We start from the raw sequence: 88,448 nt of genomic DNA, 5'->3' as shown, positions 1-88,448 counted from the left end.
CCGCCGGACTCACAACGGGCTACCTGATCCCATTCACCGTCGGTGGCCGCGGCCGCCTGGCCGGCGAGGGCGATGCTGCCGCCACCAAGAACCGCACCGGTGAAGGCGATCTTGGCGACGCTGATGTTTGAACTGCTGGGCTTACGGTGACGTCCACTCATACGCGCCGGGGTATTCCTCTCTCGTCACGCGCCTGCGAGGTCAGCTGTCGGGTTCGGGTTGGAGAGGCCACCCGGCCGACGTTGTCGTCAAGCGACGACGCCGGCTTCACCCCTAGGAGCCGCGAACGGCCCCAGTCCGATCACGGTGGACCGGTGGGTCCCCCGTCTCCATCCATGTGGTTCGGTGGCCCCCGCCTATTGGATGGAGCTCGGCGCGATAGGGAGGGGAGGTCGCCAATCGGGGATGGCTGGCGAGCCTTCGGAGACGGTAACGGTTTCTGTAGGTCTCGTCACGTCTTGCGATACCCGGCGTTTCCTTCTCGGCCATCTGCGAAAACCGCAGGAACACAAGGTGTTTGCGCAGGTCATTAGGGCGATATCGCAGCGTGACCGCGCCGTTATGAATCCGTTACGTGAGATAACTCACAGTTTCAGCCGCCAGAAAAGGGCGGCAGAACATCGATTGTGTCACCGGATTGCAACGCCACGGTCTCGTCGCGCACGGCGATCCCGTCGCGCAGGTATGAGCATCGGGTCAACACCGTGGCCAGGCGGGACCCCCGCGCGGCTAGCCGCTCGACCAGTTCACCGACCGTGGTGCCTGGGCGCAGCACCACCGTCTCCGACTCGGCATCGGCGGCCGCGCGGGCGGCCGCGAAGTAGCGCACCGTCACCTGGATTCCGTTTGCTTGGACAGGCGTCTGTCCCATCGGGCTAGCCACCGATCGCGCTCATCGGGCGGTCTGGCTGGATGAAGTTGGGGTCGTTGATGCCGTGTCCGGCGGGCTTGCCCCACATCGCTGTACGCCACGCCGCCTCGATCGCGTCGTCGGACGCGCCGCCGCGCAGCAGCCCGCGCAGGTCGGTCTCCTGTTCGGCGAACAGGCAGCTGCGGACCTGGCCATCGGCCGTCAACCGGGTGCGGTCGCAGGCCGCACAGAAGGCGTGCGAAACCGAGGCGATGACGCCGAATTTCCCGCTCGGGGTGCCCGGGCCGGTGTCGACCAGCCACAGCTCGGCGGGGGCCGATCCGCGCGGCGCCGGGTCGGGGCGCAGCCGGAAGTGCGGGCGCAGGGCCGCCAGCACGTCGTCGGCGCTCAGCGCGGCGTCCCGCCGCCACTGGTGCCCGGCATCCAGCGGCATCTGCTCGATGACGCGCAGTTGGTAACCGTGCTCGAGGCAGAACCGCAACAGCCCCACCACGTCCTCGCGCCCGGTGGCGGGGTCGAGCACCGCGTTCACCTTCACCGGCGTCAGGCCGGCGTCGCCCGCGGCGGCCAGGCCGGCCAGCACGTGGGTGAGCCGGTCGCGGCGGGTGATGGCCGCGAAATGGCGCCGGTCGACGCTGTCCAGCGAGACGTTGACGCGGTTCAGCCCGGCCGCGGCGAGCGCGGCGGCGCGCCGCGCCAGCCCGACGCCGTTGGTGGTCAGCGAGATCTCGGGGCGGGGCCGCAGCGCGGCGGCCGCGGCGACCACCTCGTCGAGATGGCGCGCCAGCAGCGGTTCGCCGCCGGTGAAACGCACGCTGGTCACACCCAGCCGGGTGACCGCGATGTGCATCAGCCTGGCCAGCTCGTCGGCGCTCAGCAGTTGCTCGCCCGGCAGCCAGTTCAGGCCCTCGGCCGGCATGCAATAGCTGCACCGCAGGTTGCAGCGGTCGGTCAGCGAGACCCGCAGGTCGGTCGCGATCCGGCCGTAGGTGTCCACCAGGGGGCCGGTGGCAGGAGCATCGGCGGGAACGGCCGAGCCGTCAGCGCGGCTCGGTACCGAGGGCAGTCCCAGCGTCGTCAGCGTCATGCGGCCACCGGCGGGGCGTAGTGCACCGGCGAGCTGACCGGAACGATCTGCTTGCCCAGCGGCATCAACGACACCGGGATCAGTTTGAGGTTGGCCAGCGCCAGCGGAATGCCCACGATCGTGAGCGCCATCGCGACCGCGCTGACCAGATGGCCGATCGCCAGCCACACACCGAACAGCACCACCCAGATGACGTTGCCGACCAGCGCGCCGGACGCCGCGGTCGGCTTGTCCACGATCGTGCGGCCGAACGGCCATAGTGCGTAGGAGGCGATGCGCAGCGACGCGAAGCCGAACGGAATGGTGATGATGAGCAGGAAGCTGACCAGCGCCGCAGCCAGGTATCCGACGGCCATCCACAGGCCGCCGAATATCAACCAGATGACGTTCAGGATCAGGCGCATATCTCCTCCGCGGGTATTACCAAGCGTACCGAGTGACCGATAACGGGGGTGCTCGTTACCCGGGCATCCGAGTAGGATCAGACTCCTAATACGGCGTCCTGCGCAGGCGGGACGCTTATTGTGTTGGCGATTTCTATTGATCCGTTAGACAAGCAGGTGAGACCAGTGCCGACGGGCAAGGTTAAGTGGTACGACGCTGACAAGGGTTTCGGCTTCCTGTCGCAAGAGGACGGCGAAGACGTCTACGTCCGCTCCTCGGCGTTGCCCGCCGGGGTCGAGGGCCTCAAGGCGGGCCAGCGGGTGGAGTTCGGCATCGCCTCCGGGCGGCGCGGGCCGCAAGCGTTGAGCCTCAAGCTGATTGAGCCGCCGCCCAGCCTCACCAAGACGCGCCGCGAGGCGCCCGCCGAACACAAGCACAACCCCGACGAGCTGCACGGCATGGTCGAGGACATGATCACGCTGCTGGAAAGCACCGTGCAGCCCGAACTGCGCAAGGGCCGCTACCCGGACCGCAAGACCGCCCGCCGGGTTTCCGAGGTGGTCAAGGCCGTCGCTCGGGAGCTCGACGCCTGACGTTCGCTCGTTATTGAGCGACTATGGGAGTTATGGCTTCCTATATCGCGCAGGCAGGCGAATTCACCCGCGACACCAACTACATCACCACCCGCATCACCGCCGACGGGCGCGACGGCTACCCCGTCGAGCCCGGCCGGTACCGGCTGGTCGTCGCGCGCGCGTGTCCGTGGGCGAACCGCGCGATCATCGTGCGCCGCTTGCTGGGCTTGGAAAGCGTTCTCTCCATTGGGTTTTGCGGTCCCACCCACGACGAGCGCAGTTGGACGTTCGATCTCGATCCCGGCGGCGTCGACCCGGTGCTCAAGATTCCGCGGCTGCAGGACGCCTACTTCAAGCGGTTCCCCGACTACCCCAAGGGCATCACGGTCCCGGCCATCGTCGATGTCCCGACCGGGGCGGTCGTCACCAACGACTTCGCGCAGATGACGCTGGACCTCTCGACGGAATGGTCGGCCTATCATCGCGACGGGGCGCCCGAGCTGTACCCCGAGCACCTGCGCGCCGAAATCGACGAGGTGAGCAAGCGGATCTACACCGAAATCAACAACGGTGTCTACCGGTGCGGGTTCGCCGGCTCGCAGGAGGCCTACGAGGCGGCCTACGACCGGTTGTTCACCGCGCTGGATTGGGTCGGCGAGCGGCTGGCCGATCAGCGATTCCTGGTGGGCGACACCATCACCGAGGCCGACGTGCGACTGTTCACCACCCTGGCCCGCTTCGACCCGGTCTATCACGGGCACTTCAAATGCAACCGCAGCAAACTGAGCGAGATGCCGGTGTTGTGGGCGTATGCGCGCGACCTGTTCCAGACGCCGGGTTTTGGCGACACCGTGGACTTCGTCCAGATCAAGCAGCACTACTACATCGTGCACGCCGACATCAACCCCACCCGGATCGTGCCCAAGGGTCCGGACCTGGCCGGCTGGCTTTCGCCGCACGGGCGGGAAGCCTTGGGCGGCAGGCCCTTCGGGGACGGAACCCCTCCCGGGCCGCCGGTCGAAGGCGAGCGCGTGCCCGCCGGCCACGGCGCCTAGTTCCCGGCTGGCGAACGTCGACTTATGGCGCTAAATCTGGTGTTTTCGGTCCAACAACTCCACGCTCGGCTCTTAGAGCGGGCAGCCCGCGGCGCGCAGGGCGCTACGGGAGCGCGCTAGGACTATGAAGGGCCGGTGACGCACCATGTCGGCGCTGACCCGGACGATCCGCCAGCCCATCGCCTCGAGTTCGGCCAGACGATCGATGTCTCGGGTTCGCTGCACGGGGTCGGTCCAATGGTGAGCGCCGTCGAACTCCACGCCGACCTTCCACTCCTCCCAACCCATGTCGATGCGCGCTACTACGGCACCCCATTCGTTGAGTACTTCGATCTGCGTCTGCGGCTGTGGTAATCCGCCACCCAGGAGTGTCAGGCGAGTTTTCGTCTCATACGGTGATTCGGCGCCGCCGTCGGCCATGGTCAGCACCCGTCGTAACTGCACCAGTCCGCGCGCTCCGCGATGGCGGTCGGCCAGCAACTCGACATCAGCCGGCTTCACGTCGGTTGCGTGCATCAGTGCGTCCAGGCGAATCACCGCGGTGGTAAATCCCTTTCGCCTGCCAAGATCGAACGCCGTGCGTGCCGGAGTGGTCAGGGTCATCCCGTCCCGGATGCACGTTTCGTCGTCGGCGAGGGTGTCGCTATGCAGAACGATGCCGCCTACCTTGTCGCGGCCGGCGCGGTTGAGCTCCGCTGGCAACCAGTCGTCGATCCACGCGGTGCGGTGCAATGCGGCCGCTGACAGGCCGGCCAGTGTCGCGGCACGGCCAGACCACAGCCAGGCGGCAACCGCTCGGGTCACCGGCATCAACTTTTGCCCGCGGCCGATGTAGACGTTGCGATGAATCATCTCGAAGTCGGCCCGCAGTTGGTGCCGGGTAACGAGTCCGGCCGCCAATGCTTCGGTGCCTCTGAATGGCCAGGCTGGGATCTGCATGTGGACACGGTGGCGGCCGGTACCGACACGTCGTGCCGAACGTCGGTTTGTGCGCGTAAATTACGGCGTTTCGCCACAACAAGTCGACGTTGGGCGCGACGAGGGGGCGAGGGGCGGGGCTGGCGAGGGGTCTAGTACGTCAGCCGCACGGACCATTCCGCGTGGGGCACGTCGTGAAGCTCCCCGGCGGGATCCACCGCCAATGTCAGCAGCTGCACGACGATCCCGGCCAGGCGCCCGCGATGCGGGTCGACCGACGGGATCGTCACGGCGAAACGGGTTTTCGGCCGAAAGATCGTGCTGGTGGTGTTCGTCGGGTCGTCGTAGACCTGCAGCAGCCGCCACGGTGCCCGGTAGATGGCGTCGGGCACCGACAGCTGAATCGGGTAGCGCTCGCTGACCCGTAGCTCGCCCTGGTTCTGCGGTGTCTCGCAGTCTTCGAGATTCAGCACGTTGCAATACAGGTAGGGCCCCACCCGCGTCAGATGCCCGTGCGAATAGGCGCTGATCTCGGGGTGCCGCGGGCCGGTGCGCCCGACCAGCAACCAGGTGCCCACACCCGCGCCGACGCAGAGCACCGCGACCAGACAGGCGAGCAGCACGGCCACACCCCGCTTGCGTTGCGGTTTCACTCGGCGACCACCGCCGCGGCGCCGGCACCGCGGCGCTTGCCCTCCTGCTCGACCATGATTGGCCTATTTCCTCCCAGGCCGGGAATCAGTGAGTTGCCGCGGAAGCTGACGAGGGTCTGCGCCAGGCCCAAGATGAGCAGCGCAGTGACCGCGGTAAAGCCGACCCACAGTTCGGTGTACACCAACACCCCCACGGCGCCGCCGAGGACCCACGCCAATTGCAGCGTCGACTCCGAGCGCCCGAAGCCCGACGCGCGGGATTCCTCCGGCAGGTCGTTCTGCAGCGACGCGTCCAGGGACGCCTTGGCGATGGCGCTGGCTCCGGACGTGACCAAGGTGGCGATCACGGCCACCACCAGGTTGCCGGCCACCGAGGCGGCCAGCGCGACCGCGCTCACCGCCACCGTGCAGCGCACCACCAGCGCGGCGGGCCGGCCCAGCTTCAGGCGCGCACTGGTGAAGTTGCCGACGAAATTGCCGATCCCGGCCGCGGCGCCGATCACCCCGAGCATGGCGACCTGGGCCCAGCCGTTGGCCTGATGCGCCTTGGCGACAAACGCGGGGTAGAGGAACAGGAAGCCGACCATGACCTTGATGGTGCAGTTGCCCCACAGCGAGGTGATGATGTTGCGGCCCAACGGTTGCCGGAGCGCCCCGCTGACCTCCTGGTGCCAGCTGCGTCGCAGCGGTTCGCTGTCCTGGCGGTAGCTCAGGGTGGCGGGTACCTCGCCGGCGGTCACTTCGACCCAGCGCGGGATCCGCATGGACAGCATGGCGCCGGCGATCGTCACCGCGATCACCACGAACAACGCCCCGGGCAGCTTGAACAGGTGGGTGCAGACGAACTCGACACCACCGGCGATCGCGCCGCCGACGATGGTGCCGCCCAGCAGACCGAACATGGTCAGTCGGGCGTTGACCCGCACCAGGTCGATGGTCGGCGGCATCACCCTGGGTGTCACGGCGCTGCGCAGCACGCTGAACGACTTGGAGAACACCATCATCGCGAGCGCGCACGGATACAGCACCCATGACGGGAAGCTGCCGGTGGCGCCGTCGTAGTTCATGACCAGCAGCACCGCCAGGGCGGTGCGCAGGGCGAACGACGCGGCCAGCGCGACGCGGCGGCCGTGCTGCAGCCGGTCCAGCGCGGGACCGATCAGCGGCGCGATCACCGCGAACGGCGCGATGGTGATCAGCAGATACAGGGCGACCCGGCCCTTGCTCTCGCCGGTGGCCGCGGCGAAGAACAACGTGTTGGCCAGCGCGACGGCCATCGCCGCGTCCACCGCAAAATTGGCGACCACCGGCCACGTCAGCGCCGTCAGGCCGGACTTGTCGGCGCCGTCGGCCGTCGCGGCGCGCTGCACCATCCAGTACATCCGCGAGCCCATTTCGCGGCTGCGCAGTGCCGCGGCGCGGGTGACGGTGATCCGTTCACCGGAAGCCGGACCGCGAGGCGGCGTGTCGCTGCTGCGGTTCGGCTCCGGCTGGTGGCCCAGCGGGGGCAAGTAGCGGTTGGCGCTCGGCATCGACGGGCGACGGGGGCGCCGATCGGCGCCCTCGCCGGCGGGGTAATTGGCCGCGCCCGGATGTTGGGACGCGGCGCTCTTGCGGGGCCGGCGGCCCGGCTGAGAGGCCACTCGGCCCGGGTCGTTTTGCCGCCGTCCAGACACGTCCCGATTCTCCCCTATGGCGCCTGGATGCGTCTGCAGGTAACGGGGCGTGGCTCGCCAACCTAGTATTGGAAACGCAATGCAGAAAGAAGACAGCGTGACCAGACCTATCGAGGGATCCGCCGTGTCGACTGTGGCCGAGTGGCCCGAGCGGTTGGCGGCGGTGCTCACGGGTGCGGCGGAGGCGGCCAGGGCCGCCGTGGTGGAGTTCGGCGCACCGGAGATGGTCGGCGACTACCTGGGCGTCGGCTACGAAGACCCGAACAGCGCCACTCACCGCTTCCTGGCGCACCTGCCCGGCTACCAGGGGTGGCAGTGGGCGGTCGTCGTCGCCGCCTATCCCGGCGCGGACCACGCGACCATCAGCGAGGTCGTGCTGGTGCCCGGGCCGACCGCATTGCTGGCACCCGAATGGGTGCCCTGGGACCAGCGGGTACGGCCCGGCGACCTGAGCCCGGGCGACCTGCTGGCGCCCGCCGCCGAGGATCCCCGGCTGGTTCCCGGTTACACCGCCAGCGGTGACCCCCAGGTCGACGAGACCGCCGCCGAGATCGGGCTGGGCCGGCGCTGGGTGATGAGCGCCGAGGGCCGCGCCGAGACGGCCGAGCGCTGGCGCACCGGCGATTACGGCCCCGACTCGCCGATGGCGCGTTCCACCAAGCGGGTGTGCCGCGACTGCGGTTTCTTCCTGCCGCTGTCGGGTTCGCTGGGCGCGCTGTTCGGCGTGTGCGGCAACGAATTGTCGGCCGACGGTCACATCGTCGACAAGCTGTACGGCTGCGGTGCCCATTCGGACACGCCCGCCCCGGCGGGCACTGGGTCGCCCGCGTACGAGCCGTACGACGACGGCCTGCTCGACGTCACCCAGACGCCGGTCGAACCGTCCCCCTTGTCCTCGGAGTCCACGGAACCCTCGGAGTCCACGGAGTCCCCTGCGCCCTCGGAGGCCGTGGGGGCGCCAGAAGCGCAGGGCGAGACCGAGACCCAAGAGACGCCGCCCGAGACGCCGGTGACCGAGGCGCCGCAGCCCGAGCAGCAGCCGCAGGCCGAGACGCCGCCCGAGACGCCGGTGACCGAGGCGCCGCAGCCCGAGCAGCAGCCGCAGGCCGAGACGCCGGACTAGCCGGTTTCGGCGGCGGCCTTGATGCGCGCCAGCGAGGCGTTCATGCCGTCGAGCAATTCGCGCTCGAAGTTGGTGGTCCCGCCGAACAGCGCATTTACCGACAGGTTCGAAAACGCCGTCACTCCGTTTTCGGCGTGACGGCTCTCGATCAGCCGGGTGCCCGCGCCGCTGGGCTCGAGCTCATAGCTCCAGATGGTGTTGTTGGTGTCGACGCGGAACGCGAGCTTGCGCTCGGGGACGATCTCGACCACCGTGCAGGTGGTCGGCCAGAACATGCGCTTGCGGCGGTTGAGGTTGATCGTTCGGGTGCCCTGACGCACCGGGCCCAAGGGCTTCATCCAGCGACACTGCGGACTCCACCGCGGCATGCGGCGCAGGTCGGAAATCAATTCCCACACGGTGGCCACCGGTGCGTCGATGTCGACGTGCGCTTGCAACAGCGGGGCTACCATCGCTCCTCCAGGGCGGCGAATCAGTTGTGGTCGAGATAGTTTTCGAGTCCGGCCTGCGCGCCGCGGGCACCGCGGCGGGCCGCCGCGAGCTGCAGCAGGAAGATGCTCGTGCCGAGCACACCCACGCCCAGGCCGGCCAGGGCCACCGGACGCCAGCCCTGCAGAGATGGCACCAGGAAAGCGGCCGCCACCGCGGCGAGCCAACCCAACGCGCCGAGCGCGATGAACGGCCACACGTGCAGCAGCGCGGCCGGCAGCGGCGGCGCGGTGCGGTGGGGTTCGGCGGACATCGGGATCAACATAGCTCGCCGTCGGTGGCGGGCGACGGCGCACCCACTTGCCGGGACGGATGATCTTTACCCCGTCGAGCAAAGCGGGATAGGCGGGCGGATAAGCGTTTCGATGAAAAACCCCGCAGCTTAGCGAAGGCGATCTGCGACCGTCGTTCACCGGTTCGTGTCCCGGTTTCTCGGGCTTCCGTGTAACCTCGCGCCATGCCTGACAGCGATGCGCGGCTGGCCAGCGACCTGTCACTGGCAGTTATGCGGCTGGCCCGCCAACTGCGGTTCCGCAACCCGTCGTCGCCGGTGTCGCTGTCCCAGCTGTCGGCGCTGGCCATGCTGACCAACGAAGGCCCGATGACCCCGGGTGCCCTGGCAATTCGCGAACGGGTCAGGCCGCCGTCGATGACCCGGGTGATCGCCTCGCTGGCCGAGATGGGGCTGGTGGACCGCGCGCCGCACCCTGTCGACGGCCGGCAGGTGCTCGTCTCGGTGTCGGAGGCCGGCGCCGAGTTGGTCAAGGCCAACCGCCGCGCCCGCCAGGAGTGGCTGGCCAAGCGGCTAGCGACGCTGGACAGCGAACAGCGAGACATCCTGCGCAACGCGGCCGACCTGATGTTGGCCCTGGTCGACGAAGGCCCGTGAGTCCCCGGACCGAAGCCGGCGCATGTTGATCGACGTCGACGATCCCGACGATCCGAGGCTCGACGATTTCCGCGACCTGAACAGCGTCGATCGCCGTCCCGATCTGCCGTCGGGCAAGGGGCTGGTGATCGCCGAGGGCGTGCTGGTGGTGCAGCGCATGCTCGCCTCACGCTTTCACCCGCATGCCCTGCTGGGGACCGAGCGCCGGTTCGCCGAGCTCGACATTGACCTGGCCGGCACCGACGTGCCGTGCTACCGCGCGTCCGCCGACGTCATGGCCCGGGTGGTCGGGTTTCACCTCAACCGCGGCGTGCTGGCGGCCGCCCGGCGGGTGCCCGAACCGGGCGTCGCCGACGTGATCGACAGGGCCCGCACCGTCGCGATCCTCGAAGGGGTCAACGATCACGAGAACCTGGGTTCGATCTTCCGCAACGCGGCGGGGCTGGGCGTCGATGCGGTGGTGTTCGGCAGCGGCTGTGCCGACCCGCTGTACCGCCGCGCGGTGCGGGTGTCCATGGGCCACGCGCTGCTGGTGCCCTATGCGCGCGCAAGCTGTTGGCCCGCCGAGCTCGCGACGTTGCGGGAGAACGGTTTTCGACTCCTGGCGATGACTCCGCAGGCCAGCGCCTGCGCCTTGCCGGAGGCGATGACGGCCGCGCGCGACGAACGCGTCGCGGTGTTGGTCGGCGCCGAGGGGCCGGGGCTGACGCCGGCCACCTTGCGGTGCAGTGATGTGCGGGTGCGCATTCCGATGTCGCGCGGCACCGATTCGCTCAACGTCGCGACGGCGGCGGCGTTGGCGTTCTACGAGCGGGCCCGCTCGACGGCGAGAGGCGGCGATGGACAGTCACACTAGGCTCCGGCTGATGCGAGACGAGTCCGTGCCCTGGGCAACGGGTTTGACGGTCGCCGCGTTCGTCGCGGCGGTCACCGCCGCCGCGATCGTGGTGCTCAGTCTGGGGCTGCTTCGCGTGCACGCGCTGCTGGCCGTCGGGCTCAACGTCGTGGCGGCCGGGGGACTGGCGCCGACCCTGTGGGGGTGGCGGCGTACGCCCGTCCTGCGCTGGTTTGTGCTGGGCGCCGCGGTGGGTGTGGCGGTGGCGTGGGTTGCGCTGTTGGCCCTGACGACGGCTTAGCGCTGCCCGCCGGAGCGCACGCCGAGCAGCACGTCCTCCCACGCCGGGATGACGGGCTTGCCCCGCCGGGTGTGCACCGGCTTTTCGTCCGGTTCCGCGACGGGTGCTTCGTCGGCGACGGGCGGCTTGGCGGGCTCTTCGAAGTCGACGTGCGCCACCCGGGCCACCGGCCGCAGCGGGCGTTCGAAGTTGGGGTCGATCAGCGCGCTGGCCGCGTCGTCGATGGCGGTCACCGTTCCGCCGTGCGCACCGGGCGTGAAACAGAAATGCGCGAGGTTGTCGGACCGGCCGACCTTCCATGCCAGCTGCACCGTCCAGCGGTTGTCCTCGTTGCGCCACGCGTCCCAGCTGAGTTTGTCGTGGCTCAGCCCGCGGGTCACCAGCGCGGCGCTGACCGTCTCGAGCAGGGTCAGCACCGCGGGACCGTCGGCGAGCATCGGGTGTGCGGCGGTTGCCAGCTCCGCGGCGCGGAAGCGCTCCAGCAACACCGGGTGAGCAAAGCGGCGGATCCGCGACACCTCCGAGCCTGACGCGGCGGCGACCTGTTCGACGGAGGCACCCGCGCGGATCTTGGCCTGAATTTCTTTGGGGCTCAGCATGTTGGTGACTTCAATCTCGAGCTGCGGTTGCTCAGAGGACAGGGCCGCGTCGCGCAGCAGGGCTCGCAAGCGGTCGTCGGCCGCCAGCTTGAACTGCTCCGCGGGATCGCCACCCTCGCAGATGACGTGTTTGCTGTCGGCATCCAGCCCAACCACTTTGAGTTCCCGCATGGTTATCTCCTCGCAGGCTCCGTGCAGGTCAGCGACGGACCCGTCACGTGCGCACTTTAGTCCAGCAACCGCCCATCACCTGTGCTGACACGCTGTGCGGTTGCGCCCTGATTGCCGGTCGGACGGTGTTCAATTGTCCGGCTCCTCAGCTGCCCGTACCGCGCAGCATCGTCGCCGAACTACAACCGCTCGACGACCCAGTCGATGCATTGGGTGAGTGCGCTGACGTCGTCGGGGTCCACGGCCGGGAACATCCCCACCCGCAGCTGGTTGCGGCCGAGTTTGCGGTACGGCTCGGTGTCGACGACGCCGTTCGCCCGCAACACCTTCGCCACGGCCGCGGCGTCGACCTCGTCGGCGAAGTCGATGGTGCCCACCACCTGCGAGCGCAGCTTGGGGTCGGTGACGAAGGGTGTGGTGTAGGGCCGCTCCTCGGCCCAGGAGTACAACCTGCCCGAGGAGTCCGCGGTGCGCTTGACGGCCCAGTCCAGCCCGCCGTTGCCCAGCAACCAGTCGACCTGCTCGGCCATCAGCGCCAGGGTGCCGACCGCCGGGGTGTTGTAGGTCTGGTCCTTCAGGCTGTTTTCCACCGCGATGGGCAGCGACAGGAAGTCGGGAACCCAGCGGCCGGAGCCGGCGACCGACTCGACGCGGGCCAGCGCCGCAGGGCTCATGATAGCCAGCCACAGGCCCCCGTCGCTGGCGAAATTCTTCTGCGGCGAGAAGTAGTAGGCGTCGGTCTCGGCGATGTCGACCGGCAACCCGCCGGCGCCCGACGTCGCGTCGATGACGATCAGCGCGTCGCCCGAGTCGGCGGGCCGGCGGACGGGCACCGCGACGCCGGTCGACGTTTCGTTGTGCGCCCAGGCGATCACGTCCACTGACGGGTCGCTCTGCGGCTCGGGGGCGCTGCCGGCGTCCGCCTTGATGACGACGGGCTCACCGACGAAGGGGTTCTTGGCGACCGCCGAGGCGAACTTGGAGCTGAATTCGCCGAAGGACAGGTGTAACGAGCGCTTGTCGATCAGGCCGAAGGCCGCGGCGTCCCAGAACGCCGTTGCGCCGCCGTTGCCCAAGATCACCTCATAGCCCTCGGGCAGCGAGAACAGATCCGCTAGTCCGGAGCGCAGCCGGCCCACCAGATTCTTGACCGGCGCCTGCCGGTGCGAGGTGCCGAACAACGGGGCGGCGGTCGTGGTCAGCGCCTGCAGCTGCTCGGGCCGGACCTTCGACGGGCCACACCCGAAGCGGCCGTCGCGGGGTTTGATGTCAGCGGGGATCTCGAGCTGGTCAGCCATGCTCATCAGGGTAGTGAGCCGAGTTGACCGGTCGGTGCGAGGCCGACCGCCAACCTCGGCTGCCCGGGCAAAAGGCCTGTTCGGCTGTGTCCAGGCGTTTGATCGCCTGTGATCCGGGGCATAAAAAATTCATGACCACCGGTCAGGTCACAGTGCCCGGAAGGGGTCTAGGAATTATCCGGTACCTGCGGTACTGTCTGGACATAGCACGTCCAAATGTAAACCTCGTTGGGGAGGCCTGGATATGGCTAGGACGCGATTAGTCCGGCGTTGGCGCAGCAACATGGAAGTGCGCGACGACGCCGAATACGTCAACATGCTTGCCACACTGTCCGAGGGGTCGGTGCGGCGCAACTTCAATCCGTACACCGACATCGATTGGGATTCACCGGAGTTCGCGGTGACCGAAAACGATCCGCGATGGATCCTGCCGAACACCGACCCGCTGGGCCGCCATCCCTGGTACCTGGCGCAGTCCGACGAGCGCAAGATCAAGATCGGGATGTGGCGCCAGGCCAACGTGGCCAAGGTGGGACTGCACTTCGAATCCATCCTGATTCGCGGCCTGATGAACTACACGTTCTGGGTGCCCAACGGATCGCCGGAGTACCGGTACTGCCTGCACGAATCGGTCGAAGAGTGCAACCACACCATGATGTTCCAGGAGATGGTGAACCGCATCGGCGCCGACGTGCCGGGCATGCCGCGGATGCTCAAGTGGCTCTCGCCGTTGGTTCCACTGGTGGCCGGCCCGCTGCCGGTGGCGTTCTTCATCGGCGTGCTCGCCGGCGAGGAGCCCATCGACCACACGCAGAAAAACGTTCTGCGCGAAGGCAAGTCGTTGCACCCCATCATGGAGAAGGTGATGGCGATCCACGTGGCCGAGGAGGCCCGCCACATCTCGTTCGCCCACGAGTTCCTGCGCAAGCGGGTGCCGGAATTGACCAAGAGGCAGCGATTCTGGACCGCGCTGTACCTGCCGCTGACCATGAAGGCGCTCTGTCGCGCAATTGTGGTGCCGCCCAAGGCTTTCTGGCGCGAGTTCGACATCCCGCGGGAAGTCAAGAAGGAACTGTTCTTCCGGTCGCCGGAATCGCGGAAGTGGCTCAGCGACATGTTCGGTGACGTGCGGATGTTGGCCTACGACACCGGCCTGATGGAGACGCGCTCGGCGCGGTTGATGTGGCGGTTGTGCAAGATCAACGGCAAGCCGTCGCGTTACCGCAGCGAGCCGCAGCGCCAGCACCTGGCCGCGGTCCCGGCTGCGTAGTCACTGCGAGTTCGTTTATGCCGCACGTTATTACCCAGTCGTGCTGTAACGACGGGTCCTGTGTTTTCGCATGCCCGGTGAATTGCATTCACCCGACGCCGGACGAGCCCGGCTTCGCCACCTCCGAGATGCTCTACATCGATCCGGTGGCGTGCGTGGATTGCGGTGCCTGTGTGAGCGCCTGCCCGGTCGGCGCGATCGCGCCCGATACCCGGCTGGACTCCAAGCAGTTGCCGTTCATCGAGATCAACGCGTCCTTCTACCCGGACCGGCCGAAGGACGAGAAGCTGCCGCCGACGTCGAAGCTGGCACCGGTGATCCCGGCCGCCGAGGTCCGCGCCCGCCGCAAGCCCCTGACGGTCGCCATCGTCGGATCGGGGCCCGCGGCGATGTACGCAGCCGACGAACTGCTGACCCAGCGGGGCGTGCGCGTCAACGTCTTCGAAAAGCTGCCCACCCCATACGGTTTGGTGCGGGCCGGGGTGGCGCCCGATCACCAGAACACCAAGCGGGTCACCCGGCTGTTCGACCGGGTCGCCGGTGATCGCCGGTTCCGGTTCTTTCTCAACGTCGAGGTCGGCACGCAGCTGAGCCACGCGGACCTGCTCGCTCACCACCACGCCGTACTCTATGCGGTGGGCGCGCCCGATGACCGCCGGCTGGACATCGAGGGCATGGGCCTGCCGGGGACCGGAACGGCAACCGAATTGGTCGCGTGGATCAACGGGCATCCCGACTTCGCCGATCTGCCGGTCGATCTCAGCCACGAGCGGGTGCTGATCGTCGGCAACGGCAACGTCGCCCTCGATGTCGCCCGGTTGCTCACCTCCGATCCCGACGAGCTGGCCCGCACCGACATCGCCGAGCACGCGCTGGCGGCCTTGCGCGCCTCGGCGGTGCGTGAGGTGGTGATCGCCGCCCGGCGCGGCCCCGCCCAGTCGGCGTTCACGTTGCCCGAGCTGATCGGGCTCACCGGCAGCTCCGAGGTGGTGCTCAGCGCTGCGGACCACGAGCTGGTGGCGGCCGATCTCGCGGCCGCGTCGGACGCTCTGACCAAGCGCAAGCTGGAAATCTTGAGCACGCTCGGCGACGATGCGACACCGCCGTCCCGCCCGAGAATCAGGCTGGCGTATCGGCTAACGCCGCACCGGGTGCGGGGGGACCAGCGCGCCACCGGGATGGAGTTCTCGGTCACCGGCACCGACGAGACGCGCCTTCTGGAAACCGGTCTGGTGCTGACGTCGATTGGCTACCGCGGCAAGCCGATTCGCGATCTGCCCTACGACGAAGCGTCGGCAGTCGTGCCGAACGACGCGGGTCGCGTCGTCGACCCCGTTTCCGGTGACCCGGTGACCGGCGCCTACGTCGCGGGCTGGATCAAGCGGGGACCCAGCGGGTTCATCGGGACCAACAAGTCCTGCTCGTTGCAGACCGTGCAGTCTTTGGTCGCCGATTTCAACGCCGGCAAGTTGGCCGATCCAATCGCCAAGCCCGAGGCGCTGGCCGGGCTGGTGCACGCCCGCCAGCCCGCCGCGATCGATGCCGCGGGATGGCGCGCCATCGACGCCGCCGAAATCGCGCGCGGCAGCGAGCACGGCCGCCCCCGCATCAAGTTCACCGACGTCTCCGCGATGCTCGCGGCCGCGGCCGCCGCAGAGCCGGCGCCGCCGCAACGACGCCGGCTGCTCGACCGGTTGCTTGGCTAGTCCCGGTGGTGGCGAACCGCCGCTAACCGGCGCCCTGGCCGGACATCGCCGCCGAGATCTCCTCCATGCTGACCTCGCGGACCGGCTGCCCCAGCGACCAGTGGTGGCCGAACGGGTCGGCGACCATGCCATAGCGGTCACCCCAGAACTGGTCCTCCAGCGGGGTCACCACGGTGGCACCGGCGTCCAGGGCGCGCTGGAAGCTGGCATCGACGTCGGTGACCGTCAGGTGGATCGTCACCGGGGTGCCGCCCAGCGATGTCGGCGTCATCGACTTGCCGCCGCACACTTCGGGGAAGTCATCGTTGAGCATCACCGTGAAACCGTTGATCCGCACCGCGGCGTGCACCAGTTTGCCGTCGGGACGCGGCACGCGTCCGATCTCCTGGGCCCCAAAAGCCTTGGCGTAGAAGTCGATTGCCGCGGCGGCGTCATCGACCACCAGGTGCGGGGACAGTGCGGGTTCGATGTTGATCGCCATGCTGGTTCTCCTTGCTATCGGTTCCCTGTCCTGCCCATGACGGGCAGGTTCACGACTTATGACTGCGCCGGCGACAGAAACTCATCGCGACGACAACCATTAGATCGCCGGGTACCGACAACCGGGGGGCGTCAGGCGTTGGTGAGGCTGCGGTCCCAGCCCTCGACGGACTCCGGGCTGCGCGGGGCCGGGCCCACGTAGATGGCCGACGGCCGGACCAGCTTGCCGAGCCGCTTCTGCTCGAGAATGTGCGCGCACCAGCCCGCGGTGCGGCCGCAGGTGAACATCGCCGGCATCATGCTGGCCGGCACGCGGGCGAAGTCCAGCATCACCGCGGCCCAGAACTCGACGTTGGTCTCGATGGCCCGGTCCGGACGGCGCTCGCGCAGCTCGGCCAGGGCCGCCTGCTCGAGCGCGACGGCGACCTCGTGGCGCGGCGCCCCCAGCCGTTCGGCGGTGGCGCGCAGCACCCGCGCCCGCGGGTCCTCCGCGCGGTAGACCCGGTGCCCGAAGCCCATCAGCTTGTCGCCGCTGTCCAGGATCTTCTTCACCAGACCACGCGCGTCGCCGGTGCGCTCGACCTCCTCGATCATCGGCAGCACCCGCGCCGGCGCCCCGCCGTGCAGCGGGCCGCTCATCGCCCCGATCGCCCCGGACAGCGCGGCCGCCACGTCAGCGCCCGTCGACGCGATCACCCGCGCGGTGAACGTCGAGGCGTTCATGCCGTGCTCGGCGGCCGACACCCAGTAGGCGTCAATCGCTTCGACGTGCCGTGGGTCCGGCTCGCCCTGCCAGCGCGTCATGAACCGGGCGGTGACCGTGTCGCATTCGTCGATGACCCGTTGCGGGACGGCGGGCTGGTATATCCCGCGCGCCGACTGCGCGACGTAGGACAGGGCCATCACCGAGGCCCGGGCCAGCTGGTCGCGGGCGGTGTCGTCGTCGGTGTCCAGCAGCGGCTTGTACCCCCAGATGGGGGCCAGCATCGCCAGGCCCGCCTGCACGTCGACGCGTACGTCGCCGGTGTGGATGGGCAGCGGGAAGGGCTCGGCGGGCGGTAGGCCGTGGCCGAACTTGCCGTCGACCAGCAGCGCCCACACGTCGCCGAACGTGACCTGTTGCGTTACCAAATCTTCGATGTCGACACCGCGGTAGCGCAGCGCACCGCCGTCTTTATCCGGCTCGGCAATTTCGGTGGTGAAGGCGACCACGCCTTCCAGGCCGGGGACAAAGTCTTCGGGGACCACAGTCATGCCGAAAATTCTCGCACCCCCGGATCGGGCCGACGCTACCGGCCGGTAGCAAGCGCCGGTAGCGTGGACGCGATGGCAGGACCAGACCCGGCGCCAGGAAATGAGCACCTGCAAAGAATGCGTGTGGAATACGGATCAGTGGAAAAAGACGGCAGCCCGGATCTCGACGCGGATTGGTTGCGCGACGGCTGGGTTTCGTTGTTGCGCAAATGGATCGGCGACGCCGAGCGGGCGGGGGTCGCCGAGCCCAACGCGTTGGTGCTGGCCACCGTGACCGCCGACGGCAGGCCGGCCAGCCGGTCGGTGCTGTGCAAGAGCGTCGACGAGACCGGGATCACTTTCTTCACCAACTATGACTCGGCCAAGGGCGATGATCTGGCCGCGACGCCGTACGCCTCGGCCACGTTTCCGTGGTATCAGCTCGGCCGCCAGGTCCACGTCCGCGGCCCGGTGCGCAAGGTCGCCGCGGAGGTCACCGAGGACTACTGGTCCAAGCGGCCGCGCGGGTCGCAACTGGGCGCGTGGGCGTCGCAACAGTCGCGGCCGATCGCCTCACGCGCGGCCCTGCTCGACCAGCTGGAGGAAGTGACCGCCCGGTTCGCCGATCGCGAGCGGGTCCCGGTCCCGCCGGGCTGGGGTGGCTACCTCATCGCCCCGGAGCTGGTGGAGTTCTGGCAGGGCCGGGAAAATCGGTTGCACAACCGCATCCGCATCACCGGGGGTCGGGTGGAACGCCTGCAGCCCTAACCCGCTGATGATGCACGTTGCGCCGCGGCGTGACGGGGTCGATTGCTGGCGTGACCAGCGGACTCGACCCCGGGCAGGCGTCCCATCGTCATAACGACTACCTTTTGCAGTAAGCACCAAGTCAGCAGCCATATCAGCCAGAGCGCAAAGGGGTTCTCGTGGCAGACACCGACGACACCGCCACTTTGAAGTACCCGGGCGGTGAAACCGACCTGGAGATCGTCAAGGCCACCGACGGCGCTGACGGCATCGCGCTGGGCTCGCTGTTGTCCAAGACCGGCTACACCACGTTCGACAACGGCTTCGTCAACACCGCTTCGTGCAAGAGCTCCATCACCTACATCGACGGCGACGCGGGCATCCTGCGCTACCGCGGCATCCCGATCGAGCAGCTCGCCGAGAAGTCGACCTTCATCGAGGTGAGCTACCTCTTGATCTACGGCGAACTGCCCGACAAGGAGCAGCTGGCCGACTTCACCAAGCGGATCCAGCTGCACACCATGCTGCACGAGGACCTCAAGCGATTCTTCGACGGCTTCCCGCGCAACGCTCACCCGATGCCGGTGTTGTCCAGCGCGGTCAACGCGCTGTCCGCCTACTACCCTGACTCGCTCGACCCGATGGACACCGAGGACGTCGAGCTCTCGACGATCCGGTTGCTGGCCAAGCTGCCGACCATCGCGGCCTACGCCTACAAGAAGTCCGTCGGCCAGCCGTTCCTCTACCCGGACAACTCCCTGTCGCTGGTGGAGAACTTCCTGCGGATGACGTTCGGGCTGCCCGCCGAGCCGTATGAGGCGGATCCCGAAATCGTTCGGGCACTGGACATGCTGCTCATCCTGCACGCCGACCACGAACAGAACTGTTCGACCTCGACGGTCCGGCTGGTGGGGTCCTCCCAGGCCAACCTGTTCACCTCGATCTCCGGTGGGATCAACGCGCTGTGGGGGCCGCTGCACGGTGGCGCCAACCAGGCGGTGCTCGAGATGCTCGAGAAGATCCGCCAAAGCGACGACGACGTCAGCGAATTCGTGCGCAAGGTCAAGAACCGCGAAGCCGGCGTGAAGTTGATGGGCTTCGGGCACCGCGTCTACAAGAACTACGACCCGCGCGCCCGCATCGTCAAGGAGCAGGCCGACAAGATCCTGGCCAAGCTCGGCGGCGACGACGACCTGCTGGACATCGCCAAGCAACTGGAAGAGGCCGCGCTCACCGACGACTACTTCATCGAGCGCAAGCTGTACCCCAACGTCGACTTCTATACCGGCCTGATCTACCGGGCGCTGGGCTTCCCGACCCGGATGTTCACCGTCCTGTTCGCGCTGGGGCGGCTGCCCGGGTGGATCGCGCACTGGCGCGAGATGCACGACGAGGGCGACAGCAAGATCGGTCGGCCGCGCCAGATCTACACCGGTTACACCGAGCGCGACTACGTCACCATCGACGCGCGGTAACTGTCTTGGCGCCGGTAGCGCGGCGCCCGGTCAGTCGGCCTTTTTGAGCCAGCCCACGTACGCGAGGTAGACGCCGCACAGCGCGAGCAACCCGAAACCGATCCGCACGGCGATGATCGCTGCCCCCGACGTGTGGGTCGCGGTTTGCGCCCCCTTGACGATCGTCTGCGGCATGGCGAGCAGCGCGAAACCCCGCAGCAGCAGGAACCAGCCGAACAGCGAGATGATCACGGCGGCGACGCTACGCCAATACTGGTGGAACGCCACGACGAACAGGCCGCAGAAAAACAAGAGCGCACCCAGCGCCCACGGCCACATCGGGTCGCTCGAGAAACCGGACAGTTCGTTCCCGATGCTTGCTGCCCTGATCGCGACAATCGCAGGGACCACGGCGATAAACGGTCCGAGCACGCGCGCGAATGACCGGGTGCGCTGCGAGCGATCGTCGGCGGTGACAGGCGTGCGCATGGTTACTGTTCCTTTCCCTGGGTCGAGGTCGGTGCAGCGCGTTCAACTTGGACGGACGGTTCATGGTTAACGTGCCGACGTCCGCGGACCGCGCGAAGACGATCGTATGAAAAACCCCTATTCATGCGCGCGGTGCTTCCCGGTCCGCACGACGGGTCACCGGATCGCGGCGCGCCAGGGGCGACAGGGCGAATCCAAGGTGTTCGAGTTTGTGCGGATTGATCACCGAGCGGATGGTGCAGATGCTTCCGCCGTAGATGTCGAGGGTCAGGACGTTGATCAACGCGCCGTCGGGGTCGAAGGCGAGCACGCCAGGTTGCCCGTTGATCTGTGCACGCTGCAGTCGCACGCCGAGACTGCGGTAGGCACCCATGATTGCGGCCAGGGCCCGGTGCACGCGGTTTCGGCCGAAGATCGGTCGCGGCAGTCCGCGGCCGATACCGCCCCCGTCGCCGTAGAAGGACACGTCGTCGGCCAGCCATTGCACCAGATCGTCCAGATCACCATTCTGGGCCGCGGCGAAAAAGCGATCGGCGAGCTGATCGCGGCGCGTGGCGTCGGCGTCGAAGCGGCGGCGCCCCGCCGCGATGTGTCGGCGGGCCCTGTTGAGTAATTGGCGGCAATTGGCCGGTGACTTGTCGACGATGCGCGCGATGTCGGCGTAGTCGTAGGCGAACACCTCGCGCAGCAAGAAAACGGCGCGCTCCACGGGTGAGAGCGTCTCCAGCAGCAGCAGAAACGCCATCGATACCGAGTCGGACATGACGGCAACATCGGCGGCGTCGGGAACGGTCGAGGTGATCAGTGGCTCGGGAAGCCAAGGGCCCAGGTACTTTTCGCGTTGCACGCGGGCGGAGCGCAGATGGTCGATCGCGAGGCGGGTTGCGATGGTGGTCAACATCGAGCGCGGTGACTCGACGTGGTGACCGTGCTGCAAGTAGTCGAGGTAGCGCAGATACGTTCCCTGCACGATGTCCTCGGCGTCGTTGACGCTGCCGAGCATGCGATAGGCGATGGCGAACAGCAGCGGCCGCAGCTCGGCCGCGTCCCCTTGCTGTTCGGCACTGTCGCCGGGCGGGGGGTCGGTAGGAGGAGTCGTCATGTTCTGTAGACGACCGAGCCGTCGGTGGTGTGACAGGTAGCGAGCTGGATCGCCCACCGATGTCACGCGCGGCGGCCGTCGTTCGTCTCAGGGGCGTCCGCTCGAAAGAAAGGAAGACGATGAACGCCGCGCTATGGTCAGCACAAATCGTCCTGGCCGCGATATTCGCCCTGTCCGGAACGGTCAAGCTCACATTCAGCCGCGAACGACTACTGGCCACGGGTCAGACCGGCATCGCCATGTTTCCCATGCCGGTCGTCCGTTTCACCGCCGCATCGGAGATCCTCGCCGCGGCAGGACTTGTCGCGCCGGGACTGACGGGCATTGCGCTGATCTTGACGCCGCTCGCAGCGGCGGGCCTGTGCGTGGTCATGGTCGGCGCCGCGTGGGCGCACACGCGGCTGCACGAACGCCGCGCGGTCGCGGTCAACATCGCGCTACTCCTCTTGGCGGCATTCGTGGTGCTCTGCCGAGCCGCGATGTTGCACTGATCACGACCGGTGATCGAGCGCCGCCAGCACCGCCATCGCGGCGTTGTGGCCGCCGACCCCCGACACCGCTCCACCGCGGCGGGTTCCGGAGCCGCACAGCATGATTCGATCGTGTGCGGTGGCCACACCCCATTGCCGCGCCGGCGTGTCCAGCGGGTCGTCATCCTCGGCGAACGGCCAGGACAGGCCGCCGTGGAAGATGTTGCCGCCGCTCATGTGCAGCGTCTTCTCGAGATCCAGCGTGGTGGTGGTCTCGAGGCAGGGGCGGCCCTGCGCGTCGGTCAGCAACAGGTCTTGAATCGGTTCGGCCAGAACGGAATTCATCGATGCGAGCACGTCGTCGGTCAGCCGATGGCGCAGCGCGTCGGCGTCGGCGCCGTCGAACAGCGAATGCGGGGTGTGCAGGCCGAACACCGTCATCGTGTGCGCTCCCGCGTCGCGCAGGTCCGCCGACAGGATGCTGGGATCGGTCAGCGAGTGGCAGTAGGCCTCGCACGGCAAGGGATGCGGCGGTAGGCCCGCGGCGGCCTGCGCGTAGGCGGTGTCGAGCTGTGTCCAGGTCTCGTTGACGTGGAAGGTCCCGGCGAAGGCCTGTTCGGGTGTGACGGCGTGGTCGCGTAGCCGGGGCAGCCGCGCCAGCACCATGTTCACCTTCACCTGCGCGCCGCCCGCCGCGGGCGCCGGTTCTTCGCCGAGTAGTCCGGCCAGGACGGTGGGTGCGACGCCGGCCAGGACGAACCGGGCGGTAAGGCGATGGTCGTCCTCCCCGGCGCGATAGCGCACTTCGCCGGCCGGGTCGACGGCGTAAACGTCTGCGCCGGTGCATATTTGGGCGCCATGGCGGACCGCCGCCGCGGCCAGGGCGGTGGTCACCGCGCCCATGCCGCCGATCGGGACGTCCCAGTCTCCGGTGCCGCCGCCGAGCACGTGATACAGGAAGCAGACGTTCTGTGTCAGCGTCGGTTCGTCGAGGCGGGCGAAGGTGCCGATCAGGGCGTCGGTCGCGATCACCCCGCGAACCACGTCGTTGGCCACGGCGTCGGCGATGGCATGCCCGATGGGCTCGTCGATCATGGCCCGCCACGCGGCAGCGGCGCGGCGCTCGTCGCCTGCCATCACGCGCCGGCGGGCGCCATCGCGGGTGGGCAGCGGTTCGAGCAGGGTCGGCCAGAGGCGTTCGGTCACCAGCCGGCAGCGTCGGTAGAAGTCGGCGAAGCCCCGCGCGTCCCCGGCGGCCCCGATGGCGCCGAAGGTGTCGGCGGGCGACCCGATCAGCAGCCCGCCGCGCCCGCCGCTCGCCGGGTCGGGGGTGTAGGACGAAAACGGCCGTCGCGCCAGCCGCACCGCGGCGCCCAGATCCCGGACGATGCTCGGCGGCAGCAGGCTGACCAGGTAGGAGTAGCGCGATACCCGGACGTCGATGCCGTCGAAGGCTTGCGCCGAGACCGCGGCACCGCCGATGTGCTCCAGCCGTTCCAGCAGGCGCACCCGCAGACCGGCGCGGGCCAGGTACGCGGCGGCGACAAGACCGTTGTGGCCGCCCCCGACGATTACGGCGTCGGCGTCGGTCGCATGGTCGCTCAGCTCAGGTAGCCCTCGACCTCGTCGGGCGGCCGCACCTCCGCCTCTCGGGGGTCCCCGCCGCTCTCGCGCAGCGCACGGCGCTGCCGCAGCAGGTCCCAGCACTGGTCGAGTTCGACCTCTACCCGGCGGAGGCGGTCATGTTCTTCGGACGTGTCGATGTCCCCGCGCTGCAACTGGGCCCGCAGCGCCTTCTCCTCGGCGACCAGGTCGCGAATGACGGCGAGGGTGTCGTTGTCGGTCGGTTTACTGCCGTTGGCCATCGCTCCAGTGTGCCCGACCCGGGGGGTGGTGAATCGGTAGGCTGCATATCGCCTGGCACCCGGACCGGCCCGGGCGAGTGAGATGAGGGAGGGCCGTCGTGAGCGTCAAACGGCTCGGCCTGCCCTGGCTGATCGCCCTGGTGATCATCCCACTTCTGCTGGCCGTGATCGGCCACGCGGTCTCGACCCGATCGGCGTCCGGTCGCGGGTCGCCGGCGCCCTCGACCAGCGGTGGCGCGCCGACGATTTCGTTGGCCGCGTTCTCGATGGCCCGCAGCGGCGACAGCGTCACCCTGACCGGGGCCTTTCCCGACGAGTCCGCCAAAGCCGCGTTGCTGAAGGTGCTCGGCAGCGCGCTGCCGGCCGGCGTCGGCGTCGTCGACCAGATCCGCATCGACCCGGCCGTCGACGCCCTCGATTTCGCCAAGGCCAAACCGGTTTTCGCCGACAGCGCGTCGATCGCCGATTTCACGCTCACGGTCGGCGGCGACACCATCACGCTGGCCGGCACCGCGGCGTCGCCGGACCAGAAGGACACCATCGACACCGATGCCAAGCGGGTCTGGTCCAACCTGAATGTCGTTGACAACCTTGCCATTAACTCACCGACGTCTGCGCCGCCCGGTGCCGCCGCGTCGTGCGCCAACCTGCAGTCGGCGATCAACACCCTGACCGACGGTGCGCTCACCTTCGAGTCGAACCTCGGTAACCTGACCGCGCCCGACGAGCAGGTCCTGACCGGGGTCGCCGACAAACTCAAGGCATGCCCGAACGCTCGCGTGGCGATCAACGGCTACGCCGACAGCACCGGCAATACCAGCCTGAACGTTCCGTTGAGCGAACAGCGCGCCCAAACCGTCGCGGCGTTCCTGGAAGCCCATGGCGTGCCTGGCGACCGCTTGACCACCACGGGTTTCGGCTCGGCCAACCCGGTCGCGCCCAATGGCACCGACGACGGTCGCGCCCAGAATCGCCGGGTCGAAATCGTGGTGAGCTGAGGAGCATTCGGCATGGACTTCGTCATCGGGTGGCTGTGGTACCTGCTCGCTTTCCTGGCGGGCTCGGCCGTCGCCTGGGTGATCGCCACGATCCTCGACCGGGTGCGCGAGGGCGTGCGATGACCCACGTGAACTGGTGGCTTTTCGGCCTGTCCTTCGCGCTGGGACTGGCGCTGACGCTCGCGCTGATGATCACTCCCGCCAAAACCCAAGCGCCGGTGCGGGATTCGCGGGATGAGCGGGCGGCGCGCGAGTCCGACACCACCCGGATCCCGATCACCGAGAAGCGCACCACGACAATCCCGGCCACCGAACGGCGCACCACGAAGATCCCGGTCGCCAAGGAATCGCCGACCACCAAAATAGCGGTGACGCCCCGCGCGCCGTACGGCCCGGGCTCCGCCGACGCAGGCCCTGAGGGTGGCGGCCCGGCGGGATTCCTGATCAAGGCCCGGATGGCCGAAAGCCTGTATCTCACGCCCGACGATCCGTCCTACGACTCGACCACCGCCCAGGTTTGGTTTCGGGACGAAAAGTCCGCGCAGCAAGCCGGTTTCACGCCGTGGCGCGACCACGAGGACAACCCGTAGAGCGCTAGCTGGGGGCGGGGATCCGCAACACCAGCCGAGCACCACCGAGCGGGCTACTCTCCAGCGAAGCGGTCCCGCCGTGCAGCTGGGCCTGTTGGGCCACCAGCGCCAGCCCAAGGCCCGACCCGGAATGGGAGGCCGTCGATCCGCGAGAAAACCGATCGAAGACCACCTGTCGTTCGTCCTCGGGCACGCCGCTGCCGTTGTCGTCGATCGCGATCTCGACACCGGCGCGCGAGCTGACCGCCGACAGCTGGACGCGGGTGGCGCCGCCATGCTTGACGGCATTGGCGATCGCGTTGTCGACGGTCAGGCGCAACCCGGCCGGTAACCCGACGATGATGCAGGTGGGTGACGGCACCAGCGAAACGTCGACCCCCGGGTAGATCCGGGCGGCGTCGTGCGCGGCGCGGTCCAGCAGCTCGGTGATGTCGACGGGCACGTGGTCGTCGGCCGTCGACAGTTCGCCCTGGGCCAGTCGCTCGAGGGCGGTCAACGTGGCCTCGATCCGCGACTGCGTGCGGACCACGTCGCCCAACACCTCCTTGCGCTGGTCGTCGGGCATGTCCAGGGTGGACAGCACCTCGAGGTTGGTGCGCATCGCGGTCAGCGGGGTGCGCAGTTCGTGCGAGGACACGGCGGCGAAGTCGCGCGCCGACGCGAGCGCATCCTTGGTCCGGTCCTGTTCAGTCCAGATGCGCTGCAGCATCCCGCGCATGGCTTCGGCGATCTCGACCGCCTCGCTGGCGCCACGCACCGCCACCTGCGGGCGTTCGTCGGCATCGATCGAACGGGCTTGCTGGGCCAGGCGTTTGAACGGCCGCACCGCGAAAGCCGCCAGGAGCCAAGCGAATACCGCCGCCGCGCCGATCGACAACGCGCAGATCAGGATCACCCGCCGATGCAGGTTGTTGGTCTGGGCGATGGTGTCGTCGTAGGTCGCGCCCACCGCCAGCGTCGCCGGCTGCGGCGCGCGGACCTCCAACGTTCGCACTCGATAGCGCACCCCGTTGATGTAGGTGTCGGCATAGCCCACGTCCAGCGGCGGCAGCGTGACGTCCGAGTTGGACTTGACCTGGCCGTCGCGCCGCACGGTGATCACGGTGTCCTGATCGTTGGGGGTGCGGGGGATGTCGTCGGGACCGCGGGGCAGGAAGGGGATGGCGAAACCCGCAGCCTCGTCCAGGCGGCGATCCAGGCGTTCCTTCCAGGCGCTGGTGATGCCGAACCACACCACCGCTCCGGCGATGACCACCACGATCGCGGTGCCGATGGCCGTCGCGACCGCGACCCGGGCCCGGAGCGAGGGCGTCCGGGTCAGGATTCGGGACAGGAACTTCATGGCCGGCCGACCTGATTACTGCATGCGCAGTACGAATCCCACTCCGCGCACGGTGTGCAGCAGCCGGGGGCCGCCGTTCGCCTCCAGCTTGCGGCGCAGGTATCCGATGAACACATCGACGACGTTGGTGTCGGCGGCGAAGTCATAACCCCACACCAGCTCGAGCAGCTGCGCGCGGGACAGCACCGCGGTCTTGTGTTCGGCCAGCACCGCCAGCAGGTCGAATTCCCGCTTGGTCAGGTCGACGTCGACGCCGTTGACACGGGCGCGCCGGCCCGGGATGTCGACCTCCAGCGGGCCCACCGTGATGGTTTCCGAGGACGACGTGGCCGTGGCGCCGCGGCGGCGCAGCAGCGCCTTGACCCGCGCCACCAGCTCGGCCAGCACGAAGGGCTTGACCAGGTAGTCGTCGGCGCCGGCCTCCAGGCCCGCCACCCGATCGTCGACCGAGCTGCGGGCGGACAGCACGCAGACCGGGACGTCGTTGTCCATGGCGCGCAGCGCCGTGACCACGCTGACGCCGTCCAGCACGGGCATGTTGATGTCGAGCACGATCGCGTCCGGGCGCGTCTCGGTGGCGCTGCGCAACGCCTCGGCGCCGTCGACCGCGGTCGACACCTCGAATCCGGACAGCCGCAGACCGCGTTCGAGCGACGCGAGCACATCTGAATCGTCGTCGACGACCAAGACCCGCGGTGAGCTAGCTCCAGTGTCCATGCGGCCCATTTTGCCTGATTGTCGACTATCGCTGTGGGAGGCGCGACCTGGGGGCCGAGCAGTCGCAAAAGCACCCGAAACGCCGAGGAAACCGGGACATTTGCGTCTGCTCGCGGGGCTAGGTGGCGGGCAGACCGATGTTGCGGTAGCGCCGCAACCGGGCCGCCAGCCGTTCGGCGGCGGGAAGATCGCGCAGCGCCTGCACCTCGGCGGCGATGGCCCGCGCCAACCGCTGCGCGAACTCGACCGGCTCGTCGGCGGCGTCGGGATGCTCCGGCACGACGGCGTCAACAATTCCAGACTCCAGAAGATCACGCGATCGGATGCCCTGTGCCGCAGCGAGTTCCGGGGCGTGATCGGTGTCGCGGAAGACGATCGCGCTGGCCCCCTCGGGCGGCAGCGGCGCCAGCCAGCCGTGCAACGCCGCCAGCACCCGGTCGGCGGGCACCATCGCCAGCGCCGGCCCGCCGCTGCCCTGGCCCAGCAGCACCGACACCGTCGGCGTATCCAGTGTCACCAGCTCGGCCAGGCACTGGGCGATCTGGCCGGCCAGCCCGCCCTGTTCGGCCGCGGCCGACAGGGCCGGCCCCGCGGTGTCGATCACCAGCACCAGCGGCAGCCGCAGCTCGGCGGCCAGCGCCATGCCGCGCCGGGCTTCCCGCAGCGAGGCCGGCCCCACCAGACCACCCGTCAGTCGCTGCTGGCCCAGCACCACCACCGGCTGGCCGGCGAAGCGGGCCAGCGCCAACACCGTCGTCGCCGCCTCGCCCTGGCCGGTCCCGGACAGCAGCACCCGGTCGGTGGCGCCGTGCCGCAGCAACAGCCCCACCCCGGGCCGGTCCGGCCGTCGCGACGCCACCACCGAATCCCACGCGGGAACGTCGGGCGTCGGTTCGGGTGGCGCCGGGGCGGGCAGCGGTTCGGGGGCGTCGGCGATGACGGTCATCGCGCGGTGCAGGGTGCGGCGCAGCTCATCAAGCGGGATGACGCCGTCGATCACGCCGTGGCGCTGCAGGTTCTCCGCGGTCTGCACGCCCTCGGGGAACGGTTCGCCGTAGAGGAGTTCGTAGACGCGCGGGCCCAGGAAGCCGATCAACGCGCCCGGCTCGGCGACCGTGACGTGGCCCAGCGAGCCCCACGACGCAAACACCCCGCCGGTCGTCGGATTGCGCAGGTACACCAGGTACGGCAGGTGTGCCTGCTTGTGCAGCCGCACGGCCGCGGCGATCTTCACCATCTGCAGAAACGCGACCGTGCCCTCTTGCATGCGGGTGCCGCCGGAGCTCGGCGAGGCCAGCAGCGGCAGCCCCTCGGCCGTGGCCCGCTGCACCGCGGCGGTGATCCGTTCGGCCGCCGCGACACCGATCGAACCGCCCAGGAAGCCGAACTCGCACACCACTACCGCGACCCGGCGCCCGAAGACGCGCCCCTCGCCGGTCAACACCGATTCGTCCAGACCCGTCGCGGCGCGGGCGTCGGCCAGCTCTCGGGCGTAGGACGCGCTGACCGGCACCGCCAGCGGCTCGGTGTCCCAGCGGAGAAAGGAATTTTCGTCTAGCACCGCATCGCGCAGTTCACCAGCCGTGATACGACTCACGAGACGAGGCTATATAGGGTGGCTGCCATGATCGGTGTTACCCAGGCCGAGGCCGTGATGACCATCGAGCTGCAGCGTCCCGAGCGCCGCAACGCCTTGAACTCCGAGCTGGTCGAGGAGCTGCGCGAGGCGGTGCTGAAGGCGGGCGACGGCTCCACCCGCGCGATCGTGCTGACCGGTCAGGGCACGGTGTTCTGCGCCGGCGCGGACCTGTCCGGGGACGCCTTCGCCGCCGACTACCCCGACCGGCTCGTCGAGCTGCACAGGGTGCTCGACGCCACGCTGATCCCGGTCATCGGGGCCATCAACGGCCCGGCGATCGGCGCTGGCCTGCAACTGGCCATGCAATGCGACCTGCGGGTGGTGGCACCCGACGCGTTCTTCCAGTTCCCCACCTCGAAATATGGTCTGGCACTGGACAACTGGAGCATCCGGCGGTTGTCCTCGCTCGTCGGCCACGGCCGCGCCCGGGCCATGCTGCTGACGGCGGAGAAGCTGCCCGCCGACGTGGCGCTGCAAACGGGGATGGCCAACCGCATCGGCACGCTCGCCGACGCGCAGGCTTGGGCGGCCGAGATCGCCGGGCTGGCGCCGCTGGCGATCCAGCATGCCAAGCGGGTGCTCAACGACGATGGCGCCATCGAGGAGGCCGGGCCGGTGCACAAGGAACTCTTCGATAAGGCCTGGAGCAGCCAAGACGTCATCGAAGCCCAGGTCGCCCGGATCGAGAAGCGGCCGCCGAAGTTCCAGGGGGCCTGACGATCATGCGGGGGACGCTGCGGCTGGTCGCCGGTACGGCGTCGCTGGCGGCCGGAAGTTGGCTGGTGCGAGCGCTGCACGGCGCGCCGGACGCGCTCGGCGCCCACCCCGCCTCGATCGCCGCGGTGACGGCCGGGTCGCCGAACTACCGCGACGGCGCCTTCGTCAACCTCGAGCCCCCCTCGGAAGCCAGGATGGACCGCGAGCAACTGCGGCTGGTCGCCTGGGAGCTGATCGGGAACCGGGGCGGCAGCCGGCCGAAGGGGCCGATCCCGCTGGCGTCGCCGGGAATCCTCGACGCCGACCCGAGCCGGCTGGCCGTCAGCTGGTTCGGCCATTCCACGGCGCTGCTGGAGATCGACGGCTACCGGGTGCTCACCGATCCGGTGTGGAGCGACCGGTGTTCGCCCTCCGACGTCGTCGGCCCGCAGCGGCTGCACCCGCCGCCGATCCAACTCGAGGCGCTGCCCGCCGTCGATGCGGTGGTGATCAGCCATGACCATTACGACCACCTCGACATCGACACGGTCCTGGCGCTGGCCCGCACCCAGCGGGCCCCGTTCTTCGTGCCGCTCGGCATCGGGGCCCACCTGCGCAGGTGGGGGATACCCGAGCACCGCATCGTCGAGCTCGACTGGCACCAGAGCGCCAAGGTCGACGAGCTCACGGTGGTTTGTGTACCGGCGCGGCACTTTTCGGGACGCTTTCTGGACCGCAACACGACGCTGTGGGCGTCGTGGGCGTTCGTCGGCCCCGCCCACCGCGCGTACTTCGGCGGCGACACCGGCTACACCAAGAGCTTCGCGCAGATCGGCGCCGACCACGGACCGTTCGACGTGACCCTGTTGCCCATCGGGGCCTACAACACGGCGTGGCCTGACGTGCACATGAACCCCGAGGAGGCGGTGCGGGCGCACCTGGACGTCACCGACGGTGGGCTGCTGGTGCCAATCCATTGGGGCACTTTCCGGTTGGCCCCCCACCCGTGGGCGGAACCGGTTGAGCGCCTGCTCGCCGCCGCGGGACCCGAGGGCGTGAACGTGGCGGTGCCGCTGCCCGGTCAACGCATCGATCCCGCGGCGCCGGAGGAATCCGATCCCTGGTGGCGGCTGTAGGTTCCCGCGACGCGCATCGTCACCGCGTTAGGGTGCGCGGGTGACCACACGCGCGGCCATGGCCGCCATCGCCGCGGCGCTGCTCGGGCTGACGGGTTGCGGTTCCGGCCAGCCGACCGCCGGGCCGCCGTCCACACTGTCCGACGTCCCGCCCAACCAGGTCTTCGGCGTATCGATCCCCGCCGGCCGCATCGACGAGGCCGTCGCCAAGGTCGACGGACTGGTCGGCGACCTGATGAGAAGCAGCGGCATCCCCGGAATGGCCGTGGCCATTGTGCACGACGGGAAAATATTGTACGCCAAAGGTTTTGGCGTCAAAGACGTCAGCAAGGGGCAGGGGCAGGACAACAAGGTGGACGCCGACACCGTCTTCCAGTTGGCGTCGGTGTCCAAATCGGTCGGCGCGACCGTGATCGCGCACGAAGTCAGCGACAACGTTGTCGCCTGGGACACGCCCGTCGCGGCCAAGCTGCCGTGGTTCGCGCTGAGCGATCCCTATGTCACCGGCCATGTGACCGTCGGCGACCTGTATGCGCATCGCTCCGGGCTGCCCGACCACGCCGGTGACAAGCTCGAAGACCTGGGCTACGACCGTCGGCAAACGCTCGAGCGGCTCAAGTACCTGCCGCTGGACCCGTTCCGAATCAGCTACGCCTACACCAACTATGGGATCACCGCCGGGGCGGAGGCGGTGGCGGCCGCGGCGGGCAAGCCGTGGGAGGACCTGTCCGACGAGGTGCTCTACCGCCCGCTGGGCATGACGTCGACCAGCTCGCGGTTCGCCGATTTCCTCGCCCGGCCCAACCATGCGGTCAACCACATCAAGATCGACGGCACGTGGCAGGCCCGGTTCCAGCGTGACCCCGATGCCCAGTCGCCCGCGGGCGGCGTCAGCTCATCGGTGAACGACATGGCCCGTTGGCTGATGATGTTGCTGGGCAACGGAACCTACGACGGCCGGCGGATCGTCTCGCCGGAAGCGCTGCTGCCCGCCGTCAGCCCGCAGGTGGTATCGGCGCCCGCGAAAACTCCGCAGGCGCGCACCGGGTTTTATGGATACGGTTTCAACTCCTCGGTGGATTCTTCGGGACGCACCGAGTACAGCCATTCGGGCGCTTTCGATCTGGGCGCGGCGACCAACTTCGTCGCGCTGCCCGCCGAGGATTTGGGCATCATCGCGCTGACCAACGCCGCGCCCTACGGCATCCCGGAAACGCTGACCGCCGAATTCATGGACCTCGTCCAGTACGGCCACATTCGCGAGGACTGGGGGCCCTTGTACAACAAGGCGATCGGCTGGCTGAACAACCCGCTGGGGTCATTGGTCGGCAAGCAACCCCCGGCCAACCCCGCACCGGCCAGACCCCTCGGCGACTACGCCGGCATCTACGCCAGCGACTACTGGGGACCGGCCGTCGTCACCGAACACGACGGCGCGCTGCAACTGGCGATGGGTCCGAGGCACCGGACGCTCACCCTCACCCACTGGGACGGCGACACCTTCACCTTCGGCCTGACCGACGAAAACGCCCCACCGGGAACGATTTCCAAGGCTACGTTTTCTGGTTCGCCGACGCCTTCGCTGAACTTGGAATACTACGACTCCGACAAGCTGGGGACCTTCACGCGATGACTCTCGCTGCTACGTCTGGCCTGACCGACGCCGAAGTGGCGCAGCGGGTGGCCGACGGCAAGACCAACGCGGTGCGCGAACGCGCCACGCGCAGCATCACCGATATTGTGCGCGCCAACGTCTTCACCCGGATCAACGCGATACTGGGGGTGCTGCTGCTGATCGTGCTGGCGACCGGTTCGCTGATCAACGGCATGTTCGGGCTGCTGATCATCGCCAACAGTGTCGTCGGCATGGTCCAAGAGATCCGGGCCAAGCAGACCCTGGACAAGCTGGCGATCGTCGGGCAGGCGAAACCCTTGGTGCGCAGGCAATCCGGCGCCCGAGCGGTGCCGCCCGCCGAGGTGGTGCTGGACGACATCATCGAGCTGGGCCCCGGGGATCAGGTCGTCGTCGACGGCGAGATCGTCGAGGAGGCGAACCTGGAAGTCGACGAGTCGCTGCTGACCGGTGAGGCCGACCCCATCGCCAAGACCGTCGGCGACGCGGTGCTGTCGGGCAGTTTCGTCGTCGCGGGCAGCGGCGCCTACCGCGCCACCAAGGTCGGACCGGACGCCTATGCGACCAGGCTCGCCGAGGAGGCCAGCAAGTTCACCCTGGTGAAATCCGAACTGCGCAACGGCATCAACCGCATTTTGCAGTTCATCACCTACCTCTTGGTGCCCGCCGGTCTGCTCACCATCTACACCCAGCTGTTCACCACCACGCACACCGGCTGGCGGCAGGCCGTGCTGCGCACCGTCGGCGCGCTGGTGCCCATGGTCCCCGAAGGGCTGGTGTTGCTGACGTCGGTCGCGTTCGCGGTCGGGGTGGTCCGGCTCGGCCAGCGCCGCTGCCTGGTACAGGAGCTGCCCGCCATCGAGGGACTCGCGCGGGTCGACGTGGTCTGCGCGGACAAGACCGGCACCCTGACCGAAAGCGGCATGCGGGTCGCGCGGGTCGACGAACTCGACGACCCGGGGCAGCGCCCGCCCATCGCCGACGTGCTGGCGTCGTTGGCCGCCCAGGATCCGCGACCCAACGCGAGCATGCGGGCGATCGCCGAGACCTACAGCGAGCCACCCGGCTGGACCGCAACGGCGACAGCACCTTTCAAGTCGGCCACCAAGTGGAGCGGCGTCTCTTTTCAAGACCACGGCAACTGGGTGATGGGAGCCCCGGACGTGCTGCTCGAGCCGGGATCGGCGGCCGCCGAACAGGCCGAGCGGATCGGCGCGCAGGGGATGCGGGTCCTGCTGGTCGCCGCCGGCGACGTCGCCGTCGATCACCCGGACGCGCCGGGCCGCGTCACCCCCGTCGCGCTGGTGGTCCTCGAACAGAAGGTGCGACCGGACGCCCGCGAGACGCTGGATTACTTTGCCGGTCAAGGTGTTTCGGTCAAGGTGCTGTCCGGTGACAACGCCGTCTCGGTCGGGGCCGTCGCCGGTAAGCTCGGGCTGCACGGCGAGACGATGGACGCGCGCCAATTGCCGTCGGAGCCGGCACCATTGGCCGACGCGCTGGAATCCCACACCACGTTCGGTCGCGTCCGGCCGGACCAGAAACGCGCCATCGTGCACGCCCTGCAGTCGCGTGGCCACGCCGTGGCGATGACCGGTGACGGTGTCAACGACGTGCTGGCCCTCAAGGACGCCGACATCGGCGTCGCGATGGGCGCCGGCAGCCCGGCGACTCGCGCCGTCGCCCAGATCGTCCTGCTGGACAACAGGTTTGCCACGCTGCCCTACGTCGTCGGCGAGGGACGCCGGGTGATCGGCAACATCGAGCGCGTCGCCAACCTGTTCCTGACCAAGGCGGTGTACTCGGTCCTGCTGGCCTTGCTGGTGGGCATCGAATGCCTGCTCGCCAAGCCCCTGAAGGCCGACCCGCTGCTGTATCCGTTCCAACCCATCCACGTCACCATCGCCGCCTGGTTCACCATCGGCATACCGTCGTTCATCCTGTCGCTGGCGCCCAACAACGAACGGGCCCACTCGGGTTTCGTGCGCCGGGTGCTCACCTCGGCGCTGCCCTGCGGGCTGATCGTCGGCACCGCGACGTTCGCGTCCTATCTGCTGGCCTATCACGGCCGCCACGCCACCTACGTCCAACAGGATCAGGCGTCGACCGCGGCGCTGATCACGCTGCTGATGACGGCGCTGTGGGTGCTGGCGGTGGTGGCGCGCCCCTACCAGTGGTGGCGGGTGGCGCTGGTAATCGCTTCGGGCCTGGCCTATGTGGTGATTTTCAGCCTGCCGCTGGCGCGTAAGGCGTTCCTGCTCGACCCCTCCAATGTCGCGGTGACCGCCACGGCGCTGGGGGTCGGCGTGCTGGGCGCGGCGGCGATCGAGGCCACGTGGTGGATCCGGGCCAAAGTGCTGGGCGTGCAGCCGCGGTTGTGGCGCTGAGCGCGCCGAACTCACCGCGGGGCGTCGTCACCGGCCAAGTACGATGCCGGGAAAAGGGAGGGCGCATGGGATTCCTGGACAAGGCGAAGGACCTGTTGTCGCAGAACGCCGACAAGGTCGAAAAGGCGATCGACAAGGCCGGCGAGTTCGTCGACGACAAGACGCAGGGCAAGTACACCGACACCATCCACCAGGTGCAGGAGCAGGCCAAGAAGGCCGCCGGCACCGCGGACACCGGCGACCAGCAGAACTGAGCAATGGCCAAGCTTTCCGGATCCATCGATGTCCCGCTGCCACCCGAGGTGGCCTGGCAGCACGCCTCTGACCTGTCCCGGTACAAGGACTGGCTGACCATTCACCGGGTGTGGCGCAGCACCTTGCCCGACGAGATCGAAAAGGGCACGGTCGTCGAGTCGATCGTCGAGGTCAAGGGCATGTACAACCGGATCAAATGGACGGTGGTGCGCTACAAGCCGCCCGAGGGCATGACGCTCAACGGCGACGGCGTCGGCGGGGTCAAGGTCAAGCTGATGGCCAAGATCGCGCCCAAGGACGACGGCTCGGTCGTCAGCTTCGACGTGCATCTGGGCGGCCCGGCGCTGTTCGGGCCCATCGGCATGATCGTCGCTGCCGCCCTGCGCGGCGACATCGACCGGTCGCTGGAGAACTTCGTCACGGTGTTCACCCGATCCGACCCCAGCACAAACGGCGACGGCAGGGCGCACGGCTGACCGCCGATGAGTTTTCGGTGGGGCGGCAGTCGGTAGTGGTGAAGCCCCCCTGTCGGGGGCCAGACACCCCAAGGAGGTCACCGTGCCCACCCGTGACAGCGCGCCGCTGGGCGCTCCCTGCTGGATCGACCTGACCACATCCGACGTGGCCCGTGCCCAGGAGTTCTACGGCGTGGTCTTCGGCTGGACGTTCGAGTCCGCCGGTCCCGAGTACCACGGATACGTCAACGCCGCCAAGGACGGCCATATGGTCGCGGGCCTGATGGCCAACCGGCCCGAAGCAGGATCACCGGACCACTGGACCACCTATTTTCACACCGCCGACCTCGACGCCACGCTGTCCGCGGTGACCGGGGCCGGCGGGTCGGTGTGCATGGCGATCGAGGTGCCCGCCAAGGGCCACATGGCCGTGGCGACCGACCCAACCGGCGCGGTGTTCGGCTTGTGGCAGCCGCTGGAGCACCGTGGCTTCGAGCTCATCGGGGCGGCCGGCAGTCCGGTCTGGCACCAGCTGACCACGCGCGGCTACGGCGCGGCCCTCGACTTCTACCGCGACGTGCTCGGATGGCAGACCGAGCCGGTTTCCGATACCGACGAATTCCGCTACAGCGCAGCCCGGTTCGGCGATGAGGAGCTGCTCGGCGTGATGGACGGCGCGGCCTTGTCGGAGGAGATTTCGCCTAACTGGGTGATCTTCTTCGGCGCCGAGGATGTCGACAAGACGCTGCGGGTGATCGCCGACAACGGCGGCGCCGTGGTGCGCGACGCCGAGGACACCCCGTACGGACGGCTGGCCGCCGCGAGCGATCCGACGGGTGCGATCTTCAACCTGTCCTCGCTGCCGACCTAGCGATCCAAGTGCGGCGAGCCGCGCGCTCGCTCACGCGGGCCGGTGCCGCAGTCCGTTAATCTCGCTAGCATGACTCGCCGACTCCGTCCCGGTTGGCTGGTGGTGTTTTTCGCCGTGGTGGTGTCGGCCAGCGCATGGCTGCCGTGGCTGAGGACGACCGTGAACGGCGGGGGCTGGGCCAACGCCATCGGCGGCGCACACGGCAACCTGGAACTGCCGCGGGGGTTCGGCGCGGGCCAGCTCATCGTGCTGTTGGCCTCGACGCTACTGGTGGTCGGCGCGATGATCGGTCGTGGCCTCTCGGTGAAAGTGGCTTCGATTGCCGCCCTGTTGATTTCGTCGCTGCTGGTGGCCCTCACGGTGTGGTATTACAAGATCAACGTCAGCCCGCCGGTGTCGGCCGAATACGGCCTCTACGTCGGGGCGGGTGCTGCCGTCTGCGCGGTGGCGTGCTCGCTAGTGGCCGTCATCGCGGCGTTGGCCTCTGGACGGCCCGTCCGCTGAACCGTCAGGCCGACGGGAATTCGTGTTTTCCCGAACTGGCGCTGTGGCCGGGCTCGTTGACGCCGAACACGAAGGGCGCGAACACGATCTCGCGACCGTCCGGGTCGCGGAAGGTGACCGCACCGGTGGCCGCCCAATAGGGGTGCTGTTCGACAGGCGACGTCCCGGACGCTAGAAGACGGGCGGTCGCGGCCTGTTGGGCCCGCTTGTCGGGGAAGTACAGGCACAGCTGCTCGTGCTGGTCCACAGCGATGGGCTCGGGCGATTCGACGATCTCCAGCGTCAGGTTCCAGCTGGGCAGCCCGAAGATGGCGCCGTTGCTGCCGTAGCTTCCCTCGAAAGTCTCATAGAGCGGCAGCCCTACTAGTTCACGGTAAAACCGCACCGTCTCAGCGAAATTCGACGACCGGCGAGCGAAACGCAGACCGCCGATTGGGGCCAGCTGTGCGGGCCAGTGCGTCATCCGGCGGCGATGCGGCATCGTCACAACCCAATCGCCGCGGCCGCCGACTCCGTGGTGCGCCAACGCCGCAGCTCTGTTCCGGGTGCCCACGTCGAATGGGTGCCGCTGGAGATGCGCTCCGGCAGTTGTACTTTGCACACCGGGCCGTCGCCGACCCGGGTGGCATCGAACACCAGGCAATAGGAGGCGTCGGCGTTCATGTCGGTGGTGAGGGTGACCAGGTAGCCGTCGTCTTCGCCGACGGCGCCCGCGCGCGGCGCCATCGCGGTCTCGCTGCCGTAGACGCCGTCGCCGAAGGCGAATTTTTCCTCGTACCCGGTGCGCAGGTCGTGTTTGACCAGACCGTCGAACAAGAACCAGCCGGGCTTGCCGGTGGCGGCGTAGGTGTAGCGGTAGTCGCGCGCGGCGTGGCCGGGATTGATGGTGCCGAACTCGGTGATGGACTCCGAGAGCTGCTCTTCTCGTACCGCGCCGGTGACCAGGTTGAAGCGCCACCGATGCAGCCGGGCCTGCAGACGATCCAGGGCGAGGAAGCGAAACAGCTTCTCCCACTTGGTTCCTCCGGTATCCAGGGGAGACGGATCACCTTCGAAGAACCCGTCGAGCACGATCTCGTCGCCGACCTCGTAGGCATTGGTGAAGTGCAGCACGAAAGTGGGATCGGCCTCGAACCAGCGAATGTCTCCGGTGCCGCCGCGGCGCGGAATCACCGCGAATCGCGACGGCATGTCGGGATAGAAGCGGGGCAGGTGCACGTCGTGCTCGAGCAGCTGAGGATCCCAGAACAAGGGGAAATCGTTGAGGATGGCGTAGTTTTCGGTGAACGCCATGTCATGGGGGAGCCGCGGGCCGGGCAGCGGGATGTCGACATAATGTGCCAGCTCGTTGCGCTCGTCGACCACGCCATAATGCATGTACGGCTCTTGCTTACTGTAGTTGAAGAACAGCAATTCGCCGGTTCTGTTGTCTACCTTGGGATGTGCGGACGCGCCCCAGTCGGCCGGAAAGCCGCCGTTCCAGGACTCCTTGCCGAGGGTGTCGGCCGTGTACGGGTCGATCCGGTACAGGTCGCCGCACTGGTAGAAACTGGTCAGCGCGACCCCGCGGTGGACGGTGACGTCTGTGCTTGACGCATCCTTCATCCGGGTGCGCGCGCCCCACCCTTGCTCGCGGCGGGCCAGTTGGACGGGCTCGGCCAGACCCGGCCACAGCGGTCCGCCGGTCTCGTTCTCGGCGAGAAAACCGTCGGTGCGGATGAATCTGTTGCGGTAGAAGGCCTTTCCGTCCCGGAAGCCAACCACGTGCACCATGCCGTCGCCGTCGAACGGGTGATAGGTCTTCAGTGCGGGGTGGAGCGGGTTCTCGGTGTTGCGCAGGTAGACGCCGTCCAGGTCGCGGGGGATCTCACCCTCGACGGCGACGAGGTCATCGGCGTCCCACTCGGTGGTCTGGGGGCGCCATGGCCCGGTTCGGTAGGGGTGATCGTCGTCTTCGGGCAGGGTTGACAGGAACTTGCCGACGATTTCAACATCCATGGCTCACGCGCCTTCGGTGCCGCTGACGACGAAACTGACTGTGGTTGCGGTACTTCCGCCGAAGTTCAGCGTGCCGAAGGTCTGCGCGCCGTCGACCTGATACTCGCCGGCGGCGCCGCTGACCTGCTTGGCCGCGTCGAGCAGCATCCGCACGCCGGACGCGCCGACCGGGTGTCCGCCGCCGATCAGCCCGCCGCTGGGGTTGATCGGCAGCCGGCCCCCGATTTCGATCTCGCCGTTCTCGACGGCCTTCCACGATTCACCCGGACCGGTCAACCCGAGATGGTCGATGGCCAGGTACTCGCTGGGGGTGAAGCAGTCGTGCACCTCGAATCCGTCCACGTCGTCGAGGCCGTGCCGCGCGCGGCGCAACGCATCGGCGACCGCGGCCCGCACGTGGGGCAGAACGTACGGGTCACCGTCGGCGCGGTCCAGTTTCTGTCGTAGTCCCAGCCCGACCGTGCGGTGACCCCACCCGTCGATGCGCCCGATCGGGCGCGCATCGGGGTGCTCGCGCAGATAGGCGTCGCTGACGAGCACCAAACCCGCGCCGCCGTCGGTCATTTGGCTGCAGTCGAACCGCCGCAGCCGGCCTTCGGTGATCGGGTTGGTCGCGTCGTCGTCGCCGATCGGGTCCGGGATGGTCCACTCGCGGGTCTGCGCGTTGGGATTGCGCCGAGCGTTGGCGAAGTTGAGCTGTGCGATGGCTCGCAGGTGCGCGTCGTCCAGGCCGTACCGCCGGTCGTATTCGTCGGCCAGTTGGGCGAACATGGACGGCCACAGGTAGCGGGCGTCGGCGCCCTCGTGTCCGGTCCACGCGGCGGCACCCAGATGCTGGGCGGCGGTGTCGCCGGGGACGGTCTTCTCCAGCTCGATGCCCACCACCAGTGCGGTGTCGTATGCGCCCGATCGCAGATCGGCCATCGCCGCCAGCACCGCCACGCTGCCGGACGCGCACGCCGCTTCGTGGCGCGAGGCCGGGGTGTCCCACAGGCCGTCGCAGACCGTCGCCGGCATCGCCCCGAGGTGGCCCTGGCGGGCGAACATCTCACCGAAGGCGTTGCCGACGTGCACCACCTCGATGGCGGCCGGATCGACCTTCGCCGCGGTCAGTGTGGCGTCGACAACCTCGACGGTCAGCGCGGCGAAGTCGCGGCCTTCTCTGGTCAGGTTGCGCGCGAAATCGCTTTGGTAACCACCGAGAATCCACACGCCTGGCGACCCATCCATACGCCGACGGTACTCCCGCACCGCGGTGTTGTTGAGGCCAATCGGCGAGCCGTTGCGGACCGGTGTTCGGGCCGTGAAAGGCCCGAGAAGAGGGCGGCCCCGTCGGCTCTCGGGCTGAACCGACGGGACCTAGGCGGACACGAAGGCCGGCCGACGTGCTCGCCTCTGTTGGATCATTGCCGCCCATGGGGGTCGACAAACATGCTGACCCAATCTGTTTCAGTGTGGCATGGCGTTCGCGCTGTGCCAGGCGAATGGCGAATTTCGTTTTGCGTGTGTGCAACAGCGTCGGGTCGGTCCCGTCGGCGAGAGTCTGAGCTGCGCCAATGTGGTGCGCTTGTACCGATGCGCGCCCGGGGCGCGACCGGCGCGGCGCGCCGCTGCCCGGCTGGACGACAGGTCGTCGCGCAAGTCGATGTCTGTGCCGTTCTCCTCGGCTCGGTCAGCAAAGTGGTGCCCCACCCACCGCGGCGCCTCGAACGGCGGCCCGGGCGCCGATGAACCCCGGGAATGAAACGCCCGCTACCGAGTGACGGGAGTGTCGCCGGCGGGAAGCCGCCTCGGTTCGGTCCGACCGGCCCGTGGCCCCATCCTGGCAGCGCTTCCGGCGCCGCGTGGTTGACTGTGTTGGCGACAACGGCAAAGCCGACAACGCCTCTCAACTGCACGGTTCGGCCCGGAGTTAACCGTCGAACGGGTGCGGCCGCGCCGCGATCGCCGCGTTGCGACACGGTCACGGATGGATACCTATCGGTTCATCACTGGTCACATATGCCCCGTGGATCACTATCGTCACATGAGCCAACTAAGGACCGGCGTCCTACCCCTCGAAAGGTGTTACATGTCGGCGTTTCTGCGAAGTGTGTCGCTCACGATGGCGTCGGCGGCCGCTGTCGGATTCGTCCTCGTGATCGGACCCGCGCCAACGGCAAACGCCACACCGTGTGGGGCGCCCGAGGCGAACGTCGATCCTCCCGCGCCGCCGGTGGCCATGCCCGCGCCGCAGCCGGTCGTCCAGCCGCCGACAGGGCGCAGGCCCACGCACACGAACGACCAGGCGCCGCTGCCTCGGCTGGGCCCGCTGATCTCGTCACTGCTCAAGCCGACAGCTCCAGGCCGGCAGTACTCCGCACCGGTGCATCCGCGAGCCGAAGGGCCCGGCGCCGACCCGGCCGCGCCGATGTACCCGCAAGCCGAGGTGCTGCCGCCAGGACCCAATCCGCCCGCGCCCGGGGTTCCCGCGCTGCCGCCGAATGCCAACCAGCTGCGTCCCAACGCCGCGCCGATGCCGCAGCCGCAGCCCGAGCCCGGCCCGCCGCCCCCTTCGATCGCCGGGGCGCCGACGTCACTGGTCGACTGGGTAACCGGACCGAACGGTCCGAACAAGACCCTGCAACGCTTCAGCATCTCCGGCACCGACCTCGGGATCGCCTGGGACAACGGCGATCCCGCCAACCGTCAGGTGCTGATGGCCTTCGGTGACACGTTCGGCTATTGCAAGGTGCACGGCCAGCAGTGGCGCTACAACACCTTGTTCCGCAGCAACGACCACGACCTGTCCAAGGGGATTCACATCGCCGACGGTGTGCCCAACGACCGGTATTCGGGGTCGCCGGTGTGGGCGCCCGGGCTGTCCAAGCAGGTCGTCAACACCATCCACAAGGCGGCGCACGAGACGGGAATCATCCCGACCGCGGCGATGTCCATGGGCCGCACGCAGTACATGAGCTACATGTCGATCCGCCAGTGGGGCCGCGACGGCGAGTGGTCGACCAACTACTCGGCGATCGCCAGGTCCAACGACAACGGCCAGAACTGGGGGATCTTCCCGACCACCATCCGCACGGCCTCACCGGACGCCATTCCGGGAGCCGGGTTTACGCCGGGCAATGAGAACTTCCAGATGGGCGCCTTTCTGAAGGGGAACGACGGCTACCTCTACCAATTCGGCACCCCGTCGGGACGTGGCGGCGCGGCGTTTCTGTCCCGCGTCCCACCGAACCAACTGCCCGACCTGACCAAGTACCAGTACTGGAACGGCGACAACGGCGGCCATTGGGTCGCAAACAATCCCGGCGCGGCGACGCCGATCTTCCCCGGGCCGGTTGGCGAAATGTCGGCGCAATACAACAGTTATCTCAAGCAGTACCTGGTGCTCTACACCGACGGCGGCAGCAACGACGTGGTGGCAAGGACCGCGCCGACGCCGCAAGGCCCCTGGAGTCCCGAGCAACCGCTGGTGTCCTCCTTCCAGATGCCCGGCGGCATCTACGCGCCGATGATCCATCCCTGGTCGTCGGGACGAGACCTGTACTTCAACCTGTCGTTGTGGTCGGCATACGACGTGATGCTGATGCACACCGTGCTGCCGTAAAGCGTTGCCACCGAACAACGATGGCCGAGTGAGAGGAGGGCGACGATGATCGCCTTGGAGTATCACGACAATTGTTGCGGCCTGGCCGACCCGCTCACTCCTCTCGCGGCGGCGGCCCTACCCGACGGCGTGCCCAGTTCGTCGGCGGGCGCGGCGTCGAGGGGCGACAGTGTCGGCGGCGCGCAGGCCCACACGGTGTTCGACGGTCACCGGCCGGATTTCTGGACGGTGGGCAGGCCGGGCCTGCGGGACATCGAGGTGTGCATCGAAGGGACCCGCGCCGACGGCGCGATCAGTCTGGGTCTGGTGGTCAACGGCCTGGACTGCAGTGGTGTTCCGATCGACCAGGCGCTTTCGCTCGCAGACGCCCGGGGGGATGCGGGCGTCTGCGGCGTTAGCTGCCGGGGAGGCGGACACCTCAAAGCCAGTTAGCAAACGGCGCAAGGCTTTTCCGCGAGGCCGTCGTCGCCGATCTGTGTCAGGGGGTCTCGGTCACGGCGGCGGCGGAATCCACCGCTTGCCGTCCGTGGTCCACCCGCAGGGCAGATAGTTCCAATGTGCCGGCGGATTGGGGTCGAAACTCAGGCACTTCGGTGCGTAGAACGAAGGGGCGGGCGGGGGAGGCGGCGCCGGCTGATTCTCGGCGCTGGCGGTAGCCCCGCTGAGCAGCACGGCCCCAGCGGCCATCAGTGTCGCGACTAGCTTCCGCATCGCAGGCTCGGCAGGTCTTATGTCCCGACGAAGCGACGGGCGCTACGTTTCTTCCCTGACACGCACGTTATAGATGCTAGTCCTGATTTGCGCGCCGCGTGAGTATCTGTATCGCCAGTGCCGAACGCGTATTCCCCGCGACGGTGAGACCTCGCGGCCTGTTACGCGGCGCTGTGGCGATGCCACGGCGCGTGCGCCGACGCCTTCCTCAACTCACGGTGGCCGGCCGACAGGTGAGACACCGAGGCCAGGGCCATGTCGCCGCCTCGCGCGCGACGAACGGCGTTGCGACGGATCCACCAGACGCCCGCCATACCCACGACGGCGAGCGCCAGCGCCGCCACGATCACGACGTCGCCCAGGGCGAGCAACAAGATAAAGCCCGCGATGAGCCAAAGTGTTTCGGCAATCGGGTAACGGGCGCCGGAGCCGGTAGGGGTCTGCATGTCAGCCTCGCTAGGTGGTGTCACCGTTCGTCAGTGACTATGTCGTTCAACACCGGGGCGCCCGCAAGGGTTGCCCGGTCAGGGGCCGACGTGACCCAACTCACCAGGCGCTTACGCCGTCGAGGCGACGGCGGGTCGTTGGTTGGCCAGCGCGGCAAGCCCTAGGCCGAGGAACAGCGCTGCGCCGCCCCCGGTGACGACGGCACCGGCCGGCGGCAGCGTCTGGCGTCGGATGCCGCGCAGCGCCGCGATGACGTCCAGGGCATCGGTGAGCAGCCCAAGTTGTAATGCGCGGGTGCGCAACCGCGGAGAGGCATCCGTGACGGCGAGGGCCAGCGTCAATTCGCGCGACCCGAACAGTTGGGTGATGAAGGGCTGCTGTCGCGCGGTAGCGAGCCCGAACAGGCGTGCGGCCCTGTTCGGGGCGGCCCATGCGGCGACGCCGGTGGCGAAGCGCAGCGCGGCGAATGTCGGGATGAGGGCGCTGTTCGGTGTGGTGGTCATTATCTCGAACTTAAGGCATGTGAGGCCGAAGTCATGTAGCAATAGCCTTAGCGGATTCGAGCGGTGGTACGGAGTATCAGAAAGGTTTTGAGGTGCGTTACAAACAGTTCGTGTTCGAGAACTTCAAAGGCATCGAGCAGATGACTTTGAACCTGGACGGCGATGTGACGACCCTGATAGGACTCAATGAGAGCGGCAAGACCACTATCTTAGAAGCCATATTCTGCTTTTCCTATGGACGGGAGGATCTTGAGGTAATCAATCCCACACTTGCATCACTGCGCGACCCCGAGCAGTGGATCCCTATCGCCAAACGAGCAAACTTCAACGAAACGATAAAGATACAGGCAACGGTCAACCTTGACGAAGAAGATAAGAAAGCGATCACCACAGAGCTTAAAGATGCGAACAATATACGATTGACGTCACTTTCTGACGAAATACGAATTACAGAGCTCTACCGATTCAAGAATTCGAGGTATGTGAAAACCGACCGCCTATGGAAGGTAGAAATCGACGGGATGACAGATCGTCAAAGAAAGGCACGCCCGTTCAGGGGTCGAACGCCTGAGTGGAGCGCGGCGATTGAGGCAATTACTGCATCGTTACCCCGAATCTGGTACTTTCCGAACTTTCTGTTCGAGCTCCCTGAGCGGTTCGATCTTACGCCTAACGCATCAACCGATGATGAGGTTAACGACCGAAATAAATTCTACCGCAATACTTTTGAGCAGATATTGGGCGGATTGGCAATTGATGCAAATCTTGATACCCACCTAATAGAACGCCTGAAACCCGAAAATCGTACGGAAAAGCGTGCCCTAGACGCAGTGCTCCAGAAGATGGGCCAATCGGTAACGTCTCGGATTATCGATGGTTGGAACAGTATCTTTCGCCATACCTCGAATGCCCAAGAGGTCGCGATCACCGCGGATCTGGATACTGACTTGCCGGATTCGCCCCCGTATCTCGAACTGAAGATTAAAGGGCCCGAGGGGATTTATGATCTCAGTGAACGTAGCCTCGGCTTCCGCTGGTTCTTCATGTTCCTCCTGATGACGTCATTTCACGGCGACCCGGCGTCGAATCGAAAGGCTCTATTCTTGCTGGATGAGCCCGCGTCTAACTTGCACTCAAGCGCGCAAGCGCAACTGTTGAAGAGTTTCGAGCGCCTTCTTGACCGTTGTGCGCTGATCTACACAACGCACAGCCACCATCTGATCAACGTGAAGTGGCTCGATTCGGCGCTCGTCGTCAAGAATGCGGCGCTCGGTTCGTTCGACCTCGACGACTACCTCAGCGTCAGGACAGGGGCCGACACCTCCGTCTCCGCCATCCCATACAGGCAGTTTGTTGCCAATCACCCCGACCAGCAGTCCTATTTCCAGCCTGTTCTAGACCTACTTGAGTACACTCCGTCGTCGCTAGAACCAGTCCCGGAAGTTGTTCTCGTCGAAGGTAAGTCGGACTTCTACCTATTGCGATACATGATCGATGTGATCGGCGTCCGAGGTGACCTCAAGACTGTGCCGGGCGGTGGGGCCGGATCGCTTGAACCTCTCATTCGCCTCCATATTGGCTGGGGCAAGAGCTTCATCATCCTTCTTGACGGCGACAAGGAGGGGAGAGACCAAATGGAGCGTTACCACGAGGAGTTCGGACCGATGGTGCGTGATCGGTGTGTGCTGTTGCCCGAGGCGTGCGATGCTAAGACTGCGATCGAGGCCGAGAAACTCCTGAGTACAAGCGATTTCGACACCATCCTCGACGCAATCTATCCAGCGGGCTCGCCTCGGCCCGCTAGGAAGAAGGCCCTGAGAAATGCGGTTATGGAGCTGCTTGCTGCCAAGAGGGCGGTAGCAATCGAGCAGTCCACCATTCGACGGTTTGAGACGTTGATCGCGAATCTTAACGAGAGACTGACGGCCCTTTGAGAGGCACCGGTACCCCAAAGACGTGCAGAGCGCGGATCAAACGGATTTGAGTCTCGTGCACAAAGACAGGTTTTAGGCTCCCCCGTCAGCCGCGGGGTGAGCTGCTGCCTTCATCTCGGCTGTCGTGCCACTGACTACGCGAATATGCCTGGCGTGCCAGGGATTGGCCAGGATGCTGTCGAGCATCCGACGGCAGCCGCTCTTCCATATTGCGGCGCACGATCTGGCCGTTATATAGGTGCGCGGTGCTCACTTTGGCGGCTTGCCCTTCGGCATAGCGGCCGGAGGAAGTCGCAGCGTGGACCGGATTGCCGCCGGAATCGGGCTGACGTCACAACCGGACATGGGCGCGTCGAGGGCAGACGATGCACCTCGGCAAGTGAATCGAACACCTTCATCACTCATGAGCACCCGAAGATGGTGCTCGAAATTCGTTCGGGAGGTCGAATTGGCGCAACGCAGTCGCTGAGCGACGATTCTTCGTCGTCGGGTTCCACGGCTGTGGTCAACGTTCGATCCTGTTGCCCGGCCACCTCAAAAGCTTCGCCGCCGGTTCCTCGATGTTTGCGTTGGCGGTGATCCGCCATCTGAAGGCAGCCGCTCAGATCCCACTGCTATTCGGCACATTCGGGCACAGATCGTGCAACGCGTAATGTACCAGAGTCCCGGCCGTGGCGTAGTCGGACGGCAAACCTCGAGAATCGAGATCTTTTGACACCCATGACTTCGCGGCGTCGGGGCTTATCCCGACCTTGCCGACCTCAAAGCAGACCTGCCGTCCCTCGACAAGTAATTCTTGGTCAGACATTGCCGGGTGCACCATGCCGGGCTGCTTGAGGTCTGCTAGGTACTGGTTGTCGTCAGCGCATGCGGGCGTTGCGCAAACAACCGCAGCAGAGCAGATCCCGAGAAGCACTAGCGTGTTCCGAACGCGGCTGTGGCACTGATCCATATCTTGATCTCTCCTAAACGGCTGTCTGAGTCGCAGTATGCGGTTCGGTTCACTCGTTGCTAGTCCTGGCGGCGCGTTACGAGGCGAAGCTGTGGGGCCTAGTTCGGCGGGAGGTTGACGTCCGGGCAGAGGGCTCCGTCAGCGGCCCCGATGACCACGTTGGCCTGATTTCTGGAGTAGACCCCGTCACTCGTCGTCATATCCACAAGCGTGTCGACCGATGTGCCGCCGCTTAGCGCGCGACAAATAATTCGGCCGAATTGGATCGCAGCCGCGCGATTGCTGTAAGGGACACCTATCCCGTCGAGAGTGGCTATATACATGTCCTCCCCTGAGTCAGCATGTGCCGGAGCGGCAACTATCAGGCCACCGAGAAGGGCCGCGCTGATTACGAGTATTTGGGGATTGGTCATTAGAGCGGTGCCAGACTGGGGCAGTAATGCTGGACGGATCGATCGACAAAGTGCGCCGCCTCGGTCATGTTCCACGAATGCTCTTGCTTTACCTGGATCATCGCGTCCAACATCGAGCCATTGCCGGACAGCAGGTAACTGCAGACCGCGTGCCCTCCTGTGATCGCGTCGAAACGGTTCATCGAGATGCCGTCGCCTGTGATCGCCGCGATGAACGCGTCATCCTCCGCGCGATCGGCTTTCGCGGTCGGGCTCGCAATGAACGCCATCAGGGCCAGCGCGGCGGCCATCAGTATCGTTCTCACACTTTGCTCCTACCACGTCCATATGGTTGGGGGTGGTTGATTCGCAACAATGGGACCGCCCAGGGAAAAAACCGATTCTGGAGCTACTGCGCCATGCCGTCGCTGATCGAGACGCAGCGCGCCTCGGTGTGGCGAACGTGGAACCCCATTCGCCAGGGCGCTTCAACGGAGCCGGGCCCGCTGGCTAGCGATTGGCACGCGCTGCGGAAGATCACACACAGATCGCACGAGCCGCCGGCCAGGTACCGTCAAAACAGCCTGGCCAGGCGATCATGCTGGTGCACATGTAGTGCCCCTGCGAGATCGACAGGCCATCACGGCCTGATACCGCTGCTCGGCCACGCTTAACTCCCTCATCTTGGGAGTGTCAAGGATCAACCGAAACAACTGTCAAGGATCAGCCGAAACACCGTCAGGCATCACCCGACATAGATCCGTCAAGCATCAGCCGAAGTCACACACATTATGCGGTGCCCCCGGCAGGATTCGAACCTGCGACACCGGCTTTAGGAGAGCCGTGCTCTATCCCCTGAGCTACGAGGGCGGACGGGCCTGAGCTTACCGGCAGGCCGACCCCTGAATCGCCACGGCGGTCACCGCAGTTCGGCGATCACCTTCGAGAAGTTCTCGATGTTGTTGTCCTGCACGGTGAAGGACGAGACGCCGTACTTCTCCCGGTACCCGGACAAGGTGTCGGCGATCTCGCGCGGCGAACCGCTGAGCACCGAGGGCTGCGACAGGATCTCCTCGTCGGACAGGTCCGGCGAATAGGCGCGGGTCAGCTTGAGGTCGGGCTCGGTCTCGCCGGCCCGCGGCATCGCGGTGATGGCCAGATTCAGCTCCAGCGAGTCGAACCGATCTCCGGCGGCCTTGCGGACGAAGTCGACCCGCTCGGCGAACGGGTCCTCGACGTCGCGCACCCTGGATCCGGTCAGCCCGATGATGTCGGCGTTGCGGGCGGCGATGGTCAGCACCCGATCGCCGTTGCCGGCGATGATCAGCGGCGTCGACGGGTGGTGCTCTTTCAGGTACTTCGTCATGTGTTCGAGGTAGTCGACCCGCTCGCGGGCGCTGGGATACGGGATCTCCGCGGCTTCGAACTCCTCGCGGACGTAACCGGTGCCCAGCCCGATCTCCAGGCGGCCGTCGCTGAGCAGGTCCAGTGCCTGCATGTCCCGGCTGAGCAGGGCCGGCTTGTAGAACGCCGAATTGAGCACATACATGCTCAGCCGCAGCGTCGTGGTGGCCATCGCGACCGCGGTCAGCGTCGGGAAGGGCGCGGCGGCGCCCAAATGGTCGGGCACACAGAGAATGTCGAAGCCGGCGTCCTCAGCGCGCTTGGCCTTGTCCAGCAGGGCATCGCGCGACTTGAAGAACCGCATGCTCATTCCGAAGCGAAAATCCTTGGCCACCAACATTCTCCGTTCAACGATGCGATATCGACCAACTGCGGGCGGCGTCGGCCAACCCCTGGATCAGGGCGCTGGTGACCGACGACAAACCGTCGTCACCCGGCAGCGGGCTGCGCGGGCTGATCCCGCGGACCCGCGCCGAGAGCTCCAGCTGGGTTCCACCGGCACGCACCCGGTTCACCGGGTTGCGCGGATGCAGGCCCCGCAGTTCCGGTGGGATCTCGTCGAGGTCGGTGATCAACTGGTAGCCGGCCAGCCGGACGTGCCGGGCCAGGTGGGCGGCCAGCGCCCGGTTGCGGCCCCCCGCCAGTAGCTGGGTGCTGCGGCCGTCGCGGCCGTACCCGTGCAGTGACACCGCGACGTCGACATGGTCGAGGAACTCGGCGAGCCGCGGTGATTCGGCCGGGTCGAACAGCGCCGACGCCAGGTGGTGCGGGTAGCGATCGGGATGGCGCACCACATACACCGACGCACCGGCCGTCTCGGCGGCGCGTTCGGCGATCACGTCCGTCATCTCTTCCAGCCCACCGCCGTGGATCGCCAAAAAGCCGAAACGCGAACGCAATTGGCTGCTCTCCGTCACCCCGGGCTCGCTCAGTAACGCCGAAAACGATTGCGGCCCAGCCCCGGACGTCGACGATTTCGGGCGGGGCCAGCCGGCCGGATCCCAGCGGCGCAAGAAGTCGACCCAGCGTTGCGGCAACCCGTGCTGGGTGGCGCCGTCGATGATCTTGGGTAGGTAGCCCGGCCGCGGTGGGCCCGGCGTCACCCGGTGGTCGATGTACACCCAGGCCGGCGCCGGTCCGTCGTCGGTGTGCACGGTCATTTCGTCGCGCCGGTAGCGCACCGGCACACCCTCGGCGCTGTCCAACGTCGCCAAGTCACCGTCGGAGATCTGCCAGACCACCCCGTAAACCTGGTTACCGGCGAGCGGTTCGACGGTGGCCACGCCGCGCTGGTTGATCAGCCAGTCGTGGTCGGCCAGCACCGCCGGCCGCGGATCCGCGGCGTCGGGGCAGCGCTGCGCCATCTGACGGACGCATAGGTTCGACCCGTATGCGAAGTAAAGGTGCCGGCGGGCCGGCATTCAGCCGGTCACCGTCAGCCAGATGAGCACCACGTTAAGCAGACTAATCAATACGCCGACGGCCCAGCCGAGAATGGTGGTGATGCGGTGATTGACGTCGCCGCCCATCAGGCCGCGATTGCTGGTCAGCTTGATCAAAGGCAGCACGGCAAAAGGTATTCCGAACGACAACACCACCTGGGACAACACCAGCGCGCGGGTGGGGTCGAACCCCACCGCCAGGATCACCAGGGCGGGCACCAGGGTGATCACCCGGCGCAGCACCATGGGGACCGAGCGGTGCAGCAACCCCTGCATGATCATGGCGCCGGCGTAGGCGCCCACCGACGACGACGCCAGACCCGATGCCAGCAGCCCGACCGCGAACAGCACCGCGATGGTCGCGCCCAGCGTGTTGTGGATCGCGGAGTAGGCACCCTCGATGGAGGCGCTCACGTCGCGGTGCTGCAGGTTGATCGCGGCGATGATCAGCATCACGGCGTTCACCGTGCCGGCGACCGTCATCGCCAGCACCACATCCCAGCGGGTGACGCGCAGCAGCAGGCGCCGGTGTGACCCCTCGTCGGGGTGGCCGTGCCGGTCCAGGACCAGGCCCGAATGCATGTAGACCGCGTGCGGCATGACGGTGGCGCCCAGGATGGCGGCCGCCAACAGCACGCTTTCGGTGCCGCGGAACCGGGGCACCAGGCCGCCGAGCATCTCCTCAGGAGGGGCGGTCTTGACAAAGTAGCTTGCCGCGAACCCGACCGCGATCACCAGCAGCAGGCCGGTGATGACGCGCTCGAAGATGATCTGTCCGCGCCGATCCTGAATCCCCAACAGCAGCAAGGCGACCAGGCCGGTGATCACGCCGCCCACCAGCAGCGGCAGGTTGAACAGAATGTGCAAGGCGATGGCCCCGCCGACGACCTCGGCCGCATCGGTGGCAATGGCCACGAGTTCGGCCTGAGCCCAGTAGACGAGCCGAGCCGGGCGGCCCATCCGCTTGCCGATCGTGGCGGGCAGGGAGCGCCCGGTGACCAGCCCCAGCTTCGCCGACAGGTACTGCACCAGCCCCGCCAGCACGTTGGCCGCCACGATCACCCACAACAGCAGGTAGCCGTACTGCGAGCCGGCGCTGACGTTGGCCGCGACGTTTCCGGGGTCGACGTAAGCGATCGCGGCGACGAACGCGGGCCCGAGCAAGTACCAGTTGCCCTTGAGCGAGCCCTGGGTGCGCTGCCCCAACGTGCCGACCTCGATTCACTTCACCGAATAAGAAAGTGAGGGTAGTCGAACATCTGGGCGCGACCCGCAGCGGCTAGGGCGTTTCCCGCCCGTCGCCCGTCACTGCGGCAGGTAGAGCCCCTTGCCGGTGACCAGCGGCAGGTCCAGCGTGGTCACGATGCCCGGTTCGGCGGCGACCACCGCGGGGATTGCGTTGACGACGCGCATCGCGGTCGCCACCAGGCCGGCGTGGTTGTGGTCGCCCTTGCGGCTGCTCAGACAGACATCCATGGCGTAGGACGGCTCGCCGGTGATCTCGATGCGGTAAGAGCCGCCCTCTTGGGCCGGCTGCGGCCAGTCGGGACACAGGTCCTCGCGCAGCCGGGTGACGTGTTCGAGGACGACGACGGGGTGGCCGTCGACCTTGCCGAACACCTCGAAGCGCAGCGCCGCGGCGGTGCCCTTGGCGATATGGCCCGAGGCGATGTCGAAGTCCTCGGGGGCCGGGATGCGCACGTAGTCCTGGGTGACCTCGTCGAGCGCAACGCCCAGGCCCGCCGCGATCTGACGGATCACCGATCCCCACGCCAGGCTGAGCACGCCGGGCTGCAGCAGCATCGGGATGTCGTCCAGCGGCTTGCCGAACCCCATGACGTCGAACATGACCGCGGCGCTGTCATAGGTGGCGTAGTCGACGATCTCCATGCACCGGATCTGCTGGATGCTCTGGCAGGTGCCGGCCAGCGCCAGCGGTAACAGGTCGTTGGCGAAGCCGGGATCGATACCGTTGACATAGAGGCTCGAATTACCTTGTTGCGCAGCCTCTTCCAGGGGCTTAATGAGCTCCTCGGGAATCACCTGCCACGGGTACTGCAAGAACACCGGGCCACTGCCGACGATGTTGATGCCGGCCGCCAGGACGCGCCGGTAGTCCTCGAGCGCCTCGGGCAGCCGGTTGTCGGCCAGCGCGTTGTACACGGCGCACTGTGGCCCGGTGGCCAGTACGGCATCCAGGTCGGTGCTCGCCAGCACGCCGGTCGAGCCGGTCAGTCCCGCAAGCTCTGCCGCGTCCTTGCCGGCCTTGGCTTCGGACGAGACCCAGACGCCTTTGAGGTCGAACTCCGGATTGGTGATGAGCGCCCGCAGCGCGTGGATACCGACGTTGCCGGTGCCCAATTGGACGACGGGGATGGGCATGACGTGCTCCTCAGTGGTCAGGGGTCACAGATCCGGGACGGGGATGTCGAGGTTGGGGAAGGTGAGGCCGCCGTCGACCTCGAGCGTCTTGCCGGTGAGGAAGCTGCCCGCGGGCGAGGCCAAATAGACTGCGGCAGCGGCGATGTCGACGGGGTCACCGAGGCGGCGCATCGGTGTGGCCTTCTCCATCGGTGCCCGCAGTTCGTCGTTGGAGGCAACCACGTCCAGCGCGGAGGTCAGGATCGAACCCGGGGCGATCGCGTTGACCCGAATCCGCGGGCACAAATCCAGGGCGGTCAACCGGGTGTAGTGCGACAGCGCGGCCTTGGCGGTGCCGTAGGCGGCGAAACCACGCCCGGCCAGCCGGCCCATGGTCGAGGTGATGTTGATGATGCTGCCGCCGTCGGAGTGCTCCAGCATCAACGGCACCGCCGCCAGCGTCAGCGCGTGGGCCGTGGCGACATTGAAGGTGAAGGCGTCCTTGAGAGCCTTCGTCGAGGTGGTCAACAGCGTGTTGGGCATGGTCCCGCCGACGTTGTTGACGACGATGTCTAGTTTTCCGAAGGCCTCGACGGCCTGGCCGGCGAGCTCCGCGGTGGACTCCGGGTGCGCCAGGTCGGCGGCCACCACGTGGGCCCGCCGCCCGACGCCGCGGACCTGCTCGGCGACGGCTTCTAGTTGTGATTCCGTGCGCGAGGCGATGAGAACATCCGCGCCCGCCTCGGCGAAGGCCAGTGCGATGGCCGCGCCGAGGCCACGGCCTGCACCGGTGATGACGGCGACTTTGTCGTCGAGACGGAACCTGTCAAGGATCATGGCGGCCTCTCTTCGTTTCGGTGTCAGCCGACACGGTAGCAAGCCGCGCCGTCTCCGAACGGGCATTTCTGGAACAGGTTCTACTTTTTGCATATCGGCCGGTCGACGCCACCCGAAGACGAAGTCTGCCCGCACCCGGCCCCACCCTCACCGGCCGGGGCAACGACTTGGTCGTGGACACCTTCTCGTTCTATAGGCCGACCCGGGCGGGGTCCTCCCGATCGTGTTGGTCAGCTGCGAGATCGTGTGTTCGAAGTACCCCGACCCCCAGGTGGGTGCGGCGGTGAAGGCGTTTATGCAGAGCACCATCGGGAGCGGGCAGAACGGCTTGGCGGACAACGGCTACATCCCGGTACCGGCGCCGTTCAAGTCCCGGCTGTCGGCTGCCATCGACGCCATCGCGTGATTCGCCGAACGGGCCCTCGCCGGATGGGGCATTTTCTTTGCTGCCCCGCGCTTTCCAGGTGACACCGCGTTCGGCCCCCGCCCACGTCGACGCCGGTCGCCGACGCGTTCAGCGGCGATCGCCGAACAGTTTGCTCATAGTTAACCTTGTTACTGTTAGCTTCGTGGCTGCGAGACGGGCCGGTCGGGGCGCAGCGTTACCGACCGGCGGCGATGCTGTTTCATCCCTACCGTAAGGAAGCGAATTGAAACTCAACCGATTTGGCGCCGTGCTCAGTGTCGTCAGCGCCGCAGCGCTGGCGCTGTCCGGATGCGGAAGCGACAACAACGGGACCGGCGCGAGTGCTACCAGCGGATCCGCATCGGGCAAGGTGAGCTGCGGCGGGGCGAAGACCCTCAAGGCCAGCGGTTCGACGGCCCAGGCCAATGCGATGACCCGCTTCGTCAACGCGTTCGAGCAGGCCTGCCCCGGCCAGACGCTGAACTACACCGCCAACGGTTCGGGTGCGGGAATCAGCGAATTTAACGGTAAGCAAACGGATTTCGGCGGTTCGGATTCGCCCCTGGCGCCGAAGGAATACGCCGCGGCGCAACAACGATGCGGTTCGCCGGCGCTGAATCTGCCGGTGGTATTCGGTCCGATCGCCATCACCTACAACGTCACCGGCGTCAATTCGCTGAGCCTGGATGGCGCCACGGCCGCGAAGATCTTCAACGGCGCGATCACGACGTGGAATGACCCCGCGATCCAGGCGCTCAATCCCGGCGTCACGCTGCCCGCCGAACCGATCCACGTCGTGTTCCGCAACGACGAATCCGGCACCACTGACAACTTCCAGAAGTACCTCGATGCCGCCGCCAACGGCGCGTGGGGCAAGGGTGCTGGAAAGACGTTCAAGGGCGGGGTCGGCGAGGGGGCCAAGGGCAACGACGGCACCTCGGCGGCGATCAAGGCCACCGAAGGATCCATCACCTACAACGAGTGGTCGTTTGCCCAGGCGCAGAAACTGAACATGGCCAAGATCGTCACCTCGGCCGGCCCGGACGCGGTGTCGATCAGCGCCGACTCGGTGGGCAAGACGATTGCCGGCGCCAAAATCGCCGGCCAGGGTAACGACCTCGTGCTCGACACGCTCTCGTTCTACAAGCCGACCCAGGCCGGTTCCTACCCAATCGTGTTGGCGACCTACGAGATCGTCTGCTCGAAGTATCCCGACGCCCAGATCGGTACCGCGGTCAAGGCGTTCCTGCAGAGCACCATCGGCGCCGGGCAGAATGGCCTGGCCGACAACGGCTACATCCCGATCCCTGACGCGTTCAAAGCGAGGTTGTCTGCTTCCATCAACGCGATCACATAACCTGAGGTGGTCGTGACACGAGGAACAGCAATCAGCCCGTCGACCACGGAGAAGCCGGCACTCACAGCGCTGAGTGAACACGTGGGACGGCGTGCCGATCGACTGTTCAAGCTGATCGCCGCCGCCGCCGGTTCGACGATCGTGGTCGCGATCCTGCTGATCGCGGTGTTCCTGTTGCTGCGTGCCGTCCCGTCGCTGCGCGTGAACCACGCAAACTTCTTCACCAGCGCCAAATTCAGCACCAGCGACCCGCACAACCTCGCGTTCGGTATCCGCGACCTGCTGATGGTCACGGTGCTCAGTTCAGTCAGCGCGCTGGTGCTGGCCGTCCCCGTCGCGGTCGGCATCGCCGTGTTCCTCACCCAGTACGCGCCGAAGCGGCTGGCGCGTCCGTTCGGCGCGGTGGTGGATCTGCTCGCCGCTGTGCCGTCGATCATCTTCGGGCTGTGGGGGATTTTCGTGCTGGCACCCCAGATCGAGCCGGTGGCGGCGTATCTCAATCGCCACCTCGGCTGGTTTTTCCTGTTCAAGCAGGGCAACGTCTCGTTGGCCGGCGGTGGGACCATCTTCACCGCCGCGGTGGTGCTCTCGGTGATGATCCTGCCGATCGTCACCTCCGTCTCGCGTGAAGTGTTTCGGCAGACCCCGCACATCCAGATGGAAGCGGCCCAGGCGCTGGGCGCCACCAAATGGGAAGTGGTGCGAATGACCGTGCTGCCGTTCGGCCGCAGCGGTGTGATCGCGGCCTCGATGCTCGGGTTGGGGCGTGCGCTGGGCGAAACCGTGGCGGTACTGATCATCCTGCGGTCGGCCGCCCGCCCGGGTAACTGGTCGCTGTTCGACGGCGGCTACACGTTCGCCTCGAAGATCGCCTCGGCGGCCGCCGAGTTCAGCGAGCCGTTGCCCACCGGGGCGTATATCTCGGCGGGGTTCGCGCTGTTCGTCTTGACGTTCGTCGTCAACGCGCTCGCGCGGGCTATCGCCGGCGGCAAGGTCAACGGATGACCCGCGCCGGCGACGATGCAGAGCGAAGCGATGAGGAGGAGTGGCGCTCGTGACGGCTGAAGCGCTCGACCGGCCGGTCAAGGTCGAGGTGTTCAGGCCGCTGAGCTTTCGGCGCCGGATCACCAACAACGCCGCGACCATCTTCTTCCTCGGCTCGTTCTGCGTCGCGCTGGTGCCGCTGATCTGGGTGCTTTGGATCGTCATCGAACGCGGCTGGTACGCCGTGACGCGGTCGGGGTGGTGGACGCATTCGCTGCACGGCGTGCTGCCGGAACAGTTCTCCGGCGGCGTGTACCACGCGCTGTACGGCACGCTGGTGCAGGCCGGGGTGGCCGCGGCCCTGGCCGTACCGCTGGGACTGATGACCGCGGTGTTCCTGGTCGAATACGGATCCGGGCGCCTGGTGCGGCTGACGACATTCATGGTCGACGTGCTCGCCGGGGTGCCCTCGATCGTGGCGGCGCTGTTCATCTTCAGCCTCTGGATCGCCACGCTGGGCTTCCAGCAGAGTTCGTTCGCTGTGTCGCTGGCGCTGGTCTTGCTGATGTTGCCGGTGGTGGTGCGCTCCGCCGAGGAGATGCTGCGGCTGGTGCCCGACGACCTGCGTGAAGCCAGCTATGCGCTCGGTGTGTCCAAATGGAAGACCATCGTGCGGATCGTCTTCCCGATCGCGATGCCTGGCATCGTGTCCGGCATCCTGCTGTCCATCGCGCGGGTGATCGGCGAAACGGCGCCGGTGCTGGTGCTGGTCGGCTACAGCCGGTCGATCAACCTCGACATCTTCCACGGCAACATGGCTTCGCTGCCGCTGCTGATCTACACCGAGCTCACCAACCCCGAACACGCGGGCTTCCTGCGGATCTGGGGTGCGGCGCTGACGCTGATCATCATGGTCGCCGCCATCAACATCGTCGCCGCGCTGACCCGTTTCCTGGCCACGCGCAAACGCTGAGCGGGCTTACTTCGACGACGCTTTTGAGGCCGTCTTCTTGGCGGGAGCCTTCTTGGCGGCCGTCTTCTTCGCCGGCGCCTTTTTCGCCGCGGCCTTCTTCGCGGGCGCCTTCTTCGCGGGTGCCTTGCCGTTACCGGAGCGCGCCTTGACGCTGGCCTCGAGCTTGGCGAGCAGGTCGGAGACGTCCTCGGTCTCGTCCAGCTCCTTCGGCTTCTCCTCGGTGGTAAACGCCTCTCCGCCTTCGAGTTTGGCTTGGACCAGCTCGTGCAGCTGCTCCTGGTAGTCGTCGTGGTAGCGGTCGGGGTTGAACTCCTCGGCCATCGAATCCACCACCTGCCCGGCCATTTTGAGCTCGGCGGGTTTGACCTCGACCTTCTTGTCCAGGATCGGAAAGTCCGGATCGCGAATCTCGTCGGGCCACAACAACGTGTGGATCACCATCACGTCGCGTTTGCCGAAGTCCTTGACGCGCAAAGCCGCCAGCCGGGTCTTGTTGCGCAGGGTGAAATGCACGATCGCCATCCGATCCGTCTCGGCCAGCGTCTTGGCCAGCAGCACATAGGATTTCGACGACTTCGAGTCGGGCTCCAGGAAATAGCTGCGGTCGAACAACATCGGGTCCACGTCGCTGGCCGGCACGAACTCCAGCACCTCGATCTCGCGGCTGCGCTCCTCGGGGAGGGTGGCGATGTCGTCGTCGGTGATGATGACCGTGCGGCCGTCGTCGGATTCGTAGGCGCGGGCGATGTCACGGTATTCGACGACCTCGCCGTCCACCTCGCAAATGCGCTGGTATCGGATGCGGCCGTTGTCCTTGGCGTGCACCTGGTGAAACTTGATGTCGTGATCCTGGGTGGCGCTGTACACCTTGACCGGGACATTCACCAGCCCGAACGCGATGGAACCCTTCCAGATGGAGCGCATGCAGATCAGTATGCCCGGCGGGCCTGCGGCAAAACAGCACGACGAGGCTACGACGTTGGTCGTTGGACCGGGCCCGCGCACCGACGGGAGGCGCCCCTAGCGACCCGAAGCGGCATCCAGCGCAGCCCGGTCCGGCAGGTCAGCTCCCGCGCGGGCGACGGTCAGCGCCGCACACATGCTCGCCGTCTCGAGTGCCGCGGTCAGCGCGTCCACATCGATTTCGCGCAACGCGGCGCGCCGGTCACCACCCAACGATCCCGATTCCCACAGCGCGTCGAGCAGGCCGGCCATGAAGGAGTCGCCGGCCCCGACGGTGTCGACCACGCGGACTGCGCGGGTCGGCACCCGGGCCACCCCGGCCGCGCAGAAAGCCACCGCGCCGCGGTCGGCCATCGTCACCGCCACGATCGCGGGGCCCAACCGCAGCCACGTCTGCGCGATCTGCTCGGGCGGCTGCGTGGGGTCGATCCAGCGCAGGTCTTCCTCGCTGACTTTCACGATGTCGCTGCGTTCGACGAGATGCTCGATGCGCGCGACGGCCGGCTCCCGGTCGGCGATCAGCGACGGCCGCACGTTGGGATCGAAGGTGACGGTGGCCGAGACGCGATAGGTATCGATCAGCGCCGCCACCGCCAGGCAGCCCGGATCCTGCACGGCGGCTATCGATCCGGTGTGCACGAAAAGCGGCGGCGCGACCGGCGGGGTTCCGGAGAGCCGCCAGTCCAGATCGAAAACATAGTCGGCCGAGCCGTCTTCGGCGATCGTTGAACGCGCGGTCGCGGTGCGCCGCGCCGTTGTGCTATCCGAAAGCAGTTGCACGCCCGCGGATTCGACGTAGTCCGCGATGCGCCTGCCGTACGCGTCGTCGGCGATGGAGGTCAGGAAGTCGACCTCGCGGCCCAGCCGGCCGAGCCCGACGGCGACGTTGAGCGGGCTACCGCCGACATGCTCGTCGGCCCCGACGATGTCGATCAGCGACTCGCCGATGACCAGGCCACGGGTCATCGCACCAAGGCCTCCAGCGTCGCGCGGGCGCCCTTGTGGTGCAGCGAGTCCAGCGCCCAGGTGTAGGCCTGGACGAAGCGCGGCTGGTGGGCCAAATCGCCGAACACGGCCGCGATTTCGATGAACGCCGTGGGATTCTCGTACTGCGAACGCGCGATCGGGATCAGCGAATCCGCAAGTTGATCCACCACCTCGTACGGTTTACCCCATTCGTCGGTGCCTTCGGCGTAGCGGGCCCAGCTCGCCACCACCGCGGCCGTCACCTGAACCGGGCCGTCGCTGGCCAGGTTGTCGCAGATCACCGGGATCAACCATTTCGGAATGCGATCCGACGAATAGGCACACAACCGCGACACCGTGTCGCGCACGCCGGGGTTGGAGAACCGCTCGACCAGCGTGCGGGTGTAGTCGTGCAGGTCGATCCCGGGCACCGGCGGCAAGGTCGGGATGGCCTCGGATTCAAAGTAGGCAAGCAGGAATTCGGCGAACAACGGATCGCTCGCGGCCTCGTGGACGAAAGTGAAGCCGCACAGATGGGCGAAGTAGGCCAGACACTGATGGCCCGCGTTGAGCAGTCGCAGCTTCATCAGCTCGTACGGGGCGACATCGTCGACCAGCAGCACGCCCGCCTTTTCCAGCGGCGGCCTGCCGTCGGCGAAATCGTCCTCGAGTACCCAGGCGGTGAACGGCTCGGCCACCACCGGCCACCGGTCATTGATGCCGAAATCGCGCCGCACCTCGGCGGCCATCTGCAGGGTCGTCGCCGGGGTGATCCGGTCGACCATCGAACTCGGGAACCGGGCGCGTCCATCGATCCACTGCGCCAGTGCGGGGTCCCGGCTTTCGGCGTTCGCCAGCACGGCCCGCCGGGCGATCTCACCGTTGTTCTCGATGTTGTCGCACGACACGATCGTCGGCGCGGGAAGCCCACGCCGGCGACGCCGGTCCAGGGCCTCGACGATCAACGCGAAGGCGGGCCCGTCCGGGTCCCGATACCCGCCCTCGGTGATGGTCAGCGAAATGATCCGGGTGGCCGGTGCCGCAAGCACTTCCACCGCCGGCTCCGGATCGTCGGGGGCGTAGTGGTAGTCGATGATCGAGCCGATCACGTGGGCGTCCCGGCTGCCGTCGGGCTTTTCCAGGATCAGCGTATAGAGCCCGTCCTGATCGTCGAGCACATCGCGCATCGTCCAGTCGGCGGGCATCACCCCGACCCCGCAGATGCCCCACTCGCGCGCCAGGCCCTGCTGCAGCAGCAGATTGAGGTACGCGGCCTGATGCGCGCGGTGGAAATGACCCGCGCCGATATGCGCGATGCCGACGGTCACGCTGCCGCGGTCGTAGGTCGGCGCCTCGATCGGCAGCGTGGCGAGCGTCGCATTGTTCAGATTGATTCCGCCAGCCTCCATTGGCCAACTCCTCCCCGGGTCAGTGCCCGGATCGTCACCTGGCTACCGAACCTCCACCCGGTGCGGCCGACAACAGTAGGGCATCGGCGATAGCGTGCCACGAATCTGTTATCGCGACTGCACCGGCCTCGATCAATTCCTCACGGCGACAATCCCGTTCGTCGGGCGGCACGAACATCAGGTTGCCGATGGTGGCGTAGCCGGCCGCGACCGCCGACGTCACGCCCGCCACCGAGTCCTCGATGGCCAGCCCTTGTTCGGCCGCCACGCCCAGCACCTGGCCGCAATGCAGGTACACCGCGGGATCGGGTTTGCTTGTCGGCACCGGAAGAGAATCCTCCGCACTGAACGTCACCGCCTCCGATAGCAGCGCGTCCAGACCGGTGGCGGCGAAGCAGGCACGCAACCGCTTGGTGGCGCTGGAGCTCACGGCCGCCAGCGCGTAGCGCGTTGCGAGTTCTCGCAACGGCTCCAGCACCTGCGGATCGGGGGTCAGCGTGGCGGCCAGATGAGCGGTGACCCGTTCGCGCTCCTCGCCCACCCACTGCTCGAGTTCGTCGGCGGACAACGCGTTGTCGCCCGCGAGGTCGTCGGCGTTGGCGATCACCGCCGCGGGACGGCCCCGGGCCAGGGACTGCTCGAGCGGCACGTCGCACTGCACCGCCAGGTCGAGGGCCGTGGTGCGGAAGTTTTTCCCGACGGCTCGCTTGCGCAACTCCTCGGAGCTGAGCGGGGCGGTCACGCCGAACCTGGCCAGGAAACGATTGGTCACCTCGGTCGAGGCGTCGAAAGCCGGCCGTTCCGAACCGAACAGGTTGTCGTCGGCGTCGCACAGCAACGTGGTGATCGGCGCCGGGTCGAAGGCGCGCACGAAGGTCAACCCGCCGGTCATCGCGACACCAACTCCCGCTCGTCATTGCGCATCGCGTCCCGCAGCGTGGGCACCACACCGCGCACGTCGATATCGGCGATCATCGCGCCCAGGCGCTGGGAGAAGCCGGGAACCGCGCGCACCTCGGCGAACATCTCATGCCCCAGGAGCGGATCCGGGTTACTGCGTGCCATGTTGGCCAACCTAGCGACCGGAATCGCCTGCGAGTCTTCCAGGCGCAGCTTGCGCCCGTTGAGGTCGTGGCCGCGCATGTAGCGCGCCCATCCGGCGACGGCCAACATCAGCAGCGTGTGCGGCCTGCCCTGGGCGATGGCCTCCTGCAGCGAGGGCAGCACGAACGTCGCGATCTTGTTCGTTCCGCGCCGCGCCAGCCGCGAAAGCTGGTCACTCATCCGGGGGTTGCTGAGCCGATCGAGCAAGGTGCCCCGGTACTCGGGGGTGTTCATGCCGGGAACCGGGGGCAGCAGCGGCTGAATCTCGTCGCGCAGGAGCTTTTCGACGTAGTCGAAGATGATGCGGTCCCGCATCGCCTCGTCGGTGCGCTGGTAGCCGGCCAGGGTGGCCAGGCAGGCAAGCGCGATGTGGGTTCCGTTGAGAAGACGGGTTTTGATCAGCTTGTGGTCGCTGACGTCGGCGACGAACTCGGCGCCGACCTCGTCGAGCGGTGGTCGCCCGTTGCTGAACGAATCCTCGATCACCCACTGGCGATGCGGCTCGGTCACCACCGGCCATTTGTCGGCGACGCCGAACGTCTGCTCGACGAATTTGCGCTCGGACTTAGTGGTTTGCGGGGTGATGCGGTCGACCATGGTCGACGGGAACGCGACGTGCGTGTCGATCCAGCGGGCGAGCCCGGGGTCCTTCAACGCGGCGAACGACACCAGCGCGGTTCTCGCGGGCTGGGTGTCGCCGGGAACGTTGTCGCAGCACAGCACCGTGAAGGGGGCGATGCCGGCGCGGCGGCGCCGATCCAGGGCTTCGGCCAGGTATCCCCACGTGGTGGCGAAACCGTCGGAGGAGACGAGGTCGGCGCGCACGTCGGGGTGGTCGGCGTCGAACTCGTCGGTGACCGGGTTGAGGAAGTATCCGTTGTCGGTGATGGTCAGGCTGACGATGCGGGTTTGGGGGTCTGCCAGGGCGGCACGCACGGCCGCGCCGTCGTTCGGTGCGTAATGCACGGAGCCGATCGAGCCGACCACGCGGGCGGTCTGGCGGTCGTGGCCGCGCTGCACGACGGTGTACAGCCCGTCCTGGGCCGACAGCAGGTGTTTGACGTCGGGGGAATGCAGGCTGACGCTGGTCACCCCCCAACGCCCAGAGATGCCCGAACGGGCCAAGTCGTCGAAGTAGACGGCCTGATGTGCGCGGTGGAAATTGCCCGCGCCGATGTGGACGACTCCTCGGCCGAGGGCCGACCGGTCGTAGGTGGGGATGTCGACGCGTTGTGAATGCAGTCGCAGCGTCGCATCGCTGAGTGGGACGCCGCTGTTTCGACGCCAAGGGGAGGGGACTACGTCAAACATTGTGTGTCTGTGCCCCGGGTCGATCGGCAATCTAACCCCTTCGTTAGTCATGTCACAAAAAAAGTCGACTGTGACACGATTAGTGGAGGTCAAAACGGTTAACACGCGCGAAACGCGTAGGTTGACAACATGGCACCGCGGGTGAAACTGACCAACGCCGACAAGGTGCTGTACCCCGCCACCGGCACCACCAAGGGCGAAATCTTCGACTACTACACGCAAATCGCCGAGGTGATGATCCCGCACGTCGCCGGCCGTCCGGCCACGCGCAAGCGGTGGCCCAACGGCGTCGACGAAGAGTCCTTCTTCGAAAAGCAATTGGCCGCATCGGCGCCCGACTGGCTGCCGCGCGCCAGCGTGACCCATCGATCCGGAACGACGACATATCCGATCATCGACAGCCCCACCGGTCTGGCCTGGATCGCCCAACAGGCCGCGCTGGAGGTCCACGTGCCCCAGTGGCGCTTCGTCGCCGAGTGGACCCGTAGCCGGGCCGAGGAATTGAAACCCGGACCGGCGACCCGTCTGGTGTTCGACCTGGACCCCGGTGAAGGCGTCACGATGGCTCAGCTGGCTGAGGTGGCGCACGCCGTCCGTGAACTGATCACCGGGATCGGGCTGACCACCTATCCGCTCACCAGCGGAAGCAAGGGCCTGCACCTGTACACGCCGCTCGCCGAGCCGGTGAGCAGCAAGGGCGCGACGGTGTTGGCCAAACGTGTTGCGCAACAACTGGAAAAGACGATGCCCAAGCTGGTGACGTCGACCATGACCAAGAGCCTGCGCGCCGGAAAGATCTTCCTGGACTGGAGCCAGAACAACGGCTCCAAGACGACCATCGCGCCCTACTCGCTGCGCGGACGCGAACAGCCCACCGTCGCGGCACCGCGCACCTGGGCCGAACTCGACGACCCGTCGCTGCGCCAACTTCGCTATGACGAGGTGCTGGAGCGGGTGGCCCGCGACGGCGACCTGCTTGCAGAGCTGGACGAGGATGCGCCCGTTCCGGATCGGTTGACGAAATACCGCAGCATGCGCGACGCTTCGAAAACTCCCGAGCCGGTACCCGTGGCGAAACCCGCTGTCGGACAAGGCAACAGCTTCGTCATCCAGGAACACCACGCCCGCCGGCTGCACTACGACTTCCGGCTGGAACGAGACGGCGTGCTGGTGTCCTGGGCAGTGCCGAAGAACCTGCCCGAGACCACGTCGGTGAACCACCTCGCGGTCCACACCGAGGATCATCCGTTGGAATACGGCGGTTTCGAAGGCATCATTCCCAAGGGCGAGTACGGCGCGGGCAAGGTGATCATCTGGGACTCCGGAACTTACGAGGCCGAGAAGTTCAACGACTCCGCCGGAAAAGGGGAGGTGATCGTCAATCTGCACGGCAGCAAGATCTCCGGACGCTACGCGCTGATCCAAACCAACGGCGATCAGTGGCTGGCGCACCGGATGAAGGACCAGAACGTTTTCGAGTTCGACACGATCGCCCCCATGCTGGCCACCCACGGCTCGGTGACGGCACTCAAGGCGAGCCAGTGGGCATTCGAAGGCAAGTGGGACGGCTACCGGCTGTTGATCGAGGCCGACCACGGCGCGCTGCGGGTACGGTCGCGCCGCGGCCGCGAGGTCACCCGGGAATATCCCGAATTACAGTCGCTGGCAACCGATCTCGCCGCGCACCATGTGGTCCTCGATGGCGAAGCGGTGGTGTTGGACGGCTCGGGTGTGCCCAACTTCCACGAGATGCAGAACCGCGGCCGCGGCTCCCGCGTCGAATTCTGGGCGTTCGACGTGCTCTACCTCGACGGCCGCTCGCTGCTGCGGGCCCGCTACTCGGACCGGCGCAAGGTGCTGGAAATGCTGGCCGCGGGCAGCGCTCTCATCGTTCCCGAACTGCTGCCCGGAGACGGCGCGCAGGCGCTGGAGCATTCGGGCGAGCGCGGCTGGGAGGGCGTGATCGCCAAGCGGCGTGACGCCACCTATCAGCCCGGGCGGCGCTCGTCGTCGTGGATCAAGGACAAGCACTGGAACACCCAGGAAGTCGTGATCGGCGGCTGGAAGGCCGGGGAGGGCGGACGCAGCAGCGGCATCGGCTCACTGCTGATGGGCATCCCCACCGCCGACGGCCTGCACTTCGCGGGGCGCGTCGGCACCGGGTTCACCGAACGCGACCTGGCCAACCTGAAGAAGACGCTGGCTCCGCTGCACACCGATGAATCCCCGTTCCACCCACCGCTGCCCCGCAGCGAAGCCCGGGGCGTGACCTACGTGGAGCCGGTCCTGGTGGGCGAAGTGCGCTATAGCGAGTGGACCCCGGATAACCGGTTGCGCCAATCGAGTTGGCGGGGGCTGCGCCCGGACAAGGAAGCAAGTGAGGTGGTACGCGAGTGAAATGGGTTACCTACCAAGGCGATGACGGCGAGCGCGTCGGGGTCCTGTCCGGTGACACCATCTACGCGCTGCCGCCGGGGGTGACGCTGCTCGAGCTGATCGCGCGCGGCTCGGACGGATTGCGGCGGGCGGGGGACGAAGCGCAGCGCACCCCGTCGGCGACCGTCCCGCTCGCCGACGCGCGACTGCTGGCACCGATTCCGCGCCCGCCGTCGATCCGCGATTCCCTGTGTTTTTTGGACCACATGCGCAACTGCCAAGCCGCACTGGGTGCCGGGCGGGTGCTCGCCGACACCTGGTACCGCATTCCCGCGTTCTACTTCGCCTGCCCGACAACGGTATTGGGCCCGTACGACGACGCCCCGACGGCACCCGGAAGCGCTTGGCAGGACTTCGAATTGGAGATTGCCGCGGTGATCGGGACCGGCGGAAAGGATCTCACCGTCGAGCAGGCCGAACAGGCCATCATCGGCTACACCATCTTCAACGACTGGTCCGCGCGCGATCTGCAGCAGATGGAAAGCCAGCTGGGGATCGGTCAGGGCAAGGGCAAGGACAGCGGGGTGACGTTGGGCCCCTACCTGGTCACCCCCGACGAGCTCGAGCCGTATCGCGACTCCGCGTCTCCCGGCAAGCTCGACCTGCGCGTCACCGCCCTGGTCAACGACGCGGTCATCGGTACCGGATCGACGGCCCAGATGGACTGGACCTTCGGCGAGGTCATCTCCTACGCCTCGCGGGGCGTCACGCTGAATTCCGGTGACGTCATCGGCTCCGGGACGGTGCCCACCTGCACGCTGGTCGAGCACCTCAATCCCGCTGCGCTGGAAGCATTTCCGGGCTGGCTGCACGACGGCGACGTCGTCACGCTTCGGGTCCAGGGCTTGGGGGAGACTCGACAAACTGTCCGCGCCAGCGGCGCGCCGCACCATCTGGCCCCCCGGCCCGACCCCGACGCCGCACCTGCCCCGGCCCGGGTCAACCGCGCGCCGGCGAAGGTGCCCTACACCCGCGGGCTGCATCAGGTCGGCGACCGGGTGTGGGCATGGACGCTGCCCGACGGCGGTTACGGGTGGAGCAACGCCGGGCTGATCGCCGGCGACGGTGCGTCGCTGTTGGTGGACACCCTGTTCGACCTGGCGCTGACCCGCGAGATGCTCGCCGCCATGCGGCCCATCACCGGGCCGGCGCCGATCACCGACGCGGTGATCACCCACTCCAACGGCGACCACACCCACGGCAATCAGCTGCTCGACGCGTCGGTGCGCATCATCGCCGCCCGCGGCACCGCCGAGGAGATCGAGCACGGCATGGCCCCCGAGATGCTGGCCATGGCGCAGACCGCCAACCTCGGGCCGGTGGCAACGCCGTACACACGGGAACGCTTCGGGCACTTCGACTTCAGCAACATCACGCTGCGCAACGCCGACCAGACCTTCGAACGAAGCCTGTCGATCGAGGTGGGTGGACGCCGGATCGACGTGCTGAACCTGGGTCCCGCGCACACCGCCGCCGACTCGGTGGTGCATGTGCCCGACGCCGGCGTGCTGTTCGGCGGCGACCTGTTGTTCATCGGCTGCACGCCCATCGTGTGGGCGGGCCCGATCGCCAACTGGGTCGCGGCGTGCGACGCGATGGTCGCGCTGGACGCTGCCACGGTGGTGCCCGGCCACGGCCCGGTCACAGACCCGGATGGAATCCGTGCGGTGCGTGGCTATCTCGTGCACGTCGCCGAACAGGCCGAGGCCGCATACCGCCGGGGCCTGTCGTGGGCCGAGGCCGCCGACACCATCGACCTCGGCGAGTACGCGACCTGGTTGGACGCTGAGCGCGTCGTCGTCAACGTCTACCAGCGATACCGCGAACTCGACGCGCAGACACCGCATTTGGAGATCATGGCCCTGCTGGTGATGCAGGCCGAATGGCTGGCGAAGCGGTCGGCGTGATGCACCGCGCCGGCTAGCGCCGCACGGCCCTGACGAAGCTGATCGTGGTGGCGGGCACCTGCTGCCCGGCGGGTCCCAGTTCCGGCAGACCCGCGGCGGCGAACAGGTCGGTGAGCCGAAACGTGGTGGTATCCCACCCGTTTGCGGCCAGGTGTGCGGCGACGTCGGTGTGCTCGCCGGGGTAGGCCAGGCCGGCGATGTCCAGCTCGAGCCCCTGCCTCCGCCACCCCTCGGTCATGCGCTGCGCCTGCTCCTGGCCCTCCGGCGTCGGCGGGGCGACGGTCCCGAAATCGGCGGCGAACCGGCTGCCCTCGCTGGACAACGGAATGATGGCGTTCAGCAACCGCACTTCGGCTTCGGGCGGAAGGAATCCGATCAGCACTCCCTCGGCCAGCCACGCCGTCGGCTGATCCGGGTCAAAGCCGGCCTCCTGCAAAGCCGCCGGCCAGTCCTCGCGCAAATCGATGCCCACGGTGCGGAGTTCGGCGGTGGGGGCCGCGCCGATCTCGGCCAGCGTCGCCGTCTTGAACGCGATCACCTCCGGCTGATCGATCTCGTACACCGTCGTCCCGGCCGGCCACCGCAGCCGGTAGGCCCGCGAATCCAGCCCGGACGCCACGATCACCACCTGACGCAGCCCGGCCTGCCCGGCGGCGGCGAAGTAGTCGTCGTAGAACCGGCCCCGAGCCGCGAAGGTGTCCACCATTCGCGAGAAGGCGACGCCCTCTTCGATGTCGGCCGAATCGAGTTCGCCGCTGGCCAGCTTGGTGAAGACGTCCAGCCCGACGGCACGCACCAGCGGCTCGGCGAACTCATCGGTGATGACCGGTTGAGGACGTTTGGTGGCGGCCGCGCGGGCGGCGGCCACCATGGTGGCGGTGGCGCCCACGCTGCTGGCCAGGTCCCAGCTGTCGCCTTCGGTTCGTGCCATGGCTTCTCCTTCGGTGTGGTGGCAAAACCACGGTATGCCTCATCGGTGAACAGGCACGTCGCCTACGGTTCCCCTATGCCCGCAGTGACACTGGAAGCTCTCGAAGACAACATCGCCTGCATCACCCTGAACCGGCCCGAGCGCCTCAACGCCATCGACGGGTCGTTGATCGACGGCGTGGACAAGGCGCTCGACGTTCTCGACGAGGGCGAGTTCCGGGTGGCGATCCTGACCGGTGCCGGGCGCGGCTTTTGCGCCGGCGCCGACCTGAGCGGCACCGGCCAGCCGTGGACGCAGAACAAGCCGACCACCCCGGCGTTCAAGGTGAACTACGACGCGCAGGTTCGGTTGGCCAACCTGTACACCCGGATCTACGAGATGGACATTCCGGTGATCGGAGCGGTGAACGGTGTCGCCGTCGGTGGCGGCCTGGCGTTCTCGTTGGTCTGCGACGTCCGGGTCGCCTCCGAGCAGGCCCGGTTCGGTTCGGTGTTCATCAAGGCGGGCTTCTCGTCGATGGACATGGGCACCAGCTACCTGCTACCGAAGATCGTCGGCGCCGGCGTGGCCCGCGAACTCATGCTCACCGGCCGCATCATCGATGCGGCCGAGGCCTATCGCATCAAGCTGGTGCACGAGGTCGTCGCCCCCGACGAGCTGCTGCCCGCCGCGCTCAAGCTGGCCCGTTCGATCGCCGAGAACAACGCTTATGGCGTGTGGCAGACCAAGATTGGGCTCAACGCCGCGCTCGATGCGCCCAGCCTGCGCCATGCCATCGAGATCGAGAACCGCACCCAGATCCTCAGCGGCTTCACCAACAACCCGGTCGAAGCCGCCTTGGCGCACCGAGAGAAGCGCGCCCCGAAATGGGATTCGTTGTGAATTTTACAGTTTCGCGATCACGTTCTCGGCGAACATCTCCAGGTTGCGGATCTTGCTGTCCAGCGGCTCGGTGTCCTTGCCCTTGATGTAGGGGATGCGGAAGCCGACGATGACGTCGGTGACGCCCTTGTCCTCGAGCCGCTTGATGCCGTCCGCGGTGTAGGCGTCGGCCGAGATGACGTGGATCTCGAACGGCCCCGTCTTGCCGGCCTCTTCGCGGAACTTCTTGAGCTTGGCCAACAGGTGATCGAGCTCCTCGGGGTCACCGCCGCCGTGCATCCAGCCGTCCAGGCGCGCGGCGCGCCGCAGGGCCGCGTCGGCGTGCCCGCCGATCAGGATCGGCACGGGCTTGGTCGGGGCGGGCGTCATCTTGGTCTTGGGGATGTCGTAGAACTCGCCGTGGAACTCGAAATACTCACCGGTGGTGAGGCCCTGGATGATCTCGATGCATTCGTCCATCCGCTTGCCGCGCCTGGCGAACGGGACACCCAGCAGCTCGTAGTCCTCGGGCCATGGGCTGGTGCCGACGCCGAAACCCACTCGGTTGTCGGTCATCGCGGCCAGCGAGCCAATCTGCTTGGCCACCAACGCCGGTGGGCGGATGGGCAGCTTGAGGACGAAGAAGTTGAACCGCAGCTTGGTGGTCACCGCGCCCAATGCCGATGTCAGCACGAAGGTTTCGATGAACTCCTTGCCGTCCAGGAACTCGCGGTTGCCGTCCGGGGTGTAGGGGTACTTCGAGTCGGATTCGAAGGGATAGGCGATGCTGTCGGCGATCGTCATGGCGTCGTAGCCAGCCGCCTCGGCTGCCTTGGCCAGCGGGATGTAGTACCTAAAGTCAGTCATCGCCTCTGCATAGGTAAACCGCACGTCATCTGCCTTCCTGGAGGGGTCGTCCCTCGACATTAGAACGTGTTCTAGTTTCAGCACAACCGGCAGCTGGGCGCGACGGGAACGGGGGCGCCGTCGAGGGACGGTTTCGGATTACAGCTGGTTCTCGGGGCCGATGACCGCCCACACCGTCTTGCCGGACGGGGTGGGCGTGCTGCCCCACGCGCGCGACAACGCTTCGACGATCGCCAGCCCGGACACGTCGATGCCCTTCGGCGGCGACGGCAGCCGCACCGCGGGCGCGTCGCTGGCGTCGGACACCGCGATGGTCGCGGTGGTGCCCTGCGCTTCGATGCGCACCGCCGGAACGCTCGCGGTGTGCTCGAGCACGTTCTCCACGAAAACGTTGACCACCACCAGGGCCACCGGAATGAGTTTCGATTGCGACCACGTGGTGAGCCACTCGCGGACCATGCGCCGTGACTCGCGCAGGCTGGTCAGGTCGGCGGGCAGCTGGACATCGGCGCGCCGCACCGGGCGGCGGCTGTTCTGGCCGAGCGCCTTCATTGCCGCCTTTTCGCTCGGATAGACCGGCATGAAGTGGGTGATCCCGCTATTGCTGATCGCCTCGCGGGTCGCCCGGTCGGTGCAGACCAACACGATCGGAACGTGGGGAGCGCTGCCAACCTGCCAGTAGGCGCCCATGAAGGTCGACCATGCTGATTCGGTGTGCGCCTTGAGGCCGGAGACGTTGACGATCACGGCGGCGGCGTCGTCCAACGTGGCCTTGAGAATTCGCTCGAGCACAGTGGTGGCGTTGGCGGCATCCAGCTCACCGTCGACGGTCAGAACGGCGACCGAGTCATCCGTTCGCATCGCAACGGCCACGGGGCTCATCCCAGCTCGGTCCTGGCGTCCGGTTCCATTTACCGCTCCTCGCATTCTGCCGGGCCGACTGCTTGAGTATCCGCTCTCAGGGGCAAAAGTCTACTTCGCAACTCGTCGGCGACTACGCAGGCAGAAACCACAGGCGATCGGGATTCGCCCGAATCTGTGCCGCAAACCCGCAGTGAAGGCATCATGTGTTCCCCTCCCCACCCGCTGGGGCGTTCGACTTTCATCGCCCCAGCGTGCTGTGGAGTCCGTCGCCCAGCACGCGCTTCCCCGGGGTTACCACGCGCTGAGCGCCGCCAAACTTTTGGGTACGTTCAACAAACGTGCATTAACCAGCGCAAAGGCACCGGTTTCGGCGGCCGCGGCGGCCCCCGAGCGGGGCTCAGCGGTTGCTCAGTGCGTAGGGCGGAGCGCCCACCCCGGCGACCGAGTGCGTTCCCCACGGTGTCTGTTCGACGATGCGTGCCGGCGCGCTGCGCCGACCGATGGTCAGTGTGCCGGTCCGCACTTGCTTGAAGAGGTCGTCCGACAACGGTCCGGCCGCCGAATCGAAGACGGTTCCCTGCCAGTGATAGCGGCCGTCGAGCGGGTCCAGATGGCCGGTCAGCCGGACCTGTACCGGATGGCGGGCGCCACCGATTTCCAGGGTGGCGGCTCCGCTGTAGGTGTTGTCGCCGGCGGGCGCGGTGGCCGACAGTTCGAAGGCGGATGCCACCGGGGGCGGCTCGGCCGGTCGCAACTGGGCCCGCTCGTTGAACACCCGCTGGCTGCTGGCCCGCACCTCGATGCGGGCGCTGGCGGTGCGCGCCATGACTTTCAGGCACTCGGCGACGTAGCGCGCCTGGGCGTCCCGATCGGGTCCGGTGATGACGAAGTAGTTCGGGAATCCGCGGACCGCCACCCCACAGAACGGCTCCATCCCGTCGTGCCAGGCCCGCCGCAGGGTGAGGCCGCCCGCGCCGATCAAGCCGTCGTCGGCGGCGTCCTCGGGGATGAAGAAGCCGGTGCCATAGACGATGGCGTCGACGCGGTGCTCGACGCCGTCGGCGGTGCGCACGCCCGCTGCGGTGACCGCCTCGATCGCCGACGCGGCGATCGTCAGCAGCGGCCGCGTGGCGGCGGGCCGGGCGCGGCTGCGCAGCCAGCGTTTGGCGCGGGTGGACCATGCCGGGATGTCGGCCACCACCCGACGTGGTGCGTGGGCGAACACGGTGACAGAAGCTGCCGCCCGAGTCAGTCGCTCGAGGTGATGGGCCGCCGCGGCGTCGGTGCCGATCGCCGCGATGTGCTTGCCGGACGGATCGAATCCGCGGTCCCATGCCGCGGCGTGAAATGTCGCACCGCGAAAGGTCTTGTCTCCAGGAAACTTCGGTATCCACGGGGTGCCGGGCCGGCGGTGTGCGTCGACGACGACGTGCGCCCGGACGACGCGGCCGCCGTCGGTGTGTAGCGTCCAGGTGTCGGTGCCCTCGTCGAACACGCAACGCGGGACCGGGACGTCCAGCGTCGCGACGTCGGTCACGCCGGCGGACTGCAAAACGGAGCGGACGCCGGCGTCCGGACCGATGACGACCAGCGGATGCTCAGCCGTCACAGAAACCTGCTGCGCTTCCAACCGCGGCGCGCGATCGGCCCCAGCAGGCCCACCTCGGTCAGAAACGCCGCCAGCGGAGCGAAGCCGGCCACCTGGGTGTCGCGGCGATGTGGGCTGGTGCGCGCGACCTTTCGGGCCCGCTTGGGGTCTAGGCCCGCCCGTGCGTACGGGACCGGATTGCTGAACAGGTAGTTGAAGAAGTATCCGCCCAACCCATTGATGTTGGCCATGAACCAACGGTTGAACCGGGGCATCTCGACGACGCGCTTACGGGCGCCGTCGCGCGCGAACTGGATGTGGCGTGCCTCTTCGGTGACGTGAATCCGCATGAGGCGCTGGATGATTGGCTGCAGTTCCGGGTCGTCCATCATCTGCCGCTGCAGCGAGTCGAAGATCTCCTCACCGATCAGGGCGGCCACCCAGAGCATCGAGCCGCGCTGAAACGCCAACGGCAGCGCATTGATGATCATTCGGTGAAACAGCTTGGGGCGCACCGGCTTTGCCCCGATGCGTTCGATGGCCTTGCCGAACATCACCATGTGGCGGGTCTCGTCGCCCAGTTCGGTCAGCTTGTAGTGCGTCGACCTGCTGGTCGGGTCTTCATGCAGGATGGTGCGCAGCAGCGCCTGGTTGAGCATGTTCTCGAACCAGATCCCGGCCGAGAGCGTGTTGACCAATTCCTGGCGGGACAGCTCGATTTGTTGTTCGCGGGACATCTCGTCCCACATGGGGGTGCCGTAGAGCGACACCAGCCGGGGCGGCAGATAGAACTTGTCCGGATCCAGCGGTGCGTCCCAATCGATGTCGACGACGGGTTCGTAGGACTTCTTGACCGAGCCCTTCAGCAACCGGTCCGAGAAGTCTTCACGACTCGGCCCTGGGGGCTTCACCGCTGACGTCATACGCCGCTCCCTCCATTGGGTGCTTCAGACGGTACCCATGGTACTGGGTACTTGGGGTCCCGGCTAGATGTTGAAGGTTGCGATTCGGCAATCTGACGGGCAACGAGCATCAGGAGGCGACGCGTTGGGCCGGCACATTCATGTCATCGGCATCGGGGCCGGCGACCCCGATTACGTGACCGTGCAGGCGATCAAGGCGCTCAACGCCACACAGGTCTTCTTCGCGATGGACAAGGGCGAACAGAAGAGCGACCTGGTGGCGCTGCGACGCGAGGTCTGCGACCGGTTCATCCGCGAGCCGGGCTACCGGTTCGTCGAGCTGGCCGACCCCAAGCGGGCAGACGATGCCGACTACCGGGGCGCGGTTGCTCAGTGGCACGCCGCCCGCGCGCAGATCTGGGCCGATGCGATCGCCGCCGAACTCGGTCCGCACGGCGTCGGCGGGTTTTTGGCCTGGGGCGATCCGTCGCTCTACGACAGCACCCTGCGCATCCTCGACGCGGTGGCCGCGCGCGTCGACTTCACGTTCGACGTCATTCCGGGGATCACCGCCGTGCAGGCGCTGACGGCACGCCACCGCATCCCGCTCAACGAGGTAGGCGAACCCGTGCTGATCACCACGGGCAGGCAACTGCGCACCTACGGGCCGTCTTCGGCATCGGCCGTGGTGATGCTCGACGGCGACTGCTCGTTTCAGGTCTGCCCGCCCGACACGCAGATCTGGTGGGGCGCCTACCTCGGCACCGACGATGAACTGCTCATCGCGGGCACGGTGGGCGAGGTGGGGCCGCGCATCGTTTCGCTGCGAGCCGAAGCCCGCGCCCGGCACGGCTGGATCATGGACACCTATTTGCTGCGACCGGCACACTGAAACCGTGCCCGAACTACCCGAGATCGAAGCGCTGGTCGACCACCTGCGGCGCCACGCCGTCGGCCTGCCGATCGGCCGGGTCGACATCGCCGCCCTGTCCGTGCTCAAGACCTTCGACCCGCCGATCAGCGCGCTGCACGGCCAGACCGTCGCCGGGGCCGAGCGGTGGGGCAAGTACCTCGGGCTGCGCACCGACAACCTCTTCTTGATCGCGCATCTGTCGCGTGCCGGCTGGCTGCGTTGGTCGGACAAGCTGGGCGCCGCGCCGCTGCGGCCCGGCAAGGGCCCGATCGCGCTGCGGGTGCACCTGGGCACGCCCGGCGAGGCGCCCGGTTTCGACCTCACCGAGGCCGGCACCCAAAAGCGGCTGGCGGTGTGGCTGGTCGACGACCCGGCTCAGGTCCCCGGCATCGGCGCGCTGGGCCCGGACGCGTTGGATCTGGACGCCGACGCGCTGGCCGATCTATTGGCCGGCAACACCGGCCGGATCAAGACCGTCATCACCGACCAGAAGGTGATCGCCGGGATCGGCAACGCGTACAGCGACGAGATCCTGCACGTCGCGCGGATCTCGCCCTTCGCCACGGCCGGCAAGCTGTCCGATCAGCAACTCGCCACCCTGCACGACGCGATGGTTTCGGTGCTCACCGATGCGGTGACCCGATCCGTCGGGCAGGGCGCGGCCACGCTCAAGGGCGAGAAGCGCTCCGGCTTGCGGGTGCACGCCCGCACCGGGCTGCCCTGTCCGGTGTGCGGGGACACCGTGCGCGAAGTCTCGTTCGCGGACAAGTCTTTTCAGTACTGCCCGACGTGTCAGACCGGCGGGAAGATCCTGGCCGACCGGCGGATGTCGCGTTTGCTGAAGTAGTCGCCGGGCCGGGACTTGACACCTGTCGATATGCTGCCCCGATGACTCGCCAGAAGATCCTCATCACCGGTGCCAGCTCCGGCCTGGGCGCCGGCATGGCGCGTGCGTTCGCCGCCAAGGGCCGCGACCTCGCCCTGTGCGCGCGGCGCACCGACCGGCTCGATGAGCTCAAAGCCGAGCTGTCGCAAAAGCATCCGGGCATCAACATCGCCGTCGCCGCGCTCGACGTCAACGACCACGAGGCCGTCCCCAAGGTGTTCGCCGAACTCAGCGACGAACTCGGGGGCATCGACCGCATCGTCGTCAACGCCGGCATCGGCAAGGGCGCAAAGCTGGGGTCCGGCAAACTGTGGGCGAACAAGGCCACCATCGAGACCAACCTGGTCTCAGCGCTGGTGCAGATCGAGGCCGCACTGGAGATGTTCAACAAGAACGGATCGGGGCACCTGGTGCTCATTTCGTCGGTGCTCGGCAACACCGGCGTCCCGGGCGTCAAGGCCGCTTACTGCGCCAGCAAGGCGGGGCTGACGTCATTGGGTGAGTCGCTGCGCGCCGAGTATTCGAAAGGTCCGATCAGGGTCACCGTGATCGAGCCCGGTTACATCGAATCGGAGATGACCGCCAAGTCGGGGAGCACGATGCTGATGGTGGACAACGAGACTGGTGTCAAGGCGCTGGTCAATGCCATCGAGCGCGAGCCTGGCCGGGCCGTGGTGCCGCGGTGGCCGTGGGCGCCGCTGGTGCAACTGATGCGGGTGCTGCCGCCGCAGCTGACCAAGATGTTCGCCTGATTCAGCTGGTCCGCCCGCGCTCGCTGCGGTAGCGGCGCACCAGGGCATCGGTGGAGCTGTCCGACTGCGGCGCCGGCGAGCCGTCCGCGGTGATCACCGGAAGCAGGGCCTTGGCCTGGGTTTTACCCAGCTCCACGCCCCACTGGTCGAACGAGTCGATCCCCCAGATCACGCCCTCGGTGAAGACCTGGTGCTCATACAGCGCGATCAGCTGGCCCATCACCGACGGGGTGAGCCGGTTGGCCAGGATCGAGGTCGAGGGCCGGTTACCGGGCATCACCTTGTGCGGCACGATGTCGGCGGGGGTGCCCTCGGCGGCGATCTCCTCGGCGGTCTTGCCGAACGCCAGCACCTGGGTCTGGGCGAAGAAGTTGCTCATCAACAGGTCGTGCATGCTGCCGTCGCCTTCGGCGGTGGGCAGGTCATCGAGGGGTTGGCTGAACCCGATGAAGTCGGCGGGCACCAGCCGGGTGCCCTGATGCAACAGCTGGTAGAACGCGTGCTGCCCGTTGGTTCCCGGTTCGCCCCAAAAGATTTCACCGGTGTCGGTGGTGACCGGGCTGCCGTCCGCGCGGGTCGATTTGCCGTTGGATTCCATGGTCAGCTGTTGCAGGTATGCCGCGAAGCGCGCCAGGTCATTGGAGTACGGCAGCACGGCGCGCGACTGCGCGCCCATGAAACTGGAGTACCACAGGCCGATAAGCCCAAGCAGCACAGGCGCGTTGGATTCCAGCGGCGCGGTCTTGAAATGCCGGTCGACGATGTGGAACCCGGATAGGAAGTCCCCGAAGGCTTCTCGGCCGATGACGGCCATCACCGACAGGCCGATCGCCGAATCCACCGAGTAGCGGCCCCCGACCCAATCCCAGAACCCGAACATGTTGTCGGTGTTGATGCCGAAGTCGTCGACGAGGCGTTTGTTGGTGGAGACGGCGACGAAGTGCTGGGCCACCGCCGCGTCCCCGAGGGCGTCAGTGATCCAGCGGCGTGCGGCCGTGGCATTGGTCAGGGTTTCCAGCGTCGAGAACGTTTTCGACGCTACGATGAAAAGCGTTGTGGCGGGGTCCAAGTCGGCCAGAGTGGCGATCAGGTCGGCAGGGTCGACATTGGATACGAAACGCGCCGAGATCCCCGCATCCGCGTAGTGGCGCAGCGCCTGATAGACCATCACCGGGCCGAGGTCCGATCCGCCGATGCCGATGTTGACGACCGTGCTGATCCGTTTGCCGGTAGCCCCCGTCCATTCACCGCTGCGCAACCGGTCGGTGAAATCGCCCATGGCGTCGAGCACCGAGTGCACCTCCGCGACCACGTTCTGGCCGTCGACGGTCAGCTCGGCATCCCGGGGCAGCCGCAGCGCGGTGTGCAGGACCGCGCGATCCTCGGAGGTGTTGATGTGCACCCCGGCGAACATCTGGTCGCGCCGTTCTTCGAGATTGGCCGTGCGCGCCAGATCGACCAAGAGCCGCAGCGTTTCTCGCGTGATGCGGTGCTTGCTGTAATCGATGTAGAGGTCACCGACGGAGACGGTCAGCTCGCGGCCGCGATCGGGATCGTCGTCGAAGAACTGACGCAGATGGGTCTGGCCGATCTGTTCATGATGCCTGCGCAGGGCGTCCCACGCCGGGGTGGCGGTGATGTCGGGGAGGGTGTGCACGGATGTCATTGGCGTCGCTCCTCTTCATCGCTTCGCTCTGCATCGTCGCCGACGCGGGTCATGCTTCGACCCTATGGGTTGTGACGTGGCGGAGCCAGGTGTAACGCCGCGCCGATGCGACCCGGTCAGTGACCGAGCCGGCCCCTGCCCAGGCGCAGCAGCAGAATCGCCAGGTCCTTGCCTTCGGGGCCGAGTTCGCTGTAGCGCTCGATCACCTTCATCTCGCGGCTATGGACCAGCCGCGTGCCGCCCGAGGCCATCCGGGCCTTGCCGATTGCCTGAGACACCTCGGTGCGCCGCTGCACCGCGGCCAGAATCGCGGCGTCGAGCCGGTCGATCTCGTGACGCAACTCGTCTATGTCGGTGGGCACTTCGGTCGCCACCGTCTCGATGTTCATCTCTGCTGACTCCGCGTCTTCGTCGTGATGTGGGGGTTCTGGTCTCATGCAGTATCGGGCCTCACAAAAGACGAGCCCCGAGTGCCGAAGCGGACCACGGGGCTCTGCGGAAGCAGTTAGACCACGGGCACCGCGAACTGGTACCCGTAGGGAAATCGGCGGCGCCACTCCTGCGCCGAGGAGCGTCGCCGACATTGCACGTTGAGCACGAATCGAGTGTGCCACTAAAAACCGTGAACACGCAAAAAATCGCGTTTAAGCTGCGCTTTTTGGACTCCGGTGCAATTAGCCGGCCGGATGGAACCAGGTTCGGAAACGCCATTCCGACACGCCGGATTTCGGGTAGCGTCCGTGACGCCGCACCGGCCGGTCCGGCCACTAGCCTGGTCTGATCCCGGGGCGCTGATGCGTCAGTGGGCGGCGGTAAGTTTGGACTGACATGAGTGTGCACGTAACAGATGCCAAGCCGGCCTCCGAAGCAGATCAACTGCTCGAGGGTCTCAATCCGCAACAGCGCCAAGCGGTGGTGCATGAGGGTTCGCCCCTGCTGATCGTCGCGGGCGCGGGTTCGGGAAAGACCGCGGTGTTGACCCGCCGCATCGCCTACCTGATCGCCGAACGCGGGGTCGGGGTCGGGCAGGTGCTGGCCATCACCTTCACCAACAAGGCCGCCGCCGAGATGCGCGAACGGGTGGTCCGGCTGGTGGGCAACCGGGCCCGGGCCATGTGGGTGTCCACCTTCCACTCGACCTGCGTGCGCATCCTGCGCAACCAGGCGTCGTTGATCGAGGGCCTGAACTCCAACTTCTCCATCTACGACGCCGACGACTCGCGGCGGCTGCTGCAGATGATCGCCCGCGACATGGGGCTCGACATCAAGCGCTACTCGCCGCGACTGCTGGCCAACGCCATCTCGAACCTCAAGAACGAGCTGATCGACCCCGCCGGGGCGGTAGCCAACCTGACCGACGACTCCGACGAGTTGTCCCGCACGGTGGCCAGCGTTTACGGCGAGTACCAGCGGCGGTTGCGCGCGGCCAACGCCCTGGACTTCGACGACCTGATCGGCGAGACCGTGGCGGTGCTGCGCGCCTTCCCGCAGATTGCCCAGCACTACCGGCGGCGGTTCCGCCACGTCCTGGTCGACGAGTACCAGGACACCAACCACGCGCAGTACGTGCTGGTGCGCGAATTGGCGGGTCGCGGCGGTTCAGCGAGGCGCGCCGGAGCTGGCCCGGGGGCCGGCGGAGGCGAGGTGAAGCTGGGACCGCCGAATCAACCCGGCAGTGACGAGGTATCCGACGAGGTTCCACCGGCGGAACTGTGTGTGGTCGGGGACGCCGACCAGTCGATCTATGCGTTCCGCGGCGCCACCATCCGCAACATCGAGGACTTCGAACGCGACTACCCGGACGCGACAACCATTCTGCTGGAACAGAATTACCGCTCGACGCAAAACATCCTGTCCGCCGCGAACTCGGTGATCGCCCGCAACTCCGGACGCCGGGACAAGCGGCTGTGGACCGCCGAAGGCGCCGGCGAGCTGATCGTCGGCTATGTCGCCGACAACGAGCACGACGAGGCCCGATTCGTCGCCGAGGAGATCGACGCGCTCGCCGAAAAGGGCGAGATCACCTACAACGATGTCGCCATCTTCTACCGCACCAACAACTCGTCGCGGTCGTTCGAAGAGGTGTTCATCCGCGCCGGAATCCCCTACAAAGTCGTTGGGGGAGTGCGCTTTTACGAGCGCAAGGAGATCCGTGACATCGTCGCCTACCTGCGGGTGCTGGACAACCCCGGGGACGCGGTCAGCATGCGGCGCATCCTCAACACCCCGCGCCGGGGCATCGGCGATCGCGCCGAGGCGTGCGTGGCGGTGTATGCCGAGAACACCGGCGCCAGTTTCGCCGACGCGCTGGTGGCCGCGGCCGAAGGCAAAGTGCCGATGCTGAATTCGCGCGCGGAGAAGGCGATCGCCGGTTTCGTCGAGCTGCTGGACGAGCTGCGCGGCCGCTTGGACGACGACCTCGGCGACCTGGTCGAGTCGGTGCTCGAACGCACCGGATATCGCCGGGAGCTGGAATCGTCCACCGATCCCCAGGAGCTGGCGCGCCTGGACAACCTCAACGAACTCGTCAGCGTGGCACACGAATTCAGCACCGACCGCGCCAACGCCGCGGCGCTGGGCGAGTCCTTGCAGACACCCGAAGACGAGGACGTGCCGGACACCGGCGTGCTGGCGGAATTCCTGGAACGGGTCTCGCTGGTCTCCGACAGCGACGAGATCCCCGAGGACGGCGCCGGCATGGTCACCCTGATGACGCTGCACACGGCCAAGGGCCTCGAATTTCCGGTGGTGTTCGTCACCGGCTGGGAGGACGGAATGTTCCCCCACATGCGGTCTTTGGACGATCCGGTCGAGCTCTCCGAGGAGCGACGGCTGGCCTACGTCGGGATCACCCGGGCCCGCCAACGCCTCTATGTCAGCAGGGCGATCGTCCGGTCGTCCTGGGGGCAGCCCATGCTCAATCCCGAATCGCGCTTCCTGCAAGAGATTCCGCAAGAGCTCATCGAATGGCGGCGCACGGCACCCACCCCGTCGTTCAGCGCGCCGGTGAGCGGCGCCGGCCGGTTCGGCACCCCGCGGGCGGCCCCGACCCGTTCGGGGATGGGCAAGCCACCGCTGCTGGTGCTCGAACCCGGGGACCGGGTGACGCACGACAAGTACGGACTGGGCCGGGTCGAGGAAGTGTCCGGCGTCGGCGAATCGGCCATGTCGCTGATCGACTTCGGCAGCTCGGGACGGGTGAAGCTGATGCACAACCACGCCCCGATCAGCAAGCTCTAGCCGCGATCACGAGCTTCCGCGTCGAGGGTGCACTCAGCGCGAGAAATCGGCGAAATCCTCACCGGGAGTGCACGTTCGGCAAAGGTCAGGCGTCCAGCCAGCGTTTGGTTTGCGGCAGCAGCACGAGCACGACCGTGGCGATCGGCAATGCGGGCAGCAGATGCACAACCCAGGCGACCCGCGCCCCGGCGATGAACACGCCGATGTAGGTGAGGACGGCGACCAGCGCTCCGGCCATCAGCAGGTAGCGGCTGATCGATCGGCGCTGCAGCAGCAAGATCACGCCGGAGACCGTGGTGCCGGCGAAGACCAGGGCCAGGAAGGCGACCGCGATGCAGAACAGGCGGTCAGTTCGCCACCAGCCGGCGATCAGGTCGGTGGCCACCACCGACGTGGCCCAGCCGCTGACGATGCTCACCGCGCACGCGGCGACGGCCGTCCGATCGCTGGGCTCGATGGCCGGCACTCCGTAACCCGTGCGGGCCGAGCCGGAACCGGACCGGTAGGGCGGCGGCTGCGGGGTGAAGTGGGTGGTGGGGGTGTCCGGCGTGGTGGGGATGGGACCGGTCGGCGCGCGGCGGATGATCCGTGTCCGTGAGTCGGAGGGCGGGTCGTGCTCCGGTGGGGGCTCGGGCGGACGCGGACCGGAATTTTCTTCGTTCGGCGCGGTCACCTCAGCCAGCGTAGTTGCCGACGCTGAGACCACGCTTAGCGAGCCACGGCACCGGATCGATCCGCTCGGTGCCGCCCTGGAGGACCTCGAAATGCAGGTGCGGGCCGGTGGAATTGCCCCGATTGCCCATGGTGGCGATCTGGTCGCCGGCCATCACGCGCTCACCGACGCTGACCAACGCGGTGTTGATGTGACCGTAGAGCGTGACCGTGCCGTCGGCGTGGCGCAGCTTGACCAGCATGCCGTAGCCGCCGGCCGGACCGGCGTCGATGACGACGCCGTCGGACACCGCGTAGATCGGGGTGCCGATCGAGTTGGCCAGGTCGATGCCGGCGTGCAGCACTCCCCAGCGGTAGCCGAAGTTGGAAGTGAAGATGCCTTTGGTCGGCATCACGTAGAGCGGTTGGGACAACCGGGCCTCGCGCTGAGCGCGGTCGTTGGCGAAGGCGACGCCCTTGGCCAGCTCCTGGTTGTGCAGCGCGGCGGTGGCCGCGGGCTCCGCCGCGATCACCTGGGGGCCGCGGACGGTGTTGCTGCCGCCCGCGCCGCCGGTGAGCGCGGAGGCGTTCGCGGTCAGCACCGCGTCGGTCTTAGGGGTGTCGGCGTGGCTGGTGGCCGTGTGCGCGGCCGCGGCGGCGGCGCCGGCGGCCATCGCCGAGATCAGCAGGCGGCCCCGGGCCGCGCTGGTCGGTTGCTTGCGGTGCTGCCCGCCGCGCCGCGCGACGCCGACGACGTCGGTGACGTGTGGGCGATCGAGGCGCCCCTCAGTGCGGGGCTCGATGACCACCCGCGGCAGCACCTCGGTGACGGGCGCCGCCAGCCATGCCGGGCGCAGGTCGTCCGCGTCGTGCAGGTCGTCGAGTTCGGGCGCCAGCAGCACCTGTGCTTCGTTGTCGAACGTCGAGTCATTGCTGAAGTCCAGGTCGCCGAGATCGCCGGCGTCGTCGCTGAATTCGAAGTCGTCGAAATCGAAGCCGTCGAGCGGGAGGATTTCGGTGACTTCGGTGCGGTGCGGGGCTTCCGCCCACCGGGCGCCGGCCGCGCGACCAACCCTCACGACGCCCTCAGTTACGGCAGAAGGCCGGGCAAAACGGTGCTGGGACAACCTGAAATGTCCTCGTATCGTGACCATAACGTTATCTGGACCCTAGGAAGGTATCCGCTAACGCGCGGAACTGGCAACCTCGTCGCAGAATCCGGGCGGAATTGTGATTTGGATCACGCGGACGGTCAACCCATAGCTCGTGAGCTGTGCCACATCGGCGGACGCGGCGGTCAAAGGCATTTGAGGGGTGGATACAGTTCGTCCGTGCGAGTTGCCGAGTGCGGCACCGCCCACCAAGAGGCCTAGTAGTTGAGTCGAGCGAAGACAGAGAGTCCATGGACCTTTTCGAGTATCAAGCAAAAGAATTGTTCGCCAAGCACAACGTACCGACTACGCCGGGACGCGTGACCGACACGGCCGAGGGCGCTCGCGAGATCGCCACCGAGATCGGTCGCCCGGTGATGGTCAAAGCGCAGGTGAAGGTCGGCGGGCGCGGCAAGGCGGGTGGCGTCAAGTACGCGGCGACGCCCGAGGACGCCTACGAGCACGCCAAGAACATCCTCGGCCTGGACATCAAGGGCCACGTGGTGAAGAAGCTGCTGGTCGCCGAGGCCAGCGACATCGCCGAGGAGTACTACATCTCCTTCCTGCTCGACCGCGCCAACCGCACCTACCTGGCCATGTGCTCGGTCGAGGGCGGCATGGAAATCGAGGAGGTGGCCGCCACCAAGCCGGAGCGGCTGGCCAAGGTTCCGGTGGACGCCGTCAAGGGCGTCGACCTGGCGACCGCGCGGTCCATCGCCGAGCAGGGCCACCTGCCCGCCGAGGTGCTGGACGCCGCCGCGGTCACCATCAACAAGCTGTGGGAGGTCTTCGTCGCCGAGGACGCCACCCTGGTCGAGGTCAACCCGCTGGTGCGCGACCCCAAGGACCAGATCCTGGCGCTAGACGGCAAGGTCACGCTGGACGCCAACGCCGACTTCCGTCAGCCGGGCCACGCCGAGTTCGAGGACCGCGACGCGACCGACCCGCTCGAGCTCAAGGCCAAGGAGCATGACCTCAACTACGTCAAGTTGGACGGCTCCGTCGGCATCATCGGTAACGGGGCGGGCCTGGTCATGTCGACGCTCGACGTCGTCGCCTACGCGGGCGAGAAGCACGGCGGGGTCAAGCCGGCCAACTTCCTCGACATCGGCGGTGGCGCGTCGGCCGAGGTGATGGCCGCGGGCCTCGACGTCATCCTGAACGACAAGCAGGTCAAGAGCGTGTTCGTGAACGTGTTCGGCGGCATCACATCCTGCGACGCCGTCGCCAACGGCATCGTGACCGCGCTGAACATGCTCGGCGACGAGGCCAACAAGCCGCTCGTGGTCCGGCTCGACGGCAACAACGTCGACGAAGGCCGCCGGATCCTGGCCCAAGCCAACCACCCGCTGGTGATCCAGGCCGAGACCATGGACGCCGGTGCCGACAAAGCCGCCGAGCTGGCGAACAAGTAAGGGAACCAAGCTATGTCGATCTTCCTGAACAAGGACTCCAAGGTCATCGTCCAGGGCATCACCGGCGGTGAGGGCACCAAGCACACCGCGCTGATGCTCAAGGCCGGCACCCAGGTGGTGGGCGGCGTGAACGCCCGCAAGGCGGGCACGACCGTGTCGCACGTGGACCCGGTCGGCAAGGACGTCGAGCTGCCCGTGTTCGGCACCGTCGCCGAAGCGATCAAGGAAACCGGCGCCAACGTCTCGGTCGTGTTCGTGCCGCCGAAGTTCGCCAAGGACGCTGTCATCGAGGCCATCGACGCCGAGATCCCGCTGCTGGTCGTCATCACCGAGGGAATTCCGGTGCAGGACAGCGCCTATGCGTGGGCCTACAACGTCGACAAGGGGCAGAAGACCCGCATCATCGGGCCGAACTGCCCGGGCATCATCACCCCGGGCGAGGCGCTGGCCGGCATCACGCCGGCCAACATCAGCGGCCCCGGTCCGGTCGGGCTGGTGTCCAAGTCGGGCACCCTGACCTACCAGATGATGTACGAGCTGCGCGATTTCGGCTTCTCCACCTCGATCGGTATCGGCGGTGACCCGGTGATCGGGACCACCCACATCGACGCCATCGAGGCCTTCGAGAAGGACCCCGACACCAAGGTCATCGTGATGATCGGTGAGATCGGCGGTGACGCCGAGGAGCGGGCGGCCGACTACATCAAGGCCAACGTGTCCAAGCCGGTCGTCGGTTACGTCGCGGGATTCACCGCGCCGGAGGGCAAGACGATGGGCCACGCTGGCGCCATCGTGTCCGGCTCGTCGGGCACCGCGGCCGCCAAGAAGGAGGCCCTGGAGGCCGCCGGCGTCAAGGTCGGCAAGACGCCGTCGGAGACCGCCGCGCTCGCCCGGGAGATCCTGAAGAGCCTGTGAGCAGGGCCGTTCACGGCCAAATTGGAACACGTTTCAGGTTTCGGTTAGCCTGACAAATTAACACTTGTCAGGAGGCCTGTAATGCCGGTGCATCCCCGCACCCCGGTGCTCGTCGGCGTCGGCCAGTTCACCGAGCGCATCGACGACGCTGACTACCGGGGCATGTCGGCGGTCGACCTCGCGACGGCCGCCGCGCAGGCGGCCCTTGCCGACACGGGCGCCAACGGCGTTGCACAGGCCGTCGACACCGTCTTCGGGCTTCGGCAATTCGAGATCTCCGGCCCGATGCCGGCGACGCTCGGCAAGTCGAACAACTACCCGCGCTCGGTGATGAACCGGCTCGGCGGCGACCCAACCCGGGTGGTACTGGAACCGGTCGGCGGGCAGGGGCCGCAGAAGCTCGTCACGGAGGCGGGCAACACCATCGTGGCGGGCGACGCCGACGTGGTGCTGATCATGGGCTCGGAGCCGGGGTCGACGGCGCGCTACTTCGCCAACCGTGACGACAAGCCGGACTTCACCGAAGACGTCGAGGGTCAACTGGAGGATCGCGGTCACCAGATCTCGAGTTACATCGACGAATACACCATCCAGCACGGTCTGACCGGGGCGCCGGTGCAGTACGGGCTCCTTGAGAACGCCCGCCGCGCCCGCCTGGGACGCAGCGTGGCCGACTATCGGCGCGAGATGGCCGAACTGTTCGCCCCAATGTCCAAAGTGGCTGCCAAGAACCCGTTTTCGTCATCGCCGGTCGAGCGGTCGGTCGAGGAGATCATCACGGTCACCGACGACAACCGGATGATCAGTGACCCATACCCCCGGTTGCTCGTCGCCCGAGATCAGGTCAACCAGGGCGCGGCGGCGGTGCTGATGTCCGTGGAAGCCGCGACCCGCCTCGGTGTGGCGCAAGACAAATGGGTCTACCTGCACGGCCACTCCGACATGGTCGAGCAGGCGATGCTCGACCGCGTCGACCTCGGGGCCAGCCCGGCGGCGGTCCACGCGGCCCGAGAAGCGTTGCGGTTAGCGGGAATTGGCGTTGACGACATCGCCACCTTTGATCTGTACAGCTGCTTCCCGTTCCCGGTCTTCGTCATCTGCGAAGCTCTCGGCATCGACGGCGACGACCCGCGCGGTCTGACCCTGACCGGCGGATTGCCGTACTTCGGCGGCCCCGGCAACAGCTACTCCCTGCACGCTATCGCCGAGACGGTCGCGCAGATGCGGGACAGGCCAGGGCAGTTCGGCCTCGTCGGCGCCAACGGCGGGATCATGAGCAAGTACTCCGTCGGCATCTACTCGACCACACCTGTGGACTGGCGCACCGACAACTGTGCGGAGCTGAACAAGCAGGTTGAAGCGCTGCCCAAGGTCAACGTCACCAAAACGCCCGACGGTGAAGCGACGATCGAGACGTACTCCGTGCGCTACGACTGGCCGGTCCGGACCGGCATCATCGTCGGCAGGCTCGAGACGGACAACACGCGATTCATGGCGACGACCGACGACGAGGATCTGGTCGCGTTGATGTGCGACGGCGATCCGCTCGGTGCGGAAATCTCGGTGTGGTCGACCGGTAACGGTAACCGCGCGTCGCTGCGTTAGCGGCTGTCGCCGTCGCGACACATAAACCACGCACCCGACACGCCGTCACGCGTCGCACTGGTTTAAGTCTCGGCGTTCACGGGCTCGGCGACACGCCTGGCCTACACCAGGGCGGCGAGCTTGCCGGCCAAGCGCTCGACGTAGGCGGCGACCTCGTCCTCGGATTTGTCCGGCAGCCCGAACAGCACCTCGGTCACGCCGAGCTCGGCCCACTTGGCCAGCTTCTCGGGCACCGGCTTGAAGTCCAGCGCCACGATCTGCGGGGCGCCGTCGCGGCCCGCGGCCGCCCAGGTGTCCTGCAGCAACTTGACCGGCTCGTCGATGTCGAAGTCGCGCGGGGTGGTGATCCAGCCGTCGGCGCTGCGGGCGATCCACTTGAAGTTCTTCTCGGTGCCCGCCGCGCCGACCAGCACCGGGACGTGCGGCTGCACGGGCTTGGGCCAGGCCCAGCTGGGACCGAACTTGACGAACTCGCCATCGTAGGAGGCTTCTTCTTCGGTCCACAGCGCCCGCATCGCCTCGAGGTACTCGCGCAGCATCGTGCGGCGCCGGCCCGGCGGCACATTGTGGTCGGCGAGTTCGTCGGTGTTCCAGCCGAACCCGACGCCCAGGCTGACCCGTCCGCCGGACAGGTGGTCAAGGGTGGCAATACTTTTCGCCAACGTGATCGGGTCGTGTTCGACGGGAAGAGCCACCGCGGTGGACAGCCGCACCCGCGAGGTGACCGCGCACGCCGCGCCCAGGCTCACCCAGGGGTCTAGTGTCCGCATGTAGCGGTCGTCGGGCAGCGACTCGTCCCCGGTGGTGGGGTGAGCCGCCTCGCGCTTCACCGGAATGTGGGTGTGTTCTGGCACGTAGAAGGTCGTAAAGCCGTGGTCGTCGGCGAGCTTCGCGGCCTTCGCCGGGGAGATGCCACGATCGCTGGTAAAAAGCACAAGCCCGTAATCCATGGGGTGAATTAGAACGTGTTCTACCTCCGCTGGGCAAGCCGTCGTGAAACGGACCGTCTCGCGAGCAGGTCGCGGGCCCGCCGATGCGGACGTCACCGAGCAAGCCGGTGGCAGCGGCACGGGCTGCCGCACGTGCGCTAGCGTGGGTGATCGACCGCGTCGCTAACGCAGCGAGGCGCCTGGAAGCACAGCGTTGCACTGCAACTGTGGCGACCGCTAGGCAGTTCAAGGCACTGGAAGCAACAGGAGGAGCCATGACCTACTCTCCCGGAAGCCCGGGCTATCCACCGGCGCAACCCGGCGGCGCCTATGCGGGCGGCACACCGTCCTTCGCCAAGGACGACCACGGAACGAGCAAGCTGCCGTTCTACCTGAACATCGCGGTGGTGGTTCTCGGTCTGGCCGCCTACCTCCTGAACTTCGGCCCCACCTTTACCATCGGCGCCGACCTCGGCCCGGGCATCGGTGGCCGCGCCGGTGACGCCGGCACCGCGGTCGTGGTTGCCGTGCTGGCGGCGCTGCTCGCCGGGCTCGGCCTGCTGCCGAAGGCCAGGAACTACGCGGGAGTCGTCGCGGTCATTGCGGTGCTGGGTGCCTTGCTCGCCATCACCGAGACGATCAACCTGCCCGCCGTGCTGCTGGCCGCCCGGCTGCTGACCGTAGTAGGGCTGCTGCTGACCGTATTGGCCGTATTGCCCGTACTGGCCATACTGCGCGTACGGGTCGTATTTGGGCCGCGGCGCCGGGGCGGTGATCACCCCGGAGTCCAGCAGGACCACGACGACGGCGGCGATCGCCTGGAGCACGACGGCCGCCACCAGCGGCCACATCGCCCAGCCGATCGAGAAACCGGCGGGCAGGTTGATCGTCTCGGTGATGGCGAGCAAGGCACCCAGCACCGCAATGACCGCGACGACTCCCGCGTAG

84 protein-coding genes, 1 tRNA gene, 7 pseudogenes and 1 riboswitch are annotated in these 88,448 nt (G+C 67.2%); of the genes and pseudogenes, 41 read left to right on the top strand and 51 right to left on the bottom strand.

Annotated features, from left to right (window positions below):
* From A5624_RS27415 to A5624_RS13305, 4 genes and pseudogenes are all read right to left on the bottom strand, one after another.
* A pseudogene (locus A5624_RS27415) lies at positions 1–161 on the bottom strand (resuscitation-promoting factor RpfA); the annotation flags it as partial.
* 13 nt (positions 162–174) lie between these two features.
* Positions 175–386: riboswitch (cyclic di-AMP (ydaO/yuaA leader) on the bottom strand.
* Positions 387–592: 206 nt separating this feature from the next.
* A complete protein-coding gene (locus A5624_RS13315; RefSeq protein WP_066866832.1) occupies positions 593–871 on the bottom strand; it encodes a MoaD/ThiS family protein in 279 nt (92 codons plus the stop codon).
* Between the two features lie 4 nt (positions 872–875).
* Positions 876–1,958 (bottom strand): GTP 3',8-cyclase MoaA, encoded by a 1,083-nt coding sequence (moaA, locus tag A5624_RS13310; RefSeq protein ID WP_066866830.1) that lies wholly within the window; start codon positions 1,956–1,958, stop codon positions 876–878.
* Positions 1,955–2,362 (bottom strand): YccF domain-containing protein, encoded by a 408-nt coding sequence (locus A5624_RS13305; protein WP_066866828.1) that lies wholly within the window; start codon positions 2,360–2,362, stop codon positions 1,955–1,957. Before A5624_RS13305 ends, moaA begins: the two co-directional genes overlap by 4 nt.
* Before the next feature lie 165 nt (positions 2,363–2,527).
* Here A5624_RS13305 and A5624_RS13300 point away from each other — a divergent pair, with 165 nt between their 5' ends.
* Both A5624_RS13300 and A5624_RS13295 read left to right on the top strand, forming a co-directional pair.
* Positions 2,528–2,935: a cold-shock protein gene (locus tag A5624_RS13300; protein ID WP_007777168.1), complete on the top strand. Its 408-nt coding sequence runs from the start codon at positions 2,528–2,530 to the stop codon at positions 2,933–2,935.
* Positions 2,936–2,967: 32 nt separating this feature from the next.
* Positions 2,968–3,972: a glutathione S-transferase family protein gene (locus tag A5624_RS13295; protein WP_066866826.1), complete on the top strand. Its 1,005-nt coding sequence runs from the start codon at positions 2,968–2,970 to the stop codon at positions 3,970–3,972.
* A 72-nt stretch (positions 3,973–4,044) separates the two neighbouring features.
* Here A5624_RS13295 and A5624_RS13290 read toward each other — a convergent pair whose 3' ends face one another.
* From A5624_RS13290 to A5624_RS13280, 3 genes are all read right to left on the bottom strand, one after another.
* Positions 4,045–4,911, bottom strand: a complete 867-nt coding sequence (locus A5624_RS13290; protein ID WP_066866824.1) for an endonuclease domain-containing protein — start codon at positions 4,909–4,911, stop codon at positions 4,045–4,047.
* Positions 4,912–5,042: 131 nt separating this feature from the next.
* Positions 5,043–5,543 (bottom strand): DUF2771 domain-containing protein, encoded by a 501-nt coding sequence (locus A5624_RS13285; protein WP_066866822.1) that lies wholly within the window; start codon positions 5,541–5,543, stop codon positions 5,043–5,045.
* On the bottom strand, positions 5,540–7,186 hold the full coding sequence (locus tag A5624_RS13280; RefSeq protein WP_066866820.1) for an MFS transporter: 1,647 nt from the start codon (positions 7,184–7,186) through the stop codon (positions 5,540–5,542). The genes A5624_RS13285 and A5624_RS13280 overlap by 4 nt, the downstream gene beginning before the upstream one ends.
* A 130-nt stretch (positions 7,187–7,316) precedes the next feature.
* On the opposite strand from A5624_RS13280, the pseudogene A5624_RS13275 reads away from it, so the two are divergent.
* Positions 7,317–8,099, top strand: a pseudogene (locus A5624_RS13275) (DUF3027 domain-containing protein); the annotation flags it as partial.
* A gap of 239 nt (positions 8,100–8,338) precedes the next feature.
* On the opposite strand, the gene A5624_RS13270 reads toward A5624_RS13275, so the two are convergent.
* Both A5624_RS13270 and A5624_RS13265 read right to left on the bottom strand, forming a co-directional pair.
* Positions 8,339–8,794: an SRPBCC family protein gene (locus tag A5624_RS13270; RefSeq protein WP_066866816.1), complete on the bottom strand. Its 456-nt coding sequence runs from the start codon at positions 8,792–8,794 to the stop codon at positions 8,339–8,341.
* A gap of 20 nt (positions 8,795–8,814) precedes the next feature.
* Complete coding sequence (locus tag A5624_RS13265) at positions 8,815–9,084, bottom strand: DUF2530 domain-containing protein (protein WP_066866849.1); 270 nt, start codon at positions 9,082–9,084, stop codon at positions 8,815–8,817.
* A gap of 204 nt (positions 9,085–9,288) precedes the next feature.
* Here A5624_RS13265 and A5624_RS13260 point away from each other — a divergent pair, with 204 nt between their 5' ends.
* Genes A5624_RS13260 through A5624_RS13250 form a run of 3 tightly spaced genes read left to right on the top strand, consistent with a single transcriptional unit; the run spans position 9,289 to position 10,856 of the window.
* Positions 9,289–9,720: a MarR family transcriptional regulator gene (locus A5624_RS13260; protein ID WP_066866815.1), complete on the top strand. Its 432-nt coding sequence runs from the start codon at positions 9,289–9,291 to the stop codon at positions 9,718–9,720.
* Positions 9,721–9,742: 22 nt separating this feature from the next.
* Positions 9,743–10,576, top strand: coding sequence for an RNA methyltransferase (locus A5624_RS13255; protein WP_066866814.1), 834 nt, complete (start codon positions 9,743–9,745; stop codon positions 10,574–10,576).
* A 10-nt stretch (positions 10,577–10,586) separates the two neighbouring features.
* Positions 10,587–10,856 carry a DUF2537 domain-containing protein gene (locus A5624_RS13250; RefSeq protein WP_066866813.1) on the top strand — a complete coding sequence of 90 codons (270 nt, stop codon included), beginning with the start codon at positions 10,587–10,589 and terminating at the stop codon, positions 10,854–10,856.
* Here the strand turns inward: A5624_RS13250 and sepH are convergent.
* A complete protein-coding gene (gene sepH / locus A5624_RS13245) occupies positions 10,853–11,626 on the bottom strand; it encodes a septation protein SepH (protein ID WP_066866811.1) in 774 nt (257 codons plus the stop codon). The genes A5624_RS13250 and sepH overlap by 4 nt on opposite strands.
* A 179-nt stretch (positions 11,627–11,805) precedes the next feature.
* Complete coding sequence (serC, locus tag A5624_RS13240; protein WP_066866848.1) at positions 11,806–12,924, bottom strand: phosphoserine transaminase; 1,119 nt, start codon at positions 12,922–12,924, stop codon at positions 11,806–11,808.
* A gap of 244 nt (positions 12,925–13,168) precedes the next feature.
* On the opposite strand from serC, the gene A5624_RS13235 reads away from it, so the two are divergent.
* Together A5624_RS13235 and A5624_RS13230 are read left to right on the top strand one after the other, a co-directional pair.
* Positions 13,169–14,194, top strand: a complete 1,026-nt coding sequence (locus A5624_RS13235) for a diiron oxygenase (RefSeq protein WP_066866809.1) — start codon at positions 13,169–13,171, stop codon at positions 14,192–14,194.
* Between the two features lie 17 nt (positions 14,195–14,211).
* Positions 14,212–15,900: an FAD-dependent oxidoreductase gene (locus tag A5624_RS13230; protein ID WP_066866807.1), complete on the top strand. Its 1,689-nt coding sequence runs from the start codon at positions 14,212–14,214 to the stop codon at positions 15,898–15,900.
* 22 nt (positions 15,901–15,922) lie between these two features.
* Here A5624_RS13230 and A5624_RS13225 read toward each other — a convergent pair whose 3' ends face one another.
* Both A5624_RS13225 and A5624_RS13220 read right to left on the bottom strand, forming a co-directional pair.
* Positions 15,923–16,381 (bottom strand): VOC family protein, encoded by a 459-nt coding sequence (locus tag A5624_RS13225; protein ID WP_066866805.1) that lies wholly within the window; start codon positions 16,379–16,381, stop codon positions 15,923–15,925.
* 131 nt (positions 16,382–16,512) lie between these two features.
* Positions 16,513–17,634 carry a citrate synthase 2 gene (locus A5624_RS13220; RefSeq protein ID WP_066866802.1) on the bottom strand — a complete coding sequence of 374 codons (1,122 nt, stop codon included), beginning with the start codon at positions 17,632–17,634 and terminating at the stop codon, positions 16,513–16,515.
* Positions 17,635–17,751: 117 nt separating this feature from the next.
* Here A5624_RS13220 and pdxH point away from each other — a divergent pair, with 117 nt between their 5' ends.
* Together pdxH and A5624_RS13210 are read left to right on the top strand one after the other, a co-directional pair.
* On the top strand, positions 17,752–18,381 hold the full coding sequence (pdxH, locus tag A5624_RS13215) for a pyridoxamine 5'-phosphate oxidase (protein WP_156749004.1): 630 nt from the start codon (positions 17,752–17,754) through the stop codon (positions 18,379–18,381).
* 158 nt (positions 18,382–18,539) lie between these two features.
* Positions 18,540–19,835 carry a citrate synthase gene (locus A5624_RS13210; RefSeq protein WP_066866800.1) on the top strand — a complete coding sequence of 432 codons (1,296 nt, stop codon included), beginning with the start codon at positions 18,540–18,542 and terminating at the stop codon, positions 19,833–19,835.
* A gap of 30 nt (positions 19,836–19,865) precedes the next feature.
* Here A5624_RS13210 and A5624_RS13205 read toward each other — a convergent pair whose 3' ends face one another.
* Entirely contained in the window at positions 19,866–20,303 is a 438-nt protein-coding gene (locus tag A5624_RS13205) for a hypothetical protein (protein WP_066866798.1), read from the bottom strand.
* A gap of 121 nt (positions 20,304–20,424) precedes the next feature.
* Positions 20,425–21,405, bottom strand: a complete 981-nt coding sequence (locus A5624_RS13200) for an RNA polymerase sigma-70 factor (protein ID WP_066866793.1) — start codon at positions 21,403–21,405, stop codon at positions 20,425–20,427.
* 59 nt (positions 21,406–21,464) lie between these two features.
* Here A5624_RS13200 and A5624_RS13195 point away from each other — a divergent pair, with 59 nt between their 5' ends.
* Positions 21,465–21,896, top strand: a complete 432-nt coding sequence (locus A5624_RS13195; RefSeq protein WP_231999814.1) for a DoxX family protein — start codon at positions 21,465–21,467, stop codon at positions 21,894–21,896.
* On the opposite strand, the gene A5624_RS13190 is transcribed toward A5624_RS13195, so the two are convergent.
* Positions 21,897–23,480 carry an NAD(P)/FAD-dependent oxidoreductase gene (locus tag A5624_RS13190; protein ID WP_066866844.1) on the bottom strand — a complete coding sequence of 528 codons (1,584 nt, stop codon included), beginning with the start codon at positions 23,478–23,480 and terminating at the stop codon, positions 21,897–21,899.
* Positions 23,477–23,740: a DUF2630 family protein gene (locus A5624_RS13185; RefSeq protein ID WP_066866789.1), complete on the bottom strand. Its 264-nt coding sequence runs from the start codon at positions 23,738–23,740 to the stop codon at positions 23,477–23,479. The genes A5624_RS13190 and A5624_RS13185 overlap by 4 nt, the downstream gene beginning before the upstream one ends.
* Before the next feature lie 98 nt (positions 23,741–23,838).
* On the opposite strand from A5624_RS13185, the gene A5624_RS13180 reads away from it, so the two are divergent.
* The 3 genes and pseudogenes from A5624_RS13180 (at position 23,839) to A5624_RS13175 (ending at position 25,328) form a co-directional block, all read left to right on the top strand.
* A complete protein-coding gene (locus A5624_RS13180) occupies positions 23,839–24,738 on the top strand; it encodes an OmpA family protein (RefSeq protein ID WP_156749003.1) in 900 nt (299 codons plus the stop codon).
* Positions 24,739–24,750: 12 nt separating this feature from the next.
* A pseudogene (locus tag A5624_RS29060) lies at positions 24,751–24,831 on the top strand (hypothetical protein); the annotation flags it as partial.
* A gap of 26 nt (positions 24,832–24,857) precedes the next feature.
* Positions 24,858–25,328, top strand: a complete 471-nt coding sequence (locus A5624_RS13175) for a hypothetical protein (RefSeq protein ID WP_066866788.1) — start codon at positions 24,858–24,860, stop codon at positions 25,326–25,328.
* Between the two features lie 4 nt (positions 25,329–25,332).
* On the opposite strand, the gene A5624_RS13170 is transcribed toward A5624_RS13175, so the two are convergent.
* The 3 genes from A5624_RS13170 to A5624_RS13160 all read right to left on the bottom strand — a co-directional run bounded on the left by A5624_RS13170 (position 25,333) and on the right by A5624_RS13160 (position 28,984).
* Positions 25,333–26,670: a sensor histidine kinase KdpD gene (locus A5624_RS13170; RefSeq protein WP_066866786.1), complete on the bottom strand. Its 1,338-nt coding sequence runs from the start codon at positions 26,668–26,670 to the stop codon at positions 25,333–25,335.
* A 15-nt stretch (positions 26,671–26,685) separates the two neighbouring features.
* Entirely contained in the window at positions 26,686–27,396 is a 711-nt protein-coding gene (gene prrA, locus A5624_RS13165) for a two-component system response regulator PrrA (RefSeq protein WP_112632790.1), read from the bottom strand.
* Between the two features lie 109 nt (positions 27,397–27,505).
* Positions 27,506–28,984: a carboxyl transferase domain-containing protein gene (locus A5624_RS13160; protein WP_066866784.1), complete on the bottom strand. Its 1,479-nt coding sequence runs from the start codon at positions 28,982–28,984 to the stop codon at positions 27,506–27,508.
* 27 nt (positions 28,985–29,011) lie between these two features.
* On the opposite strand from A5624_RS13160, the gene A5624_RS13155 reads away from it, so the two are divergent.
* From A5624_RS13155 to A5624_RS13120, 8 genes are all read left to right on the top strand, one after another.
* Positions 29,012–29,743: an enoyl-CoA hydratase gene (locus tag A5624_RS13155; protein WP_066866782.1), complete on the top strand. Its 732-nt coding sequence runs from the start codon at positions 29,012–29,014 to the stop codon at positions 29,741–29,743.
* A gap of 2 nt (positions 29,744–29,745) precedes the next feature.
* On the top strand, positions 29,746–30,858 hold the full coding sequence (locus A5624_RS13150; protein WP_156749002.1) for an MBL fold metallo-hydrolase: 1,113 nt from the start codon (positions 29,746–29,748) through the stop codon (positions 30,856–30,858).
* A gap of 40 nt (positions 30,859–30,898) precedes the next feature.
* Positions 30,899–32,491, top strand: coding sequence for a serine hydrolase (locus tag A5624_RS13145; RefSeq protein WP_066866778.1), 1,593 nt, complete (start codon positions 30,899–30,901; stop codon positions 32,489–32,491).
* Positions 32,488–34,878, top strand: a complete 2,391-nt coding sequence (locus A5624_RS13140; RefSeq protein WP_066866776.1) for a cation-translocating P-type ATPase — start codon at positions 32,488–32,490, stop codon at positions 34,876–34,878. Before A5624_RS13145 ends, A5624_RS13140 begins: the two co-directional genes overlap by 4 nt.
* A 65-nt stretch (positions 34,879–34,943) precedes the next feature.
* Positions 34,944–35,132, top strand: a complete 189-nt coding sequence (locus tag A5624_RS13135; RefSeq protein ID WP_066866774.1) for an antitoxin — start codon at positions 34,944–34,946, stop codon at positions 35,130–35,132.
* Positions 35,133–35,135: 3 nt separating this feature from the next.
* Positions 35,136–35,609 (top strand): SRPBCC family protein, encoded by a 474-nt coding sequence (locus A5624_RS13130; protein WP_066866772.1) that lies wholly within the window; start codon positions 35,136–35,138, stop codon positions 35,607–35,609.
* 82 nt (positions 35,610–35,691) lie between these two features.
* Positions 35,692–36,459 carry a VOC family protein gene (locus A5624_RS13125; RefSeq protein ID WP_066866771.1) on the top strand — a complete coding sequence of 256 codons (768 nt, stop codon included), beginning with the start codon at positions 35,692–35,694 and terminating at the stop codon, positions 36,457–36,459.
* Positions 36,460–36,528: 69 nt separating this feature from the next.
* Positions 36,529–36,963, top strand: a complete 435-nt coding sequence (locus A5624_RS13120) for a hypothetical protein (RefSeq protein WP_066866769.1) — start codon at positions 36,529–36,531, stop codon at positions 36,961–36,963.
* A 4-nt stretch (positions 36,964–36,967) separates the two neighbouring features.
* Here A5624_RS13120 and A5624_RS13115 read toward each other — a convergent pair whose 3' ends face one another.
* The 3 genes from A5624_RS13115 to A5624_RS13105 are packed head-to-tail and all read right to left on the bottom strand — an operon-like array spanning position 36,968 to position 40,191.
* Positions 36,968–37,444 (bottom strand): VOC family protein, encoded by a 477-nt coding sequence (locus A5624_RS13115; RefSeq protein WP_066866843.1) that lies wholly within the window; start codon positions 37,442–37,444, stop codon positions 36,968–36,970.
* 2 nt (positions 37,445–37,446) lie between these two features.
* The gene (locus tag A5624_RS13110; protein WP_066866767.1) at positions 37,447–38,961 is read right to left on the bottom strand and encodes a carotenoid oxygenase family protein; all 1,515 of its coding nucleotides are present in this window, start codon (positions 38,959–38,961) and stop codon (positions 37,447–37,449) included.
* A 3-nt stretch (positions 38,962–38,964) separates the two neighbouring features.
* Entirely contained in the window at positions 38,965–40,191 is a 1,227-nt protein-coding gene (locus A5624_RS13105; RefSeq protein WP_066866765.1) for an acetyl-CoA acetyltransferase, read from the bottom strand.
* Between the two features lie 841 nt (positions 40,192–41,032).
* Between A5624_RS13105 and A5624_RS13100 the strand changes: the two genes are divergently transcribed.
* Positions 41,033–42,565 (top strand): DUF4185 domain-containing protein, encoded by a 1,533-nt coding sequence (locus A5624_RS13100; RefSeq protein WP_066866762.1) that lies wholly within the window; start codon positions 41,033–41,035, stop codon positions 42,563–42,565.
* Between the two features lie 45 nt (positions 42,566–42,610).
* Positions 42,611–42,997, top strand: a complete 387-nt coding sequence (locus A5624_RS13095; RefSeq protein WP_066866760.1) for a hypothetical protein — start codon at positions 42,611–42,613, stop codon at positions 42,995–42,997.
* A gap of 60 nt (positions 42,998–43,057) precedes the next feature.
* On the opposite strand, the gene A5624_RS27410 is transcribed toward A5624_RS13095, so the two are convergent.
* From A5624_RS27410 to A5624_RS13085, 3 genes are all read right to left on the bottom strand, one after another.
* Complete coding sequence (locus A5624_RS27410) at positions 43,058–43,276, bottom strand: hypothetical protein (protein ID WP_082972386.1); 219 nt, start codon at positions 43,274–43,276, stop codon at positions 43,058–43,060.
* A 161-nt stretch (positions 43,277–43,437) separates the two neighbouring features.
* Positions 43,438–43,722: a hypothetical protein gene (locus A5624_RS13090; protein ID WP_066866758.1), complete on the bottom strand. Its 285-nt coding sequence runs from the start codon at positions 43,720–43,722 to the stop codon at positions 43,438–43,440.
* Between the two features lie 111 nt (positions 43,723–43,833).
* Positions 43,834–44,226: a hypothetical protein gene (locus A5624_RS13085; protein ID WP_066866756.1), complete on the bottom strand. Its 393-nt coding sequence runs from the start codon at positions 44,224–44,226 to the stop codon at positions 43,834–43,836.
* A gap of 92 nt (positions 44,227–44,318) precedes the next feature.
* Here A5624_RS13085 and A5624_RS27405 point away from each other — a divergent pair, with 92 nt between their 5' ends.
* A complete protein-coding gene (locus tag A5624_RS27405) occupies positions 44,319–46,160 on the top strand; it encodes an ATP-dependent endonuclease (RefSeq protein ID WP_082990562.1) in 1,842 nt (613 codons plus the stop codon).
* Positions 46,161–46,761: 601 nt separating this feature from the next.
* Here A5624_RS27405 and A5624_RS29500 read toward each other — a convergent pair.
* From A5624_RS29500 to A5624_RS13045, 9 genes are all read right to left on the bottom strand, one after another.
* A complete protein-coding gene (locus A5624_RS29500) occupies positions 46,762–47,112 on the bottom strand; it encodes a DUF732 domain-containing protein (protein WP_082990561.1) in 351 nt (116 codons plus the stop codon).
* Between the two features lie 98 nt (positions 47,113–47,210).
* Complete coding sequence (locus tag A5624_RS29495) at positions 47,211–47,435, bottom strand: DUF732 domain-containing protein (RefSeq protein ID WP_369827481.1); 225 nt, start codon at positions 47,433–47,435, stop codon at positions 47,211–47,213.
* An 89-nt stretch (positions 47,436–47,524) separates the two neighbouring features.
* Positions 47,525–47,815, bottom strand: a complete 291-nt coding sequence (locus tag A5624_RS13075) for a DUF732 domain-containing protein (protein ID WP_066866752.1) — start codon at positions 47,813–47,815, stop codon at positions 47,525–47,527.
* 486 nt (positions 47,816–48,301) lie between these two features.
* Positions 48,302–48,374, bottom strand: a tRNA-Arg gene (locus tag A5624_RS13070).
* Between the two features lie 49 nt (positions 48,375–48,423).
* Positions 48,424–49,248, bottom strand: coding sequence for an LLM class F420-dependent oxidoreductase (locus A5624_RS13065; protein WP_066866750.1), 825 nt, complete (start codon positions 49,246–49,248; stop codon positions 48,424–48,426).
* A gap of 7 nt (positions 49,249–49,255) precedes the next feature.
* Positions 49,256–50,329 (bottom strand): poly-gamma-glutamate hydrolase family protein, encoded by a 1,074-nt coding sequence (locus tag A5624_RS13060; protein WP_066866748.1) that lies wholly within the window; start codon positions 50,327–50,329, stop codon positions 49,256–49,258.
* Positions 50,330–51,571: an Nramp family divalent metal transporter gene (locus A5624_RS13055; RefSeq protein ID WP_197518958.1), complete on the bottom strand. Its 1,242-nt coding sequence runs from the start codon at positions 51,569–51,571 to the stop codon at positions 50,330–50,332.
* An 84-nt stretch (positions 51,572–51,655) separates the two neighbouring features.
* On the bottom strand, positions 51,656–52,732 hold the full coding sequence (locus tag A5624_RS13050) for a diacylglycerol kinase (RefSeq protein ID WP_066866744.1): 1,077 nt from the start codon (positions 52,730–52,732) through the stop codon (positions 51,656–51,658).
* Positions 52,733–52,756: 24 nt separating this feature from the next.
* The gene (locus A5624_RS13045) at positions 52,757–53,548 is read right to left on the bottom strand and encodes an SDR family oxidoreductase (RefSeq protein WP_066866742.1); all 792 of its coding nucleotides are present in this window, start codon (positions 53,546–53,548) and stop codon (positions 52,757–52,759) included.
* Between the two features lie 137 nt (positions 53,549–53,685).
* On the opposite strand from A5624_RS13045, the pseudogene A5624_RS13040 reads away from it, so the two are divergent.
* The 4 genes and pseudogenes from A5624_RS13040 to pstA all read left to right on the top strand — a co-directional run.
* A pseudogene (locus tag A5624_RS13040) lies at positions 53,686–53,954 on the top strand (phosphate ABC transporter substrate-binding protein PstS); the annotation flags it as partial.
* Between the two features lie 244 nt (positions 53,955–54,198).
* Positions 54,199–55,311 (top strand): phosphate ABC transporter substrate-binding protein PstS, encoded by a 1,113-nt coding sequence (gene pstS, locus A5624_RS13035; protein WP_066866738.1) that lies wholly within the window; start codon positions 54,199–54,201, stop codon positions 55,309–55,311.
* A gap of 30 nt (positions 55,312–55,341) precedes the next feature.
* Positions 55,342–56,316, top strand: coding sequence for a phosphate ABC transporter permease subunit PstC (gene pstC / locus A5624_RS13030; RefSeq protein WP_156748919.1), 975 nt, complete (start codon positions 55,342–55,344; stop codon positions 56,314–56,316).
* Between the two features lie 49 nt (positions 56,317–56,365).
* Entirely contained in the window at positions 56,366–57,268 is a 903-nt protein-coding gene (pstA, locus tag A5624_RS13025) for a phosphate ABC transporter permease PstA (RefSeq protein ID WP_066866841.1), read from the top strand.
* 6 nt (positions 57,269–57,274) lie between these two features.
* Here pstA and A5624_RS13020 read toward each other — a convergent pair whose 3' ends face one another.
* The 5 genes from A5624_RS13020 to A5624_RS13000 all read right to left on the bottom strand — a co-directional run bounded on the left by A5624_RS13020 (position 57,275) and on the right by A5624_RS13000 (position 63,021).
* Complete coding sequence (locus A5624_RS13020) at positions 57,275–58,192, bottom strand: Ku protein (protein WP_066866734.1); 918 nt, start codon at positions 58,190–58,192, stop codon at positions 57,275–57,277.
* 96 nt (positions 58,193–58,288) lie between these two features.
* On the bottom strand, positions 58,289–59,197 hold the full coding sequence (locus A5624_RS13015; protein WP_066866732.1) for a carbohydrate kinase: 909 nt from the start codon (positions 59,195–59,197) through the stop codon (positions 58,289–58,291).
* Positions 59,194–60,606 (bottom strand): mannitol dehydrogenase family protein, encoded by a 1,413-nt coding sequence (locus tag A5624_RS13010; protein ID WP_082990559.1) that lies wholly within the window; start codon positions 60,604–60,606, stop codon positions 59,194–59,196. The genes A5624_RS13015 and A5624_RS13010 overlap by 4 nt, the downstream gene beginning before the upstream one ends.
* A gap of 34 nt (positions 60,607–60,640) precedes the next feature.
* Positions 60,641–61,498, bottom strand: a complete 858-nt coding sequence (locus A5624_RS13005) for an HAD family phosphatase (protein ID WP_066866730.1) — start codon at positions 61,496–61,498, stop codon at positions 60,641–60,643.
* Positions 61,495–63,021: a mannitol dehydrogenase family protein gene (locus tag A5624_RS13000; protein ID WP_066866724.1), complete on the bottom strand. Its 1,527-nt coding sequence runs from the start codon at positions 63,019–63,021 to the stop codon at positions 61,495–61,497. The genes A5624_RS13005 and A5624_RS13000 overlap by 4 nt, the downstream gene beginning before the upstream one ends.
* 129 nt (positions 63,022–63,150) lie before the next feature.
* Between A5624_RS13000 and A5624_RS12995 the strand changes: the two genes are divergently transcribed.
* Positions 63,151–65,418 (top strand): ATP-dependent DNA ligase, encoded by a 2,268-nt coding sequence (locus A5624_RS12995; RefSeq protein WP_066866723.1) that lies wholly within the window; start codon positions 63,151–63,153, stop codon positions 65,416–65,418.
* Positions 65,415–67,364: a fumarylacetoacetate hydrolase family protein gene (locus A5624_RS12990; protein ID WP_066866722.1), complete on the top strand. Its 1,950-nt coding sequence runs from the start codon at positions 65,415–65,417 to the stop codon at positions 67,362–67,364. The genes A5624_RS12995 and A5624_RS12990 overlap by 4 nt, the downstream gene beginning before the upstream one ends.
* 13 nt (positions 67,365–67,377) lie before the next feature.
* On the opposite strand, the gene A5624_RS12985 is transcribed toward A5624_RS12990, so the two are convergent.
* On the bottom strand, positions 67,378–68,295 hold the full coding sequence (locus A5624_RS12985) for an SAM-dependent methyltransferase (protein ID WP_066866721.1): 918 nt from the start codon (positions 68,293–68,295) through the stop codon (positions 67,378–67,380).
* A 75-nt stretch (positions 68,296–68,370) separates the two neighbouring features.
* Here A5624_RS12985 and A5624_RS12980 point away from each other — a divergent pair, with 75 nt between their 5' ends.
* Positions 68,371–69,177 carry an enoyl-CoA hydratase/isomerase family protein gene (locus tag A5624_RS12980; protein WP_066866720.1) on the top strand — a complete coding sequence of 269 codons (807 nt, stop codon included), beginning with the start codon at positions 68,371–68,373 and terminating at the stop codon, positions 69,175–69,177.
* Between the two features lie 3 nt (positions 69,178–69,180).
* On the opposite strand, the gene A5624_RS12975 is transcribed toward A5624_RS12980, so the two are convergent.
* From A5624_RS12975 to A5624_RS12960, 4 genes are all read right to left on the bottom strand, one after another.
* Positions 69,181–70,047, bottom strand: coding sequence for an LLM class flavin-dependent oxidoreductase (locus A5624_RS12975; RefSeq protein WP_066866718.1), 867 nt, complete (start codon positions 70,045–70,047; stop codon positions 69,181–69,183).
* Between the two features lie 114 nt (positions 70,048–70,161).
* Entirely contained in the window at positions 70,162–70,905 is a 744-nt protein-coding gene (locus A5624_RS12970) for an STAS domain-containing protein (protein WP_066866716.1), read from the bottom strand.
* 379 nt (positions 70,906–71,284) lie between these two features.
* Positions 71,285–72,277 (bottom strand): DUF4873 domain-containing protein, encoded by a 993-nt coding sequence (locus A5624_RS12965; protein WP_231999759.1) that lies wholly within the window; start codon positions 72,275–72,277, stop codon positions 71,285–71,287.
* A gap of 215 nt (positions 72,278–72,492) precedes the next feature.
* Positions 72,493–73,398: a diiron oxygenase gene (locus A5624_RS12960; protein WP_066866715.1), complete on the bottom strand. Its 906-nt coding sequence runs from the start codon at positions 73,396–73,398 to the stop codon at positions 72,493–72,495.
* A 124-nt stretch (positions 73,399–73,522) separates the two neighbouring features.
* Here A5624_RS12960 and cobF point away from each other — a divergent pair, with 124 nt between their 5' ends.
* The 4 genes and pseudogenes from cobF to A5624_RS12945 all read left to right on the top strand — a co-directional run bounded on the left by cobF (position 73,523) and on the right by A5624_RS12945 (position 75,928).
* A complete protein-coding gene (gene cobF / locus A5624_RS12955) occupies positions 73,523–74,269 on the top strand; it encodes a precorrin-6A synthase (deacetylating) (protein WP_066866713.1) in 747 nt (248 codons plus the stop codon).
* Between the two features lie 4 nt (positions 74,270–74,273).
* Positions 74,274–74,516, top strand: a pseudogene (locus A5624_RS29055) (DNA-formamidopyrimidine glycosylase family protein); the annotation flags it as partial.
* Between the two features lie 162 nt (positions 74,517–74,678).
* Complete coding sequence (locus A5624_RS29050) at positions 74,679–75,137, top strand: zinc finger domain-containing protein (RefSeq protein ID WP_232002255.1); 459 nt, start codon at positions 74,679–74,681, stop codon at positions 75,135–75,137.
* Between the two features lie 41 nt (positions 75,138–75,178).
* Positions 75,179–75,928, top strand: a complete 750-nt coding sequence (locus tag A5624_RS12945) for an SDR family oxidoreductase (RefSeq protein ID WP_066866709.1) — start codon at positions 75,179–75,181, stop codon at positions 75,926–75,928.
* 1 nt (position 75,929) lies between these two features.
* On the opposite strand, the gene pgi is transcribed toward A5624_RS12945, so the two are convergent.
* Positions 75,930–77,594: a glucose-6-phosphate isomerase gene (pgi, locus tag A5624_RS12940; protein WP_066866707.1), complete on the bottom strand. Its 1,665-nt coding sequence runs from the start codon at positions 77,592–77,594 to the stop codon at positions 75,930–75,932.
* 116 nt (positions 77,595–77,710) lie between these two features.
* The gene (locus tag A5624_RS12935) at positions 77,711–78,031 is read right to left on the bottom strand and encodes a chorismate mutase (RefSeq protein WP_082972517.1); all 321 of its coding nucleotides are present in this window, start codon (positions 78,029–78,031) and stop codon (positions 77,711–77,713) included.
* 391 nt (positions 78,032–78,422) lie between these two features.
* Between A5624_RS12935 and pcrA the strand changes: the two genes are divergently transcribed.
* Positions 78,423–80,834, top strand: coding sequence for a DNA helicase PcrA (gene pcrA, locus A5624_RS12930; protein WP_066866704.1), 2,412 nt, complete (start codon positions 78,423–78,425; stop codon positions 80,832–80,834).
* Between the two features lie 85 nt (positions 80,835–80,919).
* Here the strand turns inward: pcrA and A5624_RS28615 are convergent, their stop codons facing one another.
* Together A5624_RS28615 and A5624_RS12920 are read right to left on the bottom strand one after the other, a co-directional pair.
* A complete protein-coding gene (locus tag A5624_RS28615) occupies positions 80,920–81,507 on the bottom strand; it encodes a hypothetical protein (protein WP_197518956.1) in 588 nt (195 codons plus the stop codon).
* 1 nt (position 81,508) lies between these two features.
* Entirely contained in the window at positions 81,509–82,564 is a 1,056-nt protein-coding gene (locus A5624_RS12920; RefSeq protein WP_082990557.1) for a M23 family metallopeptidase, read from the bottom strand.
* 323 nt (positions 82,565–82,887) lie between these two features.
* Between A5624_RS12920 and sucC the strand changes: the two genes are divergently transcribed.
* The 3 genes from sucC to A5624_RS12905 all read left to right on the top strand — a co-directional run bounded on the left by sucC (position 82,888) and on the right by A5624_RS12905 (position 86,571).
* A complete protein-coding gene (gene sucC / locus A5624_RS12915) occupies positions 82,888–84,051 on the top strand; it encodes an ADP-forming succinate--CoA ligase subunit beta (RefSeq protein WP_066866701.1) in 1,164 nt (387 codons plus the stop codon).
* Positions 84,052–84,063: 12 nt separating this feature from the next.
* Positions 84,064–84,966, top strand: a complete 903-nt coding sequence (gene sucD, locus A5624_RS12910; protein ID WP_066866699.1) for a succinate--CoA ligase subunit alpha — start codon at positions 84,064–84,066, stop codon at positions 84,964–84,966.
* A gap of 81 nt (positions 84,967–85,047) precedes the next feature.
* Entirely contained in the window at positions 85,048–86,571 is a 1,524-nt protein-coding gene (locus A5624_RS12905) for an acetyl-CoA acetyltransferase (protein ID WP_066866697.1), read from the top strand.
* A 101-nt stretch (positions 86,572–86,672) separates the two neighbouring features.
* On the opposite strand, the gene A5624_RS12900 is transcribed toward A5624_RS12905, so the two are convergent.
* Positions 86,673–87,521 (bottom strand): LLM class F420-dependent oxidoreductase, encoded by an 849-nt coding sequence (locus tag A5624_RS12900; protein ID WP_066866696.1) that lies wholly within the window; start codon positions 87,519–87,521, stop codon positions 86,673–86,675.
* Between the two features lie 254 nt (positions 87,522–87,775).
* On the opposite strand from A5624_RS12900, the pseudogene A5624_RS12895 reads away from it, so the two are divergent.
* Positions 87,776–88,178, top strand: a pseudogene (locus A5624_RS12895) (DUF5336 domain-containing protein); the annotation flags it as partial.
* A gap of 155 nt (positions 88,179–88,333) precedes the next feature.
* On the opposite strand, the pseudogene A5624_RS29045 reads toward A5624_RS12895, so the two are convergent.
* Positions 88,334–88,420: pseudogene (locus tag A5624_RS29045) on the bottom strand (hypothetical protein); the annotation flags it as partial.
* Positions 88,421–88,448: the final 28 nt, after the last annotated feature.

The organism is Mycobacterium sp. 1482292.6, from assembly GCF_001672995.1.
GTDB classification, from domain to species: domain Bacteria; phylum Actinomycetota; class Actinomycetes; order Mycobacteriales; family Mycobacteriaceae; genus Mycobacterium; species Mycobacterium europaeum_A.
The sequence above is the reverse complement of the archived record's forward strand: the minus strand, read 5'-3'. Positions and strand labels throughout refer to the sequence as shown.

Excerpts from the sequence above, each read along its gene's own strand:
- A5624_RS13315 (WP_066866832.1), bottom strand. The coding sequence starts at position 871 with ATGGGACAGACGCCTGTCCAAGCAAACGGAATCCAGGTGACGGTGCGC.
- moaA (WP_066866830.1), bottom strand. The coding sequence starts at position 1,958 with ATGACGCTGACGACGCTGGGACTGCCCTCGGTACCGAGCCGCGCTGAC.
- A5624_RS13305 (WP_066866828.1), bottom strand. The coding sequence starts at position 2,362 with ATGCGCCTGATCCTGAACGTCATCTGGTTGATATTCGGCGGCCTGTGG.
- A5624_RS13295 (WP_066866826.1), top strand. The coding sequence starts at position 2,968 with ATGGCTTCCTATATCGCGCAGGCAGGCGAATTCACCCGCGACACCAAC.
- A5624_RS13290 (WP_066866824.1), bottom strand. The coding sequence starts at position 4,911 with ATGCAGATCCCAGCCTGGCCATTCAGAGGCACCGAAGCATTGGCGGCC.
- A5624_RS13270 (WP_066866816.1), bottom strand. The coding sequence starts at position 8,794 with ATGGTAGCCCCGCTGTTGCAAGCGCACGTCGACATCGACGCACCGGTG.
- A5624_RS13265 (WP_066866849.1), bottom strand. The coding sequence starts at position 9,084 with ATGTCCGCCGAACCCCACCGCACCGCGCCGCCGCTGCCGGCCGCGCTG.
- A5624_RS13260 (WP_066866815.1), top strand. The coding sequence starts at position 9,289 with ATGCCTGACAGCGATGCGCGGCTGGCCAGCGACCTGTCACTGGCAGTT.
- A5624_RS13255 (WP_066866814.1), top strand. The coding sequence starts at position 9,743 with ATGTTGATCGACGTCGACGATCCCGACGATCCGAGGCTCGACGATTTC.
- A5624_RS13250 (WP_066866813.1), top strand. The coding sequence starts at position 10,587 with ATGCGAGACGAGTCCGTGCCCTGGGCAACGGGTTTGACGGTCGCCGCG.
- sepH (WP_066866811.1), bottom strand. The coding sequence starts at position 11,626 with ATGCGGGAACTCAAAGTGGTTGGGCTGGATGCCGACAGCAAACACGTC.
- serC (WP_066866848.1), bottom strand. The coding sequence starts at position 12,924 with ATGGCTGACCAGCTCGAGATCCCCGCTGACATCAAACCCCGCGACGGC.
- A5624_RS13235 (WP_066866809.1), top strand. The coding sequence starts at position 13,169 with ATGGCTAGGACGCGATTAGTCCGGCGTTGGCGCAGCAACATGGAAGTG.
- A5624_RS13230 (WP_066866807.1), top strand. The coding sequence starts at position 14,212 with ATGCCGCACGTTATTACCCAGTCGTGCTGTAACGACGGGTCCTGTGTT.
- A5624_RS13225 (WP_066866805.1), bottom strand. The coding sequence starts at position 16,381 with ATGGCGATCAACATCGAACCCGCACTGTCCCCGCACCTGGTGGTCGAT.
- A5624_RS13220 (WP_066866802.1), bottom strand. The coding sequence starts at position 17,634 with ATGACTGTGGTCCCCGAAGACTTTGTCCCCGGCCTGGAAGGCGTGGTC.
- pdxH (WP_156749004.1), top strand. The coding sequence starts at position 17,752 with ATGCGTGTGGAATACGGATCAGTGGAAAAAGACGGCAGCCCGGATCTC.
- A5624_RS13205 (WP_066866798.1), bottom strand. The coding sequence starts at position 20,303 with ATGCGCACGCCTGTCACCGCCGACGATCGCTCGCAGCGCACCCGGTCA.
- A5624_RS13200 (WP_066866793.1), bottom strand. The coding sequence starts at position 21,405 with ATGACGACTCCTCCTACCGACCCCCCGCCCGGCGACAGTGCCGAACAG.
- A5624_RS13195 (WP_231999814.1), top strand. The coding sequence starts at position 21,465 with ATGTCACGCGCGGCGGCCGTCGTTCGTCTCAGGGGCGTCCGCTCGAAA.
- A5624_RS13185 (WP_066866789.1), bottom strand. The coding sequence starts at position 23,740 with ATGGCCAACGGCAGTAAACCGACCGACAACGACACCCTCGCCGTCATT.
- A5624_RS13175 (WP_066866788.1), top strand. The coding sequence starts at position 24,858 with ATGACCCACGTGAACTGGTGGCTTTTCGGCCTGTCCTTCGCGCTGGGA.
- A5624_RS13170 (WP_066866786.1), bottom strand. The coding sequence starts at position 26,670 with ATGAAGTTCCTGTCCCGAATCCTGACCCGGACGCCCTCGCTCCGGGCC.
- prrA (WP_112632790.1), bottom strand. The coding sequence starts at position 27,396 with ATGGGCCGCATGGACACTGGAGCTAGCTCACCGCGGGTCTTGGTCGTC.
- A5624_RS13155 (WP_066866782.1), top strand. The coding sequence starts at position 29,012 with ATGATCGGTGTTACCCAGGCCGAGGCCGTGATGACCATCGAGCTGCAG.
- A5624_RS13140 (WP_066866776.1), top strand. The coding sequence starts at position 32,488 with ATGACTCTCGCTGCTACGTCTGGCCTGACCGACGCCGAAGTGGCGCAG.
- A5624_RS13135 (WP_066866774.1), top strand. The coding sequence starts at position 34,944 with ATGGGATTCCTGGACAAGGCGAAGGACCTGTTGTCGCAGAACGCCGAC.
- A5624_RS13130 (WP_066866772.1), top strand. The coding sequence starts at position 35,136 with ATGGCCAAGCTTTCCGGATCCATCGATGTCCCGCTGCCACCCGAGGTG.
- A5624_RS13120 (WP_066866769.1), top strand. The coding sequence starts at position 36,529 with ATGACTCGCCGACTCCGTCCCGGTTGGCTGGTGGTGTTTTTCGCCGTG.
- A5624_RS13115 (WP_066866843.1), bottom strand. The coding sequence starts at position 37,444 with ATGCCGCATCGCCGCCGGATGACGCACTGGCCCGCACAGCTGGCCCCA.
- A5624_RS13110 (WP_066866767.1), bottom strand. The coding sequence starts at position 38,961 with ATGGATGTTGAAATCGTCGGCAAGTTCCTGTCAACCCTGCCCGAAGAC.
- A5624_RS13105 (WP_066866765.1), bottom strand. The coding sequence starts at position 40,191 with ATGGATGGGTCGCCAGGCGTGTGGATTCTCGGTGGTTACCAAAGCGAT.
- A5624_RS13100 (WP_066866762.1), top strand. The coding sequence starts at position 41,033 with ATGTCGGCGTTTCTGCGAAGTGTGTCGCTCACGATGGCGTCGGCGGCC.
- A5624_RS13095 (WP_066866760.1), top strand. The coding sequence starts at position 42,611 with ATGATCGCCTTGGAGTATCACGACAATTGTTGCGGCCTGGCCGACCCG.
- A5624_RS27410 (WP_082972386.1), bottom strand. The coding sequence starts at position 43,276 with ATGCGGAAGCTAGTCGCGACACTGATGGCCGCTGGGGCCGTGCTGCTC.
- A5624_RS13090 (WP_066866758.1), bottom strand. The coding sequence starts at position 43,722 with ATGCAGACCCCTACCGGCTCCGGCGCCCGTTACCCGATTGCCGAAACA.
- A5624_RS13085 (WP_066866756.1), bottom strand. The coding sequence starts at position 44,226 with ATGACCACCACACCGAACAGCGCCCTCATCCCGACATTCGCCGCGCTG.
- A5624_RS29500 (WP_082990561.1), bottom strand. The coding sequence starts at position 47,112 with ATGGATCAGTGCCACAGCCGCGTTCGGAACACGCTAGTGCTTCTCGGG.
- A5624_RS29495 (WP_369827481.1), bottom strand. The coding sequence starts at position 47,435 with ATGTATATAGCCACTCTCGACGGGATAGGTGTCCCTTACAGCAATCGC.
- A5624_RS13075 (WP_066866752.1), bottom strand. The coding sequence starts at position 47,815 with ATGGCCGCCGCGCTGGCCCTGATGGCGTTCATTGCGAGCCCGACCGCG.
- A5624_RS13065 (WP_066866750.1), bottom strand. The coding sequence starts at position 49,248 with ATGTTGGTGGCCAAGGATTTTCGCTTCGGAATGAGCATGCGGTTCTTC.
- A5624_RS13060 (WP_066866748.1), bottom strand. The coding sequence starts at position 50,329 with ATGCCGGCCCGCCGGCACCTTTACTTCGCATACGGGTCGAACCTATGC.
- A5624_RS13050 (WP_066866744.1), bottom strand. The coding sequence starts at position 52,732 with ATGCCCATCCCCGTCGTCCAATTGGGCACCGGCAACGTCGGTATCCAC.
- A5624_RS13045 (WP_066866742.1), bottom strand. The coding sequence starts at position 53,548 with ATGATCCTTGACAGGTTCCGTCTCGACGACAAAGTCGCCGTCATCACC.
- A5624_RS13020 (WP_066866734.1), bottom strand. The coding sequence starts at position 58,192 with ATGCGCTCCATCTGGAAGGGTTCCATCGCGTTCGGGCTGGTGAATGTC.
- A5624_RS13015 (WP_066866732.1), bottom strand. The coding sequence starts at position 59,197 with ATGACCCGTGGCCTGGTCATCGGCGAGTCGCTGATCGACATCGTCGGG.
- A5624_RS13010 (WP_082990559.1), bottom strand. The coding sequence starts at position 60,606 with ATGGAGGCTGGCGGAATCAATCTGAACAATGCGACGCTCGCCACGCTG.
- A5624_RS13005 (WP_066866730.1), bottom strand. The coding sequence starts at position 61,498 with ATGACCGGCGGGTTGACCTTCGTGCGCGCCTTCGACCCGGCGCCGATC.
- A5624_RS13000 (WP_066866724.1), bottom strand. The coding sequence starts at position 63,021 with ATGTTTGACGTAGTCCCCTCCCCTTGGCGTCGAAACAGCGGCGTCCCA.
- A5624_RS12995 (WP_066866723.1), top strand. The coding sequence starts at position 63,151 with ATGGCACCGCGGGTGAAACTGACCAACGCCGACAAGGTGCTGTACCCC.
- A5624_RS12985 (WP_066866721.1), bottom strand. The coding sequence starts at position 68,295 with ATGGCACGAACCGAAGGCGACAGCTGGGACCTGGCCAGCAGCGTGGGC.
- A5624_RS12980 (WP_066866720.1), top strand. The coding sequence starts at position 68,371 with ATGCCCGCAGTGACACTGGAAGCTCTCGAAGACAACATCGCCTGCATC.
- A5624_RS12970 (WP_066866716.1), bottom strand. The coding sequence starts at position 70,905 with ATGAGCCCCGTGGCCGTTGCGATGCGAACGGATGACTCGGTCGCCGTT.
- A5624_RS12960 (WP_066866715.1), bottom strand. The coding sequence starts at position 73,398 with ATGACGTCAGCGGTGAAGCCCCCAGGGCCGAGTCGTGAAGACTTCTCG.
- A5624_RS12945 (WP_066866709.1), top strand. The coding sequence starts at position 75,179 with ATGACTCGCCAGAAGATCCTCATCACCGGTGCCAGCTCCGGCCTGGGC.
- pgi (WP_066866707.1), bottom strand. The coding sequence starts at position 77,594 with ATGACATCCGTGCACACCCTCCCCGACATCACCGCCACCCCGGCGTGG.
- A5624_RS12935 (WP_082972517.1), bottom strand. The coding sequence starts at position 78,031 with ATGAGACCAGAACCCCCACATCACGACGAAGACGCGGAGTCAGCAGAG.
- pcrA (WP_066866704.1), top strand. The coding sequence starts at position 78,423 with ATGAGTGTGCACGTAACAGATGCCAAGCCGGCCTCCGAAGCAGATCAA.
- sucC (WP_066866701.1), top strand. The coding sequence starts at position 82,888 with ATGGACCTTTTCGAGTATCAAGCAAAAGAATTGTTCGCCAAGCACAAC.
- sucD (WP_066866699.1), top strand. The coding sequence starts at position 84,064 with ATGTCGATCTTCCTGAACAAGGACTCCAAGGTCATCGTCCAGGGCATC.
- A5624_RS12905 (WP_066866697.1), top strand. The coding sequence starts at position 85,048 with ATGCCGGTGCATCCCCGCACCCCGGTGCTCGTCGGCGTCGGCCAGTTC.
- A5624_RS12900 (WP_066866696.1), bottom strand. The coding sequence starts at position 87,521 with ATGGATTACGGGCTTGTGCTTTTTACCAGCGATCGTGGCATCTCCCCG.